This window comes from Brevundimonas sp. G8 (assembly GCF_902506205.1).
Classification (GTDB): domain Bacteria; phylum Pseudomonadota; class Alphaproteobacteria; order Caulobacterales; family Caulobacteraceae; genus Brevundimonas.
Genome location: NZ_LR732816.1, coordinates 442597 through 556019 on the forward strand (window position 1 = coordinate 442597; position 113423 = coordinate 556019).

101 protein-coding genes, 1 tRNA gene and 2 pseudogenes (1 of these 104 running past the window's edge) are annotated in these 113423 nt (G+C 65.0%); 54 read left to right on the top strand and 50 right to left on the bottom strand.

Annotation, left to right across the window (positions count from 1 at the left end; translation table 11 throughout):
• The first annotated feature begins 73 nt into the window (after positions 1-73).
• The 3 genes from CHRYSEO8AT_RS02140 (at position 74) to CHRYSEO8AT_RS02150 (ending at position 2099) form a co-directional block, all read left to right on the top strand.
• Positions 74-1054, top strand: coding sequence for a sensor histidine kinase (locus CHRYSEO8AT_RS02140; protein WP_159845582.1), 981 nt, complete (start codon positions 74-76; stop codon positions 1052-1054).
• A 189-nt stretch (positions 1055-1243) separates the two neighbouring features.
• Positions 1244-1390: a hypothetical protein gene (locus tag CHRYSEO8AT_RS02145; protein ID WP_159845585.1), complete on the top strand. Its 147-nt coding sequence runs from the start codon at positions 1244-1246 to the stop codon at positions 1388-1390.
• A gap of 418 nt (positions 1391-1808) precedes the next feature.
• Positions 1809-2099, top strand: a complete 291-nt coding sequence (locus tag CHRYSEO8AT_RS02150; protein ID WP_159845588.1) for a hypothetical protein — start codon at positions 1809-1811, stop codon at positions 2097-2099.
• Positions 2100-2252: 153 nt separating this feature from the next.
• On the opposite strand, the gene CHRYSEO8AT_RS02155 is transcribed toward CHRYSEO8AT_RS02150, so the two are convergent.
• Complete coding sequence (locus tag CHRYSEO8AT_RS02155; protein WP_159845591.1) at positions 2253-2531, bottom strand: hypothetical protein; 279 nt, start codon at positions 2529-2531, stop codon at positions 2253-2255.
• 546 nt (positions 2532-3077) lie between these two features.
• Between CHRYSEO8AT_RS02155 and CHRYSEO8AT_RS02160 the strand changes: the two genes are divergently transcribed.
• Together CHRYSEO8AT_RS02160 and CHRYSEO8AT_RS02165 are read left to right on the top strand one after the other, a co-directional pair.
• Positions 3078-3653, top strand: a complete 576-nt coding sequence (locus CHRYSEO8AT_RS02160; protein ID WP_159845594.1) for an arylesterase — start codon at positions 3078-3080, stop codon at positions 3651-3653.
• Between the two features lie 5 nt (positions 3654-3658).
• A complete protein-coding gene (locus tag CHRYSEO8AT_RS02165; protein WP_201304331.1) occupies positions 3659-4432 on the top strand; it encodes an exodeoxyribonuclease III in 774 nt (257 codons plus the stop codon).
• A gap of 48 nt (positions 4433-4480) precedes the next feature.
• On the opposite strand, the gene CHRYSEO8AT_RS02170 is transcribed toward CHRYSEO8AT_RS02165, so the two are convergent.
• Together CHRYSEO8AT_RS02170 and dinB are read right to left on the bottom strand one after the other, a co-directional pair.
• On the bottom strand, positions 4481-5041 hold the full coding sequence (locus CHRYSEO8AT_RS02170; RefSeq protein ID WP_236547388.1) for an alpha-ketoglutarate-dependent dioxygenase AlkB: 561 nt from the start codon (positions 5039-5041) through the stop codon (positions 4481-4483).
• A complete protein-coding gene (dinB, locus tag CHRYSEO8AT_RS02175; RefSeq protein WP_159845600.1) occupies positions 5038-6111 on the bottom strand; it encodes a DNA polymerase IV in 1074 nt (357 codons plus the stop codon). Before dinB ends, CHRYSEO8AT_RS02170 begins: the two co-directional genes overlap by 4 nt.
• Positions 6112-6222: 111 nt before the next feature.
• On the opposite strand from dinB, the gene CHRYSEO8AT_RS02180 reads away from it, so the two are divergent.
• From CHRYSEO8AT_RS02180 to CHRYSEO8AT_RS02205, 6 genes are all read left to right on the top strand, one after another.
• Entirely contained in the window at positions 6223-9477 is a 3255-nt protein-coding gene (locus CHRYSEO8AT_RS02180) for an error-prone DNA polymerase (RefSeq protein ID WP_159845603.1), read from the top strand.
• 153 nt (positions 9478-9630) lie between these two features.
• A complete protein-coding gene (locus CHRYSEO8AT_RS02185; RefSeq protein WP_159845606.1) occupies positions 9631-9978 on the top strand; it encodes a hypothetical protein in 348 nt (115 codons plus the stop codon).
• 47 nt (positions 9979-10025) lie between these two features.
• Entirely contained in the window at positions 10026-10664 is a 639-nt protein-coding gene (locus CHRYSEO8AT_RS02190; RefSeq protein ID WP_159845609.1) for a hypothetical protein, read from the top strand.
• Positions 10665-11222: 558 nt separating this feature from the next.
• Positions 11223-12179, top strand: coding sequence for a serine hydrolase (locus CHRYSEO8AT_RS02195; RefSeq protein WP_159845612.1), 957 nt, complete (start codon positions 11223-11225; stop codon positions 12177-12179).
• Positions 12180-12545: 366 nt separating this feature from the next.
• Complete coding sequence (locus tag CHRYSEO8AT_RS02200; protein ID WP_159845615.1) at positions 12546-12956, top strand: ester cyclase; 411 nt, start codon at positions 12546-12548, stop codon at positions 12954-12956.
• A gap of 9 nt (positions 12957-12965) precedes the next feature.
• Positions 12966-14354, top strand: a complete 1389-nt coding sequence (locus tag CHRYSEO8AT_RS02205) for a dihydrolipoyl dehydrogenase (RefSeq protein WP_159845618.1) — start codon at positions 12966-12968, stop codon at positions 14352-14354.
• 2 nt (positions 14355-14356) lie between these two features.
• Here CHRYSEO8AT_RS02205 and CHRYSEO8AT_RS02210 read toward each other — a convergent pair whose 3' ends face one another.
• The 4 genes from CHRYSEO8AT_RS02210 to CHRYSEO8AT_RS02225 form a co-directional block, all read right to left on the bottom strand.
• Positions 14357-15163 (bottom strand): glucose 1-dehydrogenase, encoded by an 807-nt coding sequence (locus tag CHRYSEO8AT_RS02210; RefSeq protein WP_159845621.1) that lies wholly within the window; start codon positions 15161-15163, stop codon positions 14357-14359.
• Complete coding sequence (locus CHRYSEO8AT_RS02215) at positions 15160-17250, bottom strand: glycogen debranching N-terminal domain-containing protein (protein WP_159845624.1); 2091 nt, start codon at positions 17248-17250, stop codon at positions 15160-15162. The genes CHRYSEO8AT_RS02210 and CHRYSEO8AT_RS02215 overlap by 4 nt, the downstream gene beginning before the upstream one ends.
• Before the next feature lie 486 nt (positions 17251-17736).
• Positions 17737-18273 (bottom strand): hypothetical protein, encoded by a 537-nt coding sequence (locus CHRYSEO8AT_RS02220; protein ID WP_159845627.1) that lies wholly within the window; start codon positions 18271-18273, stop codon positions 17737-17739.
• Positions 18270-19106: a hypothetical protein gene (locus CHRYSEO8AT_RS02225; protein WP_159845630.1), complete on the bottom strand. Its 837-nt coding sequence runs from the start codon at positions 19104-19106 to the stop codon at positions 18270-18272. Before CHRYSEO8AT_RS02225 ends, CHRYSEO8AT_RS02220 begins: the two co-directional genes overlap by 4 nt.
• A 403-nt stretch (positions 19107-19509) precedes the next feature.
• On the opposite strand from CHRYSEO8AT_RS02225, the gene CHRYSEO8AT_RS02230 reads away from it, so the two are divergent.
• Positions 19510-20013 carry a thermonuclease family protein gene (locus CHRYSEO8AT_RS02230; RefSeq protein WP_201304332.1) on the top strand — a complete coding sequence of 168 codons (504 nt, stop codon included), beginning with the start codon at positions 19510-19512 and terminating at the stop codon, positions 20011-20013.
• A 397-nt stretch (positions 20014-20410) separates the two neighbouring features.
• Here CHRYSEO8AT_RS02230 and CHRYSEO8AT_RS02235 read toward each other — a convergent pair.
• The 7 genes and pseudogenes from CHRYSEO8AT_RS02235 to CHRYSEO8AT_RS02265 form a co-directional block, all read right to left on the bottom strand.
• Positions 20411-20778 (bottom strand): annotated as a pseudogene (locus CHRYSEO8AT_RS02235) (SDR family NAD(P)-dependent oxidoreductase); the annotation flags it as partial.
• Between the two features lie 145 nt (positions 20779-20923).
• Positions 20924-21832 (bottom strand): ROK family protein, encoded by a 909-nt coding sequence (locus CHRYSEO8AT_RS02240; protein ID WP_159845633.1) that lies wholly within the window; start codon positions 21830-21832, stop codon positions 20924-20926.
• Positions 21829-23025, bottom strand: a complete 1197-nt coding sequence (locus CHRYSEO8AT_RS02245; protein WP_159845636.1) for a Gfo/Idh/MocA family protein — start codon at positions 23023-23025, stop codon at positions 21829-21831. Before CHRYSEO8AT_RS02245 ends, CHRYSEO8AT_RS02240 begins: the two co-directional genes overlap by 4 nt.
• A gap of 8 nt (positions 23026-23033) precedes the next feature.
• Positions 23034-23534 carry a MerR family transcriptional regulator gene (locus CHRYSEO8AT_RS02250; RefSeq protein WP_159845639.1) on the bottom strand — a complete coding sequence of 167 codons (501 nt, stop codon included), beginning with the start codon at positions 23532-23534 and terminating at the stop codon, positions 23034-23036.
• A complete protein-coding gene (locus CHRYSEO8AT_RS02255; protein WP_159845642.1) occupies positions 23527-24897 on the bottom strand; it encodes an MFS transporter in 1371 nt (456 codons plus the stop codon). The genes CHRYSEO8AT_RS02250 and CHRYSEO8AT_RS02255 overlap by 8 nt, the downstream gene beginning before the upstream one ends.
• Before the next feature lie 115 nt (positions 24898-25012).
• Complete coding sequence (locus tag CHRYSEO8AT_RS02260) at positions 25013-26608, bottom strand: AMP-binding protein (RefSeq protein WP_370514218.1); 1596 nt, start codon at positions 26606-26608, stop codon at positions 25013-25015.
• A gap of 17 nt (positions 26609-26625) precedes the next feature.
• The gene (locus CHRYSEO8AT_RS02265) at positions 26626-28809 is read right to left on the bottom strand and encodes a TonB-dependent receptor (protein ID WP_159845645.1); all 2184 of its coding nucleotides are present in this window, start codon (positions 28807-28809) and stop codon (positions 26626-26628) included.
• 104 nt (positions 28810-28913) lie between these two features.
• On the opposite strand from CHRYSEO8AT_RS02265, the gene CHRYSEO8AT_RS02270 reads away from it, so the two are divergent.
• The 3 genes from CHRYSEO8AT_RS02270 to CHRYSEO8AT_RS02280 are packed head-to-tail and all read left to right on the top strand — an operon-like array spanning position 28914 to position 33542.
• The gene (locus tag CHRYSEO8AT_RS02270) at positions 28914-29816 is read left to right on the top strand and encodes an alpha/beta fold hydrolase (protein WP_159845648.1); all 903 of its coding nucleotides are present in this window, start codon (positions 28914-28916) and stop codon (positions 29814-29816) included.
• Positions 29817-29857: 41 nt separating this feature from the next.
• On the top strand, positions 29858-31039 hold the full coding sequence (locus CHRYSEO8AT_RS02275) for a lipid-transfer protein (RefSeq protein ID WP_159845651.1): 1182 nt from the start codon (positions 29858-29860) through the stop codon (positions 31037-31039).
• Position 31040: 1 nt separating this feature from the next.
• Complete coding sequence (locus CHRYSEO8AT_RS02280; protein WP_159845654.1) at positions 31041-33542, top strand: glycoside hydrolase family 2 protein; 2502 nt, start codon at positions 31041-31043, stop codon at positions 33540-33542.
• Positions 33543-33554: 12 nt separating this feature from the next.
• Here CHRYSEO8AT_RS02280 and CHRYSEO8AT_RS02285 read toward each other — a convergent pair whose 3' ends face one another.
• A complete protein-coding gene (locus CHRYSEO8AT_RS02285; protein ID WP_370514219.1) occupies positions 33555-34433 on the bottom strand; it encodes a TetR/AcrR family transcriptional regulator in 879 nt (292 codons plus the stop codon).
• A gap of 165 nt (positions 34434-34598) precedes the next feature.
• On the opposite strand from CHRYSEO8AT_RS02285, the gene CHRYSEO8AT_RS02290 reads away from it, so the two are divergent.
• Both CHRYSEO8AT_RS02290 and CHRYSEO8AT_RS02295 read left to right on the top strand, forming a co-directional pair.
• Positions 34599-35411 (top strand): hypothetical protein, encoded by an 813-nt coding sequence (locus CHRYSEO8AT_RS02290; RefSeq protein WP_159845657.1) that lies wholly within the window; start codon positions 34599-34601, stop codon positions 35409-35411.
• A gap of 114 nt (positions 35412-35525) precedes the next feature.
• Complete coding sequence (locus CHRYSEO8AT_RS02295; protein ID WP_236547390.1) at positions 35526-36635, top strand: glycoside hydrolase family 130 protein; 1110 nt, start codon at positions 35526-35528, stop codon at positions 36633-36635.
• 91 nt (positions 36636-36726) lie between these two features.
• On the opposite strand, the gene CHRYSEO8AT_RS02300 is transcribed toward CHRYSEO8AT_RS02295, so the two are convergent.
• The 5 genes from CHRYSEO8AT_RS02300 to CHRYSEO8AT_RS02320 all read right to left on the bottom strand — a co-directional run bounded on the left by CHRYSEO8AT_RS02300 (position 36727) and on the right by CHRYSEO8AT_RS02320 (position 43928).
• Complete coding sequence (locus CHRYSEO8AT_RS02300; RefSeq protein ID WP_159845660.1) at positions 36727-38058, bottom strand: MFS transporter; 1332 nt, start codon at positions 38056-38058, stop codon at positions 36727-36729.
• Between the two features lie 52 nt (positions 38059-38110).
• The gene (locus tag CHRYSEO8AT_RS02305; RefSeq protein WP_159845663.1) at positions 38111-39361 is read right to left on the bottom strand and encodes a serine hydrolase; all 1251 of its coding nucleotides are present in this window, start codon (positions 39359-39361) and stop codon (positions 38111-38113) included.
• A 5-nt stretch (positions 39362-39366) separates the two neighbouring features.
• Positions 39367-40098, bottom strand: a complete 732-nt coding sequence (locus CHRYSEO8AT_RS02310) for a TetR/AcrR family transcriptional regulator (protein ID WP_159845666.1) — start codon at positions 40096-40098, stop codon at positions 39367-39369.
• Positions 40099-40169: 71 nt separating this feature from the next.
• A complete protein-coding gene (locus CHRYSEO8AT_RS02315; RefSeq protein ID WP_370514220.1) occupies positions 40170-41753 on the bottom strand; it encodes an AMP-binding protein in 1584 nt (527 codons plus the stop codon).
• Between the two features lie 12 nt (positions 41754-41765).
• Positions 41766-43928 (bottom strand): TonB-dependent receptor, encoded by a 2163-nt coding sequence (locus CHRYSEO8AT_RS02320; RefSeq protein ID WP_159845669.1) that lies wholly within the window; start codon positions 43926-43928, stop codon positions 41766-41768.
• 189 nt (positions 43929-44117) lie between these two features.
• Between CHRYSEO8AT_RS02320 and CHRYSEO8AT_RS02325 the strand changes: the two genes are divergently transcribed.
• Together CHRYSEO8AT_RS02325 and CHRYSEO8AT_RS02330 are read left to right on the top strand one after the other, a co-directional pair.
• Complete coding sequence (locus CHRYSEO8AT_RS02325) at positions 44118-45017, top strand: alpha/beta fold hydrolase (RefSeq protein WP_159845672.1); 900 nt, start codon at positions 44118-44120, stop codon at positions 45015-45017.
• Entirely contained in the window at positions 45014-45829 is an 816-nt protein-coding gene (locus CHRYSEO8AT_RS02330; protein WP_159845675.1) for a GDSL-type esterase/lipase family protein, read from the top strand. Before CHRYSEO8AT_RS02325 ends, CHRYSEO8AT_RS02330 begins: the two co-directional genes overlap by 4 nt.
• A gap of 36 nt (positions 45830-45865) precedes the next feature.
• Here CHRYSEO8AT_RS02330 and CHRYSEO8AT_RS02335 read toward each other — a convergent pair whose 3' ends face one another.
• Positions 45866-46633 carry an SDR family NAD(P)-dependent oxidoreductase gene (locus CHRYSEO8AT_RS02335; protein ID WP_159845678.1) on the bottom strand — a complete coding sequence of 256 codons (768 nt, stop codon included), beginning with the start codon at positions 46631-46633 and terminating at the stop codon, positions 45866-45868.
• Between the two features lie 158 nt (positions 46634-46791).
• Here CHRYSEO8AT_RS02335 and CHRYSEO8AT_RS02340 point away from each other — a divergent pair, with 158 nt between their 5' ends.
• Positions 46792-47142, top strand: a complete 351-nt coding sequence (locus CHRYSEO8AT_RS02340) for a MerR family transcriptional regulator (protein WP_159845681.1) — start codon at positions 46792-46794, stop codon at positions 47140-47142.
• A gap of 164 nt (positions 47143-47306) precedes the next feature.
• On the opposite strand, the gene CHRYSEO8AT_RS02345 is transcribed toward CHRYSEO8AT_RS02340, so the two are convergent.
• Positions 47307-48416, bottom strand: coding sequence for a DUF3089 domain-containing protein (locus CHRYSEO8AT_RS02345; protein WP_159845684.1), 1110 nt, complete (start codon positions 48414-48416; stop codon positions 47307-47309).
• 265 nt (positions 48417-48681) lie between these two features.
• Here CHRYSEO8AT_RS02345 and CHRYSEO8AT_RS02350 point away from each other — a divergent pair, with 265 nt between their 5' ends.
• Entirely contained in the window at positions 48682-48996 is a 315-nt protein-coding gene (locus tag CHRYSEO8AT_RS02350) for a hypothetical protein (protein ID WP_159845687.1), read from the top strand.
• 463 nt (positions 48997-49459) lie between these two features.
• The gene (locus CHRYSEO8AT_RS02355) at positions 49460-50152 is read left to right on the top strand and encodes an IS6 family transposase (RefSeq protein ID WP_159845690.1); all 693 of its coding nucleotides are present in this window, start codon (positions 49460-49462) and stop codon (positions 50150-50152) included.
• A 115-nt stretch (positions 50153-50267) separates the two neighbouring features.
• Here the strand turns inward: CHRYSEO8AT_RS02355 and CHRYSEO8AT_RS02360 are convergent, their stop codons facing one another.
• Positions 50268-51014, bottom strand: a complete 747-nt coding sequence (locus tag CHRYSEO8AT_RS02360) for a sterol desaturase family protein (protein ID WP_236547391.1) — start codon at positions 51012-51014, stop codon at positions 50268-50270.
• Positions 51015-51094: 80 nt separating this feature from the next.
• Here CHRYSEO8AT_RS02360 and CHRYSEO8AT_RS02365 point away from each other — a divergent pair, with 80 nt between their 5' ends.
• Entirely contained in the window at positions 51095-51580 is a 486-nt protein-coding gene (locus tag CHRYSEO8AT_RS02365; protein ID WP_159845696.1) for a sterol desaturase family protein, read from the top strand.
• Here CHRYSEO8AT_RS02365 and fni read toward each other — a convergent pair.
• The gene (gene fni, locus CHRYSEO8AT_RS02370; RefSeq protein ID WP_159845699.1) at positions 51547-52590 is read right to left on the bottom strand and encodes a type 2 isopentenyl-diphosphate Delta-isomerase; all 1044 of its coding nucleotides are present in this window, start codon (positions 52588-52590) and stop codon (positions 51547-51549) included. The genes CHRYSEO8AT_RS02365 and fni overlap by 34 nt on opposite strands.
• A 111-nt stretch (positions 52591-52701) precedes the next feature.
• Between fni and CHRYSEO8AT_RS02375 the strand changes: the two genes are divergently transcribed.
• Genes CHRYSEO8AT_RS02375 through CHRYSEO8AT_RS02385 form a run of 3 tightly spaced genes read left to right on the top strand, consistent with a single transcriptional unit; the run spans position 52702 to position 55563 of the window.
• Entirely contained in the window at positions 52702-53598 is an 897-nt protein-coding gene (locus CHRYSEO8AT_RS02375) for a polyprenyl synthetase family protein (RefSeq protein WP_159845702.1), read from the top strand.
• Entirely contained in the window at positions 53588-54499 is a 912-nt protein-coding gene (locus CHRYSEO8AT_RS02380; protein WP_159845705.1) for an ABC transporter ATP-binding protein, read from the top strand. The genes CHRYSEO8AT_RS02375 and CHRYSEO8AT_RS02380 overlap by 11 nt, the downstream gene beginning before the upstream one ends.
• On the top strand, positions 54496-55563 hold the full coding sequence (locus tag CHRYSEO8AT_RS02385; protein ID WP_159845708.1) for an ABC transporter permease: 1068 nt from the start codon (positions 54496-54498) through the stop codon (positions 55561-55563). The genes CHRYSEO8AT_RS02380 and CHRYSEO8AT_RS02385 overlap by 4 nt, the downstream gene beginning before the upstream one ends.
• A 4-nt stretch (positions 55564-55567) precedes the next feature.
• On the opposite strand, the gene CHRYSEO8AT_RS02390 is transcribed toward CHRYSEO8AT_RS02385, so the two are convergent.
• From CHRYSEO8AT_RS02390 to crtY, 3 genes are read right to left on the bottom strand one after another with little or no spacing between them, the layout of a single operon-like run.
• A complete protein-coding gene (locus CHRYSEO8AT_RS02390) occupies positions 55568-56500 on the bottom strand; it encodes a phytoene/squalene synthase family protein (RefSeq protein WP_159845711.1) in 933 nt (310 codons plus the stop codon).
• Positions 56497-57978: a phytoene desaturase gene (locus tag CHRYSEO8AT_RS02395; RefSeq protein ID WP_159845714.1), complete on the bottom strand. Its 1482-nt coding sequence runs from the start codon at positions 57976-57978 to the stop codon at positions 56497-56499. Before CHRYSEO8AT_RS02395 ends, CHRYSEO8AT_RS02390 begins: the two co-directional genes overlap by 4 nt.
• A complete protein-coding gene (crtY, locus tag CHRYSEO8AT_RS02400; RefSeq protein ID WP_159845717.1) occupies positions 57978-59144 on the bottom strand; it encodes a lycopene beta-cyclase CrtY in 1167 nt (388 codons plus the stop codon). The genes CHRYSEO8AT_RS02395 and crtY overlap by 1 nt, the downstream gene beginning before the upstream one ends.
• 79 nt (positions 59145-59223) lie before the next feature.
• On the opposite strand from crtY, the gene CHRYSEO8AT_RS02405 reads away from it, so the two are divergent.
• Complete coding sequence (locus tag CHRYSEO8AT_RS02405) at positions 59224-59952, top strand: fatty acid desaturase (protein WP_159845720.1); 729 nt, start codon at positions 59224-59226, stop codon at positions 59950-59952.
• Positions 59953-60115: 163 nt separating this feature from the next.
• Here CHRYSEO8AT_RS02405 and CHRYSEO8AT_RS02410 read toward each other — a convergent pair whose 3' ends face one another.
• From CHRYSEO8AT_RS02410 to CHRYSEO8AT_RS02425, 4 genes are all read right to left on the bottom strand, one after another.
• Positions 60116-61009 (bottom strand): sigma-70 family RNA polymerase sigma factor, encoded by an 894-nt coding sequence (locus CHRYSEO8AT_RS02410; RefSeq protein WP_201304333.1) that lies wholly within the window; start codon positions 61007-61009, stop codon positions 60116-60118.
• Positions 61006-61611: a glutathione binding-like protein gene (locus tag CHRYSEO8AT_RS02415; protein ID WP_159845723.1), complete on the bottom strand. Its 606-nt coding sequence runs from the start codon at positions 61609-61611 to the stop codon at positions 61006-61008. Before CHRYSEO8AT_RS02415 ends, CHRYSEO8AT_RS02410 begins: the two co-directional genes overlap by 4 nt.
• Positions 61612-61641: 30 nt before the next feature.
• Positions 61642-62397: an SDR family oxidoreductase gene (locus tag CHRYSEO8AT_RS02420; RefSeq protein WP_159845726.1), complete on the bottom strand. Its 756-nt coding sequence runs from the start codon at positions 62395-62397 to the stop codon at positions 61642-61644.
• Between the two features lie 125 nt (positions 62398-62522).
• Positions 62523-63494 carry an AraC family transcriptional regulator gene (locus CHRYSEO8AT_RS02425; protein ID WP_159845729.1) on the bottom strand — a complete coding sequence of 324 codons (972 nt, stop codon included), beginning with the start codon at positions 63492-63494 and terminating at the stop codon, positions 62523-62525.
• Between the two features lie 82 nt (positions 63495-63576).
• On the opposite strand from CHRYSEO8AT_RS02425, the gene CHRYSEO8AT_RS02430 reads away from it, so the two are divergent.
• Complete coding sequence (locus CHRYSEO8AT_RS02430) at positions 63577-64539, top strand: oxidoreductase (RefSeq protein WP_159845732.1); 963 nt, start codon at positions 63577-63579, stop codon at positions 64537-64539.
• Positions 64540-64826: 287 nt separating this feature from the next.
• Here CHRYSEO8AT_RS02430 and CHRYSEO8AT_RS02435 read toward each other — a convergent pair whose 3' ends face one another.
• Complete coding sequence (locus CHRYSEO8AT_RS02435; protein ID WP_236547392.1) at positions 64827-65561, bottom strand: helix-turn-helix transcriptional regulator; 735 nt, start codon at positions 65559-65561, stop codon at positions 64827-64829.
• Between the two features lie 173 nt (positions 65562-65734).
• Between CHRYSEO8AT_RS02435 and CHRYSEO8AT_RS02440 the strand changes: the two genes are divergently transcribed.
• From CHRYSEO8AT_RS02440 to CHRYSEO8AT_RS02465, 6 genes are all read left to right on the top strand, one after another.
• Positions 65735-67858, top strand: coding sequence for a marine proteobacterial sortase target protein (locus CHRYSEO8AT_RS02440; protein WP_159845738.1), 2124 nt, complete (start codon positions 65735-65737; stop codon positions 67856-67858).
• On the top strand, positions 67855-68454 hold the full coding sequence (locus tag CHRYSEO8AT_RS02445) for a class GN sortase (protein WP_255451379.1): 600 nt from the start codon (positions 67855-67857) through the stop codon (positions 68452-68454). The genes CHRYSEO8AT_RS02440 and CHRYSEO8AT_RS02445 overlap by 4 nt, the downstream gene beginning before the upstream one ends.
• 797 nt (positions 68455-69251) lie before the next feature.
• Positions 69252-70193, top strand: a complete 942-nt coding sequence (locus tag CHRYSEO8AT_RS02450) for a histone deacetylase (RefSeq protein WP_159845745.1) — start codon at positions 69252-69254, stop codon at positions 70191-70193.
• Positions 70194-70196: 3 nt separating this feature from the next.
• Positions 70197-70712, top strand: a complete 516-nt coding sequence (locus tag CHRYSEO8AT_RS02455) for a 2'-5' RNA ligase family protein (RefSeq protein WP_159845748.1) — start codon at positions 70197-70199, stop codon at positions 70710-70712.
• Between the two features lie 168 nt (positions 70713-70880).
• Complete coding sequence (locus CHRYSEO8AT_RS02460; protein ID WP_159845751.1) at positions 70881-71201, top strand: hypothetical protein; 321 nt, start codon at positions 70881-70883, stop codon at positions 71199-71201.
• Positions 71202-71361: 160 nt separating this feature from the next.
• Positions 71362-72183: a hypothetical protein gene (locus CHRYSEO8AT_RS02465; protein WP_159845754.1), complete on the top strand. Its 822-nt coding sequence runs from the start codon at positions 71362-71364 to the stop codon at positions 72181-72183.
• Between the two features lie 86 nt (positions 72184-72269).
• On the opposite strand, the gene CHRYSEO8AT_RS02470 is transcribed toward CHRYSEO8AT_RS02465, so the two are convergent.
• The 4 genes from CHRYSEO8AT_RS02470 to CHRYSEO8AT_RS02485 all read right to left on the bottom strand — a co-directional run bounded on the left by CHRYSEO8AT_RS02470 (position 72270) and on the right by CHRYSEO8AT_RS02485 (position 80955).
• Positions 72270-73037, bottom strand: a complete 768-nt coding sequence (locus tag CHRYSEO8AT_RS02470) for a hypothetical protein (protein WP_159845757.1) — start codon at positions 73035-73037, stop codon at positions 72270-72272.
• A 242-nt stretch (positions 73038-73279) separates the two neighbouring features.
• Complete coding sequence (locus CHRYSEO8AT_RS02475) at positions 73280-79540, bottom strand: putative Ig domain-containing protein (RefSeq protein ID WP_159845760.1); 6261 nt, start codon at positions 79538-79540, stop codon at positions 73280-73282.
• Positions 79541-80135: 595 nt separating this feature from the next.
• Positions 80136-80564, bottom strand: coding sequence for a hypothetical protein (locus tag CHRYSEO8AT_RS02480; protein ID WP_159845763.1), 429 nt, complete (start codon positions 80562-80564; stop codon positions 80136-80138).
• Between the two features lie 205 nt (positions 80565-80769).
• Positions 80770-80955 carry a hypothetical protein gene (locus CHRYSEO8AT_RS02485; protein WP_159845766.1) on the bottom strand — a complete coding sequence of 62 codons (186 nt, stop codon included), beginning with the start codon at positions 80953-80955 and terminating at the stop codon, positions 80770-80772.
• A 515-nt stretch (positions 80956-81470) separates the two neighbouring features.
• Here CHRYSEO8AT_RS02485 and CHRYSEO8AT_RS02490 point away from each other — a divergent pair.
• From CHRYSEO8AT_RS02490 to CHRYSEO8AT_RS02515, 6 genes are read left to right on the top strand one after another with little or no spacing between them, the layout of a single operon-like run.
• On the top strand, positions 81471-82070 hold the full coding sequence (locus CHRYSEO8AT_RS02490) for a DUF4129 domain-containing protein (RefSeq protein WP_236547393.1): 600 nt from the start codon (positions 81471-81473) through the stop codon (positions 82068-82070).
• Complete coding sequence (locus CHRYSEO8AT_RS02495; protein ID WP_159845769.1) at positions 82067-83293, top strand: DUF4350 domain-containing protein; 1227 nt, start codon at positions 82067-82069, stop codon at positions 83291-83293. The genes CHRYSEO8AT_RS02490 and CHRYSEO8AT_RS02495 overlap by 4 nt, the downstream gene beginning before the upstream one ends.
• Complete coding sequence (locus CHRYSEO8AT_RS02500) at positions 83280-84236, top strand: MoxR family ATPase (protein WP_159845772.1); 957 nt, start codon at positions 83280-83282, stop codon at positions 84234-84236. Before CHRYSEO8AT_RS02495 ends, CHRYSEO8AT_RS02500 begins: the two co-directional genes overlap by 14 nt.
• Entirely contained in the window at positions 84233-85549 is a 1317-nt protein-coding gene (locus tag CHRYSEO8AT_RS02505; protein WP_159845775.1) for a DUF58 domain-containing protein, read from the top strand. The genes CHRYSEO8AT_RS02500 and CHRYSEO8AT_RS02505 overlap by 4 nt, the downstream gene beginning before the upstream one ends.
• Positions 85546-86559 carry a stage II sporulation protein M gene (locus CHRYSEO8AT_RS02510; protein ID WP_236547394.1) on the top strand — a complete coding sequence of 338 codons (1014 nt, stop codon included), beginning with the start codon at positions 85546-85548 and terminating at the stop codon, positions 86557-86559. The genes CHRYSEO8AT_RS02505 and CHRYSEO8AT_RS02510 overlap by 4 nt, the downstream gene beginning before the upstream one ends.
• Entirely contained in the window at positions 86549-87430 is an 882-nt protein-coding gene (locus CHRYSEO8AT_RS02515) for an RDD family protein (RefSeq protein ID WP_159845778.1), read from the top strand. Before CHRYSEO8AT_RS02510 ends, CHRYSEO8AT_RS02515 begins: the two co-directional genes overlap by 11 nt.
• A 12-nt stretch (positions 87431-87442) precedes the next feature.
• Here CHRYSEO8AT_RS02515 and CHRYSEO8AT_RS02520 read toward each other — a convergent pair whose 3' ends face one another.
• From CHRYSEO8AT_RS02520 to CHRYSEO8AT_RS02530, 3 genes and pseudogenes are all read right to left on the bottom strand, one after another.
• The gene (locus tag CHRYSEO8AT_RS02520) at positions 87443-88417 is read right to left on the bottom strand and encodes a hypothetical protein (protein ID WP_159845781.1); all 975 of its coding nucleotides are present in this window, start codon (positions 88415-88417) and stop codon (positions 87443-87445) included.
• A 341-nt stretch (positions 88418-88758) separates the two neighbouring features.
• A complete protein-coding gene (locus CHRYSEO8AT_RS02525) occupies positions 88759-89685 on the bottom strand; it encodes a hypothetical protein (protein WP_159845784.1) in 927 nt (308 codons plus the stop codon).
• Positions 89686-90062: 377 nt separating this feature from the next.
• Positions 90063-90488 (bottom strand): annotated as a pseudogene (locus tag CHRYSEO8AT_RS02530) (DUF6538 domain-containing protein); the annotation flags it as partial.
• Between the two features lie 302 nt (positions 90489-90790).
• Between CHRYSEO8AT_RS02530 and CHRYSEO8AT_RS02535 the strand changes: the two are divergent.
• The 5 genes from CHRYSEO8AT_RS02535 (at position 90791) to CHRYSEO8AT_RS02555 (ending at position 96196) form a co-directional block, all read left to right on the top strand.
• Positions 90791-91951: a site-specific integrase gene (locus CHRYSEO8AT_RS02535; RefSeq protein ID WP_159845790.1), complete on the top strand. Its 1161-nt coding sequence runs from the start codon at positions 90791-90793 to the stop codon at positions 91949-91951.
• Between the two features lie 537 nt (positions 91952-92488).
• Positions 92489-92674 carry a helix-turn-helix domain-containing protein gene (locus tag CHRYSEO8AT_RS02540; RefSeq protein WP_159845793.1) on the top strand — a complete coding sequence of 62 codons (186 nt, stop codon included), beginning with the start codon at positions 92489-92491 and terminating at the stop codon, positions 92672-92674.
• Positions 92671-93954 (top strand): hypothetical protein, encoded by a 1284-nt coding sequence (locus CHRYSEO8AT_RS02545; protein WP_159845796.1) that lies wholly within the window; start codon positions 92671-92673, stop codon positions 93952-93954. The genes CHRYSEO8AT_RS02540 and CHRYSEO8AT_RS02545 overlap by 4 nt, the downstream gene beginning before the upstream one ends.
• Positions 93955-94155: 201 nt before the next feature.
• Positions 94156-94584, top strand: coding sequence for a MucR family transcriptional regulator (locus CHRYSEO8AT_RS02550; RefSeq protein WP_159845799.1), 429 nt, complete (start codon positions 94156-94158; stop codon positions 94582-94584).
• Positions 94585-94942: 358 nt separating this feature from the next.
• A complete protein-coding gene (locus CHRYSEO8AT_RS02555; protein WP_159845802.1) occupies positions 94943-96196 on the top strand; it encodes a hypothetical protein in 1254 nt (417 codons plus the stop codon).
• A 5-nt stretch (positions 96197-96201) separates the two neighbouring features.
• On the opposite strand, the gene CHRYSEO8AT_RS02560 is transcribed toward CHRYSEO8AT_RS02555, so the two are convergent.
• The 3 genes from CHRYSEO8AT_RS02560 to CHRYSEO8AT_RS02570 all read right to left on the bottom strand — a co-directional run bounded on the left by CHRYSEO8AT_RS02560 (position 96202) and on the right by CHRYSEO8AT_RS02570 (position 99476).
• Positions 96202-96747, bottom strand: coding sequence for a recombinase family protein (locus CHRYSEO8AT_RS02560; protein WP_159845805.1), 546 nt, complete (start codon positions 96745-96747; stop codon positions 96202-96204).
• 144 nt (positions 96748-96891) lie between these two features.
• Positions 96892-98265 (bottom strand): PIN-like domain-containing protein, encoded by a 1374-nt coding sequence (locus CHRYSEO8AT_RS02565; protein WP_159845808.1) that lies wholly within the window; start codon positions 98263-98265, stop codon positions 96892-96894.
• A 1121-nt stretch (positions 98266-99386) separates the two neighbouring features.
• Positions 99387-99476, bottom strand: a tRNA-Ser gene (locus tag CHRYSEO8AT_RS02570).
• Positions 99477-99615: 139 nt separating this feature from the next.
• Here CHRYSEO8AT_RS02570 and msrA point away from each other — a divergent pair.
• The 6 genes from msrA (at position 99616) to CHRYSEO8AT_RS02600 (ending at position 107202) form a co-directional block, all read left to right on the top strand.
• Positions 99616-100266, top strand: a complete 651-nt coding sequence (gene msrA, locus CHRYSEO8AT_RS02575) for a peptide-methionine (S)-S-oxide reductase MsrA (protein WP_159845811.1) — start codon at positions 99616-99618, stop codon at positions 100264-100266.
• A gap of 68 nt (positions 100267-100334) precedes the next feature.
• Positions 100335-101660 carry a VOC family protein gene (locus tag CHRYSEO8AT_RS02580; protein ID WP_159845814.1) on the top strand — a complete coding sequence of 442 codons (1326 nt, stop codon included), beginning with the start codon at positions 100335-100337 and terminating at the stop codon, positions 101658-101660.
• Positions 101661-101740: 80 nt separating this feature from the next.
• Positions 101741-103588 (top strand): acyltransferase family protein, encoded by a 1848-nt coding sequence (locus CHRYSEO8AT_RS02585; RefSeq protein ID WP_236547395.1) that lies wholly within the window; start codon positions 101741-101743, stop codon positions 103586-103588.
• Between the two features lie 153 nt (positions 103589-103741).
• Positions 103742-105706, top strand: a complete 1965-nt coding sequence (mdoH, locus tag CHRYSEO8AT_RS02590; RefSeq protein ID WP_159845820.1) for a glucans biosynthesis glucosyltransferase MdoH — start codon at positions 103742-103744, stop codon at positions 105704-105706.
• A gap of 117 nt (positions 105707-105823) precedes the next feature.
• Positions 105824-106141, top strand: a complete 318-nt coding sequence (locus CHRYSEO8AT_RS02595) for a hypothetical protein (protein ID WP_159845823.1) — start codon at positions 105824-105826, stop codon at positions 106139-106141.
• A 74-nt stretch (positions 106142-106215) separates the two neighbouring features.
• Positions 106216-107202, top strand: coding sequence for an SDR family oxidoreductase (locus tag CHRYSEO8AT_RS02600; RefSeq protein WP_159845826.1), 987 nt, complete (start codon positions 106216-106218; stop codon positions 107200-107202).
• On the opposite strand, the gene CHRYSEO8AT_RS02605 is transcribed toward CHRYSEO8AT_RS02600, so the two are convergent.
• The 7 genes from CHRYSEO8AT_RS02605 to CHRYSEO8AT_RS02635 form a co-directional block, all read right to left on the bottom strand.
• Positions 107199-107573 (bottom strand): hypothetical protein, encoded by a 375-nt coding sequence (locus CHRYSEO8AT_RS02605; protein WP_159845829.1) that lies wholly within the window; start codon positions 107571-107573, stop codon positions 107199-107201. The two genes, CHRYSEO8AT_RS02600 and CHRYSEO8AT_RS02605, sit on opposite strands and share 4 nt — an antisense overlap.
• 53 nt (positions 107574-107626) lie before the next feature.
• Positions 107627-107911, bottom strand: a complete 285-nt coding sequence (locus tag CHRYSEO8AT_RS02610) for a GNAT family N-acetyltransferase (RefSeq protein ID WP_159845832.1) — start codon at positions 107909-107911, stop codon at positions 107627-107629.
• Positions 107912-107965: 54 nt separating this feature from the next.
• A complete protein-coding gene (locus CHRYSEO8AT_RS02615; RefSeq protein WP_159845836.1) occupies positions 107966-108349 on the bottom strand; it encodes a hypothetical protein in 384 nt (127 codons plus the stop codon).
• Between the two features lie 10 nt (positions 108350-108359).
• Positions 108360-109010: a hypothetical protein gene (locus CHRYSEO8AT_RS02620; RefSeq protein WP_201304334.1), complete on the bottom strand. Its 651-nt coding sequence runs from the start codon at positions 109008-109010 to the stop codon at positions 108360-108362.
• An 83-nt stretch (positions 109011-109093) separates the two neighbouring features.
• Positions 109094-109492, bottom strand: a complete 399-nt coding sequence (folB, locus tag CHRYSEO8AT_RS02625) for a dihydroneopterin aldolase (RefSeq protein ID WP_159845842.1) — start codon at positions 109490-109492, stop codon at positions 109094-109096.
• Between the two features lie 3 nt (positions 109493-109495).
• Positions 109496-110245 carry an SDR family oxidoreductase gene (locus tag CHRYSEO8AT_RS02630; RefSeq protein ID WP_236547396.1) on the bottom strand — a complete coding sequence of 250 codons (750 nt, stop codon included), beginning with the start codon at positions 110243-110245 and terminating at the stop codon, positions 109496-109498.
• 121 nt (positions 110246-110366) lie between these two features.
• On the bottom strand, positions 110367-110918 hold the full coding sequence (locus CHRYSEO8AT_RS02635) for a hypothetical protein (protein ID WP_159845848.1): 552 nt from the start codon (positions 110916-110918) through the stop codon (positions 110367-110369).
• 165 nt (positions 110919-111083) lie between these two features.
• Here CHRYSEO8AT_RS02635 and CHRYSEO8AT_RS02640 point away from each other — a divergent pair, with 165 nt between their 5' ends.
• Genes CHRYSEO8AT_RS02640 through CHRYSEO8AT_RS02650 form a run of 3 tightly spaced genes read left to right on the top strand, consistent with a single transcriptional unit; the run spans position 111084 to position 112675 of the window.
• Entirely contained in the window at positions 111084-111557 is a 474-nt protein-coding gene (locus CHRYSEO8AT_RS02640) for an NUDIX domain-containing protein (RefSeq protein WP_159845851.1), read from the top strand.
• A 42-nt stretch (positions 111558-111599) separates the two neighbouring features.
• A complete protein-coding gene (locus tag CHRYSEO8AT_RS02645) occupies positions 111600-112232 on the top strand; it encodes a hypothetical protein (RefSeq protein ID WP_159845854.1) in 633 nt (210 codons plus the stop codon).
• Complete coding sequence (locus CHRYSEO8AT_RS02650; RefSeq protein ID WP_159845857.1) at positions 112229-112675, top strand: DMT family transporter; 447 nt, start codon at positions 112229-112231, stop codon at positions 112673-112675. Before CHRYSEO8AT_RS02645 ends, CHRYSEO8AT_RS02650 begins: the two co-directional genes overlap by 4 nt.
• Before the next feature lie 7 nt (positions 112676-112682).
• On the opposite strand, the gene CHRYSEO8AT_RS02655 is transcribed toward CHRYSEO8AT_RS02650, so the two are convergent.
• Positions 112683-113423 carry the 3' portion of an autotransporter outer membrane beta-barrel domain-containing protein gene (locus CHRYSEO8AT_RS02655; RefSeq protein ID WP_370514221.1) on the bottom strand. Its footprint extends 597 nt past the window's final position, so the window shows 741 of its 1338 coding nt (coding positions 598-1338); the start codon falls outside the window, past its right edge; it ends in the stop codon at positions 112683-112685.

Consider the following 113423-nt stretch of genomic DNA (forward strand, 5'->3'; position numbering starts at 1 on the left):
TAAGATACTGGACTCCTTGAAAATCGGCGCGGATAAGCGTTGCTGTCAGCCGCACCTGCGTCTGTGGAGCCTCATGCATCACGACATTTTTCGAGCCCCGATCTGGCGCGGCTACGCCTTGGCGATCCTGGCCTGGCTGGTCGCCTTTGCGCTGCGTTACGCCCTGGCGCACTCGTTCCCGCCCGGCTTTCCCTATCTGACCTTCTTCCCGGCGGTCGTCCTCGTCGCCTATTACGCGGGCCTTCGCCCCGCCATCCTCACCGCCACCTTGTCGGGCCTGTCGGCCTGGTGGTTCTGGATCGGTCCGACCGGCTTCGATCTCGGGGTCGCGACCCTGGTCGCCGTGGGGTTCTACGTTTTCGTCGTGGCCGTCGACATCTTCTTCATCGTCGGCATGGACGGCGCCTCGCGCCGATTGGCCCGCGAAGTCGAGCGCAACGCCGCCCTGGCGGCCAGCCGCGACCTCTTGCTGAAGGAGGTGCAACATCGCGTCTCCAACAACATCCAGGTCGTCAGCGCCCTGCTGAGCATCGAGGCGCGCGGCGCCACCGACCCCGGCGCACGCAAGGCCCTCAGCAACGCCTCCGCCCGCACGGCTCTGGTTGCGCGCATCCAGCGGAACCTCGCGGAGGCCGAACACCAGACGGCCGCCTTCAACGCCCTTGCCCGCGAGGTCGCCGACGACGCGCTCACGGCGGCGGCCCGTGACGACGTCTCCGTGGCGATTTCCGGGGACGGCGTCATCTTGTCCGCCGAAGAGGCCACGCCGGTCGTGCTCATCATGCTGGAGTGCGTGAACAATGCGCTCGAACACGCCTTTCCCGCGCGACCCGGCCGGATCGCCATCAGCCTGTCGGACGACGGCGCGCACCGGACCTTGTGCGTCGCCGACGATGGGGTCGGGGCATCCATCCCCTCCAGCCCCGAGCCAGCCAGTCTGGGCCTCAAGATCGTCCACGGGCTCGCACGGCAGCTTGGCGGGGACTGGTCACTGTCGCCCGCCGAGAAGGGTTCGGTCGCGACGCTCACCTGGCCCCGACCCGGTGATCTTTAGGCTCGGAGCCAAGGACACGCCTCGGGTCGATCGGATCGTGAAACGCCGCAGGGCCGGTCGCGCGTTCAGCCGAGACAAGGGGCCAGATCGGGGTTGGAGGGCTTTTTCTGCGGTGACGCTCGAACTGTAAGCCGACCCAGCGATTGGGACGCAATGCCTTTCGCCGCCCGCGTCCTCAAAGAAGAAGCGATGAAGTATCGGAGACTTAGCCGATACATCACCGACGCACGCACCCTGGACGTCCTGGACGCCATGGCGGCCGACCTCGAGGCCAAGGCCGCCGTCATCGAAGGCTTGGCTGCCGGTCAGGTTAGAGGGGGAGACCGGGAGGGCTGACACGGACCGACCGTCGAAACCGCTAGGCCGCCGTCGTCGCGGCTCGCCCGGAAGGCGTCCGGCGGCCTGCTCGGGCGAAGACGTCATCGGCCGGGTCGCCGACGCGCAGCAGGCGAAGGCTGTCTGCACGCGCAACGGCGGCGCTTGTCGTCCAGATCTCTGACGGCGTGCAGACTGGCGGTGGCGACTCTGGAATCTCAGCCCCGATTGATCGGCGAAGTTGAAGCCGGAGCGGGACGACGAAAGGGCGGCCACACGGTCTCGTGCCCGAAGAGCCCGACGGCTCAAAACAAGGCTTTGCCAAGGTGCTCATCAGACCCCCTATTCGGGGTATGGCGCCCGTCACCGCTGGAGGTCTCGACGCGGCTGACGGAATGGATCAGTTTGAGCGGGTCGAACAACCGCAATGATGCTCGCCATGCGCCTTTTCGCCCTGCTTCCCATCCTTCTGCTCGCCGCATGCGCCCATGCACCGGCATCGGATCCGCGCGCTGAAGCGACCGCGGCGTGCCTGGGCATCGCGGCGAGAAACGGCGTCGCGATCGGCGGCGCTCCCGCTCAAGACACCGTGGTCATGGGGCCGAACTATGTGGTGGGAGAGAAGACCTGGCCGGCGACCTCGGCCCGGGGCGAGGTGCTGTGCACGCTCCACGACGACCAGGTCCAGTCGGTGGCGGTCGGGGGCAAAGACGTCTGGCGTCGTCGTTGAGCCGCTAGGATAGACGCAACCGGCCGATCCGTGCGGAATGCCGAGGGGCGACCGGCGTCAAGCCGCAAGCGCGCGCCGGGGTTGACCGCAGGATGCTGGCCGCCAAGCCTCGATGCCGAAGAAGCCCGCCCCCTCGCGAGGGCGGGTCCTGGATCACCAGTTCTCGGGAAGGGTCGGGCCGGCGCCGCCGCACACATAGATCGGCGTGGCGTCATAATAGGGCGAAGGCACATTCGCCCTCAGGACATAGCTATAGCTGCCGGAGCGTCCGCAGCCTCGGTCGGAGATCTCGCCGAGATATTCGGTCTTCGCAGCGTCGGCGTAATAGACGTAGTGGTAGGCGGTCAGGTCGGTCTGAGCGACGGCGGAAGTGACGCCGGCGGCGGCGACCACGGCGGCGCCGACAAGCATGGCTTTAACGCGGATTTTCATCGGGTTGTCTCCATGGGCACGCCCCATCGCGTGCTCAGACAGACCATACCGACGACGCGCGGGAAGCCACTCACGGGCGCGTCATAAACCATGTTTCAGTTGTGAAGCTTGAGGGGTCAGAGGAAACGTGCGCGCCCGACCAGCCGCTTGAAGAGGCTGTCAGCGCCGACGAGGAGGAGGCCCAGCAGGTTCATAGGTCGAACATGCCGCCACTACGGCGACCCGGTCACCATAACGATTGGTAATCAGCCGGCCAGGCTTAGAAGAACCGATGCCCAAAGGGGGATCAGGCCGCCAGCCTCAGGCCGCGCCGGGCTTGGCTGTGTCGGGATCGTCATTGCCGTTCGTCGCGGGCGCGGCCCCAGGCCTCAGCGGACGGCTCTGCGGCCTCTTCGGCCAAGCGCCCTGCCCTTCGCGGAACGAGAGCCGCACCCGACGCCTTATCCCCGAAAACGAGACCGCCATGCCCTTCCCTCCCCGCCTTGCCGACCCCGCCCTTGTGACCGGCCCGATCCGGGTCTTCCGCTGAGCGCCCGCCCCCACGGCGTGTCTGGCGAACGCGTCGTCACCCTGCTGGGCGACTCCCTGACCGCCGGCTACGGCCTGAAGCCCGCCGAGAGCCTCCCGCGTCAGTTGGCCAAACGCCTTGAAGACGCCGCGCCGCCCATCCGGATCGTCGGCGCCGGCGTCTCCGGCGACACCACCGCCGACGGTCTGCGGCGGGTCGATCGGGACGTCCCCGTCCAGACCGACCTCTGCGTCCTGGCCCTGGGCGCCAACGACATGATGCAGCTGGTCCCCGCCGACCGGGTGAAGACCAATCTTCTGGCCATCATCGACCGGCTGCAACGGCGCGGCGTCTCTGTCCTCATCTGCGGCATGCGCGCGCCGCCCTGGTTCGGCGCCTATGCCTGGGCCTTCGACGCCGTCTATCCCGAGGTCGCCCGGGCGTCCGGCGCGCCCCTCATGCCCTTCCTGATGGAGGGGGTGGCGCTGCATCCCGCCTATGTCCTGCCGGACCGGATCCATCCCAACGCCGTCGGCGTGGGCCGCATGGCCGACGCCCTCGCGCCCCATGTGCGCGCCGCCCTCGAAACCTTGGCCACCCCAGCGTCGCGGTGACCGACATGCGGATCGCCACCTTCAACATCAATGGCGTCAAGACTCGGCTGCCTAACCTCCTCGCCTGGCTCGAAGAGGCCCAGCCGGACGTGGTCTGCCTGCAGGAGTTGAAGGCGACCGACAGCCAGTTCCCCGCCGCCGAGATCGAGGCGGCCGGTTATGCGGCGGTCTGGGCCGGCGAGCATCGCTGGAACGGGGTCGCCATCCTGAGCCGGATCGGCGAGCCCGTCGTGACCCGACGCCGACTGCCGGGCGACGCCGACGACCGCCAGGCCCGCTATATCGAGGCGGCGGTGAACGGCGTGCTGATCGGCTGCCTCTATCTGCCCAACGGCAATCCCCGGCCCGGCCCCAAGTTCGATTACAAGCTGGCTTGGGCCGACCGGCTCATCGCCCATGCGGCCTCGCTCTATTCCACCGCCGCGCCGGTCGTCCTGGCTGGAGACTATAATGTCGTGCCGACCGACGCCGATATCTACAACACCCGCTCGTGGAAGACCGACGCCCTGCTCCAGCCCGAGAGCCGTGCAGCCTTCCAGAGCCTGCTCGACCAGGGCTGGACCGACGCCCTGCGCGAGCGCTTCCCGCACGATCCGCCGCCTTGGACCTTCTGGTCCTATTTCCGGGAGGCCTGGCCCCGCGACGCGGGTCTGCGGATCGACCATCTGCTGCTCAACGGCCTTGCAGCCGAACGCCTGACCGACGCCGGCGTCGATCGCGCGGTCCGCGGCGTCGAAGGCGCCAGCGACCATGCGCCGGTCTGGATCGACCTCGCCTGACCCGACCGATCCAGACCCTTCCACGCCAGCCCGCCGCCCCATCGATCGTCAGGCGGCCAGGGTCCGGAAGGTGATGGAGTAGCGCAAGGCTGTCATTGGCGTGATCGAATGCTCCCAGGCCGCACGCGCCTCTCCCGACAACCGGTAGACCGAGCCGCACGCCAGCGGCGCATGTCTCCGCAGAAAGCCCGCCCCCTCGCGACGGCGCAGCCGCATCACGCAAGGCGCCAGCAGGGACAGGCCCAGGATCTCGCCATAGACGGGGCGGTCGCGATGCCAGCCGATGCCCGCGCCCGGCGCATATTCATTGACCAGGACCTGGACGAAGGCCGCGCCATCCAGATCAAGCCGATCCGCCAGCCGCGCCATCAAGGTCGAGAGAAACCCCGGCCATCCCGCACCTCCAGCCTCACGGTCGAAGGCGGCGATCCGGCGACGGCCGAGGTAGCCCAGGTGTTCATAGGGCTTGAACGACAGGGTCTGGAGCGCAGCGACAAGCGCGGCCTGTTCGGGCGTCGACAGGACGTCGGCCCAATAGTCGAACCCCGCCACGACCGGCGCAAATGCAAGCGCCTCTCCGAACAGGTCGATCTGCGCCGGTGCGATCACGACAGGGCCAGTTGTTTCGCCGCCTCCCCCGTCGTCTCCAGATTGGACAGGCTGACCCCGACCAGCCGCACGCCCCGGGTCGGCGGATAGAGGGACCGGACCAGCAGTCGACTGACGTCACGCAAGGCCTCGCGAGAGGCGACGGGCTCGGACAGGGACCGGCTGCGGGTCGACTGCTGGAAGTCGGCCCATTTGACCTTGACGGTGACGGTTCGCCCGCGACTGCCCGCCGTCTCGCACCAGGCCCAGACCTCGTCCGCCATCGCCGCCACCCCGGCTTCGATCGCCTCAGGCTCGGTGAGGTCGGAGGCGAAGGTGGTTTCCGAGCCGCTGGACTTGCGGGTCCGGTCCGGATTGACCGGCCGATCGTCCTCGCCGCGGGCGATGGCGTAATACCAGGGCCCGGACTTGCCGAAATGATGCTGGAGAAAGGCCAGGGTCTGGCGGCGCAGATCCGCGCCGGTGCGGATCCCCAGCCGCTCCATCTTGGCGGCGGTCACCGGGCCCACGCCGTGAAACCGCTGGACCGGCAAGGCCTCGACGAAGACCTCGCCGCGCCCCGGGGCCACGACGAACTGGCCGTCAGGCTTTCTCTGGTCCGACGCCAGCTTGGCTAGGAATTTGTTGTAGGAGATCCCGGCCGAGGCGGTCAGGCCGGTCTCCTCCAGAATCCGCCGCCGGATCGCCTCCGCCGTCGCCGAGGCGGTCCCCAGGCCGCGCCGATCGGCGGTCACATCGAGATAGGCCTCGTCCAGCGACAGGGGCTCGATCAGGTCGGTGTAGTCGGCGAAGATCGCATGGATCTGGGCCGAGACCGCGCGATAGACCTCGAAGCGCGGCGGGGCGAAGACCAGGTCCGGGCATTTGCGCAGGGCGGTCGTCGAGGGCATGGCCGAGCGCACGCCGAACCGCCGCGCCTCGTAGCTGGCGGCGGCGACCACGCCGCGCGCCGCCGCGTGCCCCACCGCGACCGGCCGCCCGCGCAGTGTCGCATCGTCCCTCTGTTCGACGGAGGCGAAGAAGGCGTCCATGTCCACATGGACGATCTTGCGGATGGCCGATCCCTGCATGGGGCCCTGCATATCAAGACGAGAACAAAAAGGAAACATTTGTCCAAGGCGACGCTTGCCTTTGGCCTCCCGCAGGCGCTTTCGAGGACGCCGAACACCCCGCGAACCCCCATGTCCTACGTCGAGCTTCAGGCCACCTCGCACTTCTCCTTCCTGCGCGGCGCCAGCAGTTGCGAGCTGCTGTTCGAACAGGCGCGGCTGTGCGGACTGGCGGCCCTGGCCATCGTCGATCGCAACTCCCTGGCCGGGATCGTCCGCGCCCATGAGGCGGCCAAGGCCTCGGGCGTGCGCCTGATCGTCGGCTGCCGCCTCGACCTGGTCGATGGGACCGGCCTGCTCGTCTATCCGACCGACCGCCCCGCCTATTCCCGCCTCACCCGCCTGCTGTCCCTGGGCAAGCACCGCGCCGGCAAGGCCCGATGCCATCTCGACTGGGCGGACCTGAAGGACTGGTCGCAAGGCCTGATCGCTGTCCTCGTCCCCGACGAGGCGGACGACGCCTGCGCCGCCCGGCTGCGCAAACTCAAGGCCACCGTCCCGACCGGCGCCTATCTGGCCCTGACGCTGCGGCGGCGTCCCGGCGATGCGCTGCGCCTGCACGACCTGTCCGCCCTGGCGGCCCAGGCCGGCGTGCCGACCGTCGTGACCAATGACGTCCTCTTCCATCATCCCGACCAGAGACTGCTGCAGGACGTCGTCACCTGCGTGCGGCACGGCTGCACCATCGACGAACTGGGGTTTCGGCGCGAACGCCATGCGGACCGCTATCTGAAGCCGCCCGCCGAGATGCACCGCCTGTTTAAGGCCTATCCCGAGGCTTTGGCCCGCTCGCTCGAGATCGCCGACCGGTGCCGCTTCTCCCTCGACGAACTGGCCTATCAATATCCCGACGAGGTCTCCACGCCGGGCATGACGCCGCAGCAGACCCTCGAACAGCTGACCTGGGCCGGCGCCGCCGACCGCTATCCGGAAGGCCTGCCGGACAGCGTGCGCCGGACCCTGCACCACGAGCTCGATCTGATCGGCAAGCTGGACTACGCCCCCTATTTCCTGACCGTCCATTCGATCGTCCGCTTCGCCCGCAGCCGCGACATCTTGTGCCAGGGGCGCGGCTCGGCCGCCAACTCCGCCGTCTGTTACGTTCTGGGCATCACCTCCATCGACCCCGGCCGCAACGACCTGCTGTTCGAGCGCTTCGTCAGCCAGGAGCGCAAGGAGCCGCCGGACATCGACGTCGACTTCGAGCATGAGCGGCGCGAGATCGTCATGCAGTGGATCTTCGAGACCTACGGCCGCAACCACGCCGCCCTCTGCGCGGTCGTCACCCGCTATCGGTCACGGGGCGCCCTGCGCGACGTCGGCAAGGCGCTCGGCCTCAGCGAGGACCTGATCAAGACCCTGTCGTCCCAGGTCTGGAGCTATTCCAGCGAAGGGGTCGAGGACAAACACGTCGAGGGGCTGAACCTCAATCTGGAGGACCGCCGGCTTCGGCTGGCGCTCGACCTGTCTCGTCAGCTGATCGGCGCCCCGCGCCACCTCAGCCAGCATCCCGGCGGCTTCGTCCTGACCCGGGACCGCCTGGACGATCTGGTCCCGATCGAGCCGGCGGCGATGAAGGACCGTCAGGTCATCGAATGGGACAAGGACGACATCGACGTCCTGAAGTTCATGAAGGTCGATGTCCTGGCGCTGGGCATGCTCAGCTGTATGAAGCGCGGCTTCGACCTGCTGGCCGAGCACAAGGGAATCGCGCTCGACCTCGCCACCCTCCCGGCCGAGGACCCCAGAACCTATGCGATGATCCGCAAGGCCGACACCCTGGGCGTCTTCCAGATCGAGAGCCGGGCCCAGATGGCCATGTTGCCCCGGATCAAGCCGAGGACCTTCTACGATCTGGTCATCGAGGTCGCCATCGTCCGCCCCGGCCCGATCCAGGGCGACATGGTCCACCCCTACCTGCGCCGCCGCGAGGGCAAGGAGGCGGTCGTCTATCCCAAGCCCGAGCTGGAGAAGGTGCTCGGCAAGACCCTCGGCGTGCCCCTGTTCCAGGAACAGGCCATGCGGGTCGCCATCGAATGCGCCGGCTTTACGGCCTCGGAGGCCGACCAGCTCCGTCGCGCCATGGCGACGTTCAAATTCACCGGCGGGGTCAGCCATTTCAAGGACAAGCTGATCAACGGCATGGTCGAGCGCGGCTATGACGCCGCGTTCGCCGAAAAGACCTTCAGCCAGCTCGAAGGCTTCGGCTCCTATGGCTTCCCCGAAAGCCACGCCGCCTCCTTCGCCCTGATCGCCTACGCCTCGTCCTGGCTCAAATGCCACCACCCGGACGTCTTCTGCGCCGCCCTGCTCAACGCCCAGCCGATGGGCTTCTACGCCCCGGCCCAGATCGTCCGCGACGCCCAACAGCATCAGGTCGAGATCCGCCCCGTCTGCGTCAACGCCAGCCGCTGGGACTGCACCCTGGAGCCGGCAGGCTCAGACGGCCGTCTCGCCGTCCGCCTGGGGTTTCGGATGGTGCGGGGACTGGCGAACGCCGACGCCGCCCGCATCCTGGCGGCCCGCTCGGACGGCGCATTCCACTCCGTCGACGACCTGTGGCGACGCGCCGGCGCCCAGGTCGCCAGCCTCGTTCGACTGGCCGAAGCCGACGCCTTCCGCCCGGCCCTCCGCCTCGACCGCCGCGACGCGCTGTGGGCCATCAAGGCTTTGCGCGATGAGCCCCTGCCCCTCTTCGCCGCCGCCGACGCCCGCGATCCGCACCCCGAAATTCAAGAACCCGACGCCGACCTCAAACTCATGACGCCGGGCCGCGAGGTGGTCGAGGACTACAGCCACATCGGCCTCACTCTGCGCGACCATCCGCTCAGCTTCTTGCGCGGGGAGCTCCAGACCCGCCACGTCATGACCTGCGCCGATGCGACGGGGATGCGCGACGGACGACTGACACGGGTCGCGGGGCTCGTTCTGGTGCGTCAGAAGCCCGGCAGCGCCAAGGGGGTGATGTTCATCACCATCGAGGACGAGACCGGGGTCGCCAATCTGGTGATCTGGCCCAGCCTCTACGAACAGCAACGCCGCATCGTCCTGTCGGCGACCATGTTGGCGGTCGACGGCAAGGTTCAGCGCGAGGGCGAGGTCGTCCACATCGTCGCGACCAAACTCCATGACGCGTCCGGCCTACTCGCCTCGGTCGGCGACCGCGGCTCGGCCTTCCCCCTGCCCCACGGCCGCGGCGACGAATTCCATCGCGGCGGCTCGCCCGACGCCCGCGACGCCCCGCCCCGGACGGTCAGGGCGAGAGACATCTACATCCCCGATCTTCACCTCGACACGATCCGGCCCAGAACCCGGGATTTTCGGTAGCGAAAGCCAACCCTCCCTCGTCAGCGCGGGACTGGCGCTGCGCCGTACAGCACAGGTTCCGCCGCCAGAAAATATGAAGGATATCAACCTTGGCCGTCGGAACGAACGCAGGCGGCGGTCCCTTTTGATGGCTCACCCTGAAAGGAAAACCTCATGTTGAAAGCCGCCCTCGCCGTCTCGGCGACCGCCGTCCTGCTGACGGCCTGCGGAAATAACGAACGGAGCGAAGCGCCTGTCGAAGGCCCGGCCGTTTCCTCCGCCGAAGCGCCGATGAACCCCGCCGTCGACACCCAGGATACGTCTGAACAGGCGGCCCTCACGCCCGGCGCCAACTCCTTCACCGAAGGTCAGGCCAAGGCGGCCATCGAGAAGCAAGGCTATGTCGTCTCCGGCCCGCTCACCCAGGACGAGCAAGGCATCTGGAAGGGTCAGGCCACCCGTGCGGGCGGCGATCCAATGACCGTGGGGGTCGATTACAAGGGCGTCGTGACGCCCCAATAATCGCAGCCTGATTTCCACCTCTCTCAAACATTCCCAAGGACCCCATCATGGCCACCGTCACCCGGCTGTTCGACAGCCACACCGAAGCTCTGGACGCCGTCTCGAAGCTCGAATCCTCCGGCGTCCACCACGACAAGATCAGCATCGTTTCGAACAATGCCGACAACTGGCATTCCGGATCCCGCGATCACAAGGCGGGCCCTCTGGGCGACCGTAACGGCGACGGCGAAAACGACGTCGCCGACGGCGCCGGCAAGGGCGCGACCACGGGCGGTCTGCTCGGCGCCGGCGCGGGCGTCCTTGCGGGTCTCGGCATGCTGGCCATTCCGGGCCTCGGCCCGGTCGTCGCCGCCGGCTGGCTCGCCTCGACGGCGGTCGGCGCAGCGGTCGGCGCCGCAGCCGGCGGCGCGACGGGCGGCCTGCTGGGCGCCCTGAAGGAATCCGGTCACAGCGACGAAGAAGCGAACGTCTATTCGGAAGGCGTCCGTCGTGGCGGCACGCTCGTCAGTGTCAAGGCCGACGGCGACGAGGCGCAGCGGATTCAAGCGATCCTGGACGGCAGCCGCGGTTATGACGCCGCCGCGCGCGGCGAAGCCTACCGCCAATCGGGCTGGTCCGGTTTCGACGCCGAAGCCAAGCCCTACACCTCGGAGCAGATCCTCGAGGAACGCGCCCGCTATCGATAAGGCGACCGCATAACTCTGACTTCAGCGGCCCGGCGTCATCGACGTCGGGTCGTTTGACGTCTGGCGTCTGGCGTCCACACTCCACGCCCGCAGATAGCCTGCGCCCACTCTTCGAAAAGAGCGGTTTAAACCGCGTAGCTTAGCCCGGCTGGAAGAGGCCGGCTGGATCGAGGCCTTGCCAGGTGAAACCGGACGGGAGCGAAAGCGCAAATACCGGGCTCTGCCCCCTGGGCGCGACGAACTCGCGCTCTGGGTCGCCGAAGGTCAGGGTTCTCTCTCGACGCGCGGACGGGCCCCAGGCGGCGGGCTCGCACGTCCCATAGCTGACATTGCGCAAGCTTAACTTGCGACGTCGGATTAAGCGGAAGCACATATCGCAACCGCCATGTCGGCGGCGCAGCCTTCTGAGGAAGCATGATGCGTGCTGGCGCAATCTTAGCGATAGGTATGTGGCTGGCGGCAAGTCCGACAACAGCGCAGTCGGACCATACTGGGTCGGCAATCTCGGCTGCCGCCTCTTTGGAGGCTCAAGCACCTGGACTGCTCACACGACTGAACATGGCGAGCCTCTCAGTCGCGGTTCTTGAGGAGGGGCGCGTGGCTTACACCCAGGCTTGGGGACAAGCCTCGCCCGGCCAGGCTGCGACTCCGAATACGCTCTACAACGTCGCGTCCTTGGCAAAACCGGTCAGTGCGGAAGTCGCTATGCGGCTCGTTGCGACGGGGCGTATCGGGCTCGACGAAGCCATGTCCCCCTACTGGGTCGATCCGGACCTCGCGGAAGATCCCCGGGCCTCTCGGCTGACGCCCCGCCTTGTGATGAGCCACAGGACGGGATTGCCGAACTGGCGAGCAGACGATGGGGGCGTCCTCAAGTTTGATCGCGAACCGGGAGAGAGCTTTGGCTACTCAGGGGAAGGTTTTGAATGGCTCGCGCGGTTCATCGAAAGCAAAACCGGCACGCCTTTCGAAGAATTGGCGCAAGCGCTCGTCTTCGCCCCCAGCGACATGAACGATACGGCTTACACTCGGCGCCCCTGGTTTAGCGGGCGTCTAGCCGCGCCCTACGATGCGGATGTGACGGCCTTAACTCCGCAGATCGCTGAGAAATATGTGGCCTCTGACGACCTGATCACGACACCCACCGACTACGCGCAGTTCATGATCGGGATACTGAACCAGCAGGGTCTGACGCCGGCGCTGTACCGAGAACGTCAGAAGATTCAGACGGCGCGCCCGAAGCCGGCGTGCGCGACTGACGCTACTATAGCTTGCGCGTCCGAGGACGGCTTTGGCCTAGGTTGGGAAAGCGTCTTAATCGATGGTCGGCGGTTCTTGATGCACACCGGTATGGATGAGGGAACCTTCACCTTCGCCTATTTTGAGCTCGATACGGGCAAGGGACTGGTCCTGTTCACAAACAGCAGCAATGGATGGAAGGCTGTATTGCCCGTCCTTCAACTGACGAACGCAGACGAGGGATTTGTCCAACACCTTCGACGAGCCATCTCGTAAGTCTTGACCGGCTGGGTCGGGAACGTGGCAGTCGTCTGCCGCATCGCCAGCGACTGCCAGGTTACGATAGGCCCGACCATCGTCACGGGCGCCGCGCGCTGGGTGCAGGCATGGCGGACAGCGCCTGGTCGATGACGGCCAGTTCTTTCAGCGCCGCCTGAGACGCCGCCAAAGACGGCGACCGGAGAGAGACGGCTCACATAGGCGATGACCCCGGAGCGGATCCCACGGAGACTGTGGATATCCCGAACCGACCGCTCCTGACTCATCAGAGACATTGGGAAGGTCCGGTATTCGGCACGCGCGATGATCGCAACCGATCATGCCGCGAACGGTTAGCTTCCTCGAACCTCAAAGGAAATCGCCATGTCTGACGCCGCCATCGCCGCCACGAAACGCTTCGGTGAGATCGTCAACGCCGGGGCGCTCGACGCCTTTTCGGAGGTCGTGGCGGAAGGCTGCGTGGACAATGACCCGGCCCCAGGACAGGTCGCGGGCCCCGAAGGATTCAAGACCTTCTTCACTGGCATGCGGGCCGCCTTTCCCGACATGAGGGTGAAGCCGCAGACCATGGTCAGCGAGGGGGACAAGGTCGCCTTCGCCTACACCCTGACCGGGACGCACCAGGGTGATTTCCTCGGCGTCGCCGCCACCGGCAAGCCGATCGAAATTAGGGGCATGCAGATCGGCCGGTTCGAGAACGGCAAGATGGTGGAGCGCTGGGGCTCGTCGGACGAACTCGGCATCCTCAAGCAGATCGGCGCGGCGCCGGTCTGAGCGGAGCGAGTGCTCAAGCCCGTTGTCTGCGATGTCGCGATCATCGGCGCCGGGTCGGCGGGTCTTGCCGCCTATCATGCGGCGAAGGCTACAGGCGCGAAGGTCCTGCTGATCGAGGCGGGAGCCGGTGGCACCACCTGCGCCCGATACGGCTGCATGCCTTCTAAGCTGTTGCTGGCGGCCGCGCGCGCGGCGCGTGACGCAAAGGCGGCGGAGATGTTTGGCGTCCATGCCGAGGATCTCACCATCGACGGCAAAGCGGTCATGGCAAGGGTGCGCCGCGAGCGCGATCACTTCGTCGAGGCTGTGCTGGAGGACGTCGCCGCCATCCCGCCGGCGGACAGGCTGCACGGCCAGGCGCGGTTCGCTGGTCCCGACACCCTGACGGTCGATGATCATACGCTCGTCACCGCACGAGCCGTCGTGATCGCGACCGGCGCGAGACCGGTCGTTCCCGAGGATTTGGCCGAGACCTGCCAGGAACGGGTCGTCACTCACGAGACGGTCTTCGAAATGGAGACCCTGCCCCGGTCGCTGGCGGTCATCGGGGCTGGCCCGCTCGGTCTCGAACTGGCCCTGGCCTTCGTCCGGCTGGGTGTAAAGACGACGGTCTTCGACGAGGGCGACGCGATCGGGGCGGTGGGCGATCCTGTCGTCGCCGAGGCCGTGGCCGACCAGATGAAGCGCGAGCTGGTCTTTGAACTGGGGGTGACAGTCGAGGCGAAGCGTAAGACGGACGGCGACATCCTGCTTCACTGGACCAAGGCCGGCGGTAAGGCGCGGCGCGGAACCTTCGACTACGTCCTCGTCGCGACGGGGCGGACGCCGGCGCTGGACGGGCTGGATCTCAACCTCGCCGGCCTGGACTGCGACGAGGATGGTGCGCCGGTTTTCGACCCGGACACCCTGCGCTGCGGACAGTCAACCATCTTCATCGCCGGGGATGCGAACGACGACCGGCCTGTGCTGCACGAGGCCTCCCTCCAGGGCGAGCTCGCGGGCCGAAACGCCGTGCATGCGCCAAAGCTGGAGAAGCGGGCGCCGATGCCGCGGATGGCGGTGGTCTATTCCGATCCCGACATCGCCAGCGTCGGACCAGGCTGGGACGACGACGCGGCCAACGGCTGGATCGTCGGCTGTAGCGACGACGTTGGACGGGCGAGGGTCGACGGCAGGCCGTCGGGAATCTTGCGCGTCTATGCCGGGGCCAGGGACGGCGTGCTTCTCGGCGGCGAACTGTTCGGGCCTGACGTCGAGCATCTCGCCCATCTCCTGGCCTGGGCGGTCCAGTTGAAGATGACGGCGAAGGACGTGCTCGCGCTGCCCTTCTACCATCCGACGACGGAAGAGAGCCTCCGGACAGCCCTGCGCGACCTAGCCGATCAGCAGAAGGGCTGACCTCAGCCGCCCTCTCGAAAGTCCGGATAGAGGCTCATGCCGCCGTCGACGAACAGGGTGGTCCCAACCACGTAGTCGGCAGCGTCCGAGGCCAGCCAGACCGCGCTCTGGGCGACGTCCTCGACCTCGCCGATTCGGCCGTAGGGTATGAGCTTCACAAGTTTCCTCGCCGCCGCTGGCGTGTCCCAGGCGGCCTTATTGATGGGGGTCTTGATGGCCCCCGGTGCGATAGCGTTGACGCGGATCTTCTGGTCGGCGAGCTCTTGGGCCATCGTCTCCATCAGCATCCTCACCCCGCCCTTGGCCGCCGCATAGTTGGCGTGACCGGCCCAGGGAATCCGCTGGTGCACCGAGGTGACGAACAACACCTTTCCGAGCGCGCGGGACCGATTGGGCTCCAGCCCCTGACGCCTGAAGCGTTTCGCCACCTCCTGGGCGCAGAGGAAGGCGCCGGTCAAGTCTAGGTCGATGACCTTGCGCCAGCCCTCCAGCGTCATCTCCAGAAAGGGGGCGTCGGCCTGGGCGCCCGCGTTTGCGACCAGAATATCGACACCGCCGAAGTGGGCGTCGGCCGCGTCGAAGAGCTTCTGGACGTCACGGGGCTTGGAGACATCGCCCCGGACCGACACCGCCCGGCCTTCCTTCCCGAGGATCTCGGCGGTCACAGCCTTACCGGCCTCCGCGTCGCTGTGATGGTTGACCACGACGGCGGCGCCCGCCTCGGCGAACGCCAGAGCAATCGCCTTGCCGATGCCCGAGCTGGCGCCGGTGACCACGGCGCGCTGGCCGGCGAGAGATTTCTGGTTCACGCGGCGCGCTCCTCGGCAGGGGTGACGGATCCCGAAACGACGCCGGCCCCGTCGCGCGTGACCCGGCAGTCAAACCTGCGCTGGCCGACGGTCAGGCCCACTATCTCCAGACAGGCGACGCTGGTCGGCAAGAGGGGATTGTCGAGCACCAGCCCGGACGATACCGGGCGCAGGCCGAGCATTTCGGTCAGGAGGTAGGGCGCAGCGCCCGCCGACCAGGCCTGCAACGGCTCGGCGAACGGGCATCGGGCGGGAAAAAGCCCTGGCTCGCGGTCAAAGCCGATGAAGAACTCGGGCAGCCGACCCATGGCGAAGTGCTCCGATACATCGATCAGGGCGTCGAAGAGGCTGATCGCCGGCCCATCCATTCCGTGGCGCTTCATTCCAGCCGCGATCAGCGCATTGTCGAACGGCCAGACGCTGCCGAGATGGTAGTTCAGAGGGTTGTAGGCCGTCGCAGCCACCGACAGGGTGCGCACGCCCCAGCCGCAGTTCATATCGGGCTGCATCATACGCTCGGCGGTACGGCTTGCCTTGTCGTCGTCGGCGATGCCGGACCACAGTACCTGCCCTGCGTTGGAGGCGACCACGTCCAGTTGACGGTCGCCCACCTCCAGCCCCAGCGCGAAACAGCCCTCGGCCTCCATCCAGAAATCCTGATTGAAAGCTTTCCGCAGACTTTGTGCCTCGTCCATCAAGACGTCGGCGGCGGCGCTTTCGCCTGCTGTCTGGTAGGCGTCGGCCATGAGGCGCCGCGCGAGCCAGGCGTAGCCTTGAACCTCGCTAAGCGCGATCGGGCCTTTCGACCGTTCTCCGTCGGAGCGCGGCACCCCCGTGCTGGAGTCCTTCCAGCCCTGATGGATCACACCGTCTTCGTTTTCTCGGTCGTAGGTCAGATAGCCGTTGGCATTGGCCGCGCTGCGTTCCGTCATCCACGCCACTGCCGCGTCTATAGTGGTCCGGAGTTCATCGAACAGGGCATGCGATCCCGTCCACTCCGCATGGCGTCCGACCAGGATCAGAAAAAGCGGCGTAGCGTCGATCGACAGATAGCTCGGCCGATGAGGAACCTCCTGCAGATTGGCCATAGCGCCCACGCGGAGCTCATGCGGGATCTTGCCCGGTTCCTCACCCGTCTCGGCGTCGGTCTTGCGCCCCTGATGCCGGGCGAACAGCCGAAGGACCCCTTCGGCGGGGCGGGGATCGAATGGCAGGGTCTGCAACGCCGCGATCAAACTATCCCTGCCGAACGGCGCAACGAACCAGGGCAGGCCGCCGGCGATAAAGGGCTCCTCCAGCTCGGTCAGCAGCAGACTCAGATCCTTGAACGAACGATCAAGCAGGCGGTCGAAGATGAGGTTGTCGCTGGTGACCGAGACGCCGTTATAAACCACCGGTGCAGGGGGGCTGGCGCGAGTGGGTGCTCCAACCTCTTCGACCTCGAAGCGGATCTCGAGCGTTTCGGTCTGGCGCGCCTTGATCTCAAGATCGAAAGCGAGCCGGCGCGCGCTGCCGTGGACCGTGATCGTGGCTGCGCGGTCGAGCATGACTGTCAGGCGCCGCTCGACCGCGTCGGTCCCGATGTAGCGGAAGGTCAGTCCATCGTCCCGGGTCTCAACTGTGCGCAAGGGCCCGCGCGATTTGGGCTCGGCGCCCCGCAGTTCGAAGATGTCCTCGAACAGGGCGTCGATGGTCACGGCCAGCTCAAACCGGATCGGCTTCAGGGCGAAGTTGCGGATCTCGATCCGGTCGGCGAGCTCGAGCCTGTCTCCCGCGACCGTGCGGTCAAGCCGAAGGCCGAAGCACTGCGGCGCCATCGACTTGCCGTCCGTCTGAACGATCTCGTTGTTGGTCAGCTGATGGATCGCTTGCGTTCCGCGCGCCGCGCTTGACATCAGAACCAAGGGACCTCGGCTGCCGAGCGTCAGCTCGTAGCGGCTGAGGTAGCGGGTGTCGCGATGGAAGAGGCCGACGCCAGCGTCGCTGCCGTCCGGTACCGCTCCGTTAGGACAGGTCCCGAGAAACAGGGCTCCGTCCTTGATGAGGATGGGCTGGGTGACTTCCGTCATAAAGGGGGCGTCGCTCAAGTCTGGCTCCAGATCCACGCAAGCCAGGCCGGCCAAAGTAAACAACGCGCCAGATGGCGGGTCGCTTCACACCGCCGGAATCGCTGCCGTTCAGACGCCGACGCGGACCAATTTGTGAAGTGCCCCCCTCTGGACGTGCTCCGCCGTTCACGGCGACGGAGTCATCGGCGGCCAACCGCCATAAGCCGTTTGGCAGAGAAGCATCGCGAGAGGCATGGCCGGGGAGCACGACCTGATGTTCAGCTACTTGCGACCTTCCTCAGAAACGTCCCCATTCCAATCCGCCCGCGGATGTCTCTTGTCTGGCATGATGTTAATGTCCGCTTCTGGCGCACCCTCGCCTCTGGCTAACGCGCGACGCGTGCGGAGTTGCAGGAATGGAGGCGGGTGCCGCAGAAGTTGGAAGCGCCCATTGGAGGCCGCAATGAAGCTGACCCCATAAGAACGGCCGAGCGGTAGAGTCCGGCCGCTCCGATAATCTCGTTATCACCCTGAACTGAGCACCTGTCGCTTCACCATTTCGGTCATGGCGACCCGCAGCGCGCGGACTAAGTCGTTTCCCGAGGTAAGCTTGCGTAGATCATCGCCCGTGATCACGAGGACCGTAACCCCGTCGATCATCGCGGCTGTCAGATGAAAGAAGGCGGCAGACGGAAAATCCTTATCCCCGGTGACGCCGTTCAACGCGATCAGGATGCCATTGCGGCGCGATTTGTCCTTCAGCAACGTTGCGAAGTACCTCACGTCCCGCCCGGGAACCGGATGGCCGGAGCTCTTGCATTCGACGATCAACGGGCAGTCCAGGAAGTGCAGGCCGTCGCGGGGGGCCTCGTTCCAGTAGAGGATGTCTATTTCCTCGGTCCCATACGAGTTCTTGATGTTCGAACCCTCGAACACCAAACCAGGGACGGCTTCGAAGATTGTCCTCATGAGCGCCTCGAGCCTGGCCCCCTTTGGCTGGGCTTCGGGGGTCTCCGCGATCGCCTTGAGTTCCGCTGCGATCCAATCGGGATCGAGCGTCATTCGGCGTCTCCACGCACGAAGGCCGCGCGGCGCCGCCGCTTCAGGATCTCCTTCTCCAGACGTCCGCCTTCCAGTGTCGAGATCAGGTCTTCCGCAGAAAAGGAGAGCACCTGCGGGGTCTCAAACAGCGAGGGCGGGGTGTGGCTCCGGTCGTGATCAAACACCAGCAGCGCTAAACTGGCGTCGCTCGCCTCTACGGCGCGAGTCAGGCGCTTCACGTATGCCTCTGCGTTTTTGATCACACTCCCTGAGCCGCCTCGAAGAAGCTTGCATTCCACGAGCACTGGGCCGCCCGCCTCGAAGGCGATCTCATTCAGCCAGACTACGAAATCCACCTGCGGTTCGTTGCGGGGAGCGTCCGTCGCCGTCACATCTGCGCCGGCAGACTCAAAGATCCTTTTGATGAGGTCTTCGAAAATTTCCGCGCGCGAATTCCCAGCGGCACCAGACCGAAGGTGTTGCAGTTCGCGGCTGGCCCAGCTGAGATCAACCGTTCGTGCATCCGGCACGTCCGCCAAGATTGCGGGCGGTGCCTTGGCGTTGCGCAAGAACCGATCGAGGTCGTCGCCGGCATCGGCTACGCGGCGGTCTTCAACCGCCCTTAGGTAGGCACCCGAAATCTCGTTCGGCGCAGCACCCTCGGTGAGGACAATAAACGCCGCCTTTCCGAGACTGCGAGCGATGCCGAGTTCATACATGATTGAGTCGCGACCGCGTCCGCTCAGGACCATCGCCACGAAGTCCGACGCGGCGATAAGCTTCAGCAGCTCTGGCGTGATCGCTGACCCGACATTCAGCGAATGTGCGGAGGTCACGGCTATGCCTCGCGCCATCAGCATATCCCTCAACGTCGCCGTCTCGGGCCCAGTTGGACCGGAGACGAAGCACGTCTCAAACCGCGATGTCACATGCGAGGAAGTCATAGTCATTTGTTGACCTGCAAAATCTGCAACGATCAAGCCTTGGGCGACCGGACAGCGACCAGCCTGTACCTGCCAGACCTTGTTGCGCTAGGTCGTAAAGGTCCGGTTTGGGGATAGAAGCCCACGTCTCCTTCTGGCGCATAGCAGCGGTAAAGAAAGCTGGATGAGGCGTCCAGGTTTCGCCGGCTCCCCCGCTCCTATCCCTACCGGTCGGTCAAAGTTCTAGCGTGCCTCAGAGAGGCCTCCCGTAGGCTCGCCTTATCGAGAGATCTCGCCATAGCCTTGGCCGGGGAACTTCAGCTACCACGCTACGATGTTCACTACGTTTGTTCTCGCCGTCGCCCTGCAGGCCGCCATGCCCGCCGCCCCTTTGATCGGAAGGGCCACGGTTATCGATGGCGACACCTTGGAGATCGGGGGCCAACGCGTGCGGCTGTGGGGCGTGGATGCGCCTGAAGGCCGCCAGTCCTGCCTGCGGGACGGTCAGGCCTACCGCTGCGGCACGGAGGCGGCCCGCCATCTAGACCGCTTGATCAACGACCGGCCGGTCACCTGCACGCCGCAGGGGCGGCCTGATCGCTATCGCCGCATGGTCGCGCGCTGCGCCGTCACCGCCGACTGCGCACCAGGCGAGGGCTGCAGGACGTTCCGCCGAGATCTTGGAAGCTGGATGGTCGCCGACGGTTGGGCTTTGGACTATGCGCGCTACAGCGGCAGCGAACATGCTGAGCAGCAACATGACGCCCAAGAGGGCCGAAAGGGGCTGTGGGCGGGGGCGTTCGTCAGTCCATGGGATTGGCGGGCTGGCAAACGGTAGTAGTCAGCGCCCTGCAGCCGCCATCGCTGAAAGGTCGAAGAGGACGCGGGAGGCGTTCGAAGCCGCGTCATTTCGGGATCGCCGGATCAGGGCCTCGACCACATCTCGAAATCGAGGGTCCAGCGGCCTCCCCCCGCGGAACGAGCCCTCGCCGGGTCGGTCGTGGTCGCCCTCCACATCGGCCTCGTGGCCGTCTTTTCCCTGGGGCTGCGGCCTTCGCCGGCCATGGTGGGCGGCGCTCCCGTCATCCAGCTCACCCTGACGCCACGGGCAGTTTCGATGGCGCCAACGCTCCAAGGACCTCGCCGGCGAGCGACACGTCCGCTCATGTTCCAGACGAACCGCTGCAAGCCGATGCCGAGGCGCCGCATCCGCCCCCCCCCCCGACCCCGCGTCNACGTCGACGACGAAGCGGAAATCCTCGATCTCCATCTTGGCGAAGCTTTTGTCGCGCAGGACGCCGGCGTTGTTCACCAGGATGTCGATCCGGCCCCATTTCGCCATCGCCTGATCGACCATCGATTGAACCGCCGCGAAGTCGGTGACGGAGGCGGCGTTGGCGATGGCCTCGCCGCCTGCCCCCTGGATTTCCGCCACGACGGCTTCTGCGGCGCTGGCCGAGCCACCCGAGCCGTCGCGCGCGCCGCCCAGGTCGTTGACCACCACCTTGGCCCCCCGCGCCGCCAGCGCCAAGGCGTGCTCGCGGCCCAGTCCGCCGCCCGCGCCCGTCACGATCGCCACCTGACCATCAAACCGCATCGCCATGTCCCATTCCTCCATAAGTCTTCACCACGCCTTTACGAAGGCTCAACGTCGAAGCGGGCTACTAATCCAACCGTTGTTCCAAGGTGTAATCGGCGCCTCACGCCAACTCCACCGGCCGCGTCCGCGACAAGGCCGTCATCAAGGCTCATGGCCGCCCCCTCGCAGTCGATTGGGACGCGGTTCGGGCCATGATCAGCGCACCTTCCAGCCCCGCGTTCTCAAGCGCGGCTGCGACGATGTAGGGGCCGCCTTCCGCTACGACCGACGCGCCGTAGTCGTTGAGCTCCAGCCTCATCCGAGCTTCGATCTCGGACAGCAGGCCCGGCGCGGACATGACCCCGCCGCCGAAAATGATTTTTTGAGGCGACCAGGCCAGGAGCAGGGAAGCGGACAGCTGACCCAGGTAGTCGCAGACCAGCGCGCGAACCTCGGGCGCAGCGTCCAGCCGCCGCCCGCCCAGGCGCGCCGCCAAGGCAGGTCCTGCCGTCAGCCCTTCGACACAGTCCCTGTGAAAGCCGCAGGCGCTGGGATGATCGTCGCCCTCGGCCCGCCTGATCGGCAGATGGCCGATCTCGGGATGCAGACCGCCTTTCAGCGTCCACCCGTCGATCGCCAGCCCTCCGCCTATTCCAGTCCCGACGGTGATGTAGGCGACGCTGTGAAAGCCCCTCCCCACTCCGAGGGCTTGTTCAGCGATGGCGGCGGCGTTCACATCCGTATCGATGACCACCGGGGCCTGGAGTCGGGTTTTGAGGGCCTGCGTAAGATTGAACCCTGTCCAGCCCGCCTTCGCCGTCGCCAGCATTCGGCCCAGGTTCGGTGAGGCCGGATCGACGATAACGGGACCGAAACTCGCGACGCCGATCCCGCCGATCTGCGCCCCGGCGGGACGCGCCGCCTGGATGGTGGCGACAAGCGTGTCGACAACCCGATCCGGGGTCACGGTCGGAAAACGGGTGTCGGTCAGGGTCCGGCCGGCTTCGTCGATCACCCGACAGACGATCTTGGTGCCGCCGGTTTCGATTCCGACCAGGACAGTGGGCGCGGGCGTCATGGAATGGGCTCCGACAGCGGGTCCGGTCTGGCGACGCGGGAGGCGATGGATCGATCGCCCCCGTGTTCGGCGCAGTCCTGAAGCGCGAGAAGAACCTCAAGCACATGGGCGGCCAGCCGGCCGCTGACGCGGGGTTCGCGCTTCTGCCTCACCGCGCGCGCCAGTTCGATCAGGCCCAACCCACGCCGGTCGCCAAAAAGCGGGGGCGATGTCGGCCCGATCGGTTCGCCCGTCGCTGGATGAAGCCCTGCTTGGACCGTCTGGATCGCTGAGACGATGGTCGCGGCGGCGACAGGCCCTTGTCCTGCGGCTTCGCCGGCGACGGGCGACCAGTCGCCCTCCCCGCGCCCGAGCAAGACTTCGCCCCCGAAAGCATTGGGATCGGGACAGGCCAGCGTGCCGGTCTCGCCATAGAGTTCGATCGGCGGACGGCGATGTTGCGGCACATCCCAGGACAATGTCAGGGCGACGTTGGCGCCGCTCTCGAACAGAAGGACGCCGTTGACGGTGGTGCAGATCTCGACCTGAAGCGTTTGACCCGCGCGGGTCGGGCTGGTGATCGTTCGGTGCGCGCGGGGCGCCGATCCGATCGCTGTTACGCGCGCGATCGGTCCCAACAGATTGACGAGTTGGGTGACCGCATACGGACCAATGTCCAGGAGGGGTCCGCCGCCTCTGCCATAGAAGAATGCGGGGTTCGGATGCCAATGCTCCATGCCGCGCGACGCCATGGTCGCCGAACCGCCGACGATCCGGCCCGCGACGCCATCGTCGACCGCCTTGCGAGCGGCCTGGTGGCCGGGACCAAGGAAGGTGTCCGGCGCGCATCCGATCTTCAAGCCCATCCGGTCCGCCAGATCGATCAGATCGTGGGCGTCCGACAAGGAGGTGGCGAACGGCTTTTCGGTATAGAGATGCTTGCCGGCCGACAGCACCGCACGTCCGATCTGATGGTGAAGCTCGGGCGGCGCGAGATTGACGACCACCGAGATGTCGGGATCGGCCAGCATGGCCTCGGTCGTCATGGCCAGACCGCCATAGCGCCGGGCCTGGTCGGCGGCCGAGACCATGGTTCGACTGGACACCGCCTTTAGACGGACTTCGGACGACCGACTGATCGTGCCGAGATAGGCATGGCTGACCATGCCAGCCCCGATCACGCCGATCGCGGGCAGCGATGGGTCTTTTTTCAATGGCGAGGTCATCCGAAGCCTTGATCCTGGACGGGATGGCTCGTGAGGTTCGGCCGTTCGAGCCGCGTCAGCCCGCCTTCGCCCTCAAGAAATCGACGAAGCGACGCCAGGCGCGATGACAGATCGGCCGCCTGCTGTTCCAGCGTTCGACGCAATGTCATGATGCGCACGGGCTCGGGAACGGTGTCGTCGATGAAGGCGCGGATGTCGGCGATCGCGACGTCCAGGCTCCTGAGCTGAACCACAAGATGAGCGATGTCGCACTGGTTGGGTGTGAAGAGGCGTTCGCCCTGACGCGTGCGGCTCGAATGGAACAGGCCTTCGGCCTCGTAATGGCGCAGCGCCCGCGCCGTAACGCCACAAGACCTGGCCAGGTCACCGATGCGGATCGCCGCTATGGCTGCGCGATCTCTTGGAACGCCGGCTTTCAGCGTTCGGCGTTCGACCGGCAGACGCCTCAGGTCGCGGCTTCGGACCAGCGCGCCGCCGCGTTCAAGAGCCTCAGTCATGAACACCCTCCTTCCCGCCGTCCGGCGCAGTCTCTGCAAGCGCCTCGAGCGACCCCGGGGGCGCCGGCGCATTGGCCATGGCGATCCAGAAGCCGATCAACGAAATGATCCCGGTTAAGACCCCAAGCCAGGCGAGCGCGACGCCCAGGCTGCCGGGTCCGGAGATCACCGAACTGACCCACCCGATGATGACGGCGGCGATTGGCCCGCCGACGATGGTGCCGACGATCTTCAATGCGGCCAGGCAAAGTGCGCGTTCTTCGTTGGGTATCAGGACGGCGATGGCGGCATTGTTGACCAAGCCTACAATAGAGCCTCCGATCAGCAGGAAGAATAAGACCCAGGCGAAGCCGCTGACCGTCGGCATGACAGGATACAGGCTGGCGGGAATGCTCAACGCAGTGGCGATCAGCGCGGGCAAAAGGATGCCGCCGCGCATCTTCAACTTCTGCCCCGCGTCGGCTGCGAAACCGCCGATCACAGACCCGAGCAGGCCAGACACCACAATCACCACCCCAACCCAGACGCCGAACTGACCAGGAGTTTGGTTGTACTGGCGGATCAGCACCGACCCCATCCAGATCGCCGCCGCGCCTTCCGCCAGACCCCCTGCGAAGTTGCCGACGAACAGCGGTCCGAGAAACGCCTTCTGTCGCCAGAAAGCGCGCAAAGCGGCTTTGACGGAAGGATTGGTATTGCCGACCTCGTGGCGGCGGGGCTCCCTCATCAGGAACAGCGGCAGGACACACAGGGCTGATCCGAGCCCGACGAGCAGGTGGGTCTGGCGCCAAGGCGCCATGTCCGGGAACATCGTGAGAGGGTTGGCCTCAAGATATCCGAACAGTGTCCCGCCGATCGCGAAGGACGCACCGGCTCCGGCCCATGCTCCGATTGAGACAACCAGCATCGAGCGACCGCGCCGCTCTGGCACACAGACATCGGCAAGCAAAGAGATCAGCACGGGGAACGCAGTTCCCGCCCCGATACCGGAGACCAATCGAGCGGCGAAGAGGGCGTAGAAGTTGTCGACGAAGGCCATGCCGATCGCGCCCAACGCCCACATCGACGCGAGAACGATTAGAATCCGCGTCCGTGTTCCATGATCGACCAACCAGGCGATCGGCATGGCCAGCAGAGTTGCGGGAATGGCCCCAGCCACGCCGACGATCAGCCCGAGCTGAAGATCGTCAAGACCTAGGTCCGCCTTGGCCGCCTCCTGCAACGGCGCAAGAATGCCGCCGACGGTCAGAGCCGAAAATATAGTCAGCGTCAGAAGCCAGATCACGCTCCACTTCGTCTTGCGCAAAGCGCCGGACGAAGGCGCTGCAAGTTCCGAGGCAGGGCCGGTCGACACGGTTGTCATTGGGTTGTCCTCAAAGCCGGGCGTCGCCCGGTCTGATTAGGTGAGGCGAAAATTCAGGCTGATGCTGCGCGGATCGGCGTCTTGCAGTCTTGCGGCGAGCGTCTGCGGCGGCCGATCATCTCGACGGGTCCCCGAACTCGGCGCGGAGGCGGCTCTTGTCGATCTTGCCCGTCGCGGCCAAGGGCATGCTCGGCACCCTGACGATCCGGTCCGGGATCCACCAGTCGGCTACCCGCCCCTTCAGCGACGCCAAGACGGCCGCCTGGTCCACGTCCTGACCCTGGCGCGGCTCGATCACCATCAGCGGGCGCTCGCCCCATTTGGGGTCGGCGCGGCCGATCACCGCCACTAGGGCGACGTCAGGCAACGCGCCGACGAGACCTTCCATTTCGACGGGATTGATCCACTCGCCGCCCGACTTGATCAGATCCTTGGACCGGCCCGCGATGGTGAGGGCGCCCTGATCGTCGATGACGGCGAGATCCCCGGTGTCGAACCAGCCGTCCGCATCGAGCGCATGGGTCTCGGCGTCGAGATATTGGCGCAGCACGCTGTGGCCGCGCACCTTTAGATGCCCTTCGACATTGCGCTGCTGCGGCAGAGGACTGTTGTCGGCATCCGTAAGCCGGATATCGAGCCCCATCGGCGCCCGTCCCGAAGCCCGCGCGGCACGGGGCTGTGCAGACGGCGGAGAAATGGTGCCGAGGGGCGACAGTTCGGTCATGCCCCAGCTCGTCTGCACGGTGACGTCGAGACGATCTTCGATTCGTTGCAACAGGGCGTCCGGGCAACTCGCGCCGCCCAGAGCCACGCGCTTGAGACTGGGAAGCGCCCCGCCTGTCGCATCCAAATGATCCAGCAGACCCAGCCAGACGGTCGGCACGCCGGTCGCGACGGTCACATTGTGGCGCTGGATCAAACCTGCCAATGCGGCCCCGTCGGTGTGACGCCCCGGCAGGACCATCGCAGCCCCCACCGCCGGCGCGGCGAACGGAATGCCCCAGGCGTTGGCGTGGAACATTGGCACGGCGACCAGGATGCAGTCCGCCGCCGTCAGCGCCAGGGTGTCGGCCTGCATCATCCGCAGCGTGCTCAAATAGTTTGCACGGTGGGTATAGAGTACGCCCTTCGGGGCTCCGGTGGTGCCTGACGTGAAACACAGTCCGGCCGCCGCTCGCTCGTCGAAGTCGCCCCATTCCGCCGGCCGCCCCTGGCTTTCAAGAAGACGTTCCAGTCCAACCCGGTCTTCTGCGCCGCCGTCATCCTCCTCCCCGTCGAGGATGACGACCCGCTCGAGCCTAGGACAGGCCTGGACCAGCGCGTCCGCAAGGGCGGCCAGGCCTCCGCCAACGAACAGCATCCGATCATCGGCCTGGTTGACCATGGCGGCTAGTTGGGCCGCCGTCAGACGAGGGTTCAGGGTGTGACAGACGATCCCCACCCCCATCGCGGCATACCAGACCTCCAGATGGTGCTGGGTGTTCCAGGCCAGGGTGGCGATCCGGTCGCCGGGCTTCAGTCCGGCCGCCAGCAAGGCGCCGGACTGACGGTTGGCGCGATCCCGCAGGTCGCCATAGGTGACGACGCGGTCGCCTCCGCCCGCACTGCCGGTGATGACGGGCGCCCGACCATGCCATTTGGCGGCATGGTCGAGAAACCGGTCAACCGTCAGGCTGTAGTCCTGCATCGATCCTGCGAAATGGGGCGACACCGCACCTAACTCCGACACTAGAAGTTTTTCGTCAGGCGGACGCCGTATTGGCGTGGCGGACCGGCGTAGCGTTGGCCGCTCTTGACCGCACCGACGTATTCCAGGTCGCCCAGGTTCGTGCCGTAGGCCTGTAGCCGCCAATCCCCCGTCGCATTCTCGTACGTCAGTTGCGCGTTGAAGATGTCGCGCGCCTCCAGACGATCCCCGAGGGCTTCGTTGGCGAAAATGGTGCCCCAGGTCTCGGAGATATGGCTGTAGTCCAGTCGCGGCGTCAGTCGGCCGGATCCGAGGGCGAAGGTATATTCCACCCCGGCGCTGACCGTCAGTTCGGGCGCATAGGTCTGGGCGTTGCCCCCGACATTGCGGCAGGTCGTCGAGGCCGGACCAGTCGAAGGATTGCAGTTGCCTGTCAGCGGCCCACGGGCGTCCACGGCGAAAAAGTCAGGCAGTTCCGAGTGAGACACCGAGGCGCCGAAATCGAACCCGAGATTTCCAATCCGGCCCTGAGCGGACGCCTCGAGCCCGTAGATATGGGTCCGCCCTTGGACGTTGCTGATCGCGCTGGACGTCGGCACGACCGGGTCTCCGAGGATGATCTGGAAGTTTTCGTAGATGTTGTAATAGGCGCCGATCTGCGTCCGAAGCCGCCCGTCCAACCATGTGCTCTTCCAGCCGGCCTCATAGTCGAGCACTTCCTCCGACTCGAAGGGCTTCGGCACGACCAGTGAAAGATTGGGTCCGTTCAGCCCCCCGGCCTTATGGCCCGTGGCGACGAAGGCATAGACGAAGTTGTAAGCGTCGACCGTCCAGTTGACGGCGACCTTGCCGGTCACCTTCTCGTGGCTCGTGCGGTCGTCCTGGGCCAGCGACAGCCCTAGCAGTGGAAGGGCGGTAAGCCCGCGGTTCTCTGCGGTCGAGCGCGAGTAACGTGCGCCGACTTGCAGTTCCACCGCGTCCGTCACCTTGTAGGTGATCTGCCCGAAGCCTGCAGCGGTGGTCTTGGGATTGTCGCCCTCCGTCGTCAGATTGACGAGGAAGGGCAAGGGCGGGAACAGCGTCGCAGCGGAAGACCTTCCGCGCGGGAACTGGGTGCGGTCATCCTGGTAGTAGGCTCCAAGGATCCAGCCCAGACGACCTGTGTCGGGCGAAATCAGGTTGAGCTCTTGGGACCAGATGCGTTCGGTCGCGTAGATCTGAACCGTCTGGTTGTTGACTGGCAGTAGGCCGAAGCCGCCGTCCGAATCCGCACGGACCTGCGTCGTACCGTCCTGATATCCGGTGATCGAGCGCAGGGTGACGCCGTTTTTGAATGTGTAGCTGACGTTCAGAATAGACCGGACCGACTCGTCTTTGGCGAGGAAGGGACCATTGGTTCTGATGTTGAACAGGCCGTCGTTCCCGCCGAGCAGGGTGGTCGGATAGCCGCCGAGATCGATGTGGCTGTAATCGGTCTTGAACAGCACACGCAGGTCGTCGTTCGGCTGCCATAGAACACTTATGCGCGCGCTGTTGCTGTCGACGGCGCCTGGATTTCCCAGCGACGCGGCGCCTTGGATCACCGAGTAAAAGCTGTCGCGGGTTTCGCGGTTGGCGGCGAGACGGACTGCCAGGGTGTCGCTGACCGGCAGGTTGACCGCGCCCTGAACTCGAAGGTCGTCATAGGTTCCGTACTGGGCGCTGACGTAACCGCCAAAACCGTCAAGCTCTGGATTACGTTCGGTGATGAAGACTGCGCCGCCAGTGGCGTTCTGGCCGGCGAAAGTGCCTTGCGGTCCCCGCAGCAGCTCCAGACTTTGAATGTCGTAAAATGGCTCGTTCTGGAAATAGGCGGGGAAGACCGCGACCCCGTCGCGATAGGTGACGACGCCGACGCCGATGTTGGAGTTGTTCTCTGTCTTGCCGATGCCGCGAATGTTGAAACTGTTGCCCTGCCCTGAGTTCTGAACCGTCACCGACGGCATCGAGAACTGAAGGGTTTCGATGTTCGTCACGCCCTTGTCCTGCAGCTGTTCGCCGCTGAGAACCGAGGCTGAGACGGCGGTGGTCTGCAAGTTGGTCGTTCGCCGCTCGGCCGTGATGACGACCTCATCGAGGGTCGTTACCTGCCCAGAGGCCTGGGGCGCTTCAGCCGCCTGTGCGTTCGCCACTCCGCTCCACAGCAGCGTGATGACGGATGTGGTGATCCAAAGCTTTCCAGCCATGATGTGAGCCTCCCTCGATATCTGCGTTTCCAAAGGCGATCTCCGTCGCCTGCCTCTTTGTGTTCCACCAAATCTGATCACCGTCAACATTCATTAGTGACACAATGAATGTTGACACACCACAAGGCCGATGGGAGGATTATGCGACGACGCCGCAGAGCGCCGGTTCAGATCGGCGATGCCGACGACCCCCAGGAGGAAGACCAGTGCCATTCACGTCAAACGGTGGAATCCGCCTTCATTGGGAAGAACAGGGCGAGGGACCGCCCATCCTCCTGATCATGGGACACCGGCTAAGCTCGGCCATGTGGTATGCCGCCAAGGAGGGCCTTGGAGATCGCTACCGCCTGATCTGGTTCGACAATCAGGGATCGGGGAAAAGCGGTGCGCGCCGGCGGACGTCTATCGCGCAAATGACTGCGGACGCCGTTGCCGTGCTTGACGCGGCCGGCGTCGACAAGGCCCACATCTATGGTGTCTCTATGGGCGGCGGCATCGCGCTGGAGTTCGGCGCCCGCTACCCGCAAAGGGCGCGTTCACTGATCCTCGGCTGCACCAAGGCCAAGACGCCGGACGGGCCGCCTCGGGGCAAATGGAAGGTCAGCGTGATCTATCGCCTGCTGCCGCTGATCAAGCTGTTCTTGAAGCCGGCCAAGTTCAACAACGGCTACGGCGACAACGCGCCCGAAGATGCGATCGCGCGGGACAAGGAGATAGGCAAAGACGATCCCTTCTCGATGACCGGCGTGATCGCCCAGAGCCACGCCATCATCGACTATTCCATCACGCCTGAAGAGGTCGCGGCGGTCACTCTCCCCGCCCTCGTCCTACACGGCACCCAGGATCTCGCGGTGCCCTATGAGGACGGCAAGACCCTGTCGGAACTGCTGCCGAACGCCCGGCTCGTCACCTTCGAAGGCATCGGCCACAACTATTTCATCGGCGCAGGCGACCGCGCCAACGCCGAAGTCGACCGCTTCATACAGGCTGTCGAAAAGGGCGCCTGAGCTCGCTTACCGAACCCCGCCGCGTCAGTCGGAACACAGACATGTCCAGAACTCTTGTCGCCGGCGTCGGGATGATCCCCTTCGCCAAGCCAGGCCAAAGCGCCGATTGGGATGTGATGGCCGAACAGGCCATCCGCTTCGCCTTGACCGACGCCGGCGTCGGCTATGAGCAAATCCAGCAGGCCTACGCCGGCTATGTTTACGCCGACTCGACGGCCGGGCAGTCCGCTCTTTATCGCGTCGGCTGCACCGGCATTCCCATCGTCAACGTCAACAACAACTGCTCCACGGGCTCGACCGCTCTTTTCCTGGCCCGGCAGATGATCGAGGCAGGCGCCGCCGACTGCGTCCTCGCCTTCGGCTTCGAACAGATGATGCCCGGCGCGCTCGGCGCGGTGTTCAACGATCGCAAGCGCACCCTCGATCACCATCTAACCGTTCAGGAGCAGATCCTGGGCCAGGACGACACCTCGCCGCTTGTCGCGCAACAGTTCGGCGGGGCGGGACTGGACTACCAAAGCCGCTATGGCGTACCCGACGAGGTGTTCGGGATGATCTCGGTGAAGGCGAGACGCCACGCCGTCAACAATCCGATGGCCCTGTTCCGCGACCCCCTCTCCCTCGATGAGGTGATGCAGTCAAAGCGTCTGTATGGCCCCCTCACCCGCTATCAGGCCTGCCCCCCGACCTGCGGGGCGGCGGCCGCCGTATTGGTGTCACCTGACTTTGCGGCGCGTCATGGATTGGACGCCAAAGTCGCGATCCTCGGTCAGGCGATGACCACCGACTATGCGGAGACCTTCTCCAGCCGGTCGATGATAAGCGTCGTCGGCTATGAGATGACCCGCGAGGCCGGTCGCTCGGTCTACGAGCAGGCGGGCGTCGGCCCCGACGATATCCAGGTCGTCGAGCTGCATGACTGTTTCACCGCCAACGAACTGATCAGCTACGAGGGCTTGGGTCTGTGCGAGGAAGGCGGCGCGGAAGCCTATATCCGCGACGGCCTCAACACCTATGGCGGACGCCACGTCGTCAACCCTTCCGGCGGCCTGTTGTCGAAGGGACACCCGCTCGGCGCCACCGGCCTGGCCCAATGCTACGAGCTGACACACCAACTGCGTGGGAGCGCCGACCGCCGTCAGGTTGACGGCGTCCGCCATGCCCTTCAGCACAATCTTGGGCTAGGCGGCGCTTGCGTCGTCACCCTGTATGGAGCCGCCTGACATGATCATGCTGACTGACTGGACGCTGAGGGACTTCGATCCTGGCGCAGGCCTTAACCAGGGCGCAGCGGCAGGAGACGGCGAGGACTGGATCCCCGTCTCGGGGCCCGGCGACACCTATCTGGCCTTGGTCGAGGCGGGTCGGCTCGACCATCCCTATCAGGGGCGCGGCGAACGGCCTGCCGAATGGGTGCGGAACCGCGAATGGTGGTGGCGCTGCGACTTCCAAGCGCCATCTGCACCCTCGGGCGACAGGACGCTGCTTACGTTCGAGGGGTTGGATACCTTCGCCTCTATCTATCTGGATGGCGCGCTTGTCGGTCGAACCGACAACATGTTCATGGAGTACGAGTTCGACGTCACCGATCAGGTTAGACCCGGTGAAACTCACCGGCTGGCGATCTGTTTCGATCCCGCTACGCCCACCATGCTCGCCGCATCCCCGCCGCCATGGCCTGCCTTCAGCGATCGGGTCAGCCGGTCGCGGCGCAACCAGATGCGAAAGGCGCAGTTCGGCTGGGGCTGGGATTGGGGTCCCGACCTGCCCACCGTGGGCGTCTGGAAGCCCGTGCGTATCGAGACCCGCGCAAGTTACCGTATCGCCGGGGTCCGGTTCGACACGCTGTTCGCCTCTGCTGAAACCGCGCGGACGCAGATCACGATCGAGGCTCCGGCCGAAGACGCCCTGACGGTGGAGGTCACCCTCGCCGAGCCGGACGGCGCGACCGTATTCCATCAGCGCTCTCCCTCAGGCGCCGCCTCGTTGGATATCGATCTTCAGCACCCCAAACTCTGGTGGACGGCGGATCTCGGCGATCAGCCCCTCTACACCCTGACGGTTCGCCTCCTCGCAGCCGATCGTCTGGTGGATGAGACCCGCCAGCAGGTCGGGGTTCGCACCGTAGCGCTGGATCAGTCGCCGGATCCTGACGAGCCGGGCGCCACCTTCTTCCGCTTCGTGCTGAACGGCCACCCGATGTTCGCCAAAGGCGCCTGCTGGGTCCCGACGACCTCCTTCGTCGGGGACGTGGCGTCAGAGCCGTATGAGCGGCTCATCGATCAGGCCGTCAACGCCAATATGAACATGATCCGCGTCTGGGGCGGCGGCATCTACGAGCCGGATGCGTTCTACGACCTGTGCGACCGAAAAGGCCTCCTGGTCTGGCAGGACTTCATGTTCGCTTGCGCCCACTATCCCGAAGACGACGCCTTCGTGGCCCTGGTGGAGGCGGAAATCGAGCAGCAGGTCCGGCGTCTGCGCAACCATGCCTGTCTGGCGGTCTGGTGCGGCAACAACGAGAACCAGGCGCTGCACCGGATCAACGAAGACAAGGAGGGCGTCTCCTCTCGGCTCTTCGGTCTGCGGCTCTACGACGAGGTCATGCCGGCCATGCTCGAGCATCTGGATCCGGCCAAAACCTATCGCACCAGCAGCCCCTGGGGCGGAACCAACCCCAACAGCATGTTGGCCGGGGACGTCCACGACTGGACGGTTTGGCACGGATGTCCGCCGATCCCCGAGGATCAGATGATCGGGGAGTTCAGATCCGATCCCGAGGGCGTCTCCTACCTCCGCTACGCAGAAGACATGTCCCGTTTCGTCTCGGAGTTCGGACTACAGGGCGCGCCGGCTCTCGCTACCCTCAAGCGGTGGATGGATCCCGACGACCTCAATCTCGACAACGAGGGCTTCCTCGCCCGGATCAAAGACGAGGCGCGCAAGGCCGACGCCATGATGGAGCCTGTCACCGGCCTGCCGACGACGTTGCAGGACTATGTCGACTTCACCCAGTGGTGCCAGGCAGAAGGCCTCAAGTTCGGGATCGAGCATTTCCGTCGCCGCCGCCCTCACTGCTCGGGCGCCCTGCTGTGGCAGTTTAACGACTGCTGGCCCTGCATAAGCTGGAGCCTGGTAGACTACGACGGCGTGACCAAGGCCAGCTACCATGCGGTACGCCGCGCCTTCGCCCCCGTTCTTGCGTCCTTCCGTCGTGCGGATGACGGGCAGCTCGAACTGTGGATCAGCAACGACAACGCGCGACCGATCGAGGGTGTCGCCGTCCTGGCGTTGCAAGGGCTCGACGGTAGAGAGCGCTCGCGTCAGGACCTGGCGTTTTCCGCACCGGCCGGCGGTCACGCCATCGCGTGGCGGGGCGTGGCGCCGCAAGGCGACGACTGCGTCCTGCGCGTCTGGTCGCCAGACGGCGCCTTCGAAGCCAATCGGTATCTGCCGGAAATCATCGCCAAACTGACGCTTGTCGCCGGCGCCCGTCCGACCGTGTCGGTAACCCGATTGAGCGCCACCGCCCTCCGCATCGATCTGACGGCCGAAGTCTACCTCGCCTTCGTGCACCTAGTGTCCGATCGCGCGGACCTGACCTTCAGCGACAACCATTTCGACCTGGCGGCTGGTGAAGGCAGATCGGTCACCGTGCGTGCGCTCGCGCCCTTGGGGGCGAACGACCTCTCTGTCCGATGCTGGAATGATCGGGGCGCCGGATAGACGCTTCAAGGCCTACAGCGGCGTGGTTCCGTTGCGTTCCTGTTCATAGATCGCGCGGAACCCACCGGCCATGAAGGTGGCCATGCGCCGTTTGATGGAGGCGAAGTCTTCGGAATGGCAAAGCCCGCCGGACAGAACGTCGATCCGGCCAGTCCGCGCAAGGGTCATGATCAGCGACCCTGAAACGAAATGGTAGCCCCAGAAGATGTCTTCGTCGGACATCTCCGGCATCGCCTTCTTCAGCAGGGCGATCAGACGGATGACCACCGGGTCCATCAGCCGGTTCATGATTTCGGACCCCCACTCGGGCGTGTTCGCGACCTGGGCGGCGAGGGCTCCAAAGTTGCGCCAGGCCTCACCCCCCGTGCGATAGGAGTCCAGATCGGTGTCGAGGAAGGCGTGAAGGGCGCCTTCCAGCGTCACCTTGCCCCCGACCGACGCCTCATAGGCATTCATGGCCTCGATCCGCCTGGTTGCGGTGACCGGCGCGCGCCGCTCAATGACCGCGTCGAACAGAGCTTTCTTGTCGTTGAAATAGTAGTGCACCAGCGAGGTGTGAACGCCGATCGCCTTGGCCACCTGCCCGAGCGACACGCCATGCAGGCCGTGGTGCGAAAACAGCGTCTCCGCCGCATCGAGGATCTGCTGCATCGTTTCCGCACGCTGTTCCGACTTGGATCGCGCGCTGGATTTCGGCGTGCCGGCTCGGCGTGGCGATTTAGGTGCTACCAACAAATGTCTCCCGAACGCAGGCTGGCACAGCGAACCTGGATGTAAGATCAGGATAATGAAGCGTGTTCTGCATGTCTTCCAGTTTGGCGGTCTTTCATCGCCGACCGATAGCACGAAGAGGATTGCCGCGCCGACCGCCCCGGCGCCGTCCGCGCGCACAAATCGCACCCCCTATGCGATGCGCCGTCCTCAACGGTCAAAAACCGGAACCGCCCCGTCTCACAAGCATTAATTATAGTGACAATGAATATATAACAGCCGGGCCTTGTCAGCCTTTATGCGTGCTGAATTTATAAAGCACCACGCGTCCCGAAGGAGTTCCCGATGCGTTTAAGCACTTTTGGCCTGATGGTTGGCGCGGCGTCGCTTGCGGCCTGCAGTCCTACAACCGATCGACCCGCCGCCGCACCCGCCGACGCCGTCCAGGTCGATACAGCCGCCTCGCCCCAAGCTGCCCTGCAACCACCTGCCGCCGCCGCAGCGCCCGCACCCGCCCTTGCCCAAAGTGCGGCGCCCCAAACGCCAGCCTCTCAGCCGGCTACGCCGACGAGCCTGTCTGGCTGGACGGGGCAATGGTTCGGGCCGGAGGGTCTGAGCCTTGCGATCCAGCCGGACGGGCCGGGGCGTGTCCGGATCAATCTGAAGGACTCGCTGGACTCCAGCGCGCAATACGTCGGGAACGTGAATCGCGATTCAATCTCCTTCGAGCGTCGCGGCGTAACCGAGACGCTGCGTCGTGGGACGGGCTCTGAAACAGGCTTCTCCTTCTTGCGATCGCGTACGGACTGCCTGATCGTCAGAACGAACCAGGAGGGCTACTGCCGGCCCGCCGCCGCACAGACCAACACGGCGCTGACATCCTGGGTCGGCCGCTGGCAGGGTCCCGAGGGCCTGTTTCTGGACGTCCAACCGGGCGCATCCGGCGATCAGGTCCGGCTGACGGTGAAGGATAATCTGGACAGTCAGGAACGCTACACCGGTCGACTGGACGGCTCGACCATCCGCTTTGAACGGCGCGGCAAGACCGAGACGATCCGCAAGGGCTCGGGCGCTGAAACCGGCTTCTCGTCCCTGCGATCGCGACAGGACTGTGTGATCGTCGTCGCCGGCCAAGAGGGCTATTGCCGCCCTGCCTAACCGGCAAATCGCTTGCACATAGCGCCTCGTGCGCTGGGGTCCCGCTGGCAAGAATGGCGTCTGCGGGACCCCGCCCTACCCGCGCTCACAGGCCCTCTGTGGTGGAGAGACATCTTGAGCTCTAACAGCCCGCCACAGTGGTCCATCGGCCCGTTCAGCCGTCCGACGCGCCTGCTCGAACACAGGCCTGACGTCCGTTTCGACTGCCCTGTCTCGGGTAAACAGGTGGAATGGGCCGCCAAGGACCTCTTCAACCCTGGCGCGGTCGTCCATGAGGACAGGGTCTGCCTGTTGGCGCGCGCCGAGGACAAGGCCACGCGATATTCGGGAACGTCGCGGATCGGTCTGGCCACCAGTCGGGACGGGCTTACATTCGAGCTGGAGCCGGAGCCCGTTCTGTTCCCGGCCGACGACCGTTGGCAGGCGTGGGAATGGCCTGGCGGGCTGGAAGACCCCCGCATCGTGCAGGCGCCGGACGGCCGCTTCATCTGCACCTACACAGCGTTCGACGGAAAGGTCGGCAGCCTTTTCGTGGCGTCATCGACCGATCTGCGAACCTGGACCAAACACGGCCCGGCCTTCGCCGACACCAACTACGTGCGCCTCCCGACCAAATCCGGCGCGATCATAACGCGTGTGCAAGGCGCCCGGCTTGTCGCGGCGCAGATCAACGGCCGCTATTGGATGTATTGGGGCGAGGGCATGATCTTCGGCGCCGTGTCCGATGATCTGATCCAGTGGCGGCCGATCGAAGGCGACGGCTATCCCGACAAATATCTGACCTGGGACCCCGAGGGCGTCGGCCATCTAGGACATTGGAGAAGAAACCGCCTTCCAGGCCGCCCGGGTCTTCGTCCGCTCGCCGCCCCTCGTCGTCGCCGCTTTGACTCCTGGTTGACCGAGCCCGGTCCTCCCGCCGTGCTGACGGACGACGGCGTGGTCCTGATCTACAACGGCGCCAATGCTCCGGACGACGGCGCTGAAGGCATTCCGCCCTTCGCCTACCAGCCCGGCCAGATGCTGTTCGACAGCGAAGATCCCACCGCCGTCATCGCGCGCGCCCAGGCGCCCTTCCTGACCATCGACCCGGTCGAGGCCGACGGACAGGTCGGCAACGTTTGTTTCGCCCAGGGTCTGGTGCTCTTCAAGGGGCAATGGCTGCTCTATCTGGGCCTGGCCGACTCCAGGGTCGGCGTCGCCAAGGCTGAAGCTCTGCCGCGCTGACGACTGGGTGTCGTCGCCGCTCTGCCCCGGCGGTGCAGAGACTTAAACCCACCCGACCTGAAGGTCGGGCCGGTTTGCGCATAACCCTCCATCATCCTCGCGTCGCAGGCGTTTCCGCAGCCGGAGACGGGGCGTAGCGCATGGCGAACACATAGCCGATCAGGGAGATCACGCCCGTCACGACCCCCAGCCAGGTCAGCGTCAATCCCAGACCCGTAGGCCCTTTGAACAGCAGCGTCATCCAGGCGACGACCGCCGCCGTGACGGGTCCGCCGATGATCTTGGCGATGACAGCCAGGGCCGCCAGACTGGTCGCGCGCTCCTCGTTGGGCAGCAGGACGGCGATGGCCGCCGAGTTCACCAGATTGACCACCACCCCGCCCAGCAACAGGGCGAACAGACACCAGGCGAACAGGGTGACCGAGGGCATGATGGGATAGGCGCTGGCGGGGATGCTGAGCGCGGTGGCGATCACGGCGGGCAGAAGGATGGCGCCACGCATCTTCAGCTTCTGGCTGGCGTCTGCGGTGAAGCCGCCGATAACGGAGCCGACGATGCCCGAGGCCAGGATGACGAGGCCGACCCAACCGCCGAACTGGCCCGGCGACTGGCCGTATTGTCGGACTAGGACCGAGCCGATCCAAAGAGCGGCGGCGCCCTCCGCGAAGCCGCCAGCGAAGTTGCCGACATACAGCCAGCCCAGAAAGGTTCGCCGACGCCAAAAAGCCCTGAGTGTCGCCTTGAGGCCTGGATTGACCAGTTCGACCTCGTGGCGGGCGGGCTCGCGGATCAGAAACAGCGGCAGGACCAACAGGGCGGCTCCGATCCCGACCAGCAGATGCACCTCGCGCCACGGCGCCATCCCGGCGACCAGCGCCGTCGGATTGGCCTCCAACCAGCCGAACAGGGTGCCGCCGATGGCGAAGGCTGCCGCCACCCCGCCCCAGGCGCCGATCGAGATCAGCAACATCGAACGCCCCCGCCTCTCGGGCATGCAGACGTCTGCCAGGATGGACACCAGCACCGGGAAGGCCGTGGCCGCCCCGATCCCGGAGACCAGCCGCGCCGCGATCAAACCGTGAAAGTCCTGCGCAAAGGCCGTGCCGATCGTGCCGACCGCCCAGAAGGACGCCAGTATGACCAACAGGCGCGTTCGCGTGTGGTGATCCACCATCCAGGCGATGGGCAGGGACAGGATGGCGGCGGGAATCGCCGTTGCGCTGCCGACAATCAAGGCCAGTTGAAAGTCGCTGAGACCCAGGTCGGCCTTCACCGCCTCCTGGATCGGGGCCAGCAGCCCTCCCACCGTCATCGCCGAAAATATGGTCAGGGTCAGCAGCCAGACCACGCTCCATTTCGTCTTGCGAAAAGCGCTGGGCGGGGCAGGTTTGACGGCGGCGTCGGCAGCTTCGACGGGGGTCATGGTGTTTCCTCGAATGCGGACCTTCAAGCCCGTCTGTTCTTGAGAAGGCGGTTTAGAATTCCGGCCGCGTCAGGGCCGCATAGGTCAGGGTCCGGGCCTTGGCCCTGAACTCTGAGCTGATAGGATCGGCGAGCCGCTGGATCAGGCCGACGAAGACAAGGTCGTTCTGGGGATCGATCCAGAACCAGGTGCCGCCCATGCCGCCCCAGGCCAAGGTGCCTTGCCCCTCGACCGACCCCATACGACGCGGGTCATGGAAAACCGAAAAACCCAGGCCGAAGCCGAAGGCCGGGTTGAAGGGCAGCAGGCGCATCGGATTGGAGACCGCCAACACTGCGTCGGGAATGACGTTCGTCGCCATCAGTTCGACCGTGACCGGCGCCAGGATGCGCACGCCGTCCAGCTCGCCCTTGTTCAAGATCATCTGACAGAAACGGGCATAGTCGGCCGCGGTCGAGACCAGCCCCCCGCCCCCGTCCTGAAGGCGTGGCGGCGCCTTGAAGCTGTTGATCGGCGCATCGAGGACGCTCTTCACCTCCCGCAGCCCGCCTTGCATATCGTCCTCGTAGAAGGTCACAAGACGGTCGGCGTTGTCGCTTCGCGCTTCGAACGCCGTGTCCGTCATACCTAGCGGGCCGAACAGCCTCTCTTGCAGAAAGTCGCCGAACGTCTGGCCGGAAATCCGGCTGACGATCACGCCGAGAAGGCCCGAGGCCACTGAATAGAACCATTCCCCGCCGGGCTGGAACATCAGCGGCAGGGCCGCGATCCGGTCGATGAAGTCCTGATCGCCTTCCGCCTGCAGCACCTGTGCGGCGCGGTAGGCGCGCTCGACCGGATGAAAGTCGAACAAACCATAGGCGAATCCAGCGGTGTGGCTCATCACCTCACGCATCGTCGGCGGACGTTTCGCGTCCTCCAACACCATCTCCCCATCGGCGCCGACGCCGGTGCAGACTTTCAACCCGGCAAACTCGGGGATGAATTTGGTGACCGGATCATCGAGGGTCCACCGGCCTTCCTCGAACAGGATCATCATCGCCACGGCGGCGATGGGCTTGGTCATCGAATAGATGCGGAACAGGGCGTCAGGCGCCAGCGCCGCCTCTTCGTCCAGCGTCGGCTTCCCATGGGTTCGGAAGGCGGCGACCTGTCCATGACGCAGAACCAGCGTCGAGACCCCGGCGACCCGCCCGGCCTCGACCATGCCGGCCATATAGTCGTCCAGCCTTTTCAGCCGTGCGCTGTCGAACCCAAGGTCCTCGGGGCGGGATGCGACAGAAAAACCGGCGAACTCATCCATCGGTCTCAGGCCTTTCGTTCAGTGGCGCGCTGCTGACAGATGGTCAGAAAACCGCCGGCCATGAAGCTGGCCATGCGGGCCTTGATCGCCTCGAAATCCTCGGACTTGCACAGCCCGCCGGACAGGTGATCGATCCGTCCGGTGCGCGCCAGGCTCAGAGTCAGGGCGCCGGTCACGAAATGATACCCCCAGAAGATGTCCTCCTCGGCGGCGTCGGGCATGGCCTTCTTGAGCAGGTCGATAAGTTGCAGAACCACGGGATCGAAATTGTCCCACATCAGCTCCGCGCCCCAAACCGGGGTGTTGTTCAACTGACCGCCCAGGGCGCCGTAGTTCCGCCAGCCCTCGCCGCCCTCGATGTAGAGATTCAGGTCGGTGTCCAGAAAGGCCCGCAGCGCGCCCTCGACCGTCGGATGGTCGCCGGTTTCCTCGGCATAGCGTGTCATCGCCTCGACCCGGCGTCCGATGGTGATGGGCGCGCGACGTTTGACGACCTGTTCGAACAGGTCCTGCTTGTCCTTGAAATAATAGTGCATCAGCGAGGTGTGGACGCCGACCTTCTGCGCCACATCCTTCAGCGTGACGCCGTACATGCCGTGCTTGGAGAACAGGTCCTCGGCCGCGTCGAGCATCTGCTCCAGGCTCTCGGCGCGCTGCTCGGCCTTCGAACGCTTCGGCTTCGTCTTGGCGGCGGCACGATTGGCGGCGACACGTTTGGGGACGGGAGCGTCGATCATCAGTTGTGCTTCCAGACGGGCGGCCGCCTGGGGTGATAAGGGCGCCGACGATTTGAGGATCTCGTCCATCTTTAGGCTGCGCCATAGAGAGCGCGAAGCTCCATCTTGTTGATCTTGCCGGTGGCCGCCAAGGGCATTTGCGGCACGTTCACGATCTGGTCGGGCAGCCACCAGTCGGCCACCCTGCCTTTCAGCGCCGCGACGACCGCCGCATCCTCGACCGTCTCGCCTTGTCGGGGCGCGATCACCATGACTGGCCGTTCGCCCCATTTCGGGTCCGCGCGACCGATCACCGCCACCAAATCCACCGACGGCAGGGCGCCGACGATGTCCTCCATCTCGGCGGGATTGATCCACTCGCCGCCCGACTTGATCAGATCCTTGGACCGCCCCGACAGGGTCAGGTTTCCAGCGTCGTCGATCTGGGCCAGGTCGCCGGTGTCGAACCAGCCTTCGGCGTCCAGAGCCGTTTCGGCATGTCCGTAATAGCGCTCGACCACACTGTGCCCGCGCACTTTCAGCCGCCCGACGACATTGCGCTGCTGCGGAAGGGCGACGCCGTCGGCGTCGAACAACTGCATGTCCAGCCCCATGGCGGTCCGGCCCGAACCCTCCGCCCCGGTCGCGGGCGGCGACAGCGTGCCCATCGGCGAGAGTTCGGTCATGCCCCAGCTGGTCTGGACCCTAACGCCCAGGCGGTTCTCCAGACGTTCGCGCAGGGCGTCGGGAATGCCCGATCCGCCGACGACGATCCTCTTCAGGCTGGGCGTCTCGCCGCCCGTCCGGTCAAGATGATCGACCAGGCCCAGCCAGACGGTCGGCACGCCCATGGCCAGGGTCACGCCGTGACGTCGGATCAGCCCCGCCAGGGCCGCCCCGTCCGTCACCCGCCCAGGCAGGACCATGGTCGCCCCCACGGCCGCCGCAGCGAAGGGCAGGCCCCAGGCGTTGGCGTGGAACATGGGCACCGCCACCAGGACGGCGTCCGACTGGGTAAGAGCGAGGGCGTCGGCTCCAAGACAGCGTAGCGTGTTCAGATAGTTGGACCGGTGGGAATACAGCACCCCCTTCGGCGCCCCGGTCGTGCCGGAGGTGAAACACAGCCCCGCCGGCGTAGCCTCGTCGAACCGGCCCCAGATCTCGGGACGACCGCCCTCCTCCAGCAAGGTCTCAAGTCCCTGCTCCGGCGTGGCGCTTCCCACAGCCGGCTGCTCGCCGTCCAGCAGGATGACGCGTTCGACACAAGCGCAGGCGTTGCAAAGAGCCCGCGCCAAGTCCGTCAGCCCCTGACCGACGATCAGCACCCGATCCTGGGCCTGATCGATCATCGCCGCCAGATGCTCGACCGTCAGTCTGGGGTTCAGCGTATGACAGACCATGCCGACGCCCATGACGGCATACCAGACCTCGACATGGTGTTGGGTGTTCCAGGCCAGGGTCGCGATCCGGTCGCCCGGCCGCAATCCCAAATCCAGAAGCGCGCCGGACAGACGGCTGGCCCTCTCCCTTAGATCCGCATAGCTGATGACCGCGTCATCGCCGTCCGACGAGGCGGTGACGACCGACGCTCCGCCATGCCATTTGGCGGCATGGTCGAGGAACCGGTCGACCGTCAAACCATAGGTCTGCATCGATCCTGACGAGGACGCTGTCACGAAGGCGATATCCTAGAAGTTCTTGGTCAGGCGAACGCCGTATTGGCGTGGGGCGCCGGCGTAGCGCAGCCCCGACTTGACCGAGGCGATATACTCAAGGTCGCCCAGGTTGGTGGCGTAGGCCTGAAGCTTCCAATCGTCCTGCGTATAGGTCAGCTGGGCGTTGACGATGTCGCGCGCCTTCAGACGATCGCCGAGCGCCTCATTGGCGAAGATGCTCGCCCAGGACTCGGAGATGTGGCTGTAATCCACGCGCGGCGTCAGGGTGCCGCCGCCCACGGCGAAGTCATATTCGACGCCAAGGTTGAAGGTCAGCTCCGGCGCATAGGTCTGGGCGTTGCCGGCCAGGTTGACGCAGTTACCGCTCGCCGGACCGTTGTTCTGATCGCAGACGCCGGTGCGGGCGCGCCGGGGATCGGCGGCGAAGAAGTCGCCCAGCTCGGAGTGCGAGACCGACAGACCGGCGTCGAAGCCCAGATTTCCAAACCGCCCCTGGGCCGAGGCCTCCAGACCGTAGATCTTGGTGTCGCGGGTCACGTTCAGGATCGATGTGATCGACGGCACCGTCGGGTCGCCGATGTTGATCTGGAAGTTCTGATAGATGTTGTAGTAGCCGCCCAGCTGGGTCCGAACGCGCCCGTCGAACAGGGTCGATTTCCAGCCCAGTTCGAAGTCGGTGACGTCTTCGCCGTCGAAGGCTTTTGGCGGGACGAAAGCCAGGTTCGGCCCGTTCAACCCACCCGCCTTGTGCCCCTGAGCGATGAAGGCATAGAAGAAGTTGTCGTCGTTGAGTGTCCAGTTCAGGGCGATCTTCCCCGTGACGGCGTCCTCATCGTAGCTGTCGTTCTGGGTCAGGCTGAGCCCCAGCAGAGGCGCAGAGAAGACGGCGTCGTTCTTGACCGTCGAATGGGTGTAGCGCCCACCGATCTGCAGCTCGAGCGCGTCGGTCAGGTCATAGGTGATCTGACCGAAGCCGGCGGCCGTCGTCTTCGGGTTTTCGCCCTGAAGCAGAGTGTCGTAGAGAATGGGCAGGGTCGCCGACACATACTGGCGCGTGACGAACTGGCCCGGCGGGAAAGTGATCAGGTCGTCCTGGTAGTAGGCGCCCAGAACCCAGGTCAGACGGCCGGCGTCCGGCGAAACCAGGGTGAACTCCTGCGACAGCAGCCGCTGCTCGACCTCATCGTAGAAGGTGAAGGGCAGCGTGGCCGTGCCGTCCAGGTCCGAACGCACCATGGTCGTGCCGTATTGCGCGCCTGTGATCGACCGCAGGGTGATCCCATTGGCGAACTCATAGCTGACGTTCAGCACCGTCCGCGCCGTCTCGTCCTTGGCGGCGTAGGGGCCGTTCGTCGCGATGGTATGCAGCGGCAGGGGCGAGGTGATCGGGCTGGCCGGATAGCCGCCCATGTCGTGGATCGTATAGTCGGACTTCAGCAGGACCCGCAGCTTGTCGGTCGGGGTCCACAGCAGGCTTCCGCGCACGCTCTTGGTGTCCAGCACGCCCGGTTCGCCCCGCGTCGGCGTGCCGAGCACATCATAGAAGCTGTCGCGGTTCTCGCTGTTGAAAGCCAGGCGCGCCGCCAGCGTTTCGCCCAGCGGCAGGTTGATCGCGCCCTGAAGACGAACGTCGTTGTAGTTGCCGTATTGGGCCGTCACATAGCTGCCCAGGCCGTTGAAGTCCGGATTGCGCTCTGTGATGAACACCGCGCCGCCGGTGGCGTTCTGCCCCGCAAAGGTGCCTTGCGGCCCACGCAAGACCTCCAGGCTGGCGATATCGAAGAAAGGCTCATTCTGGAAATAGGCTGGGAAGACCGCGACCCCGTCGCGATAGGTGATCACACCCACGCCGACCGAGGAGTTGTTCTCGGTCTTGCCGATCCCCCGGATGTTGAAACTGTTGCCTTGGCCCGAGTTCTGAACCGTGACCGAGGGCATCGAGAACTGAAGGGTCTCGATATTGCTCACACCCTTGTCCTGCAGCTGTTCGCCGCTCAGCACCGAGGCGGCGACCGCCGTCGTCTGAAGATTGGTGGTGCGCCGCTCGGCCGTCACCACGACCTCGCCCAGCGTCGTCGCCTGATCGCCGGCGACGCCGGCCGTCTCCTGCGCCTGAGCCGCTCCGCCCCACAACAGCGCGACGGCGGACGCCGTGAGCCACAACTTTCCGGCCATAGAAGCCTCCCTCTCTTGCGTTTCCTCGGCGATCTGCGTCGCCACAAGCGAAGGTGTTCCACCGATTTGATGATACGTCAACTTCATTCAATCACGAGTGAATATTGACATCGAAACTCTTTCGATAAATCACTAGGGTCGCGTCCCAGGACGTGAACCCCCGTCGATGGCGACACAGGAGATGACCGAATGCCCTTCGTAACGAACGGCGGCGTGCGCCTGCACTGGCAGGAACGCGGTCAAGGAACGCCGATCCTGCTTATCATGGGCCACCGATACAGCTCGGCCATGTGGTATCCGATCAACGAGGCCTTCTCCGACCGTTACCGACTGATCTCGTTCGACAATCAAGGGACGGGTCAAAGCGGCGCGCGAAATCGCACCAGCGTCGCCGAAATGGCGGCCGACGCCCTCGCGGTGCTCGACGCGGCCGGCGTCGACAGCGCCCATGTCTACGGCGTCTCGATGGGCGGCGGCATCGCTCTGGAGTTCGGCATCCGTTATCCCGACCGCGTTCGTTCCCTGATCCTGGGCTGCACCATGGCCAAGACCCCGGACATCAAGCCCAAGCCCAAATGGCTGCTGACCCTGTTCTACAGGTTGTCTCCCCTTCTCAAGGGACTGGCGTCGAAGACGTCCAAAAACGGCTATGGCGACGCCGCGCCGGATGACCGGATCGCCCGCGACATGGCGATGCTGGCCAATGATCCCTTCGCCATGAAAGGCGTCATCGCCCAGGGGCACGCCATCTCCGACTACTCGGTCGAGGCCGACACCGTCCGCTCCGTGACCAAGCCGGCCCTGGTGCTGCACGGCGTCCAGGATCTGGTGGTGCTCTACGAGGCGGGCCGGCGGCTGTCGGAACTTCTGCCCAATGCGCGCCTCGTCACCTTCGAGGGCATCGGCCACAACTATTTCGTTGGCGCGGGCGAACGCGCCAATGCCGAGGTCGACCGGTTCATCGCAGAAGTTGAGGGCGGGCCAATGCGTGACGCCGCTGAGCCTGGATCCAAAACGGCCATGCCGACAACCGCCCAAGGAAGGCCCACGCCATTCGCCAACGACGGAACCGCAGGGGAGGCGTCGTGACGTCTCCTGTCGGAATGGTCCGAAATCTCGAAGGTTATGGCGGCCCGACGGACGACCAGATCGCGTTCGCCAAAGCCTATCTTGCCGACGGCGAGCTGGACGCCGCCATAGCCGCCCTACAGAGCGACCCCCAACGGCAGGCTGAACGAAAAGAGATTTCCGAACGACGCAAGGCCGAAGATTGGGCGCAGCTCGGTCACTATCGCGCTGCGAACGCCGACTTAAAGGATCAGAACGTCGAGACGGTCTTCATCGGCGACTCCATCACCGAGATGTGGGCGATCGCCCAGCCAGACCTCTTCTCAAACGGCGTCGTCAACCGCGGCGTCAGCGGACAGACCAGTCCGCAGATCCTGTTGCGCTTCATGGCCGACGTCATCGCGCTTCGCCCAAAGGCCGTCCATTTGATGTGCGGCGTGAATGACATCGCGGGCAATACAGGGCCGACGACCCCAGAGGATTTCAAGAACAACGTCTGCGCCATGCTGGACCTGGCTCGAACAAACGGCATCGCCGTCATCCTAGGCAGCATCACCCCCATAACCGCACTGCCCTGGGCCATCGACGTCGGCCATCCCGGCGCGTGGGTGTCGGAGTTGAATGGTTGGCTTAACACCCTGGCTGCGGATCGCGGCATGACCTACGTCGATTATTTCACCTGCCTGGCCGACGCTGATGGGTCCTTCCGTTCGGACCTGACACGCGACGGCGTGCATCCTCAGCGCAGCGCTTACGCGCTCATGCGAGACCTGCTGAGCGCAGTGTTGCGGGCGCGCGGAGCAAGTGAGGCCTGGGCGATGGCAAACGCCTGAGATCACGCGGTGCTGACCAAGCTGTAGCCCGCCAACTTAAGTTGGCAACGCTCGGACGCTCCAGTCCAGCAACGCGTCGCACTGGTTCATGTTTGCGGCAGAGCCGCTGACATCAAGCCGGCGGCATTTCTCGAAATAGGCTCCGCTGATGCCTGCCGCTTCGGCGGCATCGGCGAGATGAATCAGCGTCGCAGCGCCCTTCTCCGGCGAGATCGCGAACAACCGGGTAAAACGATAAACGGGTTCGAGCAGGCCGCCTTCGCCCCGGCCGAACTCGGTGGCGACGAAGCCAGGGCTGAAGCAGTTTATGGTGATCGCCGTATCAGACCAACGACGGGCCAGAGCACGGGTGACCATCAGATTGTAGAGCTTTGCAGCGGCGTAGGTGGCGTTGGTCGAGAAGCGCTTTTCCGCTTGCAGATTGTCCGGATCGTATCGCCCTTGCCTGTAGACGAACGACCCGGTGTTGACGACACGGGCTGCCGGCGCCGCAAGCAACAGGCGTTTCAAACCGAGGGTCAGCGCGACAGGGGCGAGGTGGTTGATCGCCACGGTGCGCTCGTTGCCTTCCGAAGTCAGCGCCCGATGTTGGAACCAGGCGCCGGCATTGTTGGCCAGCACGTCGATACGATCTTCGGTCGCATCGAGGTCCTGGATGACGTCCCGCACTTGCGACATCAGCGACAAATCCGCTGAAATCAGGCGGTGCGGTCCTGCCGGTGAGGCGGTTAGACTGGCGACAGCCCTGCGACCCCGATCTGCATCGCGCCCGATGAGGATCAGGCGGTGCCCCCGATCGGCCAACGCCCCCGATCGGCCAACGCCCCCGCAGCGGCAAGCCCGATGCCGGACGTGCCCCCAGTGATGATGATTGTCTTAGCGCTCAACTCTATGCCTTTCAGGCTGAAATCCTCGTCGAGCAAGGGTATGAACCCTCAACCTAGATTGAGGGTCAAGACGTTATGCGCATTGGTGAGCTGGCAAGAGAAACCGGGATATCCATTTCCCGGATACGCTTCTACGAGGCACGCGAACTGCTTCCGCAGGCGCCGCGCACCGCCAATGGCTATCGAAGCTATGGCGCTGAGGCCGCCAACGCCCTCCGCTTCGTAGACCGGGCTCAGCGCCTCGGCTTCTCTCTTGCCGAAATCAAAGGCGCAATTCCCGCCCCTAACGGATCGACGCCATCGCTGTCGGCTATCGTCGCCGCCCTTCGTCAGAAGGACGAGGAGATCGATCGATTGATCCAGGACGCTACCGCAAAGAAGCAGGCGATAGCGGCCCTTCTTGAAGAACTGCGATGTGCAACATGAGCGGCTACTTTGAGCACGCCGGACGTCTATCCTTATTCCGGTTTCTAGGAGTGGCGCTCCGGCGCAACGCACCCTCTCCTCGCTTGACCTGGCAGGCCAGCAAAGCGCCGATACTGTTGAAAAGTCAGCGAGTCCGCCGTGGTCGGCCCATTTGGCCCGCCCCTTCAGCGGCCGCCGGCCGGATTTGAGCGCGCCCCATGCGCCGCAAGCCAGGCCGAGATTCGCGTGACGGCATTTTCCCTCATCGCCACATAAAACAGACCATATTCGTTAAGGTGATAACTGCCCGCCAGCCGCGTCAGCTGGTCGCTGTAGGCCTCGGGCGCCTCTCTCAGATCGACCTCCAGCATTCCGTCGTGGCAGCGCGCACCCGTCAGGCCGGGCGTCGGGGCAGGCACGGGCGTGGTGTGAGGCAGGGGAATGCTGCCGGGGTTCTGCGCGGCCGGTGTCGCCGTCTCCGTCGACCCCGCCCGCCAGGTCAGGGGATTGACGCAGATCGCTGGCGGTTGGTCCGCATCCTTCAACGCCCCCTGCCACCAGTAGGTCTTGTCGTTGATGACCATGCGGGAGATCACGCTGCCGATCTTGGAGGCGTTCCAGCTCAGCACGCAGCCTGTCTGCTCCGCCGCGTCGCAGATGGGCAGGCCGATCTCTGGGAAGGCGTTCGGCGTATAGCCGCCGATCAGATAGGCGACGACCATTCGATCCTGCAGCGGCGTGCCCAGGATTTCCCGCTGGAGCAGTTGAGCCGCGTGCAGCGTCCCCTGGCTGTGCGAGGCGAGGATGAACGGTCGCCCGTCATTGTGCTCGGAGATGAAGCGGCGAAAAGCCCTGGCGACATCCTGATAGGCCAGATCGACCGCGCCCTGGTCGCCCAGGCCCGTCAGCGTCGCCTGGCGATAGCGTGGAGCGTAGATGCGGCAGCAGCTGTTGAAGACGCTGGCCTGGCCCAGCAGGACGGCCGGATTGAGCGGGGCCAGTGTGTCGTCGGCATCCCACGACCCGTTCAGGCTCTCCTTGTCGGCGATGGTGGTGGGTGAGATGAAGAATACATCGGCAGGGGCCTCGGCCTCCACCACCGGCGTCAGGCCCGGGGGCGTTGATCGCTCCAGGTCACCCCGTCCCGGAAAGGCCAGCCAGGCCTGGGCTCGGGCATAGTCCGGGGCGGCGGGTGCGGTCAGAGCGTCAAACGGCGGGGGCTGCTTGCCACCGCAGCCCATCAGGAGGAGGGCGCCAACCAGAACGGCGGCACGGCGGGTCGACGCGCGTGACATATGGTGATCCTCAAACGTCTTTTAGGATGGTCGCCAGAGCTGAGACTCTCACCAAGAAAGGGTCTCGTCAACATTCATTATTTATTTAATGAATGTATGCAGTGACTCTCGCCGGCCTTGATCGGCCAGGACAGCAGGCCCGCGATTATGGCGTCGGCAGTCGTCTCCCTGGGAGACGTTCGAGGACTCCCAAGCGCTCCCGGATTTAAGCGAGTGGCGTCGGCAACCGGGCAAGGCCCGACCACCGCATCGCGGCGCGCCTGCCATGGTCGGTCCGGGCGGCGGTACGGCCATCACCCGCCATTCCATCGATCCTGCCTTAAGCTCCGCGCTTGTGCGAGCGGAGGCTTGGAAGCGGCGGTTGATTAGCGGCGAAGGCGCGACGCTCGAAATGATCGCTGACGAGGAAAAGCTCAACCAGTCCTACGCCTCGCGGATGCTTCGCGTGGCCTTCTTGGCGCCGAATTTCAAGCCGGCCGTCCTCGACGGGACTGCGCCCGAGGCCCTCTCGCTCTACGCCATCATGCATCGCGGCATGCCACTCGACTGGGATGAACAGCGGCCGATGTTCGCCGCCTGAGGCGCTAGGCGGTCCCTGATCCGGGCGTTCTAATTCCCTGATGCGAAACAGACGCTCCCTGTTCGGGCGATTATTTTCCCTGTTCTCTGTTGCGGGAATTTCGCCCTTTCTCATCGTATGAAGCCCGGCACGCCGGGCTTCGGGCATTGGCAGGAACCTCGGCCGAACAAGTGATTCTTGCCGGATTTCCCTGTATTTCCCTGTAAACAGGCGACGGCCGAAGCTGGACTGACCTCTCGAAACGGGAGACTGGCGTCAGGTTCATGCGTTTTGGGGATGGCTGAAGGCACGCAGAGACGCGCTCTGAGCAAGGACCAAGCGGTAACGCGCCGGAATGTCGGGGGTATTTCCCTGCTCTCGCAGACTTGTCGTTTAGCGGAGGACGGCGTGGCGGTGCTGTCAGTCTAACGCTAACTTGTCTCCACTTCAGACCGCCTGATGGCCTGATCGGAGATCGCAATTCGTGAAGCCGCTATCGTTCAAGCGCCATCGCTTCCCCGCAGCGGTGATCCGCCAGGCAGTATGGCTCTACTTCCGCTTCAGCCTCAGCTTTCGCGACGTTGAAGAGCTAATGGCCGCGCGCGGGATCGACGTCAGCTACGAGACGATCCGCTGCTGGACGATCAAGTTTGGCCCCCAGATCGCACGACGACTGAAGAAGCTTCGCCCCTCCCCTTCTCCACGCTGGCACCTCGACGAGGTCGTTTGCTCGATCGGTGGAAAGCGGATGTTCCTATGGCGCGCCGTAGATGACGAGGGCGTGGTGCTGCACGTCGTCGTCCAGCGACGGCGAGACACCGACGCGGCCTTGAAGCTGCTCCGGCGTTTGCTGCGTAACCAGCCTGTCGAGCCCGAGAAGATCGTCACCGATGGGCTCGGATCATACCAAGCGGCCTTGGGCCGACTTGGCCTGCGGCGCCTACATTCGCCTGGCCGACTGCGGGAGAACAATCGGGCGGAGAACTCGCATCTGCCAATCCGCCGGCGAGAGCGGCAGCAACAACTGTTCAAATCTCAGGCTTCAGCCCAACGTTTCCTCACCACCCACGCCGCGATCTACAACACCTTCTACATCCAGAGACATCTGATCACACGTCCGACCCTTCGTCGCTTCCGCGCCGGAGCCGAGGCGGCGTGGGTGGCCGCAGCTGCCTGAGATTTCGTCGGGTTAGGAAAATTGCGGCCCGCCTCGATTAACCTGACAGCGCTTCCCCGTCTGGCTTGATCGCCTCACCACTTCCGCTCGCTGAGAGGGATCGCGCGATAAAACGTCAGTCACTGCTAGGTCTCCGTTGGCGGTGCAGGTCATCAAGTGTCACCTCGGTCGAGGCCCAGCGATCCCACATCTGGAAGTAGAGGCCGTAGTTGCCGTTGAAGCGCTTGTGATGGGCATCGTGGTGAGTCGCGGTGATCAGCCAGCTTAGCGGCGCGCGCATCAGCCAGGATGCTGGCCAGACCTCGCGGCCGGCGTGGTTCAACACGGCTGTGGCGGTCATCAGGGTCAGCAGCGCCAGGGCCACGCCCCAATGGATCGGCACAAACAGGGCCAAGGCTGGCAGGAACCAGGCGGTGGCGACGGCCTCGGCCGGATCGAAGGCGAAGGAAGCGAAGGCGCTGGGGTCGCGCGACCGATGATGCTCGGCATGGGCCCAGGGGAAGACTCGCGGGTGGTGCAGCCCCCGATGGACCCAGTAATAGAAGGCGTCGTGGGCCAGCATATAGACGACGAAGCTGACCGGCAGCCACCACAGCGGCCAGGCGTGAACATCGTCATAGATGGCCGTCCCGCCCCGCTTCCAGGCCTCAAGCACCAGGGCGGCCGGCAGAGCGTAGATCGGACACGAGATCAGCGAGGCCATGATTTCGGCGCGGATGCGTTTCGCAGACGGCGCCGCCTGGTTCAGCTGACGCCCCCGCCCCGCCCCGGCCCACAGCAGCCAGTGGGTCAGAACCCCGACCGCCAGATAGCGCACGCCGATGATCAGGCTGAGCGCGAAGGTCGTGACAAGCAGGTCCATCAGCATCGGCGCACAGACGGCCAAACAGACGGTGGGGTCAAGTCGTGGCGGGTGCGGTTCAAACCGCCTATGATGCGGTCATGTCTCCGCCGGTGATGATCCTGCTGTTCCTGGCCGCCTTCCTGGGGATGGAGGCGTTCGCCTGGGGCATGCATCGCTATGTCATGCACGGCCTGCTGTGGACCTGGCATCGCAGTCATCATGAGCCGCACGACGATGTCTTGGAAAAGAATGACCTGTTCGCCGTGGTGTTCGCCGCGCCGGCGATCGTTCTGATCGCGCTGGGCCTGCACGTCTGGGCCTGGGCTCTACCGGTCGGCCTGGGCGTCACGGCCTATGGGATGGTCTATTTCTTCTTCCACGACGGACTGGTGCATCGGCGGTTCCCGACAGGGATCGACGGGCGTTCGGGCTTCTGGACGCGGCGCATTCAGGCGCACCGGCTGCACCACGCCGTGCGGACGCGCGAAGGCTGCGTCTCGTTCGGCTTTCTGTGGGTGCGTTCGGCGCGGGCGCTGAAGTCCGAACTGTCTCAGAAGCGCGGCTCTTCCAGCAACGGGGCCTGAGCCAGGGCGGCGAGGTCCGCCGAGCCGGTGCAGAAACAGGCCAGCCGCAGCTGGGCCACCATCAGAGCCAGGTGATCGACCACCGCCTGCGTCGATGTCAGCGCCGCCTCCAACACGCCAGCCGCCTGGCCGACTAGGCAAGCGCCCAGCCGGATGGCCCGGGCCGCATCCAGCCCGTCGCGGATACCGCCCGACCCGATCAGGTCCAGGTCCGGCGCGGCTTGGGCGCAGTCCCTCAGGCTGCGCGCCGTCGGCACGCCCCAGCCGGCGAAGGGCGCGGCCAGAGCCTCGGCCCAGCCGCCCGTGGCCCGCGCGCCCTCGATCAGGCCCCAGTTGGTCCCGCCCGCCCCCGCCACATCGAGCGCCGCGACGCCCATGTCCGCCAGCCGACGCGCCACCGCGCCCGACAGGCCGGCCCCAGTCTCCTTGACAATCACACGGCCGGGAAAGGCGGCGGCGATCTGTTCGATGCCGTGCGCCACGCCGCGCCAGTCGCGGTCGCCCTCTGGCTGAACCCCTTCCTGCAAAGGATTCAGATGAAGGATCAGGGCGTCGGCGCCGATCATCTCCATGGCGCGGCGCGCCTCGTCGACCCCATAGCCCAGGGCGAACTGCACGGCCCCAAGGTTGGCCAGGATCATGGCGTCGGGCGCCCGACGTCGCAGATCCAGCCCCAGGCCCGAGCCGCCGTCCGTCTCCAGCGCCACCCGTTGCGACCCGACGGCCAGGACGACGCCCATGGCCTGGGCCGCCTCGGCCAGCCGCGCATTGACCGCCTCGGCCCGCGACGGGCCGCCGGTCATCGAACTGATCAGGAACGGCAGCCCCACGTTGCGCCCCAGAAACTGGGCCGACAGGTCGATGGCGTCGTGATCCAGATTCGGCAGGGCGTCGTGGACGAACCGCACCACCTCCAGCCCCGAGGTCGCCTGGCTGACGCCGCGCCCGGCCCGGACATGATCGATATGCTCGTCCTTGCGCCGGATCAGGGCGTCGGCGGCGGTGGGCATCGGAAACGGCTCCTGGCGGGTTGCATCCGACGCGGTCGTGATGCCTGATGAGATCATAGAGGTTCGGATCGCCGTCGCAACGCGACGGTCAGACGACACCAGGAGACCTGTATGGCGATCGTCGGCGCAAGGCCCCAGCCGCCTCTGGCATGCGACCCTTGCGCGCCCGACGAGCTGCGTCTGCGTGTCCAGTCGCGCCTGACCGAACTCGCGCCGTCGTCTGAAAGCCTGCTGTCGCTGGCGGCGCGCGAGGCCTTGCTGGGACAGGGGAAACGGGTCCGGCCGGTGCTGGCCATGCTGGCGGCGGCCCATGTGGGCGGGCGTCCCGACGATGCGCTGGATTACGGCTGTGCGCTGGAGATGGTCCATGCGGCGTCTCTGGTGCTGGACGACCTGCCCTGCATGGACGACGCGGTCCTGCGGCGGGGTCAGCCGACGCTGCATCGCCGCCACGGCGAGGATGCGGCCGTGCTGGCAGCGGTGGCCCTGCTGAACCAGTCCACCCGCCTGATCGTGCAAAGCCGACTGCCGGCCGAAACGCGGGTGGCCACCCTGGACCTTTTGACGCAGGCCGTCGGGTTCGACGGTCTGGCCGAGGGGCAGATGCGCGACCTGCGCGACGACGTGAGTGAGCGGGACGCCGTCGCCCTGCGTCAGATCAACGACCTGAAGACCGGCGCCCTGTTCGTGGCGACGGTGCGCGGCGGCGGCTTGCTGGGCGGGGGCGACGCCGACGACCTGGCCCGGTTGTCACACTTCGGCGAGGCCGTGGGATTCGCCTTCCAGCTTTACGACGATCTTCTGGACGCCTGTTCGACCACCAGCGTCGTCGGAAAGGACGTGGGCCAGGATCGGGACACAACCACCTTCGTCGATCTGTGGGGCGAAGGGCGCGTCCGCGCGGCGGTGCGTCAGTCCCTGTCCAGGGCGGCCGAGGCGGTCGGCCACGACAGCCCCCTGACCCTCTATGTCCTCGATCTCTTCCAGCAGGCCGATCTTGGGATCTAGCGTCGCCCCGGCGCTGGTCCTGGACGGAATAGAGGCCGGCTATGACGGCCGGCCGGTGCTGCGGGATTTCAGCCTGACCGTGAAAACCGGTGAGGTGTACGCCCTGCTCGGCGCGAACGGCGCGGGCAAGTCCACGGTGGCGCGCGTCGCCTGCGGCCTGCTGCCCGTGCGCCGGGGACGTGTGGCGGTGGGCGACGGAACCCGCGCGCGCATCGGTCTGGCGCCCCAGGACAGCGCCCTGTTTCCCGCCTTGTCGCCGCGCGAGAATGTCGAGGTGACGGCGCGGCTTTGCGGGGTCGCGCGCAACGATCGCCGCGCCGCAGTGGATCGTGCGCTTGATCTGACCGGCTGCGGCCCGCGCGCGGATCAGCCGGTACGCACCCTGTCCGGCGGATGGCGACGACGCGCGAACCTGAGCGCCGCCCTGGTCGGACAGCCCCGACTGCTGATCGCCGACGAGCCGACGGAAGGGGTGGACGCCGGCACGCGCGGCGTCCTGTCCGCCGCTCTGCGCGAGACGGTCAAGGCGGGCGCCGGCTGCCTGTTGATCAGCCACGACGCGGTCTTCGTGTCCGACACGGCCGATCGGATCGGCGTGCTGGCGGAAGGTCGGCTCGTGGCGGAAGGCGCGCCGAGCGCCCTGTTGCACCAGGCGTTTGGCGCGGCGCGGCTGCTCAGCATACGCCTGACGCGGCCGGCCTCGGACGCCGCCGCCCAATGGTTCGCTCAGGCCGGATTGACCCAGGCTGACGACAGGCTGGAATGGCGTCGCCTCTGCGACGATGCGCTCGCCGTCGCCCAGATGCTGGCCGCCGTGGTCGATGGCGAGGGCGGTGAAGTCGCCGTGCGCCGGCCGGGGCTGGACGATCTGGTCGCGCATCTGTCGGAGGCGTCGTCATGATGGCCGTGGCGGGCGCCTGGGCCAGAGGGTTCTGGCGCGACCGGGCCGGGGTGGTGCTGACGCTGCTGCTGCCGCCCCTGGTCTATCTGCTGTTCGCGGCCATCTTCGGCGCGGGCGCGCGGGGCGAGATCGACACCTCGGTAGTCATGCAAGATGCGGCCCGCACCCCGGCGACTGTGGCGATGCACGACGCCCTGGCGCGCGACATGGGCGCCCGGCTGCGCACGGTCGAGGATGCAGGCGAGCTGGAGCGCGCGGTGATCGACGGTCGGGCGGACGCCGGCATTCTGATCCGCCCCTCGGTCGGACGCCCGCCCCAGATCGTGGTCCTGTCCGCCGCCGGTCGCGACGTGGCGGCGGCGGCGCTTCAGGCGCGGCTGGAGCCGATGGCGGCGGCTCTGTCCGGCCAGGTCGCGCCGCCCACCGCGCGCGTGGCGACGGTGCAGGTCGGGCCGACCGGCGATGTCCAGGCCGCCTACTACGCCGGTGCGGTCAGCGTCATGTTCGTCTTCTTCGCCGCCATGCACGGCGCCATGGGCGGACTGGACGAGCGGCGTTCGGGGCTCCAGGCGCGGCTGGCCCTGGCGAGGGGCGGCCTGACGCCGATCCTGGCCGGGCGTGCGGCGTGGCTGACGGTCGTGGGGGTGATGCAGTCGATCGCCGTCTTCGTCGCGGCCTGGGCCAAACTGCCGGACCTCGCGCCATGGCAGGCGGGGGCGGCGACCGTGACGGCGGTTCTGGTCGGGTTCTCGGCGGCGGGCCTGGCCCTGGCGCTGACGGCGGCGTGTCGATCGCGCGAACAGGCCCAGCCCCTGACCACCTTCGTCGTTCTGCTGCTGGCGGCGCTGGGCGGGTCGATGGCGCCGCGCTTTTTGATGCCCGAGGCCTTCCGCGCCCTGGGCTGGATCACACCGCACGCCTGGGCCATCGAGGCCTATCAGGCCGTGATCTGGCGGGCGGAGTTCACGCCGGGCGTCGTCGCCGGTTGGGCGGTTCTGGCCAGCCTCGGCGCGGCGGGCTTGGGCGTATCCCTGGTTCTCGAACGGCGGCGTGCGGCGCGCTGACCCTTCAGACGTGGGTCCACAGGGCGGGGCGCGGCGGCGGTTCGCGCCAGGCGTCCAGCGTCTTGCACCACAGGGCGATCAGACCGCCGCGCCCCACCAGCATCAGCTTGCCCGCCTTGTCGACCGAGGTCCGACCGTCCCAGGCCGCCGGCCCGGCGCGCGACACATGGCGGCCGATCGAGCGATAGACACCGCGCGCTGTGGCGATGGCCCAGGCCGAGCGTGGGTTCAGATCACGCAGGCCCCACCGGGCCGAAGCGTAGAAGGGTTCGGCCGCCGCGACCAGACGCTGGGCCGTGCGGGCGACGGCGGCCCGGTGCTGGGGCTGATGGACCTGATCGCGCGGCACCCCGGCCTCGTCCAGCCAGGCGCCCGGCAGATAGACCCGCCCGCCCTTCGCATCCTCGACCACGTCACGGGCGATGTTCGTCAGTTGAAACGCCAGCCCCAGGTCCTGGGCGCGGCGCAGGGTGGGCGCGTCCTCCACCCCCATGATCCGGGCCATCATCACCCCGACCACACCCGCCACGTGATAGGCATAGTCCAGCGTGTCCTCCAGCGTGTCGTATCGCCGTGCGACCACGTCCATCTCGAACCCGCGCAACAGGTCCATGGCCTCCTCGGCCGGGATGGAATGCCGATCCGCCACGCGCTGGAAGGCGGTGAAGACCGGGTCGGTCTGCGGCTCTCCGGCCAAGGCCGCTGCGGTGCGGGCGCGCAGCTCGAGCAGCTTGTGTCCCGCCAGGACCGGGTCGATGCCGACCGCGCCGTGGCCCAGGACCTGGCCGTCGATCTCGTCGTCGCAATGGCGGCACCAGGAATAGAGCATCCAGGCGTCGTCGCGGATCGCCGCCGGGAACAGTCGCGCCGCGGCGGCGAAGCTCTTGGAGCCCTGCTCCATCGACTGGCGGCTGTGGTCCAGGACGGCGTCGGTCATGCCGGCTGCCTCGCATCTTCGATCATCAAGGCGGCGGTGGCCTTGGCCGAGCCGACCACGCCGGGCACGCCCGCGCCCGGATGGGTGCCGGCCCCGACGAAATACAGGTTCGGGATCTGGTCGTCGCGATTGTGGACCCGGAACCAGGCGCTCTGGGTCAGGATCGGCTCCAGTGAGAAGGCCGAGCCCTGGTGCGCATTCAGCTGGTCGCGGAAGTCGACCGGCGTGAAGATGCGGCAGGTGTCCAGATCCGCCGTCAGGCCGGGGATGTAGCGCTCCTCCAGATAGGCCAGGATCCGGTCGCGGTAACGCGGGCCCTCGACGTCCCAATCGATGTCCGCCGAAGCGAGATGCGGCACAGGCGCCAGCACATAGAAGGCGTCGCAACCTTCAGGCGCCAATGATGGATCGGTCCGCGTCGGCGCGTGCAGATACAGCGAGAAATCGTCGGGCAGGTCCGGCCCCTTGAAGATTTCGGCGATCAACTCGCGATAACGCGGGCCGAACAGCACCGTGTGGTGGCGCACCTCCGGGTGAACCCGCTTCAGGCCGAAATAGATGACGAAGAGCGACATGGAATGGCGCCGCGACGCCAGCTTGGCGCCCTCCTTCTGTCCGCGCGGCTCCTGACCCAGCAGGCGCTGATAGGTGTGAACCACGTCGGCGTTCGAGGCGACCATGTCGAAGCCCAGCGCCTCGCCGCCCACGACCACGCCGGTCGCGCGACCGTTCGCCATGGTGATCCGCTCGACCGGACTGTTCAGTCTGAGCTCGCCGCCCAGATCCTCAAGCAGGCGGACCATGGCCTGGATCAGGGCGCCGGTGCCGCCCCGCGGGAACCACACGCCCCAGCGCCGCTCCAGCGCATGGATCAGGGCATAGATCGATGAGGTCGCGAACGGATTGCCGCCGACCAGCAGGGAGTGGAAGCTGAACGCCTGGCGCAGGTGCTCGTCCTGAATGAAGCTGGCCACCTTGTCATAAACCGATCGCCAGGCCTGAAGCCGCATCAGCTCGGGCGCGGCCTTGATCATGCTGGCGAAGTCCAGGAACGGCACCGCCCCCAGCTTCAGATAGCCTTCCTTCAGCAGGTCCTCGGAATAGGCCAGGAACTTGCGATAGCCTTCCTTGTCGGCCGGATTGCGCGCCATGATCTGGCGGTCCAGCTCGTCCTGATCGTTGACGTAGTCGAACACGTCGCCGTCTTCCCAGCACAGCCGATAGAAGGGCGCGACCGGCAACAGTTCGACATAGTCCGACAGCTTGCGCCCGCTGGCCTCGAAAAGCTCTTCCAGCGCCGACGGATCGGTGATGACGGTGGGACCGGCGTCGAAGGTGTAGCCCTTGTCCTTGAACACATAGGCCCGGCCGCCTGCCAGGTCGCGCGCCTCGAACACCGTGGTCTGGATGCCCGCCGACTGCAGCCGTATGGCCAGCGACAACCCCCCGAACCCCGATCCGATCACTGCAGCCCGCATCACGCACGTCCTTTTTCGACCAGACAGGTCAGTGCGGCGCCGATGGGCACCGGGGGTTTACCGCTCAGAATCCGCGCCTTGTCGGCGAGAGTCGATCCGGCGGCGTAGAAGCGTTCGATCAATGGCTGGGGCAGACGATAGAAACGCTCCAGCACCCTGTATCGTTCTTCGGGGCGCGCCGCGCGAAACAACATCCGATTCAGCAACCGATAAAAGCGTCGTGCGGCCCAGACCTCGCCCGCATGGCGGCGAATGTCGGCGGCAAGGTTCACGCCTTGGAAATCGTTCGCAAGACGATCCGCCAAGCGCACCGCATCCGGCAGGGAATAGCCGGTCGTGGGGTGAAACAGGCCGGCGCGAAGGCCGCTCAACGCCGTCGGCCCCAGGCGGGTCAGATGCGCGGTGATGTCGCCATCCAGGGCGACGGGCAGAACGCCGTCCTCCTCCCTAAGCACCTCAGCGATGTCCCAACCCTGCTGGGCCGCATAATCCAGCACGCCCTTCCGGAACACGTCGCGATCCAGCTCGGCTGCGTCAGTGTAGCGGGTGTCCTCGATCAGCAGGGTCCGGTCGTCGAACGGCAGGGTGTAGAGGAAGCGATAGCCTCCCGCCTGATCGACGCGGGCGTCCATGACGATGGGCGCCGTCAGGCCGTGCGGCGCCGCCAATCGTACCTCCAGCCCGACGAACTTCTGGAACCCCAGCGCCAGATCCGGCGTGTTGACCGGCCCTCGCCCGTCGATGACCGCCCTCGCCATCAGCCGCCGACCGTCGGCCAGCACCGCCTCGGTCTCGGACACCGACACGACCGGCGCGCCCAGCATGATTTGGCCGGGCAAGGCCGCGCTCACCACCGCCGCGAACCGTTCGGCCGTCACGCTGCGGTATCCGGTGGACAGGCTGCGATCGAACTGCGGAAACCGGACCGCGTAACCGGACCAGCGATGCGCGACCAAGGGGTCGATCCAAGCCTGCTGCGACGCCGTCAGGTCGCTCTCGAAGAAGGACCAGGTGTGCACCCCGCCCAGCGTATCGGCCGCCTCGACGATGCGGACGTCCAGGTCGGGCCGAACCTGCGACAGGCGCAGCGCCAACAGACCGTTGGCGAGGCCGCCGCCGATCAGGAGGAGGTCGGGCCCAGAAGAGTCAAAGGCGTCAGCCTGCATTCCCGACAGGTGGCATGCGACGACGGATGCGGCAAGCGAACAGGATGCTTACCCGCCCACAGTGCGCTAGTGTCGCGTCATGTCCGCCGTCTCCCCCGCGCCCCGGATCGTCCCGAACCAGACCCTGATCGGTCTGACGCTCGCCGGGATGATCGTGACGGCCTGGCTGGTTCTGCATATCTACGGCGTATATTTTCACCGCTGGACGGCGTGGAGTTTTGTGGTCGCCCCGCTGATCGTCGCCATCCAGACCTGGCTGTCCGTCGGCCTATTCATCGTCGCGCACGACGCCATGCACGGCTCGCTGGCGCCGGGCCGGCCCCGGCTGAACGTCGCGCTCGGCAGCCTGGCCCTGGGTCTCTACGCCGGTTTCCGGTTCACGCCGCTCAGAACGGCCCACCACGCCCATCACGCCGCGCCGGGCACCGCAGACGATCCCGACTTTCATGCCGACGCACCCCGCGCCTTCCTGGCGTGGTTCCACGGCTTCTTCCGCACCTATTTCGGCTGGCGCGAGTTGGCCGTCCTGACCGTGCTGGTCTTCATCGCCGTCTTCGTCCTCGGCGCGCAGGTTCCAAATCTGCTGGTCTTCTGGGCCGCCCCCGCCCTGCTCTCCGCGCTCCAGCTCTTCACCTTCGGCACCTGGCTTCCGCACCGCCACACCGACGACGCCTTCCCCGACCACCACAACGCCCGCAGTAGCCCGTTCGGCCCAATCCTGTCCCTGCTGACCTGCTTCCACTTCGGCCGCCACCACGAGCATCACCTCACGCCGTGGATGCCTTGGTGGCGTCTGTCGCGGCGTTAAGGCTGGCCCGAAACGCGCACTGGCGCTGGAGGGGTAATGCAAACTTGCCCTAGCCCTGTCGATCATACCGACTGAAATCGAGCGCATCGGGGGACGCCCTCGGGAGCAATGCGGACATATCCTCGCAGTCCAGCTTCCGCGAATGGCGCTTATGCGCACGCGTCTAGTGGAAGACACTTCGCGAGGCGGCCAAGCCGGTCGCAGCGATGAGCTTATCGGGATTGCGCGTGATGAAGATCGACAGGATCCTACCGTCTTCTATCTCCAGCGCCGTCGTCTGCAAGGCGCCGTCACGTTCGTAGCTGACATAGCCCGGCAAGCCGTCGATCCATGCCCAGTCTACCAGAACCGACGGTTCGTGGGTCAGCTTGCGATGCAGGCCCTCGAACAGTCGGACGACATGATCCAGGCCCACGATGGGCCGACGCCAGGCGGTGGACTTGCCTCCACCGTCCGCCGTCAGCACAACCGCATCGGCCAGCAGACTGCGCAGGCCAGCGAGGTCGCCCTGGTTTGACGCCGCATAGAAGGCCCGGGCGATGCGGTCGCCCTCGTCGCGCGTGACCGGATAGCGTGGACGCGCGTCGCGAACATGCCTGCGCGCCCGGGCCGCCATCTGCCGAACGGCGGCGGCGTCCCGGCCCAAGGTGACCGCGACCTCGGTCAGGGGCGTTCCGAAGACATCGTGCAAGAGAAAGGCGGCCCGCTCCAGCGGCGACAATCGCTCCAGCGCCATCATCAACGACAGGGTCAGGTCGTCGAGGGCGGGCCCGGAATCTTCCGGTTCGAAGATCGGCTCGGGCAGCCAGTTGCCCACATAGGCCTCGCGCCGCGCCCGGGCCGATTTCAACGTGTCGAGGCACAGCCGGGTTACGGCACGCGCCAGCCAGGCGGCCGGTTGCTCGATGTCGCCGGGATCGACCCGACGCCACCGTAACCAGGCCTCCTGCACGATGTCGTCGGCCTCGGAGGCGGATCCCAGCATACGATAGGCCAGACGCAGAAGCCGGGGTCGGTGCTGTTCAAATGTCGCGGTGGAAGGATCCGTCGGCATCATGTACTCGCGCCTCCTTCCAACAAGAGACCTTCATACACCATCGCTGCTCGAACGGCGGGGCGCGCCAACATCCGCGCCCGCAGCGCCTGGAGCGGCTCTGGCGTGATCACCTCGAACCGCTCGGCCCACAGCAGCATGACGAACAGATAGAAGTCCGCCACGCTCGGCCTGTCCCCGAACAGATAATCGCCCTTCAACGATGGTCCGAGGTGGTTGAATAGCGTGGTGATCTTCGCGCTTGCATTCTCCCGCTCGTCAACGGAGCCGCCGTGCCACATCGGTTTGAACGCGTGGTGGATCTCTGTGGTGATGAAGGTCAGGGCTTCCAGCACCCGCGTTCGCCCTAGAGCGCCCTCGACGGTCAGGGTGGGCCCCGTCGTCGCGATCCAGTCGAGAACCGCCACGTTCTCGGTGATGATGTCGCCGTCATCCATCACGAGGACAGGGACATAGGCCTTGGCGCTGATCTCGCGGAAATCACGGCCTGTCTCGGTGCGATGGGTTTTCAGATCGACCCGCTCAAGGTCGAAGGTGAAACCAGCTTCGCGAAGGGCGATGTGATCGGCGAGGCTGCAGGCCACCGGGCTGTAGTAGAGTTTCATGGGGTTGTGTCCGGATGCTGGATTTAGGTGTCAGTCAGCGACGACGGCGCGACGCAGCCAGTCTTGAAGGGTCGTCGCACCGAGACGCGCCGCCGAACCAGGCGTCAGCGACCGGTCATCGATCACAGCCCCGAAATACAGACCCTTAGGCTCGGCCACGATCTTGCGACGGTCCTCCTGAGCCGCAAGATATTCCTGGGCGAAGGCGTCCATGCGGATGGCGTCAGGCCCTGCGATCTCGACCGTGTCGTTCAGCGGTGCGTCGAGGACCAGTTCGATCAGGGCTTGGACCACGTCCTCGGCGGCGACCGGTTGAACCATGGCCGAGGACAGATGCACCTCGTCTCCGACACTGCCCGACTGGATGATCCCCGCTACGAACGGGAAGAACTGGGTCGAGCGCAAGATGGTCCAGGGCGTCGGCGACGCCTTGATCAGCTCTTCCTGCGCCAGCTTGGCGCGGAAATAGCCGCTCGAGGTCAGACGATCCGTACCGACCACCGAGAGGGCCACGTGGTGCGCCACTCCGGCGTCCTGTTCCGCCGCCAGCAGATTGGTCCCCGACGTGCGGAAGAAGTCCAGTGCCGCTTCCGCCTCGAACGACGGCGAGTTGGCGACGTCGATTACCGCCTGGGCGCCGACGAGCGCCTGGGCTAGGCCCTCTCCCGTAAGGGTGTTGACCCCGGTGTTGGGCGAGGCCGCGACGGCGTCGTGACCCAAGGCCTTCAGTCCAGAGACCACCTGCGAGCCGATCAGGCCCGTGCCGCCGATCACTACGATTTTCATGTCCGTCTCCTCGCCGTGACGGACTTCGCCATCGAAGTCTCGCCCGGTCGTCACAGCGAAGACGAGACAGGGCGTACGGATGTGACATGCGGGCTAAGTTTATTTCCGACTTCCGGCTGTCGGCGTCAGGGCGGCGCGGTTTCTCCAGCCCCGGCCCGGGCTCCTGCGCCAGAGCCTTGGCCCAGGCGCGACGCGCGATAGCGCCCAGGCGAGACGCCGTGGACACGACGGAACGCCGCGCCGAACGCGCTGTCGGACAGGAAGCCAAGCTCCTGCGCCACCCTCGACGCGCTGCGGCGACCGTCCATCAACCGGCGCGCCGCGACCTGCATGCGCCACCGGGCGGCATAGGCGATGGGCGCCTGTCCGACGATAACCCTGAACCGCTCGGCGAAGCCGGCGCGCGACAGGCCCGCCGTCGCGGCGAGCTCCGGCAGCCGCCAGACCCGGACCGGGTCCGCATGAATGGCCCGGAGCGCCGCCGCGACGGCGCGGTCGTTCAGTCCGGCCAGCCAACCGAGGGAGCCGGCCTCCGCCTGGGTCAGGTGGGTGCGTAGCGCGTGGATGAACATCAGCCGCAACAGGTCGTCGCAGGCCGCCTGGGCGCCCGGGCGTTCCTCCCGCCATTCCCGGTCGAGTTGATCCAGCAGCCATCCGATCGGCGCGGCGCCCCCACTGTTCGCCCGGATGACCAGGGCGGACGGCAGAAGCGCGACCAGGTCCGCTGCGTTTGCATCCGTAAACGCCACGCTGCCGCCCAGCAGGGCGACGTCCTCTCCCTCGCCATAGGTCGCCGAGAACCGATCCTCGGCGAAGACGACTGCCGCGTCGATCGCCGGAAGGTCCGGAGCGCTCGACAGGACGAAGGGCCGCCCGGCGACGAGGAAGCAATCGCCGGCCTCCAGCCGCACCGCGGATTCGCCCTCCGGCGTAAGCCAGCACCCGCCCGACCGCACCGCATTGAACTTCAGGGCGATAGGATAAAACCGCAGGGCCCATTCGCCGCCGGCCGTCAGCCGAACGGAACAGGCGGCGCTAAACCCCACGACGCCCAAAACGTCCGACAGGGGGTCGATCGGGGAATTCTGGACAATCACGACACAAATTCCGATTCCGCGTGCTGTATCATCCAGTCCTCTTAAGCGATCTTGGTGTCACCGCCAAGGAGACCATCACGCCATGACCACACTCCAACGTTCGATAGACTCGCCCTACGGCGCCGCCAGCACCGCCGAAGAGGTGATGCAAGAGATCGATCTGACCGGCCGGCTGGCGATCGTCACCGGCGGCTATTCCGGCATTGGCCTTGTCACCGTGCGCAGTCTGGCGGCCGCCGGGGCGCACGTCATCGTGCCGGCGCGAGACCGGACCCGCGCCGAGGCGGCCCTGCGCGGCGTGCGGGGCGTCACAGTCGAAGATATGGACTTGAGCGTTCCCGCCTCCGTGGAGACCTTCGCCTCGCGTCTGCGCGACTTGGGGCGCCCGATCTCGATCCTGATCAACAGCGCAGGCGTCATGGCCACGCCGCTGTTTCGTGATGCGGATGGACACGAAGGCCAGTTCGCCACTAATCATCTTGGTCACTATCGCCTAGCCTGCGCGCTTTGGCCCTTGCTCGCAGTCGGGGGCGCGCGCGTGGTTTCTGTCTCGTCAAGAGGCCACCAAATCGCCGGGGTCGATTTCGATGACACCGATTTCAAACAGCGGCCCTACGACAAATGGATCGCCTACGGCCAATCTAAGACTGCCAACGCCCTGTTCGCCATCGCCCTGGATGCGCGCGGAAAAAGGAGCGGCGTACGCGCCTTTTCGCTTCACCCCGGACAAATCCTGACGGACCTGGCGCGTCATCTGACGGCCGAAGAGGTCGCGGGGTTCGAAGCCCTAGATGATCAGGGACGTCCCATCGTTGATCCGTCCCGGGGCATGAAGACTACTGCGCAGGGCGCGGCCACGTCCCTGTGGTGCGCGACCAGTCCCATGCTGGATGGCATGGGCGGCCTCTACTGCGAGGATTGCGACATCGCCCCCATCAACACCGGCGCGACGGGCCGTGTCGGGGTAGCGGCCTGGGCCAGCGACCCTGCGCTGGCAGAATGCCTTTGGCTCACCTCAGAGCGCTGGACGCGTGTTGGCATCTGACCGGCAACCTCAGCCGTCAGCAAGCGCAGAAGCAGATATTGTTCTGCGGCTCTAAAGCGGACAGACACCGGCTATATCGCCCTCACGGCCCATCGCCCTCCACCTAGAAACCTTCGCAGCCCCTAGGGTGAAACGGGTCGGAAAAATCGGCGCTCGGCCCAAAGCAAAGACGCCGCGCTGCATCTTTCGCTCAAAAGTCTGACCTCTGCGCGGCGACCGTAGTCGTCCGAGTTGTTGCGCCCCTCGGAGGGTCCGGCCTCGTCGCGAGCGATCCACGACCCTCGCCATCATCGCGGAAAGCGAGCGAAATCCTCGGTCGTGACGTTGTCCAGCTCGGACCGGTAGCGAACATAGGCTGGGTTGTCGGGTGCGATAAGGCCGAACGCCCACTCCGCTGCGGGCGGCGACGGCACAAGGACGATCGGGACGGCCGCCGGCACCAGTTGGGATCCGTTACCGACCATCAGTGTGGTCAGTATCCCGTACAGCGCCCCCTTGATCGTGGGGCGTCCCAGCACCGCCATTCGATATTGTCCGTCTACGTTGGTGACCAGATAGGTGTGCCCGGACAGGTGAGGCACCGACACGCTGCCCTTTTGCGAGAAGGCGCTGTCCAGACGCTCGGATTCCGCAAAGATCAGATGCGACTGGACGGTGTCCCAGACGATGTCCGTCAAATAGGCATAGATGTGGTTCGGATAGCCGAATGAAGGTCGGAGGGTCAGGTAGCACCCCTCGAGCCAGCGCACCGCGCCGCGCGAATACGACCCCATGGCGTCCGGTGACGCCGAAGAGACTTCGCTGCGTTGAGGCGTTGTCTGGCCAGGCCGAAGGGGCACGCCCAACGCCTGTTCCAGACGAATGACGGTCGCCAGGGTGAAGGCGCGGCGGCCCGACAGCGCCTTTTCCAACGTCGAGATGCTGATCCGCGCCATGTCCGCCAGCGCCTGACGCGACAGACGACGCCGGGCCAGTTCCTCGCGCACGCGATGCGATATCCGCTCGGCCTCGGTGTCGATCACGCCGTTCCCCGTCCCTTTTCTAAGAGGGAATGCGCACATTTCCGCACATGCCGTCAAGTTGTGGACACGGCGTCAAACGGCGGGCTGAAAACGGCGGACATTTGCCCGGATTTCGCGTGGCTGTGCGCACGATCCGACGTCTAGTCAGAACGCTCCATCAAGGAGCCTGCCGCATGAATTCGTCGCCCTTCCCCGCCCCGCGTCGAGGCGGGTCACCGCTGATCGGGGCGGTGTCACTGCTGCTGATTTCAATCATGCTTGCGCTCAGCCTAGCCCCGGCCGTCAGCGCGCGGCAGGCGGCGCCGGCGGATGACATCACCTCCGGCGTGCTGGTCTTGAAGACCCGCTCGGGGGCGACGCCCGCCGCCGTTCAACTGGGCACGGACATGGACGTGACCATCACCGGCCAGACCGCGCGGGTGAAGGTGGTCCAGGCGTTCCGCAATACCGGCCGGGACTGGGCCGAGGCCACCTATCTCTATCCCCTGCCCGACGACGGGGCGGTCGACAGCCTGAAGATGGTCATCGGCCAGCGGGTCATCATTGGCCGGATCAACCGCCGCGAGGCCGCCCGTCAAATCTATGAGCAGGCCAAGGCCGAGGGACGCGGGGCCGGACTGGTCGAGCAGCAACGACCGAACATGTTCACCAATCGCGTGGCCAATATCGGGCCTGGCGAGACGGTCCTGATCGAGATCGAATACCAGGCCCCGGTCCGACGGGTCTCGGGGGAATACAGCTTCCGTCTGCCTCTGGTCGTCGCCCCCCGTTACGTGCCCGCAACCGCCGGGGGCGTCCGTGATGTCGCGACGGCCCAGACTGTCGGCGCTCCGGTCCTGGATCCGCGCCGCCATGCGCCGACCAACCCGGTATCCATCACCGTGCATCTGAACCCGGGCTTTGCGCCCACGGGCGTCGTCAGTCCCTATCACCCGATCCGCATCGCGAACGGAACGGTGTCGGAGCGCACCATCTCGCTGACCCAGACCACGGTTCCCGCCGATCGCGATTTCGAACTGCGCTGGCGCTCGTCCGAGACCGATCCCACGGTCAGCCTGTTTCGCGAACGCGTGAGGAACCAGGATTATCTGATGGCAGTGATCGAACCCCCGGCTGCAGGTCGCCGGCGTACGGCGCCCTCCCCGCGCGAGCTGATTTTCGTCATCGACAACAGCGGATCGATGTCGGGCGACTCGATGGTTCAGGCCCGCGAAAGCCTGAAGCTGGCCTTGCGCAGCCTGACGCCCGCCGACCGGTTCAATGTCATCCGGTTCGACGACAGTCTGACGGAGCTTTTCGACCAGCCCGTTTCGGCGACGACCGATCAGGTCAATCTGGCCTTGCGCTTCGCCGGCCAGCTGGAGGCCCAGGGCGGCACCGAGATGCTGCCGGCGCTGAGGACCGCGCTGGTAGATGACACGCCATCGGACCGACGCGTGCGCCAGGTCATCTTCCTGACCGATGGTTCGATCAGCAACGAGGATGATATGCTGAGGGTCCTGGGAACTGATCGCGGTCGCAGCCGGGTCTTCATGGTCGGCATCGGCAGCGCCCCAAACAGCTTCCTCATGACCCGAATGGCCGAGGTGGGACGCGGGACCTACACCCACATCGGCGATACGCGCGAGGTCATCGCGCGGATGTCTTCCCTGCTCGACCGCTTGACCCGCCCGGTCGTCACCGACCTGCGCGTCTACGGCCAAGGCGGGGACGCCGAGTTCACGCCCGTGGACCTGCCGGATCTGTATGAAGGCGAGCCGCTGGTCGTTCTGGGCCGCAGCGGCGCACGCCTGGGCCGGATGACGGTGTCGGGCATGCTGGACGGTCGTCCATGGACCCGCCGGATCGACCTCAGCCAGGCGGTCGACGGTCACGGCATCGGCAAGCTCTGGGGCAAGCGCCGGATCACCGACATCGAGGTGGCCAGCCGCCTGGGCCAGATGACCGATGAGGCCGCCGCCGAAGCGATTGGTCAGTTGGGCCTCGATTTCTCGATCGTCACCCGCGAGACCAGTCTGGTCGCCGTCGACAGCACCCCGCGCCGCCCCGAGGGTGCGCGTCTCACGCAGGAAGAACTGCCGCTGAACCTGCCTCGCGGCTGGGACTTCGACGCCCTCTTTGGCGGAGCGGTTGCGACCGCTGGCGCAGAAGGAGACGCAGCGGCCGGTGACCCGCTAGAGCCCTTCGATCTGCCCCAGACGGCGACAGTGTGGGAGAGCACGCTGTGGAGCGGACTGGGCCTGATGACGATTGCGGGCCTGGGGCTCGCTATCATCCGCCGACGGAGGCGGGTGTGAACGCCGCCGCGACGGCAAAGAATGGACGGCGCCCGTCGGGCGCCGTCTCTACCGCCTTTATCCTGATACTGGTCTTTGGGCTCATGCTTGCTGCCCAGGGCTTGTTCGTTCCGGTCAAGGCGGTGCTGGCGCAGGTTCTGATGGACCGTGCCTTTGCTCGTGCGCTGGAGACGGGTTCGCCGGTCAAGGCCTGGCCCTGGGCCGACACGGCTCCGGTCGCGCGGATCACCGCGCCGCGACTGGGCGTCAGCGAGATTGTCCTGTCCGGCGGATCGGGGGAGGCCATGGCGTTCGGCCCAACCCATCTGCCCGGAAGCGCAGCCCCCGGCCATCGCGGCACGGCCGTCTTCGCGGCGCACCGCGACACGCATTTCCGCTTCCTGAAGGATTTACGCCATGGCGATGTCGTACGGGTGGAGGACATCCACGGGGCCCGAACCGCCTATCGTGTAGAGGGCGGTTACGTCGTCCGTAACGACCGGTTCGGCATCGACCGACAAGCAAAGACGCCGATCCTGGCCCTGACCACCTGTTGGCCGTTCGATTCCAATGTGCGGGGACCGATGCGCTACATCGTCCTGGCGCGCCGCATTTAGTGGCAAGCGATTGCAGTGAAAGGGGTCACCATGAGGAATCTCAATCAATCAGGCGCTCGGCGACCGCTGCGCGCTCTAGGATTCTAACGGCCGCAGGTCCGATAGCGGACCACCCAAGCGACCACGATAAGCCAGAAAAGGGCATTGCCCTCAACCCAAAAACGGACTGTCTGTGGGCATCTGCTGCTCGTTAGCGAGCAAGCCACCCACCTTAGTCGTCCCGACCTGACTGCGCCCGACGACCACCCGAAAAACCCAGCCCGGCAGCCAGCGCAAAGAGTACGCCAGGGACACCGATCAACATGCCGACCCAAAGCAGCGGCCATGTCGCGAAAGCCTCTCCAGATTTTAATCCGAGGTAGGCCACCACGACCGATGCAGAAGCCAAGGGCAGACAGCACCAGACTATCATTGCACGCCTGCGAAAGCGGGCGGTGCGAACACGGCCGATCGCGACTCCCCCGAGTGCTCCAACGACAACGGCAATCGCCACAAGGCTGAACACAGACATACCTCTCGTCGTCGGAAGTTAGAACTGAGCTCCACGCATCGGCGGCGGACGACCTGCGTCGGCTTTGTGTGGGTCCATAATGCCGCAGCCTTGGCCATCTGTCAGTCGGTGATATCGGTTTGCGGGGCTAAGAACGCCGTATTCTTTCCCGAGCTACCCTGAGCGATAATTTTCGGCCTTGCAGCCCAAGCCTGTACCGGAACGACGCTAACAAGCGCACATCGTAACCCGCGCTATTGGCGAAGATGCAGCCTCGCAGCCGCCAGCGTGTTGTAACCGTATCAGCATGCCCACCTCACGCCCCCTTCCCCCGATCGTCTATCACCCGGCCTACAGCGCTCCGCTTCCGCCCGGTCACCGCTTCCCCATGCAGAAGTATGCCCGCTTGGCAGAAGTTTTGGCGGAAGAGGGTTTGATCGGACCTGAGGGGCTGCATATCCCCGAGCCCGCTAGCTTTCAGTTGCTCGCTGCTGCGCACGACCCCGACTACGTGCGTCAGGTGCTGAACGCGGCCGTCCCGCCGAGCGTCGAGCGGGTCATGGGCATGCCTGTGACCCAGGGTGTCGCCGAACGCGCGCAGGCGGCTGTTGGCGGGACTCTGATGACGGCCCGTCTCGCGCTTCGCTACGGGCTAGCTTGCAATACCGCAGGCGGCAGCCACCATGCCGGACTAAAGGGCGGCGCGGGGTTCTGCGTGTTCAACGACATCGGCGTGGTCGCGCGCGCGATGATCGATGCTGGCGAGATCCGGCAGGCCTTGGTCGTGGATCTGGACGTCCATCAGGGTGATGGGACCGCCTTCATCTTCGAGCATGAGACGCGGGTCTTCACCTTCTCCATGCATGGTGAGAAGAACTATCCCGTGCGACGCGGGCAAAGCGATCTCGACATCGATCTACCGGATGGAACCGGGGACGAGGCTTACTTGGCCGAGCTGCGAGCGATACTCCCTCCCCTGCTCCGACGTGTCGCGCCCGACCTCATCTTCTACATCGCTGGCGTTGATCCGCACGAGACCGACCGTCTCGGCAGGCTTGCCCTGAGCGACGACGGGCTCGCTGCGCGTGACGCCTATGTTCTGGAGACGTGCCTGCCTGCGGCCCCTGTCGTGGGCGTTATCGGCGGCGGGTATGACAACGACATCGACCGACTGGCTCGCCGTCACGCGACCCTTCACCGCGCGGCCGCTCACGCCTGGCGCAGCGGTCTGGCCGGACCGGCGGCTTGAACCATGTCCGACGACGCGCCTCTCATTGTCACGGCTGCCTTGGACGATGGGGCGTTCGACTGGTTTGAGGGTGTGCGCCAATCGCATTTCCCGCCTCACCGCAACAAGGTCCCCGCGCATCTGACGCTCTTTCACGCGCTTCCGGGCGAGCATGAGCGTGTTGTGGCGGAGACGCTGAAAACAGCCTGCCAGCGTCGGCATCCGATGCTGTTGGATGTGCGAGGCCCCTGGTCTCTGGGGCGCGGCGTGGCCTATCGACTGGCTTCATCTGAACTGCAGCAGCTGAGAACCGAGCTTGGGCAGACCTTCTCACCTTGGCTCACGCGGCAGGATCAGGCGCCGTTCCGACCCCACATCACGATCCAGAACAAGGTGGAGCCGCAAGAGGCTCGCCTGTTGCTCGAGCAGCTTCAATTGGAGTTCGAGCCTTTCCACATCGTCGTAGAAGGCCTGCTTCTCTGGCGCTATCTCGGAGGGCCTTGGGAGCTGATCGACCGATTTCCGTTCGATGAGCCCTGAACTTTTGGGTTCACGATCATGATTTCCGACCCGATAATCATAGGCATCTTGGTCGCCTCATGGGCTTTCGCCCTTGGGGTTCTTGTTGTTGTGGTCCGTTGGCTCATGCGGACCAGGAGCCGAAACGCGGTCGCGTCCGCGAGCCTCCATCGTGAAGAAGACGGGAGCATGCACGTCCCGGTGCTGGCCACGTTCACCGGCGTCGTAGGGTTGCCGAGCCTGCTCGCGATCGCCTCGAACAACCTGAATCCAAGTCTCGTCATTCGACCAGGAGCGTTGACCTATCGGGTGACGATGGCCCGTAGCGTCAGTCTCAAGGACGTCGCAACCGTAAGCGTTCAAACCACACTCGGCACGACGACCCTGGTCTTCACCTTCGTTGGCGGGGCCTTCACCTTGTCAGCCAAGGTCGCCAGTCCCGCGGTCGCAGAGACTGTGCTGACCGCCTATCCTGAACTGGCGGCGAAGCGCGTTTATCGGGCCTCATGACAAATCCCGGCTTCACCGATCGACATTGTACCTCTGAAACGGCGAGGCCGAGCAGGACGCTAAAGCCCTCTTCCAATCCATTTCAAACAATGCTCGCTGGTGTGCGCGCGAACGGTCCGCAGGGGGACCGACAGTCCATCACCGCCCGAAGGAGAAAAGGATGAGGACGCTCAATCGATGGAGCATCGGCGGGTTGGCCCTGACGCTGGCATTGTGTGCGCCAACGTTGGCCAGTGCGCAGGATCAGGAGTGCGGAGACGTCGCTGCGTTCGTCCGTCAAGCCTATCCGGGCTCTGTGGCGGAAGGCGAGCGCGGCGTACGAACGGGCAATCGCACCCTCACCCTTCCATCCCCGTCATCAATCAATCCTCACGCCATGGTCTGCCGGCGCTGGCGGGGTCAGCCAGGGCTGGTGCTGGTGGCCGTTCCGCTTATCGCCGAGGTGCGCGTGGACGGAACATCGGGCGATCTGGAGGTGCTCGTTGTCGACGAAGCCACAGGAACGCCCCGCCAACGGCTCCGCCTTCCCCACGCCATGGACGACGACGCCATTCGGCTCTCTGCCGTTTCGTTTGACACCGCCCCTTACCGGCTCGGCCTGGATCGACTGGCTTTCGGCGTCAAACGTGACTGGGCGGGGAGTTCGCGACCCAATCCCTTTTCGGAGACGACACTGTCCCTCTATGAGGTGCGCAACGGTGCGATCTCGCCCGTCCTGAACAATCTGGTTGTCTACCGCAGTGTCGGGGAATGGGATTTGTCCTGCGCCGGAAACACCGTCGCGACAGAGCGAATTCTACGAATGGTTCCCGGCCAGCACGGGCAAGACATTTCGATACTGGAACGCACGACCCGCAGCACCTCCAAAGAGGCGAAGAACGGGGAATGCGAAACAACGGATCGGCCCGAGCCGCCTCGTACGATCCGCCTACCCTTCGACGGTGAACGATACGACGTTCCCCGCTTGCTCAGGCGAGACTGACGGGGATGTTGCGGAGCGACGTTGATCGACCTCAGACCGTTCCTGCCCGACCTGCTCAGTGCATTCTCCAGATCTACCTTGAGACGTCAGCAGCTCGGTAGATCGAGAAGATTGACTGGGTCGTAGCTCTCGCCGACTTTGGCGTAGACGACCGTCGCATCCACGTCGCCGGTGTAGCGCACACGCATCGACTTACCCTTCTGGCCGGGTATCAAGACCCCTTCCATGCTCTTGGTCTCCCCCTCTTCGCGCGCCCCGCCGTCGCTGTAGGAGGTCGGGATCTGATCGATCCGCACCACGGGCTCGTCTGGGGTGAGCTCGATCACGTGCGCCCAGGTGCAACTATATCCCTGCCAGGTGCCGCCGGCCTCGGCGACCAGAGTCGGTGACGGAGTCAGGTCGGTTCGGATCTTCCACTGGGGTGGGTTGCCGAAGGTGCCTGAGACAAGAAATCCAGGCCAGCTGCCCATGCGCGTGAAGCTGTCTCCGGTGCGCTGCAAATAGTGGATGGAGAGCGAACCTGAGTTGACGTGGCCCTCTCCGCCCTGCCCGTCAGAGATGAGCGCGTATCGGCCGGCCTCCCGCGCAATGAGCTTGCCGGACCGATAGGTCCGCGTGTCGGTCTGATTACCTGTGCCTTCGTTACGTTCAATCGGGGGTGGCCCGCCCCAAGCGGTTCTGAATGCAAGCGCAGTCAGCTGATCGGTGGTGAGCGGATCTGCGGTCGGCGTGACGACCGCTGTGGCTACGCCAGCTTTAGCGGAAGCGGGGTCCGCCGGCGCTTCATGCTTGGGCGATCGGTCGCAGCTGACCAGAAGAAGGCAACCGAGCGCGATGACGGGGGTGAGTTTCACGCGGATCTCCTGGCGCAACAGACGCATCCCGATCTGGACATTGGAAACAACGTCATCGGCGAGCTCAGTGATCCATTCTCATAGTGGCGCTTAGACGCAAAGCGTCCTGCCCCCCCGACTCCGGAGCGCCCGTGGCGCGCCAAAACCAGACATTTGTCGGCCTGCAGACATCAGACATTCCATTTCCGCATCTGTGGCCTGAGGTCCTTGCGGGCCGCCGCATTGCGACGACCCGCTTCATGTCACCATCCGTACTTGAGCCCGATCTGACCGCCGTGGCTGGAGCTGGCGTCGCCCAGCATGCCGCGATAGCCGAGGTTCAGCATCAGACGGTCGCTCAGCGACCATTCCGCGCCGAGATTGAGGTTCAGGGCGTCGCGTGACCAGCCGTCCAGCGGGACCAGATATGTCGGGCTGGCGGCCCAGTCGGCGTAACGAACGCCTTGCGTCTCGATATCCTCCAGTTCGAGCGACCACTCCAGACGCGCGGTGGGCCGCAAGGCGCCGAAGCGACGGCTTTCGATGATCCACCGCCACGAAGCGCCCAGATTGACCGACAGACCGCTCTGATCCAGCGCATCCCAGGTCAGGGCCGACACGCCGCCGTTGGTCTCGGTGAAGCCGTCCAGAGCGATGTCGCGGCCTTCCACACGGACATAGAGGTCCGCTGCAAGGCCCTGACGACGCAGGGTCCGGCCCACGGAGGCCGAAGCGAAGCGAACGTCGCCCGACCGCTCGCCGTCGGCATAGCCGTCGGCTTCATCCAGCAGACCCACGACCCAGCGTCGGCTGTCGAAGTCGAGCTGCGACATCCCGACGACGCCGTCGACAAACCAGCCGTCGGTCGGTCTCCAACTGGCGTAGAGGGCGCCGGTCGTGGCCTTGCCTCTGGACGTCGAACCGTTGTCGCCGATCAGCGTCTTGTCCTCGCCGTAGCCGAGGCCGCCGCCCACGATCAGGTGGTCGTTCAGGCGAACGTCGAGGCCCGCCGTCACCCCTTGGGTGGTGAACCGGCTATCGCGCAGACCTTGGGCGTCCTGACGGCCCCAGTCGACGGAGCCCGAGGTCCAGACCCCGACCGATCGGCCGCCCTCGGGAGCGCCCTGTCCGGCCGGCGCCGCATTCAGAAGGCCGGTTTGGGTTGAGGCCTGTTCGACCGGACGGCCGCGCCCGGACCATATGTCCAGGCCCAGCATGTCGCGGTCGCGGTCGTCGCCCAACGCGCCTGGATCCAGGCGCGGATCCTCACCCAACTGGCGCCTCAGGGCGACGCGGGGATCACGGTCGTCCTGATTGCCGACGCCGCCGAAGTTCAGGCTCATGCCGTTGCGTGATCCGTTCGACCCATCGCGCAGACCTTCCAGACGACGCTGGAAGTTGTCGACCTGCGTATCGGAGAAGCGGCGCGCGGCCGTGATCTGACCCGAGGCGACGCCCCGCACGTCGGGATCCAGCGAGGGATCCGGGCGCGCCGCGACCGTCACGGTCAGGGTTCCGGTCGTGGTTCCGCTGGCGTTGGTCAGGGTGAAGCTGATCGTCGCCTGGCCCGAGAACGTCCCTTGCGGCGTGAAGGTCAGGTCGTAGGTCCCTCCCGTCCCGGCGATCGCCGCCGAACCCGCCGTCGTGGGCGAGATCGAGGTGACCGCAGCGCCGGTGAAGGGACCGCCGGCCGCATTGCTGATGCGAACCGTGACCGGACGGCCCTGGATCGTATCGGCGACCAGCGTCTGCGAAGCCGGAACCTGACCGACCGTCAGGTCGAGCCGGCCCGCCGCCGAAGAGCCGAACGGCAGGTCGATGACATAGTCCAGAGAGGTCGATCCGCCGTTGGCGGCGCCGGGGGTGAAGACGATGGTCAAGCCTTGAACCGCCGCCGTGCCGAAGGCTGGCTGACGGGTGATCCGCAGCGCCTGGAACGGGCCGCCGACCAGGGTCGCAGTGGGCGACACCGTCAGTGTTCCGCTCGAAGCCACGCTGCCTGACAAATCGGGCGCCTTGCCCGCCACCTGGAAGGTGAAGGTGGCCGGCGCGGAATCACCGCCCGGTCCGAAGGCGACCACGGTGACCGTGTCCGTGCCAATGAAGTTGGCCGCAGGCGTATAGACCAGTTGGAAAGTCTCGGTCGCCTGAGGTCCGGCTCCGTTCGACCTGACGGATTGGGACGTCACCGTGGCGCCGGACGAGGTGATCACGCCGGATCCGAAACGTGCATCCACGGTGACGCGATAGCCATCCGTCACGCCCTGCGTCCGGGCGCCTAGATCGACCGAAACTGGGGAGGGCACACCGCCACTTGCAGGCGGAACCACAACCGCAGGCGGAGGAGTGACCGTAGGCGGGGCCGGCGACGCCACCGTCAGCGATACGGTGGACGCCGACGAGGTTCCGCCCGGACCGGTGGCCGTAAAGCTGAAGCTGTCCGCGCCGAAATAGTCTGCTGCAGGCTGATAGGTCGCCACGGCGCCGGAGACGCTGATCGTTCCATGAGCCGGCGCGGTCGTCACGGCGACGCTGTCGTAAACACCGCTGATGGACCCCGACAGATCGATCGCCAAGCCGGGGCTGGCATAAGGAACCGACACGCCAGAAACGTTAGTCGTCACCGGCACGGGCGGCGTGCCCGCGGTGATGCTGACCGTGGCCGGCGACGAGGTGCCGCCGGCGTTGCTTGCCGTGTAGGTGAAGCTGTCGGCCCCGAAATAGTCGGCGGCCGGCGTGTAGAGGAAGCCCAGTCCGCTGACGGTGACTGCGCCATGAGCCGGAGCGGTCGCCACGGCGACGCTGTCGGACGTCCCGCCCGTCAACGTCGCCGTGATCGGGTTGTTGGTCGAGCCATAGTTCACCGTCGTCGAGACATTCCCCGCAACCGGCGGATTGGGCGCGGCGATGACCAGGGCATAGGCCTGGGTTCCCGCAAACGGACCCGAGCCGGCTGAGGAGTCGGTCGCCGTGACCGTGAAGTTGTAGCTTCCGCTCGCCGTCGGCGTGCCGGACAGCACACCGGCCGACGAAAGGGTCAGCCCAGAGGGCAAGGCGCCCGTCGTGACAACAAAAGCGTAAGGCGCTGTCCCGCCAGAGGCCGAAAGCCCTTGGCTGTAGATCGCCTCGACCTGACCCGCAGGCAGGGTCGTCGGCGTGATCGCGATCGTCGCCGCCCCGACCGTCAATGCATAGGCGCGGCTAGCCGTAAACGGCGCGCCGGCGCCGGTCGAACTGTCGGTCGTCGTGATCGTGAAGTTGAAGGTTCCGCCCGCCGTCGGCGTGCCCGACAGCGTACCATCCGACGCCAGGCTGACGCCGGCCGGCAAGGCTCCAGCGGTCACCGCATAGCTGTAGGGCGACGTGCCTCCGCTCGCAGAGATCGTCGCGCTATAGGTTGCACCGGCGGTCGCGTTCGGCAGCGTCGCCGACGACAGGACGAGCGTCGGAGCGCTGACCGTCAGAGTGTAGGACTGGGCGCCCGAATATGGACCGGAGCCGCCGCTGCTGTCTGTCGCGGAGATGGTGAAGTTGAACGTGCCGCCGGCGCTGGATGCGCCGGACAGGGTTCCGTCCGACGCCAGGGTCAGACCGGCAGGCAGGGCGCCTGCAGTCATGGCGTAGCTGTAGGGGCCGACGCCGCCGGACGCGGTCAGGGCCTGACTGTAAGCCGTTGCAACGGTGGCGTTGGGCAGGATCGTCGGCGTGATCGCGATCGTCGCCGTCCCGACCGTCAAAGTATAGGCGCGGCTGGCCGTGAACGGCGCGCCGGCGCCGGTCGAACTGTCGGTGGTCGTGATCGTGAAGTTGAAGGTTCCGCCTGCGATCGGCGTGCCCGACAGCGTACCGTCCGCCGCCAGGCTGACGCCAGCCGGCAAGGCTCCGGCCGTGACGATGTAGCTGTAGGGCGCCGTGCCTCCGCTCGCCGACAGGGTCTGGCTGTAGGCGACGGCCACCGTCGCCGCCGGCAGGGCGGCAGTGTCGACCGTGACGGTCGGCGCGCCGATGACCAGCGTATAGGCGCGGGCGCCGGCATAGGGCGCCGCCGCACCCGTCGTCGCGTCCGTCGCCGTGACGGTGAAGTTGAAGCTTCCCGACGCCGTAGGCGTACCGGAAAGAGCGCCGCCGGACGACAGGGATAGGCCCGCAGGCAGTACGCCGGCGCTGATGGTATAGGCATAGGGCGCCGTGCCGCCGCTGGCGCTCAGGGTCTGGCTGTAGGCGACGCCGGCCACACCGGCCGAAAGGCTGGCGGGCGCGATGACGATCGTCGGCGCCGCGATCACCACGGAATAGGCCTGGCTAACCGAGACGGGTCCCGCACCGGTCGAACTGTCCGTCGCGGCGGCTGTGAAGTTAAAGGTCCCTTGGGCCGTCGGCGTGCCGTCGATCGCGCCCGTCGAGGCGTTGAGGGTCAGGCCGGTCGGCAGGGCGCCGGCCGTGACGGCGTAGCTGTAGGGCGCTACGCCACCCGCCGCAGTGAGCGCCTGGCTATAGACCACCCCGGATTGGCCGCCGGGCAGGTTGGACGGCGCGAGCGTCAGTGCAGCCGCATTGACGGTCAGGGCATAGGCGCGTGACCCGCTGTAGGGGCCGGCTCCTGTCGCGCTATCGGTGGCGGTGATCGTGAAGTTAAAGGTTCCGCCTGCTGTCGGCGTCCCGGAAACCACACCGCTCGCACCGAGCGTCACCCCGGCCGGCAGGGCGCCGGCCGTGACGGCATAGCTGTAGGGCGCGACGCCCCCGCCGGCCGTCACCGTCTGGCTGTACGCCGCGCCGGTCGTCGCCGCTGGCAGGGTCGCGGGCGTGAGGGTCACGGTCGGCGCCGCGATGCTCAACGTATAGGCGCGCGACCCGCTGTAGGGGCCGGAGCCTGTCGAACTGTCGGTGGCTGTGACCGTGAAGGTGAAGCTGCCGCCCGAGGAGGGCGTGCCCGACAGGGCGCCGTTGGACGCGAGGGTCATCCCTGCCGGCAAGGCCCCGGCGGTCACGGCGTAGCTGTAGGGCGCTGCGCCTCCATTAGCTGCTATGGTCTGGCTGTAGGCCGAACCCACGCCGCCCGCCGGCAACGTCGTCGGCGAGAGGGTGATCGTCGCAGCGGCGACCGTCAGCGTATAGGCGCGGCTGCCGGAGAAGGGCCCGCCGCCTCCCTGCGAACTGTCGGTAGCTGTCAGGGTGAAGGTGAAGCTTCCTCCTGCCGTCGGCGTACCCGAAAGCACGCCGCCGCCGGCGCTTAGGATCATTCCCGTCGGCAAGGCCCCGGCGGTCACCGCGTAGCTGTAGGGCGCCGTGCCGCCGCCGGCCGTCACGGTCTGGCTATAGGCGACGCCGACGGAGGCGTTCGGTAGCGTGGCCGGCGACACGGTGATGGTCGGCGCCGCCACATAGGTAAACTGATCCGCCGCCGAGGTCGCGCTGGTCCCGCCCCCCGTCGTGACGCGGACATCGACCGTGCCGGTTCCCGCCGGCGCCGTCGCCGTGACCTGGGTCGCGCTGTTGACCGTGAAACCCGTCGCCGACGTCGCACCGAAGGTGACAGCCGTCGCACCGGTGAAGTTCGTTCCGGTGAGGATGACCGTCGTTCCGCCCCCAGCCGGGCCGGATGTCGGGCTGATCGCCGTCACGGTCGGCGCCGGAAGGTAGGTGTATTGATTGGCTGCGGCGACCGCGCTGGTCCCGCCGGCTGCCGTGACGCGGATATTGACCGTACCCGTGTTGGCCGGCGCCGTCGCCGTGATCTGGGTCGCGCTGTTGACCGTGAAACCCGTCGCCGACGTCGCACCGAAGGTGACAGCCGTCGCGCCGGTGAAGTTCGTTCCGGTGAGGATGACCGTCGTTCCGCCCCCAGCCGGGCCGGATGTCGGGCTGATTGCCGTCACGGTCGGCGCCGGAAGGTAGGTGTATTGATTGGCTGCGGCGACCGCGCTGGTCCCGCCGGCTGCCGTGACGCGGATATTGACCGTACCCGTGTTGGCCGGCGCCGTCGCCGTGATCTGGGTCGCGCTGTTGACCGTGAAGCCCGTCGCCGACGTCGCACCGAAGCTAACCGCCGTCGTACCGGTGAAGTTCGTTCCGGTGAGGATGACCGTCGTGCCGCCAGAGGTCGGCCCCGTCGTAGGCGAGATCGAGGTTACCGTTGGCGCAGCCATAACGGGCAGCGACACTGACAATGTAAACGCCGCATTGGTCGGCATTGGGTTGGCATCGCCACCGATGCAGTTGGCGGCTCCAGACACAGTACAATTGTCGGCATACCAAAGGCTTATTGTATCGGCGCCTGAACCCGTCACCGAGTTGAGCACGACTTGGTAATATTTAAATGACAGCGTCACATTATCTAGAAATGGCGTAATCGTATACGACGCCTTGCTGGTCGTGATTGTTATAGGCGTGGGCGGCGCGTTCGTATTGAAGTCGGCCGTTCCAGTCATCGGATAGTATTTGGCGGTGTTGATATTCGGATTGGTGCTGCCGTTAGCCGATCCGTAGAGTCCCCATTCCAGCGTGTCGCTATTGACGCACATATCCTTGGAGTTGCCCGACCCGGTGCCAGTGAACGTCAGGCTCGCGGACGGCGTCGTAGTGGTGGTCGCGCACGTCTGGGCAGACGCGCCCGATGGGAACGCCAACAGCGCGAAGGCGGCAAGCAACGCCAAGACAAACAAGTGCGAGGCAGCAAATCTCTTTGCTGCAACCCGCGCCATCGCGGATGAAGGGCCGCGCAAAACTGGCATTTTAAAAGACATTTCACATCCTGCTCGGCCTCTCTAAGAGGCCGAAAAAATACTGCGCGCACCCAACAAGTGGGGAGGAACCACATCGCGCTGCTGACAATCGGATTGGCTTAATTTCGTTAAGAACCAATAACCGCGGTCGCTGAACGGCAGACATGCCGCTCCCGAAGTGCGTTATGGTCGCCGCATCGGGTGTTAGAGGAGCGAACCGCGCGCTTCAGTGCAGAATCGTTGAGCGCAGCGCAGAGCAACCGCAGATTGCCAAGCTTTTCTCCAGCAACGTCAGCAAAGCGCCATGAGCGGTCGTTGGATCGCTGCCCGCATTCAGACATTTGGAACCTGCCGAGATCAGCAATCGCCTACGACTCTTTCCTAGGTCCGAGTTCTAGGCGTCGAGATCCAACTTGAAGAGGCGCTTGAGCAACTCCTCCACCGCGGCTTCAGCTTTCGATAATTCTTCGTCGGAGACCCGAGGTTCGGCTTTAGAGAACATAAGATCGTACTTCAGCCGCGCGATGCTGCCCAAACGAGTCCACAGATTGCCTGGAAGCCTGACCAACTTCTGCAGCGCTGGAGGTGCCAAACATTTCCATACCAGCAACCCTTCCAAATCTTTGTCTGAAAAGTCGTGTCTGGTGTGATTGACCAAGTATGTTTTGAACGCGGTAATCATGGTTGTCTCGAGCAGAGATAGGGCAAGCCAGTTCCGGTAGATGAGCGTCTGCCCCGAGACAGATTTGGAGGCGATCACACCTTCAAAAAGAGAGACAACGTGAGGCTTAGCCTTCGCGACAGCGTGGTTGGCTGAGTTCACGCGTTCCGCGTAGCGAGGGCGGGATTTCGGTGCTGCCGGCACAGTCGCCTTCTTGGCTTTGAGGAAATCGCCGACCTCATGTGTCTCGATGGTGCCCTTGGTGTACGGGAAGACCTTCTCAACCGACCTCCCTGCCTTAAACGAGAGTCAGGCTGTTGTCGCCGAACGAGCTGCGCGGGCGGGCCTGAGCACTAGAGGTGCCGTTTCAATCCAAGTCTATGGTTTGAATCGCCTTCGCCTTGTTCAAGAGCGCGCCGGCATCGTGCGCCGGCTTCAGTTCCTGGAAGCCCTGTTGCGTGATCTCGGGCGCATCGCCGCTGGCTTGGACAAGCCGCATCTCGACAGTCATCACGAAGTTACAGAGGCCATCGCCGGGCTTCGCCACCTGCAAGGCACGGTCCTTGCCGAGATGACATCGATGGCAGATCCGCAAGCGCCGTTCTCAGCAATCGCCAATGCGTATTTGGTCGAGTTTAGTCGGAGGGCACGCTGATGCGCGTTCATTTAGGACACTTCGACCGCACTTCGGCTGATACGGTCGGCGCCGGCCTAGAAAGAGTGTCGGCCCCGCAACAGCGCCACCCGATATGACAAACTGTTCCTTCCTTCATCGGCTGATGTCGCAGATGCGCCAGGAGCGGTCATGCGGACCAAGCCGCAAATGCGACATTCCGCGAGCGAGCCGAAGGTCCGCTTTCGGCCGGAAGGCCTTCGTCGCAAAACGCTTCCTCGCAGCCATTGGGTAGGTCCGCCATAAAGAGGAAGTCGGCCGTCGGAGGGTGAGAACGTGGAGCGCAATGGACAGGCGCCTGTGGTTGACTCGCACTTTCGGGGCGGTATGGCTTGGCTGTTCGGTAAGGGTGCATGCTCAAGATGCAGGATAGGGCTTCGCCCACAGATGAAGCCTTGGCCAAGGCGCACGCCCGCCTCCTGCAGGACGATTCCCTCCAGTTTGACCGGATCGGCTTTGACCGCCCGGACATCAAGACGCCCGGCTGGCTGCACTGGATCGGCGATGTCCTCCAGTTCATCGCGCCGGTGCTGCAGTGGGTGTTCTGGATCGGCCTGGCACTGGTCGCGGCTCTGATCCTCTATGCCATCGTCCGCGAAATCCTGCGGATGCGCGCCCCGCCCGCCAAACCGACGAAGCCGAAGATCGTCGCCGAGGCGCAATGGCGGCCCGATGCACGCGCGGCTCGCGATCTGCTGGCCGACGCTGACGCCCTGGCGGCGCGAGGCCTCTATGCCGACGCCGCACATTTGCTGCTGCTGCGCAGTGTGCAGGACATCGAACAGCGTCAGCCGCGCGCCGTGCGGGTCTCATTGACCACGCGCGAGATCGCTCGGCTGAAGGCCCTGCCCGACGCCGCCCGTCCGGCCTTCGACCTGATCGGCCGGATGGTGGAGCGCAGCCTGTTCGGCGGCGCAGCCGTCGGGGCTCAGGACTTCGCCGATTGTCGCCAGGCCTATGAGGCCTTCGCCCTGCCCGAGGGCTGGCGCGCATGAGCCGATCAAGCAAGGCCGGCGACGGCGGCTTCTCGCCCGTCACCATGATCGTCGTCCTGCTGGTCGGGGTGGTGGCGTTGGCGGGGCTGGGCGTCCTGTCCGCCTATGCGCCGGAGCTGCGGTCGGGCAACGACGGCGGTGGCCATGCCTTGTCGCGGTCGTCCACCGGCTTCGGCGGCCTGCCTTCGCTGTTGCGCGGCGTGGGCGTGCCGGTGGTTCTGAACCGGGGCGCGCTGACCGAGGCGTCGGACGAGAGCCTGCTGATCCTGACGCCGTCGGCTCAGACCAAGCCCGAACAGATCGACGACATCGAACATTACGGCGCCACGCTGGTCGTCCTGCCGAAATGGACGTCCGTGCCCGACGCGGATCGCCCCGGCTGGGTGCGCACCCTGGGCGTCCAGCCGCCGTCGATGGCCCTGGCCGCGCTGCCGGACGATCTACGTAAGGATCTGAAACTGATGGAGCGCAAGGGCCAAGCCACCGTGGCTCTGCGCGGTCCAAACGGCGTGCCCTTCGGCAAACCGATCCAGGTCGAAAATCTGCGCACCTTGGGCGGCCCCGACTGGATTCCCATGGTCGTAGACGATCAGGGCCGTGCGGTGCTGGCGATGCATCGCGAGCTGCGGACCTATGTTCTCGCCGATCCCGACTTGGTCAGCACGGCTGCGCTCAAGACCCTGAACGGCGCGACCACGGCCGTCGGCCTGATCGACTTGGTGCGCGCCGCCGATGCGCCGGTGGTGTTCGACCTGACGCTGCATGGCTTCCAGCGGACGCGAAACATGCTGCGCCTGATGCTGGAGCCGCCACTGGTCGGCATGACCCTGGCGCTGGTCGCCCTGGCCGCCTTCGCCGGCTTCCAGGCCGCCGTCCGTTTCGGCCCGGCGCGCGAAAAGGGCCGGGTCATCGCCCTGGGCAAGCGTGGGCTGGCGGACAATACGGCCGGCCTGGTCCGGCTGGCGCGGCGCGAGCATCGCATGGCCGCGCCATACGCCCTGTTGGTGCGCGCCGCCGTGGCCAGGGCCATCGGGGCGCCGCGCAATCTGGACGAGGCGGCGCTGGACGCCTTCCTCGACCGGGTCGGCCGAACCACCGGCGCGACCGAAACCTACACCGCCCTGGCCGAACAGGCCCGGGCCGCCAAGTCGCCGGCCGACCTGATGCGGGTCGCCGGCGCCCTTCATCGCTGGAACCAGGAGCTGACCCGTGCACGTCAATGAGGTGAAGACGATCGCCGAGCGCATCCGCGCCGAGATCGCCAAGGCCGTGGTCGGCCAGGAGGACGCCGTCGACATGCTGCTGACGGCCCTGTTCGCCGGCGGCCATGTCCTGCTGGAGGGCCCGCCCGGCACGGCCAAGACCCTGCTGGCTCAGAGTTTCGCGCGCACCCTGGGCCTCGACTACGGTCGTATCCAGTTCACGCCCGACCTGATGCCGGGAGACATCATCGGGTCGAACCTGTTCAACTTTCAGACGTCCAGTTTTACCCTGACGCGCGGGCCGATCTTCTGCGAACTGCTGCTGGCGGACGAGATCAACCGCACCCCGCCCAAGACCCAGGCCGCCTTGCTGGAGGCCATGCAGGAACGCCAGATCACCATCGACGGCGAGGCCCACGCCCTCAGCGCGCGCTTCACCGTCGTCGCCACCCAGAACCCCATCGAGCAGCAGGGCACCTATCCTCTGCCCGAGGCCCAGCTGGATCGTTTCCTGTTCAAACAGGTGCTCGACTATCCCAGCCTGGAGCAGGAACGCGCCATCGTCGCCGCCCACGGTTCGCGCACCGGCCTGATGGATCCCATCGCGCTGGGGGTCGAGGTCGTCGCCGACGCCGCTGTAATCGATGCGGCGGTGAACACCGTCGCGGACGTGCGCCTGACGGACGAGGTGATCGGCTATATCACCGGCCTGGTGCGCGCCACCCGAACATCGGCCGATGTCGAGACCGGCGCGTCCCCCCGCGCCGGGGCCATGCTGGCCGTCGCGGCGCGGGCGCGGGCGGCGCTGGACGGTCGCGACTATGTCATTCCCGACGACGTGAAGGCCCTGGCCATCCCGGCCCTGCGTCACCGTCTGGTCCTGTCGCCGGCGGCCGAGATCGAGGGACGCCGCGTCGAACAGGTGCTGGCCGGCCTGGTGGATCAGGTGGCGGCGCCCCGGTGATCTATCCCACCCGACGCGCGGTGACGGCGATGGCGGCGGGCGTTCCCGTGGCCCTGCTGGCCGGCGTCCTGACGCCTGTGGGCTGGATCGCAGGTCCGGTCTGGATCGCAGGCCTGCTGCTGCTCGTCGTCGTAGATGCCATGTCTGGCGGATCGAGGCGCGGGCTGGAGTTGGACGCGCCCAAACCCATGCGCGCGGCGGTCGGTCGGTCGGACATGGCCGGGCTGAGGGTGCAGTTCGGCGCGAAAGGCCCCGTTCCCAGGACCGTCGAGGCCGCGCTGTCTGGCGAGGCCCGGCTGGGGCTGGATGATGCGACGCGCCAGGCGACGGTGTCGGATCGCGGCGCGGCCCTGGCCTTTCCCTTCACCCCCAATCGCCGGGGCGCCGCCAGCCTGGACGCCCTGTGGGTGCGCTGGCGCGGGCCGATGGGCCTGGTGTGGAAGCAGAAGACCTTCGCGCTGGACATCGCCGCCCCTGTCCTGACCGACCTGAAATGGGTGCGCGACCAGGCGGTGCGTCTGTTCGCCCGCGACGCCCTGTTCGGCGCCAAGACCCAGCTGGAGATCGGCGAAGGGTCCGAGTTTCAGGCCCTGCGCGATTTCCAGGCCGGGATGGACCGCCGCTCCATCGACTGGAAACAGTCGGCGCGTCACGCCGCCCTGCTGGCCAAGGAGTTCCGCACCGAGCGAAACCACAATGTCATCATGGCGCTGGATTGTGGCAGGGCGGCCTGCGAGCCGGTCGGCGGCATACCGCGCATCGACCGCTTCATCCATGCGGCCCTGCTGCTGTCCTACGCCTGCCTGCGCTCGGGCGACCGGACGGGAATCTTCGCTTTCGATTCCCAGCCGCGCGTGACGACTGGCGCCGTGGGCGGGCTGGACGCCTTTCGCACCCTTCAGGCCGTGGTGGGCCGCATCGACTATTCGACGCACGAGACCAACTACACCCTGGCCCTGGCGACCCTGTCTGGCCAGCTTCAGCGTCGCTCGCTGATCGTGGTCTTCACCGACTTCACCGATTCCACGGCCGCCGAGCTGATGATCGAGTCGCTGGGGCGGCTTCTGCGCCGCCACCTGGTCCTGTTCGTCGTCCTGCGCGACGACGAGCTGGAGGGGCTGACCGCCGCCGATCCCCAAACGCCCGAGGACGTGTCCCGCGCCGTGGTCGCCGGAACCCTGCTGCGCGAGCGCGAAACGGTGATCGGGCGGTTGCGGCGCATGGGGGCGCACATCGTGGACGCCCCCGCCGAGCGCGTCGGGACCGAGGTGGTGAACGCCTATCTGGACCTGAAGCGGAGGGATCTGCTGTGACCGACGTGCGCCCCTCCGGCCTGCTCAAGAGCCAGCGTTTCCGCCAGGCCCGCGAAGAGGACTGGCGTCGTCTGGAACGGCTGATGGACAAGGCCGAGAAAGGCTCCGCGTCCAAGCTGACGGACGCCGAGATCCTGGCCGTGCCGGTGCTGTATCGTTCGACCCTGTCGGCCCTGTCGGTGGCGCGCGAGACCTCGCTGGACCAAGGCCTGATCGACTATCTGGAGACCCTGTCGGCGCGGGCCTATTTCTTCGTCTATGGCTCGCGGGCGACGATCCAGGATCGGCTGGTCGCCTTCTTCCGCATCGACTGGCCCGTTGCGGTTCGCGGCCTTTGGCGCGAGACCTTGATCTCGGCCGCCCTGATGCTGCTGGGCGCCCTGGTCGGCGCCTGGCTGGTGATGCACGAGCCGGAATGGTTCTACGCCTTCGTCCCCGCCGACCTCAGCGGCGGACGCGACCCCGCCGCCTCGACTGAGACCCTGCGCGCCACGCTGGACGGGGCAGAGGACGCCCAGGGCCTGTCGGCCTTTGCCGCCTATCTCTTTACCCACAACGCCCAGGTCGCCCTGCTGGCCTTCGCTCTGGGGTTCGCCCTGTGCCTGCCGACCGGGCTTCTGATCCTCTACAACGGCGCGACCCTGGGGGCGTTCGTCGCCCTGTTCGCCAGCCGGGGTCTGGGGTTCGAGCTGGGCGGCTGGCTGCTGATCCATGGCGTGACGGAACTGTTCGCCGTCATCCTGGCGGGGGCGGCGGGATTGCGGATCGGCTGGGCTGTGGCCTTCCCTGGCCAGAGACGACGGATGGACGCCGCAGTCGAGGCGGGACGCACCGCAGCCATCGCCATGGGCGGGGTGGTGGTGATGCTGATGTTCGCCGGCCTGCTGGAGGGTTTCGGTCGTCAGCTGATCGTCGATACCGGCCTGCGTTACGGCGTGGCGGCTGCGACCGCGGTGATCTGGGGGCTTTATTTCTACGCGCCGATACCAGGGGTCGCCCATGTCCGCTGAACCCGTCGCGCCGCGCACAGAACGCGCCTTCGTCACGCCCGAGGGCGTGGACCTGCGCCTGAACATCGGCGATTCGGGCCAGAGGGCGGGCGCGTTTCTGCTGGACGCCGCCATCATCATCGGCGTTCTGATCGTCTTCACCATCGCCTCGGCCTTCGCCTTCGGCGCAGGGGCGTCCATGGTCGGCGGCCCGACCGGCGCCGAGATGATCGCGGTCATCTGGCTGATCGTCTTCTTCCTGCTGCGGAATTTCTACTTCACCGCCTTCGAACTGTCGGCGGCGGCTGCGACGCCAGGCAAGCGGTTGATGGGTCTGCGGGTCGCATCGCGCGACGGCGGACGGCTGAAGGCCGAAGCCGTCTTCGCCCGCAACGCCATGCGCGAGCTGGAGGTCTTCCTGCCCCTGTCCATCCTGGTCGCTCGCAGTCAGGAGGGTGGCGTCGAGGGCTGGATGTATCTGCTGGCCTTCGTGTGGGCGGCGATCTTCGTCTTCTTCCCCCTGTTCAACAAGGATCGCCTGCGCGTCGGCGACCTGATCGGGGGGACCTGGGTGGTGCGCACGCCGCGTCGCAAGCTGATCCGCGACATGGCCGACGACGGCGCGGGACGGATGGCCGCCTACGACTTCACGCCGGCCCAGGTGGACGCCTATGGCGCCAAGGAACTGCACGTCCTGGAAACCGTCCTGCGTCAGGGCGACCGCAAGACCCAGCGCGACGTCGCCGACCGCATCGCCAAGAAGATCGGCTGGACGCGCAGCCCCCAGGAGGCGGACCGCGACTTCCTCAGCGCCTATTACGCCGCCCTGCGCGGCCGGTTGGAGCAGAAGCTTTTGATGGGCGTCAGACGTCGCGACAAGCACGACGTCTGACATCGCAGGCGATCAGTCGAAGATCGAGGCCAGTTCCTCCGACCCAACGCCTTCCTTGGCCGAGCGCAGTTCGTAATACAGCGACGCCACGCCCGCCGAGGCGACGACGCCGGACAGTATGCTGACCAGGGGTTCGGTGATCAGACTGACCATCAGGTTCGGCGTGCCGCCGGTCAGGGTTCCGCCTGTCGCCAGGCTGAGCCCCCCGATCGCGGCGCCGATGATCCACGACAGGATCACATATATGACCAGCAGGCCGAACACGTGCCAGCGATAGCCCTTGGTCAGTTCGCGGCTGCGCTGCAGGCTGGCGAACACGCCGCGCTTCTCGACCACGATGGCCGGCGAACAGACCGACCACATCACAGCCAGCATTATGCCCGGCACGATCAACAGGACGAAGCCCAGCATCATTCCAAGGGTGGCGATGATAGCCGTGCCCAGCAGAGGCAGAAATTTCTTGATCCCCACACTAAAGGCGTCGGCGAAGGTGGTCGTCTTGCCGTTGAAGCTGTTGACCGCCGCCTTCACCACCATGCCCTGCAACAGGTACAGGCCGATCAGGTTCAGAACAGCGCCGATCATGATCAGGACCAGGCCGGACATCTCACTGCCGCCGGTCAGCATCGAACTCTGACCGAATGCGGCGAGCACATTGGGCAAGCCCACCAGGATCGCGGCCGCGCCGAAGAAGATCGCCGCGTTCTGCTTGATCGCGGTGAACGTCCGCTGGATCACGCGCCCCAGGTCGAACACGCCGGCGCCTCCACCGCCGCCGGACATCGCGCTCGTGATCAGCGGGGGCCGCATGGCGATGATTTGCTGGGCGCGCCAGTCTTTCTCGGCGATGAAATCGACCCTCTGGCTGCGTTCCAGAACCGAAGGCGGCTGAACGTCCTCCTTCGTGAACGAATACCGCGCGCCGTCGTCGCCGAGGATGAACCCCAGTCCGGTCGCCTCGTCGAACGTCAGAACCTCACCCCGCAACCTCGCCTCCCCCTTGCTGATGCGTCGCACGTTTGTAGAAGCTGGGCCGCAGCCTCGCCAGTCCATTCCTGCGATCGGTGATTAGGCTAGTCCGACTATGGGGACGTCCGCGATTCACCTTAGGAGACATTCGCAATCCGTGTTCCGGACGGGGCGTCACGAAGTGATCGTGCCTAGAGTGTTGTGGCGGACCCTGGCGTAGGTGCGCCGCCGTGGATGATCCTGAGAACTATTCAGCTTTGGTTGGCTGGCCGCTTAGCGCCAGGAGCGGACATTGCCGCCTTCCCGAGAAACAGACCTTTGCTCAGCCACTGCGCGTAGGCTGCAATCGCTGTTCCTTGTCACCATCCGTTTGCGATGTGCGCCAAGTTCGGAAGCTCAGCGCATTGAGACTCGTGTCGTCTCGCCCACATTCGCCGCAGCAACCCATCCGGCGCCAGATGATCGAATTTCCTGTGCTGAAGGTTCTCGACGAATTCGCTGAGCGCTGCGGCCGCAGGCGCCTTGGCCAATTGGGTCAACAGGGCCCTGGTTTCGGCGGGCGGCGTGTCAGCCACTGTAACTCCCAGCGAATGAGATTCGCAGGCGACACCAGCGGCTCCCAGCGCCACGGCGATGACGTCGTTCATCGCTCCTCCTCGCCAGAACAAGACGTGGGTGTCTTGGCCAGATGACACCAAGCCTGTCTGTTCGAGGTTCAGCTCCGCAAAAGCGGCTCGCCCTTGCGTGAGAAACTCAACCGCCTGTTCATCCAGCCAAGCCGGAACGTCGTGATCCAGATACACCTGGCACATTTCCTGGAGCATGCGATCGTCGAGTGGTTCGACTGACTGCTGGTCAAATTTCGGGAGACGTCCGGCCGGGTGAGGTGCGACCGAAAGGACCTTTCCTCGGTCATCGGCATCGAGGACGCGCCATCTACGCCCCGCGAATGCAAGCAAGCTGCCGACCGAAAGCACGTTGGAGATTGGGATCTGACCCAACGGCCGGGCTCCGTGCATGAGCCTCCATTCCTGGTCGGTTTCGAACACGGCGTAGAAATCGCGGCTTGACGTCAGGGTCTCGCCTTCCTGCCCAAGCATGATGATCCCGTCAGGAGATTGTTCGATGACCCGGACGGCCGGCGACGCCAAGTGCCGGAGCAGTTCAATGAAGTCCGATGCTTTGAACAAATCGAGTGGACCTGTCTGGCAGAGGATGGCGTGTAGCGTGTCCGCCCGGGCGCCCCCGCGTTCCACGATGACCGACAGCAGCTGATGGATGAGCACGGTTGTGACGGCAGGATCCGCCTTCGGCGATTCCAGAAACCGGGCGAGAAGCAGGCCTGGCTGAGCGTCTGAAACGATAGTGTCGGCAGAGAAATCCGTCAGGCGAGCGGCTTACGCCAAACTGTTCGATCAGTCTCAAATCGTCCGCCGAGAGGCCCGACTTCCAATCGTCAGCCTGAACCGCCCCACCGAGAGGGACGGACGGAGGCGCTGCGGGTCCACGCGGACCCGGGGTCGGCTCCATAGTCGATGCCGCGGCCCTGACGACAACCGGGGTTGGCGTCTGAGCCGGGACCGACAGATCGATCTGAAGTCGTTCGGTGCGGTGCGGCGGTGTTGGCCGAATGGACTCTCTCGGCCTTTGAGCCGCTTTACGTTTACGTCCGCGAACCACGAGCCAGATGATCAGGCCCGCGATTGCGAAGGTCCAAAACACAGTCGTCGCCGCCGTTGAGGATAGCTTGATAGGTTTCCAGCCCCTCGTGGGCTTCACGGTTGAAGTCTTCCAACCGCCCCGCTGCTAAATACTTGGCCCTCTTCTTCCGCAAAGCAGCCAACGCCCGCGCCGCATAGGCATCTATGTCTATCGGTTTGACCGCCGCCTTAGCTTCGACAGCAGGGGCGTTGCCGGTGGTGGCGATAGCAGCCCGCGCCTGAGCGAACTCGCGGTCCTGAGCAGCCCACAAAGCGACGTGTAATCGCTTGGCCTCGGCCGGGTCCGCCGTCCCCAACGCCCTGACGATTTCCCGCTTGCCACCGTAGGCGGGGCGAAGTTCCAAGGGGATGATGCGGCGGGTCGAATACCGCCACCCTCGCGTCTGATTAGCCCAGTCAACACGTCTGCTTTCTCCGTATCGAGTGTAGCAGACATTCGGCCCATGACCATTTTAAGTGACTGATTTCACGACAAACTCTTTCAGAACAAGAGCTTGTAGCACCGTGGCGGACAGAGAGCCCGTACAATGGTCATACGCCCTTGTGTCCAGTCGTCCAAATTGTGTTTATTAACAGTTGTTAATCCCGATACCCGTCTGCGGATGTCCACCGTTGTTGTTGGTAATCCAACAGGTTGTTTTAGGGTCGGGCTTAGGGCCACGTCCCCCTCATGAGCACAACAAATCGCATCACCGCACTCGCCGCCAAGTCCCTTGGCATTGGTTTTCACAACGACGGAGCAGGCCTTTATCTGCGGGTCTCTGACCGTCGGAAAAGCTGGGTCTATGTTTACCAGTGGACGGGTCGTCGCCGTGAGATGGGCCTCGGCAGCTTCTCCGATACGTCATTGGCCGAAGCTCGCATTAAGTGCTCCGCCGCCCGAGCACTGGTGAAATCTGGCGTGGACCCGCTAGCCAAGCCCGCCCAGCAAAGCTCCGCCCCCTCGTTCAGCGCAATGGCTGAGGAATTCATCGCTTTGAAAGGGGGTGGCTGGCGCAACGATAAGCATCGTCAGCAGTGGTCCACCACCCTCAAGGACTATGCGAAGCCGATTGCTGACACGCCGGTTGATGCCATCACCACCGAAGACGTGCTCGCATGTCTGGTGCCCATCTGGAAGGCGAAGCCAGAGACCGCATCACGGGTGCGGATGAGGATCGAGAACGTTCTCGACGCAGCGAAGGCTCGTGGTCATCGGTCGGGTGAAAATCCGGCTACTTGGAAGGGGAATCTCGCCCATCTTCTGCCCGCTCGCTCAAAGCTCAGCCGGGGGCATCAGCGCGCTCTCCATTACGACCACGTCCCTGCTTTCATGCAAAGCCTCAGGCAGCGTCAGGGCGTAGCCGCAAAGGCGCTGGAATTCACCGTTCTGAACGCGGTGCGTACATCTGAGACACTCAACGACACGTGGTCTGAGTTCGATCTGGACGCCAAGGTTTGGACCATTCCCGCCACCCGCACGAAAACGTCCACGCAGCTTCGCGTCCCGCTGACTGACGACGCCGTTTTGATTCTTCGGGAGATGCGGGACCTAGGTAGTGAGTGGGTGTTTCCTGCAACCTCGCTGAAGGGTCCGCTCTCCATCAACGCGATGCGTTCGGTCGTGATCCGCATGGGAACCGGAGAACAGGCGACAGTACATGGCTTCCGTTCGTCCTTCCGGGATTGGGCAGGAGAGACCACCGACTTCCCCCGAGACATTGTCGAAATGTGCCTTGGACACGCAGTCGGTAGCGCCGTGGAGCGCGCTTATCGCCGTGGTGATGCGCTGGATCGGCGCAGGGCAGTCATGGAAGCTTGGGCCAAATTCCTCGCCGATCACGAAAAATAAATTTAGTGATAAGTCACTGACTTATTGGAGGAAAGATAAAATCAAGCAAACCATCCAACTTAGTTAAGTACTAAATAAGTGTCTGGTTGCATGCCGAAAAAATGTGGCTAATGGGGTCGGTCCTACCGGCGGAATTCCGCTGCCGGATTTGATCGGACCAGCGATGATGACAACTACACGCCTCAGTCTCTACAAGCTTTTTCTTGAGACAACTGTCTGGGTAAGCTTGCCCCCAGAAACTTGTGACCATGCCCTTGACTGGCTCGACTGCCACAAAGCCGAACCCGCCAACCGAAATTCGGTCAATGATCTTTACGAGACCTTCGTGTGGTTCCCGACACCGCACGAGGGTAGGGTCTGGGTTCCGCTCGGACATCTCACGCGGATGCTTGGTCAGCTTGAACTCCGAACACCTGCAAACGCGGTTGTCCACCCTAACATCACGTTGGGGCAAAACTTGCGCGGTCATGCCGGTACCCTGACCGGAACTCAGGTGCTCTCTATCAGGCTCGCCACGATCTTCGGGAGGCGCGGTCAATGACCTGCATTGTGCCAACTCACTCCCTGACACTGACCATTCCTGAAGCATGTCGGTACATGCGCGTCAGCCGTTCCACGATCTACAACCTCGCGAAGGCGGGGAAGCTGCCGATCCGCAAGGTCGTCGGACGCTCGCTGATCCTCCGGAGTGATATCCACTCTCTGCTGGGGGTCGGCGGGTGACCGGCTACGCAGAAGGCACCCACACCGAACCAACTGAGTATCGTTCTGCGGTGCTGAAGGTCGTTGTGTCGCCTAGCCCGGCGCTGCTCGCCCTTCGCGATGACCTTTATGCGCGGATCAGAACGGCTCACCCTCCGAAGAAGAAACCTAAGCCATCAGATGATGAAGCATTTCAGGCATCTCTTCTCGCGTTCGTGGATGCGATTGGAACGTTTGCACTGCTGCGTATTCGCCCCTCCACAGACGTGAATGTAGCGTTTGGGTTCGGTAAGTACACAGGCTCCAAAATCAGCGCAGTCCACCTGAAGAATATTAGGGAAGCGATGAGGAGTGCTGGCCTCATTGAGGTTGAGCCACACTTCTTCGACGACACCGGCAAGAAGCAGTCCTATGCCACGCGCATCAAGCCAACGAGGTCTTTCGAAGCGCTGGCTCGGTGTCATGGCGTCGAACTTCCCCCGCTGTCGCCTCCGAAGGTGACCTACAAGGTCCACAAGCAGGAACATGGACTAGGCGCTGCGCCGGACGACGTACTGGCGCTGGATGCCATCATTCAGCGGTACAATGAGTTCACGCAGCGGTTTCGACTGACGCTTCCCGATAAGGCGTGGAGCGAGCTTGAAGCCTACATGGTGAACGCTGATCCGACCGGGAACACGACGAAGCTGCACAACGGCTTTGACGAGCGCCGTATCTTTTTGACGCGCATCTTCACTAGAACATGGGAGCGTGGGGGGCGGATGTACGGCGGTCATTGGCAAGGCATGCCGAAACGCTTCCGCAATCAACTGTTGATCGACGGCCAGCCCACCGTTGAACTGGATTACAGTCGCCTGCACCCCACGATGCTCTTTAATGAGGCTGGTATCGCACTGCCTGAAAACTTGGACCCCTACACCGTCCCCGGTTTCAACGTGGAGCTAGCCGGTGCCAAACAGACCTTCAATCGCCTCTTGAATCACGACAGCCAAATTACGTTCATCAAGACCGATCAGGGTGAGTGGTTTGATGACGCTAAATCATTCAACGAGTACCGTGACGCTATGGTGGAACACCTAGCTCCGATTGCTCTCTATTTCCGAGACGACAAAGGCGCTAAGCTTCAGAAGAAAGACAGCGTGTTGGCGCTTAATGTCATTACGCGCTGTATGGATGATAACATCGCGGTCTACCCGGTACATGATAGCTTCATCGTGAGGCACGATAACGCTCAACATCTGAAGCTAATTATGGAAGAGGAGTATTTCACATTGATGGGATTTAGTTGCGTGGTGAAGTGAGCTAACTCAATTCCTTACCGCTACAACATCTATCTAGGTAACCGTGGCATTCGCCTATGCAGGAAACTAGCCTGTAAGGCGTAGTAGCGGGAGCCCATCCTCGCTGTTCTCCATTATTAGCAGCCATAACTATTGCAATAGTTGCAATGGAATGAGCGTCTTTATCGTGATAGATCGACTGACTCTGTGACGGAGATTTTTATGACTGAATCCACGACTGATTTGACTGTCCTCACGACCGAAATAATCGCCGCCTACGTTGAAAAGAACCGAGTTGAGGCCGACGCCCTGCCGACACTCATAAGGGCTGTATACGGCGCTTTAAATGGCCTTGGCGTGGACGATGCGGAGGTCGAGGTGGAGCAGCCGAAGCCGACAGCGTCTCAGGTTCGAAAATCCATCACGGATGCTGGTTTGATCAGCTTCATCGACGGTAAGACATACCAGACGCTCAAGCGTCACATCGGCCGTCACGACATGACGCCAGACGACTATCGGGCTCGGTACGGCCTATCTGCCGACTACCCCATCGTCGCCCCTGCCTACGCCGCTCGCAGATCGGAAATGGCTAAGGCGATTGGCCTAGGAACAAAGCCGCGTCAGACAACGAAGTCGCGCAAGAAGGCGTAAAGGCCTCGTCACACGAAGCCAGATTTTTTGGCGCGCTCACTACCCCTCACAGGAAAGGGGCACCCTTCAAGATTGCTGAAACTCGACAATTCGGAGGCATCTATTCCACGCGCAGCCTATGCTGGTTACGTCTTGCCGCTGTGAAGGTGAGAAGAACGGATGGCCTTAACCTCGCTCACTAACTTCCTCCGGGTACCAAGCTGGTTTGGGGCATTAGCGCGCGCTAGGTGTCCAGATGCGGGCGCATGCAGCGATGGTCGGAAACCAAGGCTGGCAGCAGCTAAAGCTTGACCTTTGGTTGTATGGACCGCCAATACCTCCTTGGGCGAACATAGATTCGCGGAAGTGTGGGGCGGTCATGACTGAAGAAGCAACGCGGGTGTTGAACGAGGTTTCGGGAGCCCTCGATAGCTTAGCTGTTCAGATCGCCGCCATGACACCAAGCGAGAGCGCGTTTATGGAGTTGTGGGGCTGGAATATGCCCGCCATGAGCGGCCCCGATTTCGCAGCATATGTTCGAAGCCCGAAAGCGCTCATTCAGAGCGTTCAGGATGCCGTCATCACGGCTGATGACGTGCGCCGCCTGTCACTTGTAGCTCAACGCATTCAGTATATTCTCGGGAACGTAGTCAATAACCTTCCGGGAGGGAACGCAGCTCATGTATACGTTGTCATTAATAGCCTTGTAGAAAATATCGACACAATTCTGTCTCAGTACTTACCATCCGATAATACAACGCTTGATCTGAAAGCTATTGAAGACCGGAACCTTCTTCCCGCTTCGCAACTGAGGGTTCTTAGGCGCACTGCTAGCGCCATAGAGCGACTGGGGGTTGAGCAGTCGGACCTTCAGTCCAAAGTGGATACCATCAATGCGGTCCATCTGGTTGCGCAAGAACTCCCGGCTGATGTGCAAAGTCTGGCAGATGCCCGCTCGCAGTACGCCGTCGCCCAGCAAGAGTTGGCAGACGTAACAGGAAAAGCAAACGAGAGCCTCAAAGAGGTTCAGTTGATTGAGGAAAAACTTGTTCTAGCTGATGTCGAAGCACAAAAAGTGCTGGCTAGAGCGAACTCCGCTTACAGCGCGGCCACAACAGTAGGGCTTGGTGCGGCTTTTGCTGAACGAGCGAGTAAGCTACACCGCAGCACGTTGGTGTTAGGGCTTATCCTTTTGGTGGCGCTAGGGTGTGGAGCCACAATAACCTTCTTCAGGGTCGAATTCGTCCACAAGTTGATGCTTCAACCCAATGTCAACTTCAACGTCCTATGGGTGAATGTCACCTTTACGGCCCTGAGCGTATCTGCGCCTGTGTGGCTGGCTTGGATTCTGACACGTCAGATTGGCCAACGCTTCAGGCTCGCTGAAGACTACGGGTATAAAGCTGCTGTCGCTAAAGCTTACGAAGGGTACCGGGCTGAAGCTGCTCAAATTGATTCTGAACTCACGAAACGCCTATTCGGGATTGCTTTGGACCGGTTGGGCGAAGCTCCCTTGCGGCTGGTTGAAAAAGATAGTCCCGGCTCACCAGCCCACGAGGCCCAAGGACCTATCCGCCAATTTTTCGCCGGATCAAGGCCCTCCAAAGACGGCGTGGGCGGCTCAGAGGGGTAGCGCCCCTACGTTGCTAACGCCCGATACACACTGGCTCTTCCTATCCCCAGACGCTTGGCAATCTCGCTAGGCGCGACGCCCTCGCTGCGCAGGGTGCGAACCTCCTCAGTAGGGACGGTAGGCTTCCTGCCTTTGTAGATGCCGTTCGCTTTGGCTTTATCGATCCCTTCTCTCTGGCGCTCACGCCGCAGGTCAGCCTCAAACTCAGCGAATGCGCCAAGCATATTGAGCATGAGCCGTCCATTAGAGGTGGAGGTATCTAGGTCGCCCTGTTGGAGTGCACGGAAGCCAACTTCTTTAGCCGTCACGCGGTCCACGATCTGCCGTAGATCGGTGATGGACCGAGCCAGTCGGTCTAGCCGGGTGACAATCAGCACGTCCCCATCCCGTACATATTCCAGAGCTAGGGCTAACTGCTCACGCCCGTCTTGGGATAGGCCGCTACGCTTCTCTTCGAAAACGCGGGTGCAGCCAGCGGCTAGGAGTTGGTCGCGCTGGACCTCAAGGGATTGTCCACTGCTGGAAACGCGGGCGTAACCGATCAAGGCCATGGGGTTGTCTCAATAGGTTCTAAGATCGTTGAATTCTGAATCTCAGAAGCGCGGATTGCAAGCCTATTGAGACGCCTTTCGTGTCTCAGCGTCACGTCTCACTGAGGTATACGTCATTGATCGTTGTTGGCGTGGCTGACTGTCCTAGAAAGTCAGGCGCTCCACCGCCCTCTCTGGAAAGCGCCTCGTATCAACAATGGTGAAAACGTCGCCAGTCGAGTCTTGACCAAGTGCAACAACGATATTTACGCCCTGCGACGGAGAGGATTGACCAGAAGCAATCGCTTCAGAGAGAGAGTCAAATAGCTCCTTGCTTCGCATCAACAACATGAACACGGCTACCTCTACACCTGCCTCAGCACAGGATTCCAACAACTCGCGAGTACGGTTCGTTACGTGGAGCAAACTGATATCGTGATTCACCACCGGGTAAAAATGATATGCCGTTTTTTTCCCGGTGGACTCATTAAATACTATTATGTCGATGTCATCATAGGACTCGTCGAGCAGTCCAAATGGGTTTTCTGCCTTTACCCATGACCTGACAGCATCAAATGCTTTTCCATACATGTCACCTTTATAGAATTCGTTAATAGTCGTTACATCTCTGACCTGATCTATAGACGACTGGTTGATTTCTAGAGAAAGATATTCAGATGCAGACTTCAATAAAGAGAGTGACGTGCTCATGATGAGCCTTGCCCCAGCGGCTTCTGTATATAGCTCCTCTACAAGCTCCGGCCGTGGACCGATTTTTTTCTTACCTCCAGAATCGACGACCCACCACCAGTCTTCTTTCGTATCATCAGTAATGTAAATTATGTCTTTACTTTGGTCACCTTTGGCGAAGCTTACAATTTGTTTCCATACAATCAGGTCACCGTACTGTCTCTCCATCACAACCCCATTGTATGAGAATGATGGATTGGCCGACTTGTCTTTGCCTATGTCAAGATATCCGGGCGGCACCTTATTAGCGAACCTTTCTTTCCCTTCCTTTGATATAGATTCGTATTCTTCTCTATTTAGGCCCGATCCCACTTTTCCATCGCATAGCTCATCGATCATATCTCTAAGCTGATCATGATCATGGACATCATTTTGATGTCTCTCAAGCTCATCTAGCGTACTAATAAAATCCGAAATTACAGGCTCGAGTTTCAAAATGAAGGAATCAATATTGATTGACGAGTGCCTCTGCCTTAGTTGTAGCTTTTCTGTACCGTTCTCGACACTTTTTATTATGTCTTTCGCAATATCTCTTACATCCCTATATCTTTTCATTTGCTCCGATATGACGGATAGTCTGTTGCGTTGAAATTCAAGAGCGGCATGATGAGGTATCCATAGCCTATCCTTTACAGCACTTAGAACCCTAAGGATGTCGTCCCGCGCTTCCAAAGGATACCTGTAGAGATTCAACAAAACATTTGCATCTAATACGAACGTACCCTTAGACCAAATGTCAGATACATCTTCATTAGAAAGCTTATAATAGGACGGAAATATTTCTTTCATTTATTTTCTCCCCGTTTTGAGTCGATTGCGGCGTCACACGGAATCCCGTTGCTCTAATATATTTCATACGACCATTTCGATCCGCGCGCAACTCACAGTAGACAACCAAAGCACTTTTTTGTTTTATGCAGTAAATAGGCGTGAAGTTCTTGCAGGCGACAGTTTCTCTCTTATTGTAAGACGCACCGATCTGCCTGTTGTATCTCCACGTTGGATGCATCTTCGCAGTTGCCGAACATCTGATAACCATCGTTTGATCAACGGCTTGACGCTAGGCCAAAAGGTTTGACAGGGACGGCTAAGGCTTTGATATCGTTGAGCGCCCGACACCTACTACGTCACCTGCCGGATGGGCGGTGTGCCTGAGAACGTGTTCTTTACTCGGGCTGAAGCTGAGGCTGCTTTAGCTCCGTAAGGGAAACGATCTGTTTGGGGTCTGCCCCTAGCGTGATCCGGTGGCACCTGTACGCAAACCAAAGCCACAGCTTCGTAGGCCAAAACGCCATGTGGGTCGGCCTAGGCGGCGCAAGGACCAGCGTAATGCGCGGTTCGTCGTTGCAATCCTTGCAATGATGGCTGCGATTTTCATGGCGGTGCTGCTCTGGCCGTCTCCTGACCCACTTCGGTTGGTTGGTGGAGAGGTTTCACCACAGCCCGTTGTAACTTTAAAACGACCGGCTAGTCGGTTCTCCTGCGAAGTCGCCTATGTGAACGACGGTGACACGTTCAGGTGTGAGGACGGCACTAGGGTTCGTCTTCACGCCGTTGCCGCTCGGGAGAGCGACGAAAGATGTTCGCCGGGTCATCCTTGCCCACAAGCGTCGGCAGCTTCGGCGACCACAACCTTGAGGGCTTTAGTGTCTGGGCAGAGACTCTCCTGTGAGAAGACAGGCACGAGCTACAACCGCATCACTGCCATCTGCTGGACGGTTACCGATCAAGAAGTGAACTGCGCAATGGTTCGCAGCGGGACCACCGTGGTTTGGGATCGGTTCAATGAGCAGCGCGCGATCTGCATCTAAGCAGCTTATGCACAGCAAAATACGCCCTTAGGGCCAGACTTAGGGACGAAACGTCACCCCGCCGTAAGTACTTGAAAATGCGAGAAAATAGAAAGGAAGTGGCGGACAGAGAGGGATTCGAACCCTCGGTAGGCTTTCACCTACACACGCTTTCCAAGCGTGCGCGATCGACCACTCCGCCACCTGTCCGTTTCACGCTGCGTCTTGCGTGCCGCCGGAGGTCGATCCGGCGGGAGGCGGGCCTGATAGAACACCCTCGCCCCCTCGGCAAGCGCCTCTCGCATCCCCATATGGACTTCAACGCCATTTTCCGATGAGGGAGCCGCAAATGCTGTTCAAGAAAAGTCACGAAATGCCCACCGCCGAGACCGCCCTGCCGGGCCGCGCCGAACCTCTGGCCACCGATGCGAACCACTATGTCAGCGGCAATCCTCTGAAGGGCCCCTATCCCGAGGGGTTCCAGACGGCCATCTTCGGCATGGGCTGTTTCTGGGGCGTGGAGCGCATCTTCTGGCAACTGCCGGGGGTTTGGGTGACCTCGGCCGGCTATGCCGGCGGGATCACGCCGAACCCGACCTATGAAGAGACCTGCACCGGCCGCACCGGCCATACCGAGGTGGTCAAGGTCGTGTTCGACCCCGCCGTCATTACCTATTCCGAACTGCTCAAGGCCTTCTGGGAAAATCACGATCCGACGCAAGGCATGCGTCAGGGCAATGATGTCGGCACCACCTACCGCTCGGCCATCTACACCGTGAACGCCGAACAGCAGGCCGAGGCGGAACGCTCGCGCGACGCCTATCAAGGCGCCCTGATGGCGGCTGGGCGTGGCGCCATCACCACCGAGATCGAACCGGCCGGCGAATATTTCTACGCCGAGGGTTACCACCAGGGCTATCTGGCCAAGAACCCAGCCGGATACTGCGGCATCGGCGGGACCGGCGTGGTCTGCCCGATCGGCGTGGGCGTCGCGGCCTGATCTGAACGGCCGCCGGGTTCCAACCGGCGGCCGACCGGCCTATGGATCGGCGAAAAGTGGGAGCGATCATGTCCGCCTTCGTCCATCCTGACGAGATCCGCAGCCGGTTCTCGGCCGCCCTGTCCGCGCTGTATCGGGCCGAGGTGCCGCAATACGGCGACCTGCTGACGCTGGTGGCCGACATCAACGCCGCTACGTTGAAGGCCGATGCGAGCAGGGCGGACCGGCTGGCGGCGTCGGGCGAACTGGCGCGATTGTCGGAGGAGCGCCACGGCGCCATCCGCGTCGGCACGGCGGCCGAACTGGCCACCATCGCCCGCGCCTTCGCGGTCATGGGGATGCAGCCGGTCAGCTATTACAACCTGGCGCCGGCCGGGGTGCCGGTGCATTCCACCGCCTTCCGCCCCGTCGATCCGGCGGCCCTGGCGCGCAATCCGTTCCGGGTCTTCACCTCCCTGCTGCGGCTGGAACTGATCGAGGATGCGGCCCTGCGCGAGGAAGCCGCAGAGACCCTGGCCCGCCGCGACATCTTCACCCCCGGCGCGCGTGAGCTGATCCAGACGGCCGAGACCGCCGGCGGCCTGGACGAGGACCAGGCCGACCGGTTCGTGTCCGAACTGCTGGAGACCTTCCGCTGGCACGCCCAGGCAACCGTCAGCGCTGAGACCTACGAACACCTGGTCGCCGCCCACCGGCTGATCGCCGACGTGGTCAGCTTCAAGGGACCGCACATCAACCACCTGACGCCGCGCACGCTCGACATCGACGCGGCCCAGGCGGCCATGCCCGCGCGCGGCATAAGCCCTAAGGAAACCATCGAGGGTCCGCCCGCCCGCGCCTGTCCCATCCTTCTGCGCCAGACCAGTTTCAAGGCGCTGGAGGAAGCCATCGCCTTCCCGGGCGCGCAAGGGACCACAGCCGGAACCCACACCGCCCGCTTCGGCGAGATCGAACAGCGCGGCTGCGCCCTGACCCCCGCCGGACGCGCGCTGTATGACGCGGCTTTAGCGTCCAAGGATTTCTCGGCCCTGCCAGACGACTGGGACGCGCTGCGACGCGGCGACCTGGCCTGGTTCCGCTATCGCGCGACGCCGCAAGGGCTGGCTGCGCGGGCGGAGACCGCCGACCTGGAAGACCTGATCGCCCTGGGTCACGTCGTCGCCGAACCGATCACCTACGAAGACTTCCTGCCGGTCAGCGCCGCCGGCATCTTCCAATCCAACCTGGGCGCCGAGGCCCGCGCCGCCGCCTATGCCGCCGACCCGGCCAAGGCCGACTTCGAACAAGCGCTCGGCCGTCCGGTCCAGGACGAGATGGCCCTATACCGCGCCGAACAGGATGCCTCCATCGCCGCGACGCTGAAGGCGCTGGGACTGACCACGGCTTCAGCCTGATCGGGCTATGGCGCGGACCAGCCGCCCCGCGTCCATCCGGCGTCTTGCCTGATCCGCGTCCCCGGATCATAGACGCGGCCGTGAACCCGTCCGTATCCCCGTCCGTGCGCCGTTATGATCTCGACTGGATCCGGGTCGGCGCCTTCGGTCTGCTGATCCTGTATCATGTGGGCCTGGTCTACGGGGTCTACGACTGGCACATCCACAGCGCCCACACCTTCGAGTGGATGCGCGAAGCGATCCTGATCACCAATCCCTGGCGGCTGACCCTGTTGTTTCTGGTGTCGGGCGCTGCGCTGCGGTTCATGACGTTCCGGCGCACCCCGCGCCAGGTCGCCCGCACCCGGTTCGCCCGCCTGGTCCCGCCGCTGATCTTCGGGGCGCTGGTCCTGGTGCCGATCCAGTCGTGGATCGAGTCGATGGACAAGGGCGGCTGGCCGAATGGCGTGGCGGGCTACGCCGCCTGGCTGGTGCATGAGTTCAGCTGGAGCGGTATCGCCGACGGCATCCCCGTCAACCACCTGTGGTTCATCGTCTATATCGCGGTCTACAGTCTCGTCGCCGTCCTGCTGTGGCGCGTGCCCGGCCTGATCGACCGTCTGGGCGACGGGCTGGAAAAGGCGCTTCAGGGGCCGTGGCTGCTGATCCTGCCGATCCTGTATCTGATCGCCATCCGCATCGGCCTGTTCCCCTGGTTCGGCCTGACCAACACCCTGCACAACGACTGGTACAATCACGCCCTGTCGCTGGTCGCCTTCCTGTTCGGCTTCAGCATCGTCAGGCGCGAAAGCCTGTGGCGCACGATGGAGCGCTATCGCTGGATCGCCCTGGCCCTGGCGGCGGTCGCCCTGCCGATCATGATGATCCAGGTCTGGCATCCGGGCGGGCGGGCCTTCTGGGGCGTGCCCAAGGCGGTCGTCTACGGCATCGACCAGTGGGCGGTGATCGTCGCCATCCTGGGCTTCGGCTCGAAACATCTGCGCGACCGGGGCGGGCCCCTGCTGAACTATCTGACCCAGGCCACCTTCCCCTTCTATCTGGCGCACCAGACGGTGCTGGTGGCCGCCGTCTGGATCATCCGTCCGGCCAATTTGCCTGCGCCGGTCGAGCTGCTGTCCCTGATCGCCATCACCTTCGTCGGCAGCCTGGCGGTCTATGAGGTCGTGCGGCGCATTCCGGTCATCCGGCCGCTGTGGGGGCTGAAACCGCTGGATGACCGGCCCTGGCCGCTGGACCTCCAGGCGCTGCTGAAGCCAAAACTGCGTTATCACCGCCGCCGTCGCCTGCTGGGCGTCGGCGTGGCCGCCCCGCTGCTGGCCCTGACGGTCGTGGCCGCCGCCATCCTGGCCTACCCCGGTTTCAACAATGCGACCCAGTATCTCAGCGAACTGGGCGGGGCGACTGCGCGTGCGCCGATGATCTTCAACGGCGGGGTCTTCGTCGCCGGGGTCATGGCGGCGCTGGCGGGCATCGGCTTTGGGCTGGCCGTCTATGCCCTGACCGGGGCGCGTGTCGCCGGAGCCGTCATCGCCGTGGTCTTCGTCCTGGCGGGGGCCGGCATGTCCGCCTCGACCCTGTGGCCCTGGCCCGATCCGCGCCATATGGTCATCAACCTGGCGCTGGGGATTCAGCTGGCCCCCGTCCTTCTGCTTTGGGGCCTGGCCAAGCGCCGCGACCTGCCGCGCCTCAAGATCTTCCTGGCCGTCACCTTCGTCGTCATGGCCATCCTGACGGTCCTGACCAAGCATCTGGTCCTGCCCGGCACGGTCAACGACGCCAACGTCGGCTGGTGGGAACGGCTCTACGCCATCGTCCTGGTTTGTTGGGTAGGGGTTGCGGCCTGGGTTCTGGACCGTAAACTGCTGTCGGTCGCCACGGAATCGCCGGCCCCTCGCCCGTCTTCCGCCGCGATCGAAGCTTCGCTGTAAATTTTCCCCCCTCTTTTTTTGACTCTATCAACATTGCGTGATTGAAAATCGCGCGAATGTGATCGATTATGCAGTTCGTGTTGCAGTGCAGCACTCCGCGTCCTCCCAGCCCTCGGGAGGACATCCGGTTCACACGGGGGCGTCCAGAGCGGCATGAACAAGCTGGCGATCCGGCCTGTCGAACAGGCTGATATCGAGACGACGATCCACGGCGCTCACACGCCAAGCTGGTCGTGGCTGCCCGACGAGGCGCCGCTGGCCATGCCGGTTCAGTCGCTGAGCGCGCCCGACGCCGTCGCCGACGTGACGCCCGCGACCTCGCCGCGCACCGTCGCCATGCGCCGCATGATGCTGCTGGCCGGCACCATCGCCCTGACCAGCCTGTCGGCCATCACGCCCTTCTACCTGTACGCCCGCAAGGGCTGGGACGGGACCGAGATCCTGGCCTTCGGCATCTTCATGGTGCTGATCACCGCCATCTCCTGCTGGTTCATCAGCGGCCTGATGGGTCTGTTCGTCATGCTGCGCGGCAAGGACCAGGCGGACCTGGCCTTCTCACCGCACCCGCCCCTGCCGCGCACCCGCACGGCCTTGCTGATGCCGCTGTATAACGAAGACGCCCGCGCCTCCTTCGCCCGCCTGGCGATGATCGACGGCTCGCTGGCCCGCCTGGGCGCGTCCTCCGCCTTCGACATCTTCGTGCTCAGCGATTCGACCAAGGAAGACGCCGCCGCCGACGAGCGTTCGGTGTTCCAGTCGTTCCGCATGGCCGCCAACTCCAAGGCCTTCTATCGCCGCCGCACGGATAATGCCGAGCGCAAGGCCGGCAACCTGGCCGAATGGGTTCGTCGTTTCGGCGGCGCCTACGAGAACATGATCGTTCTGGACGCCGACAGCACCATGGCCGGCGAGACCCTGCTGCGCATGGTCGACGCCATGGAACGCAATCCGGGCGTCGGCCTGATCCAGACCGCCCCGGTCATCATCAAGGCCCGCACCATCTTCGCCCGCGTGTCCCAGTATTCGGTGCGCCTGTACGGCCGCGTCGCCGCTGCGGGTCTCGCGTACTGGACCGGTTCGGAATCCAGCTACTGGGGCCACAACGCCATCCTGCGCACCCGCGCCTTCGCCGCCTGCTGCGGCCTGCCGCACCTGAAGGGCCGCAAGCCCTTCGGCGGTCACGTGATGAGCCATGACGTCGTCGAGGCCGCCCTGATGCGCCGCGCCGGCTGGGCCGTCCACGTCACCGCCTCGCTGGACGGATCGTGGGAAGAGACCCCGCCGTCGATCACCGACTTCATCCGTCGCGACCACCGCTGGTTCCAGGGCAACCTTCAGCACCTGGGCCTGATCACGGCCAAGGGCCTGTCGCCCATGAGCCGCCTGCAATTGGCCATGGGCTGCATGGCCTATCTGTCCTCGCCCCTGTGGCTGGCGTCGCTGATGGTCGGCCTGTTCATCCAGATGTTCTATCCGGTCGACTGGACCAGCTTCTTCTACATCCTGAACCCCCAGTTCACCCCCTTCATGCTGGCCTCCTTCCTGTCGGGCGTGCTGCTGATCGGACCCAAGTTCATGGGCGCCGCTTTGGTCCTCAGCCGTCCGGCAGAGCTGCGCGCCTTCGGCGGCCGTCGCGCCATCGCCAAGGGCATGGCGGCCGAGATCGCCCTGTCGGCCATCCTGGCCCCCATCCTGATGGTCGCCAACACCAAGGCCTTCATCCAGATCGTCTGGGGCCACGACACCGGCTGGTCGACCCAGCAGCGCGAGGCCGACGGCCTGGCCTGGTCCGACGCCCTGCGCGCCATGCGCTGGCAGATGATCGCCGGCGTCGGCTTCATGATCCCGCTGTGCGTCCGCCCCGACCTGGCCACCTGGTTCGCCCCGATCGTCCTGCCGCTGCTGCTGGCCGCGCCGATCACCGTCTGGACCTCGCGCGTCCGTTCGGGCGACGCCATGGCCGCCAAGGGCTATCTGGTCACCCCGATCCAGGAAGGCGTCAGCGTTTCGCCGGCCGTCCTGCACACGCCGCGCTCGCCGCTGCGTGCGGTCGCCGGCGGCGTCCTGGCGCCCGTCGCTGCGCCTGCGATGGTCCCGGCCCGCGCGCCCGAGCTCTGATCGATCCAAAAGCGATGCGTGGCGGCCACAGAGCCGCCACAACCGTTACAGCCACGCTCGACGTGCGACGGGATCGCGTCCACCCTTGATGTTCAGCCCTGCTGTGGACCCGATTCCATGACCAACAAGACCAACACCGACGCCAAGCCCGACCTGCGGATCGTGGAAACCGAGTCCGCCGTCTATGACCTGATGCGCGCGCCCGAAACCACCGCCGACCGCGTCAAACGCCTCCAGATGGAAGCCCACTCCCTGGCGCTGGAAGAGATCGAGGCGCTGGAGAAACTTCTGCTCGACGCCGCCGCCAAGGCCAAGGCCATCGCCGACGGTGGCGACGCCTACCCCGTCGGCGCCCGCGAGATCGCCTCGCGCCTCGCCGCCGACCTGCCGACCAAGGCCGAGACCATCAAGACCATCGTCCACCGCGTCGGCTGAAAACCGAACCTGAGCCGTCGGAACGACCGACGCCCTCGCCCGCTTCCTGAAGACCCTATCTTCAGGAGCCTCCCATGGACGACCGAACCCACGCGCGCGCAGAAGACGTCGCCGATCATGAGCGCGCCATCCAGCGCGACATCGACGCCAAGGATCAGACGGCCGGCGACGACAAACCGTCCGGCGCGGTCCAGGCCGGCGCCCGCCCCTATCCCGTGCCGCCCTTCCCCAAACAGCATCAGACCAAGCCCGGCGACGAGGCCACGCTCGATCCCGCCCCGATGTATGACGCCCCCTTCTGGAAAGGCTCGGGCAAGCTGGACGGCTTCGCCGCCCTGATCACCGGCGCCGATTCCGGCATCGGCCGCTCGGTCGCCGTCCTGTTCGCCCGCGAGGGCTGCGATGTCGTTATCTGCCACCTGGACGAGGACGCCGACGCCGAAACCACCAAGGCCGCCGTCGAGGCCGAGGGCCGTCGCGCCATCGTTCTGAAAGGCGACGTCTCCGACCCGACCTTTGCCGAGGCCGCCGTCAAGGCCACTCTGGACGCCTTCGGCCGCCTGGACGTCCTGGTGCCCAACGCCGCCTTCCAGGAACACGTCAGCGCCTTCGAGGACCTGACCTACGACCATTTTGACCGCACGCTGAAGACCAACCTCTACGGCTATTTCAACATGACCAAGGCGGCGGTCCCGCACATGAAAAACGGCGGCGCCATCGTCATGACCGGTTCGGTGACGGGGCTTCAGGGCAACAAGGATCTGCTGGACTATTCCCTGACCAAGGGCGGCATCCACGCCTACGCCCGTTCGCTGGGAACCCATCTGGCCCCGCGCGGCATCCGCGTGAACGTGGTCGCCCCCGGCCCGGTCTGGACCCCGCTGAACCCCGCCGACAAGGACGCAGAGGACACCTCGCAGTTCGGCGCCCAGACGGTGATGAAACGCCCGGCCCAGCCGGAAGAGATCGCCCCCGCCTATGTCTTCCTGGCCTCGCCTCAGATGTCGAGCTTCATCACCGGCGAAATCCTGCCCATCATCGGCGGCTATTCGGGGGGCTAGGGAACGCCGACGATCCATCCCTTCTTGCCGGCGGGGGTCCAGGCCTCCGCCGGCGCCCAGGCGTTGCGGCCACCGCCCCACTTGGCCTGCAAGAAGGCTTCGGGCGCGATCTCTACGCCCTCCAGCATCGCCTGGCAGCGGATGCCGTTCACTTGCGAGCGCAGCCTGATCGCCAGTTCGCCCTCACCGGTCGGCGTCAGCCAGTCTTCCTTGAAGTCCCGCGACAGGCCGAACCAGGCGCCGGCCGTTCGGACCGGTTCTTCATTGACGATCAGTCGCTCCTGCGCCCATCCGATCCAGCCGAAGGCGTTCTCAACCCGCACCAGCGAATTTCCGACACGATAGACCCAGGCCTGTCCGATCAGTTGCATGCGCCCATCCTAGCGCCTGCCGGCGGATCCGCCCTGCGACCTAAGCGCCGACCTCAGGCCAGAACGTCGTCGTAATCGGGATGGCGCTTGTGCCAGGCGACGGCGTAGCTGCAGCGCGGAAACAGCTTCAGCCCCGTCTCGCGCGCATGTTCGGCCATCGCCTGCATGAACCGGCCAGCCGCGCCCGATCCGCGCAGCGACTGTTCCGCCTCGACGTGCAGGATCATCCGCGCGTCGCCCTTCACGGCATAGTCGGCCCAGACCAGGCCCGAACCCTTGTCGTCGTCGAACGCCTGCTCGAACCGGTTGTCGGCCTCTGCGTCTTTGAACTGTCCCATGCGTCTCTCCTTTGACGGATCAACCGCCAAGGCTGCGAGGACGTTCCGTAAGGCTTAGATGGGCTTGTTGTTCAGCAGTTTCAGCAGGCCGATCACGCTCTTGACGGTGAACCAGACGCCCAGCAGGAACCACGCCAGCACGAACAGCAACAGGAACGGTATCCCGACCAGGATGTGCGAAGCGACGGCGCTGACGATGATGCCGATCCACACTGCGATGGTCCACCAGAACACCGACCAGAACAGCGCGATCTGCGCGTCGATATGCTGGCGCGCCACGCCCGTCGCCGTGCCGCGCGAAACATAGGACACCACCAGGCCGATCAGGACCAGCACATTGGCGCTGGGGATCGACAGGATGAACAGGGCCCAGGCGATCAGCGCCCCGACCTTGCCCTCGGACTCCTGTCCGGCGATGAAATTGGGTTCGTTCGTCATCGTCGGTCCTTCAGAACAGCCAGCTGCGGGGGTTGGGAACGGCCTGACCGCTCTTCAGTTTCAGCACCCCGAACGCGCCGCGCGCAAGCACCCAGATCGCCAGGGCGAACAGGACCAGCACCCCGACATTGACCACGATCAGGACCGCCCCCAGCACCGCCGCGATCACCGCGCCCCACAGCGTCCGCCTCTGATAGACGAAGTGGCTGGCCTCCAGCGCATCCTGTCCTTCCGCGCGTCGCGTCACCGCCAGCAAGGCCATCAGGCACGACACCCCCAGCGTCGGCACCGCCAGCAGGATCAGCACATAGACCGCATACAGCCGCATCGGCACGACCGGCCCTTCGCGTCGCGGCGCGGCGTCGGTGGTCATCCGCTCGCGAACGGCGCGGGTCACCGGCATCGGGGCGGCGGGTGTCTCCGGCCTCGGCTCGGGTTTGGCCGCAAACGGCGCCGTCGGCCGGGTCGCCGGACCCGAGGCGTCGAAGGGGCGAGGCTCCGGCGGATCGAAAAGGTCCGGCTCGCGCGCGTCCCGCAGATCCGGCTCCGGCGCCCGCGCACGCCCAGTCAGCGACGCCGGCGAGACGAAGCCGACCTGGGCGTCGTGATCGTGATCGTCGTTGGGGACCGCAGGGTCTTTCGGATCGCCGGGCTCGGCCATGAACATCGCTTCTCACACGCCGGACGCCCGGCTGGACTCAAGGTCGCGACAATGGCCGCCCGTCAGTTTCGACGCAACCGCCCTTACCGCCCCAGCACGATCTCGCACCCCGGCGCGATCACGCCTTGCAAGGCCCCCGGCTTTTCGATCCGCACGATCGCGCGCAGCACCCGCCGGTCTTCCAGGCACGCCCGCGCCAGCCGTTCGGCGAAGGTCTCGACCAGCCCCACATGCCCCTCGGCCGCAATCGCCCGCGCCGCATTGGCCACGGTCTCATAGTTGATGGTGTCGCCCAGCCGCTCGATGGGCTTGGGCTCCAGCTCCAGCGTCACGTCGATCACCAGCCGCTGCAGCCGCCCCTGTTCGTGGTCATAGACCCCGATCCCGGCCTCGACCTCCAGCCCGCGCACGAACACGCTCAGCCGCTCGAAACGCAGCGGTTCTTCCGCCGGAAACGGCGTCACGTGAGAGGAGGAAACCACGCGCTACTCCTGGATGTCGGGGGTGCGCCAGGCCAGATGCTGGCCCCCGTCGACGGCGATCATCTGGCCCGTCACCATGCGGGCGTCAATCAGCCACAGCACGGCCTGCGCCACCGCCTCGGGGCTGCCGGGCGTTTCCAGCAGGGTGGCCCGCGCCTCGGCGGCGAAATCCTCGGCCGTCTGATGGATGGACGGCAGGGTCGGCCCCGGCCCCACCCCATTGACCCGGATGCCCGGCGCCAGCGCCTGGGCCAGGGTCTGCGTCGCCCACCACAGCCCATTGCGCGACAGGCTGTAGGAGAAGAAGCGCGGATCCGGCTTCAGCACCTTCTGATCCAGCAGGTTGACGATGGCCCCCTCGACGGCCTGGGCCGCGAACGCCTCGGCCAGCACGAGGGGCGCCCTCAGATTGGTCTCGATATGCAGATCCCAGCTGTCGCGCGTCAGCCCGCCGACCCGGTCGTCCTCGAACACCGAGGCGTTGTTGACCAGCACGCTGACCGGCCCCAGCGCCTCCGCCGCCGCCGGCACCAGCGCCCTCACCTTGGCCTCGTCCGTCAGGTCCGCCTGCAACAGGCACGCGCGCCGCCCCAGGCCCGCGATCTCGTCGGCCAGGGTCCGGGCATCCTCGCCCGACGCATGATGATGGATCGCCACGTCGAACCCGGCCTGGGCCAGCTTCAGACAGATGGCCCGCCCGATCCGCCGCGCCCCGCCCGTGACCAGGGCGACGCTGCGAGGTGTCTCAGTCAACCCGACCGAACTCGAACGCATTGAAAGCCGCGATGACGGCGATGAAGCCGAAGATGATGCCGAGAGCCAGCATGGGATGCTCCTGTTGTTCGTCCCCGATTAAAGCGGGATGGGGCAGGGTTCAAGCGCCGTCCTCTCCGACCAGCACCACGTTTACGTCCTCATGATCGAATAGCGTGGCTGTAATCGCATCGAAGAGTCTTCTGAATCGATCGAAATCAACCGGCCCCTGCGCGGGGCCGATCTGGAGAGTTGCATCATCGCGCACAGAAAGCACTTGCCTGGGTTGGAAGCCGCTGTAGGTCTCCAACGCCGCCGCGAAATCCGCCAGCGACATGGCCGCTGGATCGTACACCGGCAGACCCGGCGTACTCGCCCTCAGTTTGACGCCCATATTCCGCATGAAGGCTCGACCTTCGACAGCTTCCTGTGCGTGCAGGCGCGCCGCGTTTTCGGCGTCTTCAAAGGTGACGATGCCGGCCATCCGCGTCGCGGTCCTTATGTCCGCTATAGCCTCGTTCGCCAGTGTCCCGCCTCCGATCAGGATTTCATAGTCCTGCAAGTTATCTCGATAGGTTACCGTGATGTCGCTCTCCTGGACACCTGCCGCCGTCAAACGGGCGATCAGATTCGCCTTGAAACCTTCTTCTCGCTGGGATTGGTCGGCATCCATCGTTGCGTCCTGAGCGCTCGCGGAGGTGACGGGCCACAACGAAAGCAGCACCGACAAGATCACAGCCGACAAACACATCCAATCGCCCTCCGTTCGCGATCAGCATAACATCCCTCGCCAGGATGTGTGGTTTAGGTCCAGCACAGACTCTGGCACGGTGGCGCCATGAGCAACTGGCGCATTCACGTCGAACCCTTCACCCGCCCCCTCTTTTTCGCCTGGTCGCGCCTGACGCGCGGCAAGACGCTGGGCGTGCGGGCGGTGGCGGTGGATGCGCAGAGGCGGGTGCTGATGGTCCGGCACACCTACCTGGCCGGCTGGTGGTTGCCGGGCGGCGGGGTGGATCGGGGCGAGACGACCCAGGCTGCCGTGGTGCACGAACTGCACGAAGAGGCCGGGCTGATCGCGCGGGCGGCGCCGCGCCTGGTCTCGATCCATTCCAACGACCGCTTCTTTCCCGGCGACCATGTCGTCGTCTTCCGCCTGGACGACTTCGACCAGGGCGAGCGCACCAGCCATGGGGAGATCGCCGAGGTCGGCTGGTTCTCGCCGTCCGACCTGCCGGCCGACACGAACCGGGGCTGTCGCGCGCGTCTGGCCGAAATTTTCGACGGCGCCCCGGTCGATCCCGACTGGTGAGAGACGTCCGCATCTGACGCAGACGCGTGCCAGCGTCCGCCCATGACCCAAGCCGCCCCCGTCTATCGCGTCCGTTCGCAGCAAGTCTGGGACCTGGCCCGCGACGACTATCTGGCGGGCGAGCCGGCGCGCGTCGTCTGCCGCCGCTACGACCTGGGCCTCTCGGCCTTTCGCGTTCGCGCCCGCAAGGCGGGCTGGCGACGACAGGATCAGGACGATCCCGACATGTATGATCCCGCCGTCGAGCTTGAGGACATCGAGGACATCGACCTGTCGGCCATGGCCCTGTCGGCGCGGCGTCGCCTACAACTGTCGCTGATGGACGGCGAGGCGACCGAGGCCCTGCGCTGGCTCAAGATCTTCGAGACCCTGTCGTCCATGGCGCCCGAAACGCCCGCCGAAACCCCGCCCGCCGAAACCCGGAATGTGCACAGATTGCACCCTGATTTTTCGCACGCCGCGCCCGCACCGTCCGATCTGGACGAAGTGCACAGTTTGCACCCTGTTTTCGACGACGCCGGGTCCAAACCGGACGAAGTGCACAGATTGCACCCTGTTTTGACGCCGCCCGACCCTCAACCCCTGAACCGCGCCGAACGCCGCCGCCTGCGTCGCGCCGGCCGCCTCAAGCCGCCCTCCGCATCCGGCGAAAGCCGTGCTAGCCAGGGGCCATGAACCCGTCCCTGATCGCCATGCTCATCGTCGTTTTAGCCGGCGGCGCCACCGCGCTCCAGGCGCCGACCAACGCCAAACTGGCCACGGCGGTCGCCTCCCCGGTCAACGCCGCCTTCATCTCGTTCGCCGTCGGCACGACGGTGCTGGGGATCGTGGCGGCCCTGATGCACACGCGGCCGGACTTCGCGGCCACGCGCGGCCTGCCCTGGTACGCCTGGCTGGGCGGGGCCTACGGCGCCTGTTTCGTGGTCGCCGCCGCCTGGGGCGTGCCGCGTCTGGGCGTGGCCATGACCATCACCCTGATGGTGGGCGGCCAGCTGTTGCTCAGCCTGGCGCTGGACCATTTCGGCGCCCTGGGCGTGCCGCGCCAGCCGCTGAACATCGGCCGCATCGCCGGCGTGGGCCTGGTTCTGGCGGGCGTGCTCCTGGTCCGCCGGTCCTAGCGCCGCCTCACCAGCGGATGCTGACGCCGAGGGTCCCCGCGACGATCTCGCGCGCCGGCCCGTCGATCTCGGTCGTATAGTCCGCCGAGGCGTACAGGCTGATCGCCGAGGTCAGCGCCGCCGTGACCCCGCCGCCCAGTTCCAGCGACGTGCCCTTCAGGTCGGACACGATCCAGTCCTGGCCAAAGCCTGTGCGCTGTTCGGCCCCGAACCCATGCCAGACGTCGGCCTTCAGATACGGCCGGACCGCCATGCCGCCGGGCCTCAGATCGCCCTGGAGCCGCAGGCCCAGGCGCGCCGTCCACGCCGCCTCGGCCTCGAACGCCACCGGCGAGAACAGGTCGGCCTGATCGTCGAAGGCGAAGTCCTGCCACACCACCTGCGCCTGCGGCTCCAGCGACCACTGACGCCCGACGGCGATGGGATAGCCGCCCTCCACCGTCGCGGTCAGGCCGTCACCCTTGAAGTCGATCCCCACGTCGGCGCTGGAGCGGCTGCGCCCGTCGAACCACGACTTCATCACCACCACGTCCAGATATCGGCCGGTCGGGGCGACATGGGTCCAGTAAAGGCCCAGGCTGTCGCTCTCGATCTCGGCGTCGCCGACGGCCAGGTCGTTCCAGCCCAGCGCCTGTCCGCGCACGTCGCCGTGCATACGCGACTGGCCGCCGAGTATGCCGATGCGATGGGCGCCCTCGTTCCAGCCGATGAGGTCCTGACCCAGCTGGAACCCGGACAGATGGCCGTC

Excerpts from the sequence above, each read along its gene's own strand:
- CHRYSEO8AT_RS02555 (WP_159845802.1), top strand. The coding sequence starts at position 94,943 with ATGACTGAAGAAGCAACGCGGGTGTTGAACGAGGTTTCGGGAGCCCTC.
- CHRYSEO8AT_RS02495 (WP_159845769.1), top strand. The coding sequence starts at position 82,067 with ATGAGCCGATCAAGCAAGGCCGGCGACGGCGGCTTCTCGCCCGTCACC.
- CHRYSEO8AT_RS02230 (WP_201304332.1), top strand. The coding sequence starts at position 19,510 with ATGTTCACTACGTTTGTTCTCGCCGTCGCCCTGCAGGCCGCCATGCCC.
- CHRYSEO8AT_RS02360 (WP_236547391.1), bottom strand. The coding sequence starts at position 51,014 with ATGGACCTGCTTGTCACGACCTTCGCGCTCAGCCTGATCATCGGCGTG.
- CHRYSEO8AT_RS02550 (WP_159845799.1), top strand. The coding sequence starts at position 94,156 with ATGACTGAATCCACGACTGATTTGACTGTCCTCACGACCGAAATAATC.
- CHRYSEO8AT_RS02340 (WP_159845681.1), top strand. The coding sequence starts at position 46,792 with ATGCGCATTGGTGAGCTGGCAAGAGAAACCGGGATATCCATTTCCCGG.
- CHRYSEO8AT_RS02615 (WP_159845836.1), bottom strand. The coding sequence starts at position 108,349 with ATGACGAACGAACCCAATTTCATCGCCGGACAGGAGTCCGAGGGCAAG.
- CHRYSEO8AT_RS02475 (WP_159845760.1), bottom strand. The coding sequence starts at position 79,540 with ATGTGCGTCAATAGCGACACGCTGGAATGGGGACTCTACGGATCGGCT.
- CHRYSEO8AT_RS02540 (WP_159845793.1), top strand. The coding sequence starts at position 92,489 with ATGACCTGCATTGTGCCAACTCACTCCCTGACACTGACCATTCCTGAA.
- CHRYSEO8AT_RS02465 (WP_159845754.1), top strand. The coding sequence starts at position 71,362 with ATGAGGACGCTCAATCGATGGAGCATCGGCGGGTTGGCCCTGACGCTG.
- CHRYSEO8AT_RS02140 (WP_159845582.1), top strand. The coding sequence starts at position 74 with ATGCATCACGACATTTTTCGAGCCCCGATCTGGCGCGGCTACGCCTTG.
- CHRYSEO8AT_RS02305 (WP_159845663.1), bottom strand. The coding sequence starts at position 39,361 with ATGGATGAGTTCGCCGGTTTTTCTGTCGCATCCCGCCCCGAGGACCTT.
- CHRYSEO8AT_RS02405 (WP_159845720.1), top strand. The coding sequence starts at position 59,224 with ATGTCCGCCGTCTCCCCCGCGCCCCGGATCGTCCCGAACCAGACCCTG.
- CHRYSEO8AT_RS02645 (WP_159845854.1), top strand. The coding sequence starts at position 111,600 with ATGACCCAAGCCGCCCCCGTCTATCGCGTCCGTTCGCAGCAAGTCTGG.
- CHRYSEO8AT_RS02565 (WP_159845808.1), bottom strand. The coding sequence starts at position 98,265 with ATGAAAGAAATATTTCCGTCCTATTATAAGCTTTCTAATGAAGATGTA.
- CHRYSEO8AT_RS02240 (WP_159845633.1), bottom strand. The coding sequence starts at position 21,832 with ATGACGCCCGCGCCCACTGTCCTGGTCGGAATCGAAACCGGCGGCACC.
- CHRYSEO8AT_RS02350 (WP_159845687.1), top strand. The coding sequence starts at position 48,682 with ATGGTCGGTCCGGGCGGCGGTACGGCCATCACCCGCCATTCCATCGAT.
- fni (WP_159845699.1), bottom strand. The coding sequence starts at position 52,590 with ATGCCCACCGCCGCCGACGCCCTGATCCGGCGCAAGGACGAGCATATC.
- CHRYSEO8AT_RS02265 (WP_159845645.1), bottom strand. The coding sequence starts at position 28,809 with ATGGCTGGAAAGCTTTGGATCACCACATCCGTCATCACGCTGCTGTGG.
- mdoH (WP_159845820.1), top strand. The coding sequence starts at position 103,742 with ATGAACAAGCTGGCGATCCGGCCTGTCGAACAGGCTGATATCGAGACG.
- CHRYSEO8AT_RS02455 (WP_159845748.1), top strand. The coding sequence starts at position 70,197 with ATGTCCGACGACGCGCCTCTCATTGTCACGGCTGCCTTGGACGATGGG.
- CHRYSEO8AT_RS02300 (WP_159845660.1), bottom strand. The coding sequence starts at position 38,058 with ATGACCCCCGTCGAAGCTGCCGACGCCGCCGTCAAACCTGCCCCGCCC.
- CHRYSEO8AT_RS02255 (WP_159845642.1), bottom strand. The coding sequence starts at position 24,897 with ATGACAACCGTGTCGACCGGCCCTGCCTCGGAACTTGCAGCGCCTTCG.
- CHRYSEO8AT_RS02325 (WP_159845672.1), top strand. The coding sequence starts at position 44,118 with ATGCCCTTCGTAACGAACGGCGGCGTGCGCCTGCACTGGCAGGAACGC.
- CHRYSEO8AT_RS02430 (WP_159845732.1), top strand. The coding sequence starts at position 63,577 with ATGACCACACTCCAACGTTCGATAGACTCGCCCTACGGCGCCGCCAGC.
- CHRYSEO8AT_RS02290 (WP_159845657.1), top strand. The coding sequence starts at position 34,599 with ATGCGTTTAAGCACTTTTGGCCTGATGGTTGGCGCGGCGTCGCTTGCG.
- CHRYSEO8AT_RS02155 (WP_159845591.1), bottom strand. The coding sequence starts at position 2,531 with ATGAAAATCCGCGTTAAAGCCATGCTTGTCGGCGCCGCCGTGGTCGCC.
- CHRYSEO8AT_RS02450 (WP_159845745.1), top strand. The coding sequence starts at position 69,252 with ATGCCCACCTCACGCCCCCTTCCCCCGATCGTCTATCACCCGGCCTAC.
- CHRYSEO8AT_RS02640 (WP_159845851.1), top strand. The coding sequence starts at position 111,084 with ATGAGCAACTGGCGCATTCACGTCGAACCCTTCACCCGCCCCCTCTTT.
- CHRYSEO8AT_RS02420 (WP_159845726.1), bottom strand. The coding sequence starts at position 62,397 with ATGAAAATCGTAGTGATCGGCGGCACGGGCCTGATCGGCTCGCAGGTG.
- msrA (WP_159845811.1), top strand. The coding sequence starts at position 99,616 with ATGCTGTTCAAGAAAAGTCACGAAATGCCCACCGCCGAGACCGCCCTG.
- CHRYSEO8AT_RS02345 (WP_159845684.1), bottom strand. The coding sequence starts at position 48,416 with ATGTCACGCGCGTCGACCCGCCGTGCCGCCGTTCTGGTTGGCGCCCTC.
- CHRYSEO8AT_RS02275 (WP_159845651.1), top strand. The coding sequence starts at position 29,858 with ATGTCCAGAACTCTTGTCGCCGGCGTCGGGATGATCCCCTTCGCCAAG.
- CHRYSEO8AT_RS02225 (WP_159845630.1), bottom strand. The coding sequence starts at position 19,106 with ATGGCGCGAGGCATAGCCGTGACCTCCGCACATTCGCTGAATGTCGGG.
- CHRYSEO8AT_RS02190 (WP_159845609.1), top strand. The coding sequence starts at position 10,026 with ATGGCCACCGTCACCCGGCTGTTCGACAGCCACACCGAAGCTCTGGAC.
- crtY (WP_159845717.1), bottom strand. The coding sequence starts at position 59,144 with ATGCAGGCTGACGCCTTTGACTCTTCTGGGCCCGACCTCCTCCTGATC.
- CHRYSEO8AT_RS02250 (WP_159845639.1), bottom strand. The coding sequence starts at position 23,534 with ATGACTGAGGCTCTTGAACGCGGCGGCGCGCTGGTCCGAAGCCGCGAC.
- CHRYSEO8AT_RS02165 (WP_201304331.1), top strand. The coding sequence starts at position 3,659 with ATGCGGATCGCCACCTTCAACATCAATGGCGTCAAGACTCGGCTGCCT.
- CHRYSEO8AT_RS02145 (WP_159845585.1), top strand. The coding sequence starts at position 1,244 with ATGAAGTATCGGAGACTTAGCCGATACATCACCGACGCACGCACCCTG.
- CHRYSEO8AT_RS02390 (WP_159845711.1), bottom strand. The coding sequence starts at position 56,500 with ATGACCGACGCCGTCCTGGACCACAGCCGCCAGTCGATGGAGCAGGGC.
- CHRYSEO8AT_RS02280 (WP_159845654.1), top strand. The coding sequence starts at position 31,041 with ATGATCATGCTGACTGACTGGACGCTGAGGGACTTCGATCCTGGCGCA.
- CHRYSEO8AT_RS02600 (WP_159845826.1), top strand. The coding sequence starts at position 106,216 with ATGGACGACCGAACCCACGCGCGCGCAGAAGACGTCGCCGATCATGAG.
- CHRYSEO8AT_RS02365 (WP_159845696.1), top strand. The coding sequence starts at position 51,095 with ATGTCTCCGCCGGTGATGATCCTGCTGTTCCTGGCCGCCTTCCTGGGG.
- CHRYSEO8AT_RS02180 (WP_159845603.1), top strand. The coding sequence starts at position 6,223 with ATGTCCTACGTCGAGCTTCAGGCCACCTCGCACTTCTCCTTCCTGCGC.
- CHRYSEO8AT_RS02385 (WP_159845708.1), top strand. The coding sequence starts at position 54,496 with ATGATGGCCGTGGCGGGCGCCTGGGCCAGAGGGTTCTGGCGCGACCGG.
- CHRYSEO8AT_RS02395 (WP_159845714.1), bottom strand. The coding sequence starts at position 57,978 with ATGCGGGCTGCAGTGATCGGATCGGGGTTCGGGGGGTTGTCGCTGGCC.
- CHRYSEO8AT_RS02320 (WP_159845669.1), bottom strand. The coding sequence starts at position 43,928 with ATGGCCGGAAAGTTGTGGCTCACGGCGTCCGCCGTCGCGCTGTTGTGG.
- CHRYSEO8AT_RS02415 (WP_159845723.1), bottom strand. The coding sequence starts at position 61,611 with ATGAAACTCTACTACAGCCCGGTGGCCTGCAGCCTCGCCGATCACATC.
- CHRYSEO8AT_RS02270 (WP_159845648.1), top strand. The coding sequence starts at position 28,914 with ATGAATGTTGACACACCACAAGGCCGATGGGAGGATTATGCGACGACG.
- CHRYSEO8AT_RS02460 (WP_159845751.1), top strand. The coding sequence starts at position 70,881 with ATGCACGTCCCGGTGCTGGCCACGTTCACCGGCGTCGTAGGGTTGCCG.
- CHRYSEO8AT_RS02650 (WP_159845857.1), top strand. The coding sequence starts at position 112,229 with ATGAACCCGTCCCTGATCGCCATGCTCATCGTCGTTTTAGCCGGCGGC.
- dinB (WP_159845600.1), bottom strand. The coding sequence starts at position 6,111 with ATGCAGGGATCGGCCATCCGCAAGATCGTCCATGTGGACATGGACGCC.
- CHRYSEO8AT_RS02580 (WP_159845814.1), top strand. The coding sequence starts at position 100,335 with ATGTCCGCCTTCGTCCATCCTGACGAGATCCGCAGCCGGTTCTCGGCC.
- CHRYSEO8AT_RS02635 (WP_159845848.1), bottom strand. The coding sequence starts at position 110,918 with ATGGATGCCGACCAATCCCAGCGAGAAGAAGGTTTCAAGGCGAATCTG.
- CHRYSEO8AT_RS02620 (WP_201304334.1), bottom strand. The coding sequence starts at position 109,010 with ATGGCCGAGCCCGGCGATCCGAAAGACCCTGCGGTCCCCAACGACGAT.
- CHRYSEO8AT_RS02535 (WP_159845790.1), top strand. The coding sequence starts at position 90,791 with ATGAGCACAACAAATCGCATCACCGCACTCGCCGCCAAGTCCCTTGGC.
- CHRYSEO8AT_RS02610 (WP_159845832.1), bottom strand. The coding sequence starts at position 107,911 with ATGGGACAGTTCAAAGACGCAGAGGCCGACAACCGGTTCGAGCAGGCG.
- CHRYSEO8AT_RS02310 (WP_159845666.1), bottom strand. The coding sequence starts at position 40,098 with ATGATCGACGCTCCCGTCCCCAAACGTGTCGCCGCCAATCGTGCCGCC.
- CHRYSEO8AT_RS02220 (WP_159845627.1), bottom strand. The coding sequence starts at position 18,273 with ATGACGCTCGATCCCGATTGGATCGCAGCGGAACTCAAGGCGATCGCG.
- CHRYSEO8AT_RS02515 (WP_159845778.1), top strand. The coding sequence starts at position 86,549 with ATGTCCGCTGAACCCGTCGCGCCGCGCACAGAACGCGCCTTCGTCACG.
- CHRYSEO8AT_RS02195 (WP_159845612.1), top strand. The coding sequence starts at position 11,223 with ATGGCGAGCCTCTCAGTCGCGGTTCTTGAGGAGGGGCGCGTGGCTTAC.
- CHRYSEO8AT_RS02560 (WP_159845805.1), bottom strand. The coding sequence starts at position 96,747 with ATGGCCTTGATCGGTTACGCCCGCGTTTCCAGCAGTGGACAATCCCTT.
- CHRYSEO8AT_RS02150 (WP_159845588.1), top strand. The coding sequence starts at position 1,809 with ATGCGCCTTTTCGCCCTGCTTCCCATCCTTCTGCTCGCCGCATGCGCC.
- CHRYSEO8AT_RS02375 (WP_159845702.1), top strand. The coding sequence starts at position 52,702 with ATGGCGATCGTCGGCGCAAGGCCCCAGCCGCCTCTGGCATGCGACCCT.
- CHRYSEO8AT_RS02200 (WP_159845615.1), top strand. The coding sequence starts at position 12,546 with ATGTCTGACGCCGCCATCGCCGCCACGAAACGCTTCGGTGAGATCGTC.
- CHRYSEO8AT_RS02440 (WP_159845738.1), top strand. The coding sequence starts at position 65,735 with ATGAATTCGTCGCCCTTCCCCGCCCCGCGTCGAGGCGGGTCACCGCTG.
- CHRYSEO8AT_RS02410 (WP_201304333.1), bottom strand. The coding sequence starts at position 61,009 with ATGATGCCGACGGATCCTTCCACCGCGACATTTGAACAGCACCGACCC.
- CHRYSEO8AT_RS02185 (WP_159845606.1), top strand. The coding sequence starts at position 9,631 with ATGTTGAAAGCCGCCCTCGCCGTCTCGGCGACCGCCGTCCTGCTGACG.
- CHRYSEO8AT_RS02595 (WP_159845823.1), top strand. The coding sequence starts at position 105,824 with ATGACCAACAAGACCAACACCGACGCCAAGCCCGACCTGCGGATCGTG.
- CHRYSEO8AT_RS02605 (WP_159845829.1), bottom strand. The coding sequence starts at position 107,573 with ATGCAACTGATCGGACAGGCCTGGGTCTATCGTGTCGGAAATTCGCTG.